Origin of the sequence: Mesorhizobium sp. M00.F.Ca.ET.216.01.1.1 (assembly GCF_004010325.2) — a bacterium.
Classification (GTDB): Bacteria; Pseudomonadota; Alphaproteobacteria; order Rhizobiales; family Rhizobiaceae; genus Mesorhizobium.
Window position 1 is genome coordinate 57,209 of record NZ_SADR02000006.1, and the last position, 114,822, is coordinate 172,030.

A 114,822-nucleotide genomic window follows, 5' to 3' on the forward strand; every position below is an offset into this window, starting at 1 on the left:
AGGCGTCGAGCCAGAGATCACCGGAGCCCGGACCCCAAAGGCCGAAACTGCCGGCCGAGGCCTGGTAGCTCAGCACCTTGTAGACGGCGTCCTGGATCCGGCCATGCAGGTCGGGGTCGCTGGCCATGCCGATGCCCGATGCCATCTCGTTGACGTAGAGAAGCGGCATGGCGCGGCTGGTGGTCTGCTCGGCGCAGCCATAGGGGTAACGGTCGAGCGTCATCAAGAGCGACGGCACGTCGAAGGCGGCGGCCTGCGAAACGCCTACGCTAACCGACGCGCCTTCGAGCAGGCTTGCCGCCAGAAGTTCCTTGTCGACGCGCAGCGAACCGCCATTTTCCTTAAGCTCGACAACCATGCGGGTGGTGACCGGCAGTTGCGCCGGGCGCACCGGCACATACAGCGTCTGCTCGACCGCGGTGCCGTCGGCATGGGCCAGCTTGACGGTGATTGAAGCGTTGCCCGGGGTCTGCGCGATCAGCGGCACAGTCAGCGTCTGCCGCTTGCCCTTGGCCAGCGTCAGCTTCTCGGGCAGGGCGGCATTGCCGGTCGAAAGATCGCCGGTCGTGTCGATGGTCAGCTGGTAGTCGCCGGCCGGACCGTCGGTGTCGGCGACGTCGAGCCGCATGACGGCGGAATCGCCGGGCGCCAGGAAGCGCGGCAGGCCGGCAGTTATTACCACCGGATCGCGCACGATCACGTCGGACTGGGCGTGGCCGACCGCTTCCCTGGTCCAGGCAACGGCCATGACGCGCACGGTGCCGTTGAACTGCGGAATGTCGAAGTCGATCCGCGCCTTGCCGTCGGCGTCGAGCTGGACCGGGCCGGAGAAGAAGGCGACCAGCTTTTCGGTCGGCGGACTGCCTTGCGACTGCATGTTGGCGCCGTCGCCGCCGGTACGCAGCTTGCCGGTGGTGCCCAGCGAGCCGTCGATCAGGCGGCCGTAGAGGTCGCGAACCTCCAGTCCCAGCATGCGCTGGCCGAAGAACCAGTTCTCCGGATCCGGCGCCTTGTAGTTGGTAAGGTTCAATATGCCGACATCGACGGCCGCGACCATGACATAGGCGTTGCTGCCCGGCTGCGCGCCGGCCACGGAAACCGGGATCGATAGCTGCCTGCGCGGCATGGTCTGGTCCGGCGGCGTCAAGGTGACAGCAAGCTTCTTCGGGCCTGGATCAACCTTCAGCCATTTCACGCCGATGGCGCGTGCCGGCATGCGCGTTTCCTGCGCATCGCCCGGCCTGAACAGCGTTGCCGTGACATAGGCGCCGGCGCCCCAGTCGTCGCCGACAGAGATGTCGACGGTGCTGCCGCCGGCCGGAACCGTCGCGGTGACGGTCTTCAACAGCTTGTCGGCGCCGATGGTCACGAGCAATTCACCGGCAAAGTGCGGCGAGATTTTTAGCTTGGCCACATCGCCCGCTGCATAGGTGTCCTTGTCGAGGGCGATCTCGAGGCCATCAGGCGTTTCGGTGGTGGTGGAGGAGACATACCAGCCGGCATCGAACTCATAGCTGGTCGCCGGGCCTTCCGGATCTGATGTCTCGATCTCGAGCCGGTACTGGCCCCAGTCGACCGGCAACGAGACGGTGGCCTCGGTATCGGCGGTCAGGTCGACCTGGCCGTTGGCCACCGACTTGGTGAAGGTGACGGGCTCATAGTTCCAGGAATTGTTGGAGCGGTACCACTGGTAATTGCGTTCGACCTTGACCAGCGACCACTGCGCACCCTTCAGCGCCTCGCGATTGCCGGCGGGATCGACGGCGATCAGGCCGAACTTCGCGGTGCCGCCTTGCGGCACCTCACGGCCGTCGAAATCCGGGCGGATGCCGATCATGTGACCTTGCGGCCGGATGCCGATGTCGAGCGAGCGCTCGACGGCGCGGCCGCCGGATTCGCGCATCCTGACCGTGACCTTGGCGCCGACCAGCTTGGTGGTCGAGGGCAACTGGTCGACCGAAACCGGGAAGGTCGCCTTGCCGTCGTCACCGACCACCGGCAGGCCGGTGAACGGCGTCACAGCCGGTTCCGCCGACTGCTCGTCGGCAAGACCGAAGGAATAGCCCTTGAAGCGGTCCCAGTCGCGCTTGGTCGACAGCGTAAGCTCGCCTTCGAGCGCGAGGCCGGCGGCCGGCGCGCCGTAGAGGAAGCGGCCGTCGACGGTTATGTTGGCGGTTTCGCCCCGTTCGATCTCCTGCTTGTCGGAAGACAGGTCGAACTCGATGCGATCCGGCACGAAATCCTCGACCAGGAACATCTGGCTGGCGACCGCCGCCTGCTTGGGATCGGTGTAGATCGACACCGTCCAGGTGCCGCGCATGGCGTTGGGTTCGAGCGGAAGGTCGACGGCATGGCCACCGGCGGGTGCGCCGTCGCTGACGATACGGCGGTTCTCGAGCCCGTCGGGGCGCGTGAAGATGAAGGTCAGCGGCAGGTTCTCGACCGCGTTGGCGGCGCCGTCGCGGGCAAGGGCTGCGACATGCACATCCTCGCCGGCACGGTAGATGCCGCGCTCGGTCCAGGCATAGACGTCGAGCGCGCCCGGCGCCGGGCGCCCGGCGACGCCGCGGTCGGACAGGTCGAAGCCGGCCCGGCCCATGTCGAGGAACACGAAGTCGTTGTCACCCTGCTTGGCCATCAGCACCGCCGGCACCATGCCGCCTTCGCCACGGGTCAGGCCGGGGTTGAAGACAGCGCGACCTTCGGCGTCGGTGGTCGCTGTACCGAGGATCTCGTTGTTGCGGGCAAGCAGCGTCAGCCCGGCGCCGGCGATCGGCTTGGCAGTTCCCAGCGAACGGGTAAAGACATTCAGCCCGTCCTGTCCGGTATAGGTCGACAGGCCGATGTCGGAGACGACGAACCACTGCGTGGCAAGCGAATTATAGTCGTCGCCATGGTCATCGACCGGCTGCGCAGTCAGCACATAGACGCCGGGCTTGCGCTGCGGCAGTGCTTCGTCGACTGGGAAAGAGGTGGTGACCTCCTTGTTGAGATCGTTAGCGATGTCGAGCTTACCCTGCCAGACCGGTTCGCCCATCTGATCGGAGATGTTGGAGATATCGTAGCTGTCAAGCTGGTGCAGGAACTGGTAGCCGGACAGGAGCTGGGCCAGCGAACGGTCGCCGATGCGGTAGAGCTTCATTTCAGCGGTGTTCATGTTGACGGTGACGACCGGTATGCCGCGGCGCGCGCCGGCAGGCAGCACGAAGCTGTCGCCTGTGAAGCGGGCCGAAGGCGCACGGTCCTGCACGTAGATCGACAGCACTACCGGTGCGGTGATCACTTCGCCGATGGCGGCGGGCAGGCCGGCGCGGAAGGTTACGTCGTAGTGCTGGCCATGCTCGAGCCCTTCGACGCAGATCTGCTTGTCCTTGGCTTCGACACCCTTGGGAGCCGCGTTGTCGACGGTGACGAACTGCGAATAGTCGACGCCGGTCTTGACCAGCTCCTCGGAAAACTGGGCGCAGATGCGCGGCGCGCTGGTGTCGGCGTCGACAGTGTGATCGATGACGCGGAAGCCCTTGCGAGCCTTGAGGTCCTGATAGGCGGCCCTGACTCCCGGCGAATTGACCAGCGCGAGGCTCGCTTCGTAGGCCTGCAGGGCCGGCCGGTAGAGGTCGCGGCGATCGAGCCCGTCACCGAGCAGCGCCAGCGCATCGGCGCGCGTTCGGGTGGTACGCAGGAGCTTGTAGGCGTTGAAGGCGGCGGAGGTGGCGTTTGCCGGCAAGGTCGACGGCTCGGAGGTGCTGGCAATCGGCGATACGGCGAGCGTTTCGCGTGCCAGGCCGAGCCAGAGCTGGCCGTCATCAGGCAATACCGAAACCGCCGCCTCGTATTTCTGCATGGCGGAGCGATGGTCGCCGGTCAGCGCCGCCTGCTCGGCAGCTGCCCTCAACGCCGTTAGCCCTTCGGTCGGCTTGGTGTAGGCAGGGTCGGTGAGCTTGTTGCGGTATTGCTGGGCCTGGTCGGCCATCCAGTTCGGGAAGAAGGCAAGTTCCGGCGGCGCGCCGATATCGGGATCGCCATCGACGTTGACGACCTTGCCAGCAACGGCGCCGTCGAACGTTTTCAGCGAATTAAAGTCGGATTTGAGGAAGCACCATTTGGCCTTGGTGTTGTAGGTGAACGCGCGGCAGGCGGGGTCGCCGAGGCACGTCGTCTTGCACTGGTCGAGGCTGACGTTCTGGTCGGACCGCAGATCGAAGCCGAAATAGTCGGAATTGTCCGATGTCACGACCCGCCGTGCTTCGGCCGCTTGCGCGACACTGACCCAGGCGAAGAAGAGCAGGATAAGGATCGACAGACCACGGGCCGCGCGCATTGCCATTACACCCTCCAGACACTGCTTACGTCCAGGCATGTTCAAGCTTCAGTCAGGCTTGTCAACACGAGGACGCGGCAGGTTCCGCCTGCCAACGGTTTCATTTCCGGCCGATGGCCGTTATGCGGACAGTACCTCCATAGGACAGGGATCACGCTTTCTTGCAGCGACGCAGAAGGTGTGAATTCCAAGCCCTGTCCATTTCAGACAATTGGATTGTGGCCCCTTTACGAGCAATTCAGAACTTCATTCCAATTTTAGCTTTGGGAGCTAGGGTGGAGCTATAATGTCGGCGCATGAAAGGCAGATGTCGGGAGGATCCGCGCTACGGCGGGTGCTTTCGCGCGCCCTGCTTTTCGCCCTGACATGCTCAATTGCACTGACAGCCGAAAGCAGAAATGCTGTCGCTTTCGAGATTTTCGGCATCAAGCTGTGGGGATCGTCGGAGGAGGAAGACGCCGATATCGTCGACCCGCTGCGCTATGCCGTGACCATCGAGGCACCAAATCTCGACAAGAATGGCGCCGAAAAGGGCCTGGTTAAGAAACTCGAGAACGCCTCGACGCTGAAGGCCGACGAGGAGCACCCAGTTTCCGGTTCGCTCGGTCTGTTGGCGAAGGCGCGCAGCGACCGCGAGCAGCTGGTCGCTGCGCTCTATGCGGATGCCCGCTACGAAGGTGTCGTCACCATCACCATTCAGGGCAAGCCGCTCGACGAATTGCCGCCCGACGCCGAATTCTCGGGCCCGCAGCCAATTCCCGTGGCCATCAACGTTACTGCCGGGCCGAAATTCACGCTTGGCAACATCAAGCTGGAAGGCGATGCGGCTGGGCTGGCGAGCGCCGACTTCGGCCTGATCGCCGGCGGCGATGCCGGCTCCGGCGCGGTGCTCAAGGCCGAGGCATTGATCGTGCGGGCGCTGCAGCAGGAGGGCAGGCCGCTGGCCAAGATAACGGGCAGCGAGATCGTCGCCGACCACGCCACCTCGACTCTCGACGTGACGCTCACCGTGGCGGCCGGGCCGGTCGCCGGCTATGGCAACACAACCGTCGAAGGTACCGAGAAGGTCGACCGCGATTTCACCGAATACATGACCGGCCTGAAGCGCGGGCGCCAATATTCGCCGGATGAGATCGAGGATGCGCGCGACCGGCTACTCGGGCTGGAAGTGTTCAATAGCGTGACGCTGAAGGAGGCCGATAGCCTCGATGCCGAAGGCAACATCCCGATCGGCGTCCAGGTCAGCGAACGCAAGCCGCGCTATTTCGGTCTTGGCGGCTCCTTCTCCAATACCGAGGGGCTGGGTATCGAGGGTTATTGGGGCCACCGCAACCTGTTCGGCCGTGCCGAAAAGCTGCGCATCGACGGCGCGATCAGCGGCATCGGCAGCAACGACCTGACCGAGCTCAACTACAATGCCGGCATCATGTTCGAAAAACCGGGCGTAGTCGGGCCGGCGTCGAAATTCTTCGCTGGGGTCAAGACCGTGCTCGAGCATCCCGACGCCTATGACCATTTCTCGGTCAAGGGCAATACCGGCCTCTCCTACGAACTCGACAAGAGGCAGACAGTGTCGGCAGAGGTGGCGCTCGACTACTCGAGGATCCGCGATTCTTTCGGTAAGCACAGATATCTGATCGCCAGCATTCCGCTGCAATATGTCTTTGACAATCGCGACGACCGGCTCAATCCGACGAAAGGCTTCAGGGCGCTGGCCTATGCCGAGCCGAGCTACGACATCTTGAGCGGTGCTGCCTTCGTCAAGCTGAAGGGCGAAGGATCGACCTACCAGTCGCTCGACAGCGGTGGAAGATTTGTCTTGGCCGAACGCGCCGCCATCGGCTCGATCATCGGCACCAGTCTTCAGAACGTTCCGGCCGACCGGCGCTTCTACTCCGGCGGCGGCGGCTCGGTGCGTGGGTATGCCTATCAGGGCATCGGCCCTAAGGACATCGACGGACAGCCGATCGGCGGGCTTTCGTTCTTCGAGACGTCGGTCGAAATGCGCGTTGCCGTCACCGACACGATCGGCATCGTGCCGTTCGTCGATGCCGGCACCGTCTCGACCAAACAATTTCCGGACTTTTCCGACATGAAGGTCGGCGCCGGCGTCGGCGTGCGTTATTTAACCCCATTCGGGCCACTGCGCGTCGATGCCGCCGTGCCGCTCAACCGCGACCCCGGTGATCCGCATTTCGGCATCTATGCCGGTATCGGCCAGGCGTTCTGACGATGAAGATGTTGAAGCGCATCCTTCGCATTGTCCTTTACACGCTGCTGATAGTGATGGCGGCGACGGCCGGTGCGCTTGTCGTGCTGACCAAGACCGAACGTGGCCGCGACAATCTCGCCGGAATCGTCTCGACCATGGCCTCGACGCCTGACCGCAAGGTCACGGTCAGCGGCATAGACGGTATCTGGTCCGGTGCGCTGAGGCTCGACCAGGTCGTGCTGGAGGATCGCGAGGGCGCCTGGCTGGTGGCCCGTAATGTGGCGGTCGATTGGTCGCCGCTGGCGCTCCTGTGGAAAAGTTTCAGCGCCGACCGCATCGCCACCGATCGCATCGAACTGGCGCGATTGCCGGTGGCCCGCACGCAGCCGAGCCAAGGCGGTACGACGACGCTGCCGGTTTCGATCGACATCAAGCAGATTGACCTTTCCGAAATCGCGCTCGGGCCGGATCTGGCCGGTAGCGGCGTCGCCGAACTGACTGCCAAAGGCGCACTCAGTGCCAGCGCGTCGCCGCTGGCGGTCGAGACGAACCTCAACATCGCCCGGCGCGACGGCAAGCAAGGCACGGTTGATGCCAAGGTTCATTTCGCACCCGCCAACAACAAGCTCGACCTCGATCTGAAGGCATCCGAGCCGGCGGGCGGCATCATCGCCAATCTGCTCAATTTGCCAGATGCGCCTCCGGTCGACATCGTCGTCTCCGGCACGGGCCCGGTCGCCAACTGGAGCGGCATCGGTACCTTCGTCGTCGACGGCCGGATCGTCACCCAGCTCACCGGCCGCCACCAACTCACCGACAGGGGCAACCATGTCGAAGCCAAGGGCGACGGCGACTTCGCGCGCTTCCTGCCGGAAAAGCTGAGACCGCTGTTTGCCGGCAGGACCAGCTTCGACCTTGCCGGGACTGCGATCGTGGCGGGCGGTATCGATGTCGAGCGCGCCAGCATCGACAGCGATGCCGTGCATGGCACCGCCGCCGGCATTGTCGACCCCAATGGTGCCAGCGACCTTTCGGTGGAACTCACCGCCAAGGGCCCGCCCATCGTGCTCAGCGTCGGCAGCGCGGCGCAGCCGGTGACCGTCGCCATCAAGGGCGCCACGGCCCGAGCGTTCGGTGGCGGCAAGACGCCGATAGTCGACATCGGCGCATCGCTGGTTTCGGTGGTGGCGGGCGGCACGAGGCTCGACGATCTGGCCGCCGCGATCCATTCCGACGGCTTCGACATCCAGAACCGTAGCGGCCCGGTCACCATCAAGCTTGTGGCCAGCGGCCTGAACACCGATGTCGCGACGCTGGCGCCACTGGTGACGGGCCAGGTCGCGGCCGATCTCGCCGGTTCGATCAGCAAGGACGAAGTCGTCGTCGATCGAGGCACGCTGAGCAGCGACGCGCTCAACGCCTCGCTGACGGCCAAGGTTACGTTGGCCGACCTGTCGATGCAGCTCAAGATGAACGCCGATGCGGTCTCGACGGCATTGCCGCCGCAGATCAGCGCGGTTCTCGGCGCGCGGGTGAAATTCTCGGCGACCGCGACCCGCGATCCGCAAGGCTCGTTTGCGGCCAATTCGCTGGAACTCTCTTCCGGCTCGCTCAGCGCCAGCGGCACCGCCAGCGCGCAAGGCACCGACATCCAGGCCGACATCAAGGGCACGCTCGGCGATGTTTCGGTTCTGTCGCCCATGGTTGGCGTGCCGGTAGCAGGCGGCATCGATTTCGCGCTGACGGCAAGCGGCGCCCGCAGTGCGCCGGATTTCTCGGTCTCGGCCAACAGCGACAGCCTGACGGCGTCCAACCGCACGGTGAAGACCATCAAATTGAGTGCGACCGGCAAGGCGGACATCACCAATCCCGCGGCCGATGTCTCGCTGACCGGCTCCGTCGACGACCAGCCGCTCGATCTCAAGGCATCACTGGTCACCAGTGACGGCAAGCGGTCCGTCAACGGGCTCAGCCTGTCGCTTGGCGACAACAAGGTTTCGGGCGACCTCGCGCTCGATGACAGCTTGCTGCCGCTCGGTACGCTGACGCTCTATGCGCCCGACATTGGTCCGCTGGCGTCGCTTGCCGGGCAGACGGCGGCAGGCGATGTGCAGGGCACAATCCGCTTCTCGAACGATGGCGCGCCGACGGTCGCCATAGATGCAACGAGCACCTCCATTTCGCGCGGCGACCTGGCGGCGAAAACCATCGCCGTCAACGCACTGGTCGCCAACTACCTTAAGGACCTAGCGATCTCCGGCACGATCAAGGCCGATACGGTCACGTCGGGAACCACGGTCATCAACGGCATCGGCGTCGACCTGAAGCGCGACGGCGAGTGGACCGGATTTGCCGGTGGCGCCACCATCGCCGGTATTCCGGCCACCGCGGCCGGCCGGGTCAAGATCGCCAACGGCACCACTAGCATCGAGATTGCTTCGGGCGAGGCCACCGTCCACGGCATCAAGGCGATCGCCGAACCATCGGGCCTCACGATTGCCAATGGCATGACCAACATCGAAAGGCTGGTGCTCGATCTCGGCGGTGGCTCGGTGACCGTATCAGGCACCGCCGGCCAGACGCTCGATCTGGCAGCCACCTTCTCCGCCTTGCCGGCCGCCCTTGCCAATGATTTCTCGACCGGTCTCGACGCTGCAGGCACGCTCGACGGCACAGCGCAAGTGTCGGGATCGCCAGCGAGCCCAGACATTCGCTTCAATGCAAGGTTGGCTGGCGCGGAGACCAGCCAGACCCGCCAGGCCGGGCTTGGGCCGCTCAGCCTCAATGCCGCTGGCCGCTTCACGACCGCCGGAGGCATCGCCATCGATCAGGCGACGCTTGCCGGTGAAAAAATTTCCGGCAAGGCGGCCGGCATCATCAATCCGAACGGCGCCAGCGATTTCTCGCTCGACCTCACCTCAACCGGCCCCAGCCTGCCGCTGGCGCTCGGCAGCACGGAAAGCCCGATCAATCTCGAGTTGCAGGCGCTGTCGTTGAAGGTCACGGGGCAGGGCATGCAATCGAGGCTGAATATGTCAGCGACACTGCCGTCGGTCGCCACCAACCTGGCCAAGGCCGAAGGCATCGCGCTTGCGCTGCATTCCGACGCCTTCGATCTGAAAGGCCGTACGGGGCCGATCTCCGGCACGGTCTCAGCGGACAAGATCAGCTCGGACAATCCGACCATCGCGCCGCTGCTCGCCGGAAAGATCACTGCCAAGGTCGCCGGCGATCTCGCTACCGACACCATCGTCATCGACAGTGGCTCGGTGACAAGCGAGGCACTGGACAGCGGCTTTAACGGCCTAATATCGCTGGCCGGCGGCGCCATCGATCTCAACCTCAAGGCCGATGCCGCGTCGGCAGCACTGCCGGAGGCAGTGCGCGGCGTGCTCGCCGAGCGGACGCAGCTCAGCGCGGCACTGAAGCGCGACGCCAACGGCAATATCACCGCCAATGCGGTCAGGCTGGTATCCGGCGCCCTCAGCGCCGATGGGCAGGCCAGTCTCGCCGACAACAAGCTAAACGCCGACGTCAAGGGCGCGCTGACCGATATCTCGCTTCTGTCGAAGGATGCCAAGGGCGCCTTTGCCTTCGCCCTGAATGCGCAGGGCGCCAGCACAGCGCCGGACCTGTCGCTGACGGTCAACAGCGACAGGCTTTCGGTGGCGGCGCGAGAAATCACCGGGCTGAAGCTCACCGCCACCGGCAAGGCCGACATCGCCAGCCCCGCCGCTGAAGTGTCGCTCACCGGGTCCGTCAACGACGAGCCACTCGATTTCAAGGCGTCGCTGGTAACGCGCCAGGGAAAGCGGTCCATAAACGGACTTAGCCTGTCGCTGGGCGACAACAAGGTTTCGGGCGACCTTGCTCTCGACGATAGATTCTTGCCGCTCGGCACGGTGGCGCTGGACCTGCCCGATATCAGTCCGCTCGCAGCCCTAGCGCTGGAAAACGCAAAGGGCGATGTGCGTGGCACGATAGCCTTTTCGCAGACCGACAACGGCCCGAACGTCGCCGTCAAGGCGACAACGGATTCAATTTCGCGCGGCGACATTTCCGCAGAAAAGATCACCATTGACGCGCTGATCGCCAATTACCTGGCCGCACCGGTGATCTCCGGAAAAATCCGCGCCGACAGCGTCACCTCCGGCGGCACAGTCATCCGCGGCATCGATGTCGATCTCAGCCGCGACGGCGACTGGACCAGGTTTTCCGGCGGCGCCACCGTCGAGGACATTCCGGCCACCGCCGCCGGCCGGGTGAAGATCGCGGACGGTACGACTGCTATCGTACTCGCTTCGGGTGAGGCGACCGTTCGCGGCATCAAGGCAGTGATCGCGCAACCGTCGATGCTGACCGTCGCCAACGGCGTAACCAGCATCGAGAAGCTGACGCTCGATGTCGGCGGTGGCTCGGTGTCGGTGTCAGGCACCGCCGACCAGACGCTTGACCTTGCAGCCACCTTCTCCGCGCTGCCTGCTGCCCTCGTCAATGATTTCTCGCCTGGCCTCGACGCCGCGGGTACGCTCGGCGGAACGGCGCAAGTAACGGGCTCTGCTTCGGCGCCCGACATCCGGTTCAACGCGCAACTGGCAGGCGCCGAGACCAACCAGACGCGCCAGGCGGGGCTCGGGCCGCTCGCTGTCGACGCGGCAGGCAGGGTTTCGACAGCCGGCGGCATCGTCATCGACCACGCCACGCTCTCGGGCGAAAAGATTTCCGGCAAGGCAGCGGGCACAGTCAATCCGAACGGCGCCAGCGATTTCTCTCTCGACCTAGCCTCGACCGGCCCTAGCCTGCCGCTGGCGCTCGGCAGCACGGAAAGCCCGATCAATCTCGAGCTGCAAGCGATGTCGGTGAAGGTCGCGGGGCAGGGCATGCAATCGAGACTGAATATCTCCGCCGTGCTGCCTTCGGTCGCGACGAATTTTGCCAAGGTCGAGAGCATCAGGCTTGCGCTGCACTCCGATGCCTTCGACGTGAAGGGTCGCACGGGGCCAATCTCCGGCACGGTGACGGTGGACAAGATCGGCCTCGACAATCCGACCATCACGCCGCTGCTCGCCGGACAAATCACGGCCAAGGTTGCCGGCAGCCTCGCCACAGATGTCATCGTCATCGACAGCGGCTCGGTGCAGGGCGAGGCACTGGACAGCGGCTTTAACGGCCGGGTCTCGCTGACTGGCGGCGCCATTGACCTCAACCTGAAGGCCGATGCCGCGTCCGCAGCACTGCCGGCGGCCGTGCGCGGGGTGCTCGCCGAGCGGACGCAACTCAGCGCGGCACTGAAGCGCGATGCCAACGGCAATGTCAGCGCCAGTGCGGTCAGGCTGGTATCCGGCGCCCTCAGCGCCGACGGGCAGGCCAGTCTCGCCGACAACAAGGTCAACGCCGACGTCAAGGGCGCGCTGACCGATATCTCGCTTCTGTCGAAGGACGCCCAAGGCGCCATCGCTTTTACCCTGAACGCGCAAGGTGCGAGCACTGCGCCGGACCTGTCGCTGACGGTCAACAGCGACAGGCTTTCGGTGGCGGCGCGAGAAATCACCGGGCTGAAGCTGACCGCCACTGGCAAGGCCGACGCCGCCAATCCGGCAGCGAATGTGCAGCTGACCGGCAATGTCGCGGGCCAGGCTTTGCAAGGCAGTGCTGTGCTGGCGACCTCCGATGGCAAGCGCGCCATCAACGGCCTGTTGCTGTCGCTGGGCAAGAACAGGATTTCCGGCAACCTCGCGCTCGACGACGCCTTCGTGCCGGCCGGCACGGTGGCGCTCGACGTGCCCGATATTGGGCCGCTCGCTGCCCTGGCATTGGAAAAGGCCGAAGGCGACGTGCGCGGCACGATTGCCTTCTCAAAGACAGGCAACGGCCCGAACGTCGCCGTCAAGGCAACCACCGCTTCGATCTCGCGCGGCGATATTTCCGCAAAGAAAGTCGCTATCGATGCGCTGATCGCCAACTATCTCGCAGCACCGGTGATTTCCGGCAAGGTCCGGGCCGACAGCGTTACTTCGGGCGACACCGTGATCCGCGGTATCGATGTCGACCTCAAGCGCGACGGCGACTGGACCGGCTTCTCCGGCGGCGCCACTGTCAAGGACATTCCGGCGAAGGCCGCTGGCCGGGTGAAGGTGGCTAACGGCACGACGACGGTCGAGCTTGCCTCCGGCCAGGCGACGATGCGCGGCGTCAAGGCGGCGATCGCCCAGACCTCGACCATCACCATAGCCAACGGCTCGACGAGCCTGGACCGGCTTGTGCTCAACCTCGGCGGCGGCACGGCGACGGTGACCGGCAAAGCTGGACAAGCGCTCGATCTCAACGCAGCGCTGGCGCGGGTGCCGATCTCGCTCGCCAACAGTTTCTCGCCTGGCCTCGATGCCGCTGGCTCGATCTCGGGTACGGTGAAGGTGACTGGCGCGCCGCTCAATCCTGCCGTTGCCTTCAACATCGATGCCGCCGGCGTGCAGACGTCGCAGACCCGCGGCGCCGGCTTCGGCGGCATGAGCGTGTCGTCTTCCGGCACCTTCGCCAGCAACAAACTGGCCTTCCAGGCCAATATCGGCGACGGATCGGGCCTCGGCCTGAAGGGCGGCGGCACGGTGACGACCGCCGGCACGCCCACGCTTGCGCTCGACTTCTCCGGCAAGGTGCCGTTCGCCTTCCTGACCCAGAAGCTTGCCGCGCAAGGCCTGTCGCTGAGCGGCACGGCCGATGTGAACATACAAGTGCGCGGGCCGGCAACGGCGCCGGTAATCAGCGGCACGGTCCGCACGGCCGGCTCTCGCCTGCTCGATGCGCGCTCCGGCCTTGCCGTCAACGACATCGCCGCCGACGTTTTGATCGGCGGCGGCGTTGCCAGGATCAACCGCCTGACCGGCACGCTGTCGACCCGCGGCAGCCTTTCGGCCAGCGGCACGGTTGGCATCAACCCGGCGCAAGGTTTCCCAGCCGACCTGTCGGTCAGGCTTGTCGATGGCCGCTACACGGACGGCAAGGTGGTCACCGCCAATCTCAGCGGCGACCTGACCATCAAGGGGCCGCTCGCCTCGGCGCCGGTGATTTCCGGCACCATCAACCTGGCCAAGACCGTCATTACCGTTCCCAACAAACTGCCGGGGTCGCTGGAGGCGCTCGACGTCAAGCACAAGAACGCACCGAGCGCCGTGCGCGCGCAGGACAGGGCGCTGCGCCCGGCGACCGCCAGCAACAGCGGTGGCGGCAGCGGCCTCACGCTGGATGTCACGGTCAATGCGCCGAACCAGATCTTCATTCAGGGCAGGGGTGTCGATGCCGAGCTTGGCGGCTCGCTGAAGCTGACCGGTCCGGCGTCTGCACCGCAGGCAGTCGGCAACTTCACATTGCAGCGCGGGCGGCTGACGATCCTCGCTAAGCGGCTGACCTTCACCGAAGGTACGGTCGGCTTTTCGGGTTCGCTGGTGCCTTACCTCAACCTGACGGCGACATCGACCACCAGCAGCGCCACGGTCACCATCGTGGTGTCGGGCGAGGCGACAAATCCGAAATTCAACTTCTCGTCCGTGCCTGCACTGCCGGAGGACGAGGTGCTGGCGCAGTTGATCTTCGGCCGCTCGATGTCGAACCTGTCGCCGCTGCAGATCGCGCAGCTTGCCGAAGCTGCCGGGCAACTGGCCGGGATCGGCGGCTCAACCTCGCTGCTGGAAAACCTGCGCGGCGCAATCGGTGTCGACGATCTCGACGTGATCACCGACGAACAGGGTGGCACCGCGGTCTCGGCAGGCAAGTATCTCAACGACCGCACCTATGTGACAATCCAGAAGGGCGACAAACCGGGGTCTGGCAAGGCGGCGATCGATTTCAATGTCGGGCGCGGCGTTAAACTGCGCGGCGAGGCCACCGACGCCGGCGAGGCCAAGGGCGGCGTCTTCTACGAACGCGAGTATTGACCAGCCGACGGCTGCGCTGAGCTTCGGTTTGGGAGGGATCACGCGCGAAATCAAAGCCCCACAGCGTCCTTTGCGTGTCCAAGAGGACGCGCGGCGCCGTAGTGAATGTCTCAGTTTAATCGACCGCGGAAATTCGGACGAAATCTGCGGCGCAGTAGCAATTTTGCGTCAAGACTGTCGTTATCACGCGAACTGCCTTGCTTCCAAAGTTGCACATTCCTTGGCATGTTCCCTTCCGCGCCTTCTTTGACATCACGGCCCGGATGCGGAATGTTAAAAGGCAGAAAGCCAACAATGGGAGTTAGTCATGACAATTTACAAGAGTAATGGTGATCGCGTTCCCGATCACATCCTGGCGATGGCTGAAGAAGCCAAGGCAGGCAAGATGGACCGCCGCGAATTCCTCGCCCTGGCCAGTGTCTTCGGCGCTTCGACGGCGATGGCCTACGGGTTGCTCGGCCTCGCCGATCCGACGCCGGCCAAGGCGGAAGAAGTACAGGGCAAGAAAGGCGGCACGCTGAAGGTCGCGCAGTGGGTCAAGGATCCCAAGGATCCGCGAAAGTCAGACTGGTCGGAAATCGCCAATGCCGAGCGCCAGGCGCTCGAGCCGCTGGTCAAGTACACAACCGAATATACGTTCCGCCCCTATCTTCTGGAATCCTGGGATGTGAATGACGATGCCACCGAATACACGCTGCATGTGCGCAAGGGCGTGACCTGGTCTAACGGTGATGCATTTACTGCCGATGACGTGATCTTCAACCTCAAGCGCTGGGCTGACAAGAAAGCCGAAGGCAATTCCATGCCCGGCCGCCTTGGCTCTCTGGTCAAGGACGACAAGCTGGACGAAAGTGCCGTGACCAAGGTCGACGATCACACGATCAAGCTGACGCTCGGCAAGCCTGACATCGCCCTCATCCCGAACATGTGCGACTACCCCGGCCTCATAGTCCATAAGACCTTCGACGAGAAGGGCGGCGATTTCAAAGCCTGCCCGATCGGCACCGGCCCGTTCGAACTGGTTTCCTACGATGTCGGCCAGAAGGTGGTCTACAAGCGCCGCGAGGACAACAAGTGGTGGGACGGCGAGGTCTTCCTCGACGGCATCGAGTTCATCGACTACGGCACCGATCCGGCAGCCATGGTCAGCGCCTTCGAGGCCGGTGAGGTCCACACCAATTTCGAGACATCGGCCGACTATGTGTCGATCCTCGACGGCATGGACCTGGTGAAGTCGGAGATCGTTACCGCCTCGACGATCGTCTGCCGTACCAACGTCAACAACAAGCCTTATGGCGACCAGAAGGTTCGCAACGCGCTGCAGCTCGCGGTCGACAACAATGTCGTCCTCCAGCTCGGTTACGGCAATGCCGGCACCGTTGCCGAAAACCACCATGTCTGCCAGATCCATCCGGAATATTACGAGCTGGCGAAGGTTGCACGCGATCCGGCCAAGGCTAAGGCGCTGATGGCGGAAGCCGGCCAAGCCGACTTCGAGCACGAGCTGATCACGGTCGACGAGGACTGGCACAAGAACACCGGCGACGCGATCGCCGCGCAGATGCGTGACGCTGGCATCAAGGTGAAGCGCACGGTGCTGCCGGGCTCGACGTTCTGGAACGACTGGACCAAGTATCCGCTGTCGATGACCAACTGGAACATGCGGCCGCTTGGCGTCCAGGTTCTTGCGATCGGCTACCGCACTGGCGAAGCGTGGAACGAGACAGCCTGGTCGAACCCCGACTGGGATGCCAAGCTCAATGCCGCGCTTGCTGTCGCCGACGCAGCAAAGCGCAAGGAAATGATGAAGGACATCGAGCAGATCCTGCAGGATTCCGGCATCATCATCCAACCCTACTGGCGCAAGCTCTACAGCCATTCGGTCAAGGCGGTGCAGAACTACAAGATGCACCCGACCTTCGAACGCGACTATGGCAAGGTCTGGCTCGACCAGGCGTGATCGGTCCGATCAGGGAAGGGGCGCTTCGCTCCTTCCCCTCACTCCTCGCACGAATCAATAACCGGAAGTCGGCGCAGCAAAAAGTTGCGGACTCTTCGGAGAAGGTCGTGCAATAACAGGGTTGATCGCATCCGAGGGCCCGTTTGACGGCCAGCTTTGCCGGCAGCGGCCGAGGTGGTTTTCCAAACCGGCTCCAACCCCAACCAGACCGGCAGGGGGGCCGCCATGCTTTCTTTTGTTCTCAGGCGTCTCGGCACCATGGCATTGACGATGCTGTGCCTGACGATGATCGTCTTCTTCCTGATCAATCTCGAACCTAATTTGAAGAAGCTGGCGATCAGCCAGACAGAAATGCATACCTCGGCCGAGCAGCTGGAGGCCTGGCTGGTCAATCATGGCTATCGGCAGAACTTCTTCGTCCGTTATGGCCAATGGCTGGGGCTGATGCCGAAGCAGCCGGTGACCGACCCCGCGACCGGCAAGCCTACGCGGCGTTTTTCCTTCTGCAACGATCCGGTCGTGCCGACATTCTCCGGTGTGCTGCAGGGCGATTTCGGCTGCTCGACCAAGTTCAAGACCACCGTGGCGTCAAAGCTGTTTCCGGCGCTCAGCGCCACCGGCATCCTGATGTTGTGCGTGCTCGCGGTGATGGTGCCGATCTCGCTTTTGATCGGCATTCTTGCCGGCATGCGCGAGGGCACGCGGACGGATAGAACGCTGTCGGTCGCCTCGATCGCGTCGACGGCGACGCCTGAATATGTGTCGGGCGTCATCTTCACCGTCATCTTCGCCTCGTGGCTAGGCTTGCTGAATGGCTCGGCGGCCTCGGCCAGCCAGGGTATCACCTTCTACAATTTCACCTTGCCGGTGATGACGCTGGCGATCTACGGCATCGGTTATATCGCCCGCATGACCCGCGCCTCGATGGTCGAGGTGATGACGCAGCAATATATCCGCACCGCACGGCTGAAGGGTCTCTCGTTCAGCAGCGTCGTGATCAAGCATGCGCTGCGCAACGCGCTGATCGCGCCCTTCACCGTTATCATGCTGCAGTTTCCCTGGCTGCTTACCGGCGTTGTCATCGTCGAGGTGATGTTTCGTTACCAGGGTTTTGGGTACACGCTGGTCGAGGCGGCCGGCAACAACGACATCGACCTTTTGCTCGGCTGTTCGCTGGTTTCAGTGTTCATCGTCTTGATCACCCAGCTCATTTCTGATGTCGGCTACGCGTTTCTCAATCCGCGTATCAGAGTCCAGTAGGAGATCGGGCGGATGCAGGTCGAATATCTCAGCGCCTTCAATGTCGTGCTCGGCGTGCTCGCGCGTTTCTGGCCGGTTTGGATCGCTATCATCCTGGTGATGGGAGCGAGCTTCGTCTACAAGAAGAAGCTCGCCCTCTACGGCCAGCTCTTCGACAGCGGCGTCGGCATCGTTGGCGTCGGCATCTGTTTGTTCTGGCTGTTCACGGCGATCTTTGCGTCGACCATTTCGCCCTTCGATCCGCTTGCCCAGGTTCCGCTCATGAAGAATGCGTTGCCCGGCGCGATGGAATCGCAATCGGGCCTCGTCTATCTCTTCGGCGGCGACAAGCTTGCTCGTGACGTGTTCAGCCGCATGGTCTATGGCAGCCAGATCGTGCTGGTCATCGCGCCGGCGGCGACGGGCTTTGCGCTGATGGTCGGCATCACGCTCGGCCTGCCGGCCGGCTATTACGGCGGCAAGATCGACACGGTGCTCTCCTTCCTGGCCAACCTGGTGCTGGCCTTCCCAGTGATCCTTCTGTTCTACCTGCTGGTGACGCCGGGCATCATGGACACGCCGATCCCCTACGGCATGGCCGGGCTGTTCTTCCTGTTTCCGATCATCTTCTTCAGCGTGCTGTTCTGGACGCGCTACAAGAAACGCCCCGACCGCCTCTACATCCTTTTGGGGCTGACGCTGATCATCGGCGGCTGGGTCTATGCCGGCCTCGTCTTCGACGCCGATCCGTTCAAGATCATCCATATCGATCCCAATCAGCTCAATATCTTCGTGGCGGTGGTGTTCGCCTCCAGCCCCGGCGTGTTCCGTATCGTGCGCGGGCTCACCATGGACATAAAGACGCGCGATTATGTGGCGGCGGCGCAGACGCGCGGGGAGTCGCCCTGGTACATTATGCTGTGGGAAATCCTGCCCAATGCGCGTGGACCGCTGATCGTCGATGCCTGTCTGCGCATCGGCTACACCACGATCCTGCTCGGCACGCTCGGTTATTTCGGGTTGGGGCTGGCGCCGGAAAGTCCGGACTGGGGCACCGCGATCAAGGATGCCAGCCGGCTGCTGCGCTCGTTCATCCACCCGGCGCTGCCGCCGACGATCGCGCTGATGTCGTTCGTGCTCGGGCTCAACCTCTTGGCCGACTCGCTGCGCGAACAGTCGATGAAAGATTGATTGATGGTCGGGGTCTCGACCCGATATGCTAAAAAGAACAAGGATTGGAGCGACCCATGAATGAGGCAGTTCGAAATCCCGTCGAGCCGATCATCGAGATCGAGAACCTGTCGATCTCCTTCTTCACCCGCAAGGGCGAGATCCCGGCCGTCATGGACTTTTCCTGCACGGTCATGCCCGGCGAGGCGATGGGCATCGTCGGCGAATCCGGCTGCGGCAAGTCGACCGTGTCGCTCGGCATCATGCGCGACCTCTCCAACATCGGGAAGATCGTCGGCGGCAAGATCAAGTTCCAGGGCAAGGACATGGGCGACCTGTCCGAGGAGGAACTGCGCTCCATCCGCGGCAACAAGATCGCGATGATCTATCAGGAGCCGATGGCGAGCCTGAACCCGGCGATGAAGGTCGGCCAACAATTGATGGAAGTGCCGCTGATCCACGACAAGGTGTCGAAGGGCGAAGCTTACAAACGCGCGCTGGAAATGGTGCGCGCGGTGAGGCTGCCCGATCCCGAGCGTATGATGCGCTCCTATCCGCACCAGCTCTCCGGCGGGCAGCAGCAGCGCATCGTCATTGCCATGGCGCTGCTGTCGAAGCCGGCGCTGCTTCTGCTCGACGAGCCGACGACGGCGCTCGACGTGACGGTGGAGGCCGGCATCGTCGACCTGGTCAAGGGGCTCGGCGAGAAGTTCGGCACCTCGATGATCTTCGTGTCGCACAATCTCGGCCTGATCCTCGAGACCTGCGACCGCATCACGGTGATGTATTCCGGCGAGGCGGTGGAGACCGGCAAGATCAAGGACGTCTTTGACCGGATGCGCCATCCCTATACGCAAGGCTTGTTCCGCTCGATCCCGCTGCCCGGCGCCGACAAGAATTCACGGCCGCTGATCTCCATTCCAGGGCAATTGCCGCTGCCGCACGAGCGGCCGAAGGGCTGCAATTTCGGTCCGCGCTGCCACCATTTCGTCGAGGGCGTCTGCAACGCCGCAGAAATTCCGATGATCCCGGTCGAAGGCCATGAAGGTCATTTTTCACGCTGCGTGCGTTTCAACGAGATCGACTGGGAAGCGCTGCCGCCCGGCGCCACGAAGGTCAATGAGCGCGTCGTGCCCGGCGCGCCGGTGCTCAAGATCGAGGACCTCAGGAAATACTACAAGGTCGGCGGCAGCGAGGTGTTCGGTTCGAGCGAGAGCCGCGTCGTCAAGGCCAACGAGACGATTTCCTTCATGGCACGCGAATCCGAGACCGTTGCCATCGTCGGCGAATCGGGTTGCGGAAAGTCGACGCTGGCCAAGGTGTTGCTCGGGCTGGAGACGGCAAGCTCCGGCAGCGTGACGCTCGGCAATAAGGAGATCCAGTCGACGGGCATCGAAAAGCGTAGTGTCGAGACCGTTTCGTCGATCCAGATGGTGTTTCAGAACCCGTTCGACACGCTCAACCCCAGTCACTCGGTTGGCTCGCAGATCATCCGCACGCTGGAAAAATTCAATGTCGGCAACACAGTGGCCGACCGCCGCAAGCGGATGCTGGAGCTTCTCGACCTGGTGAAGCTGCCGAGGGCGTTCGAGAGCCGCAAGCCGCGCCAGCTCTCAGGCGGCCAGAAACAGCGCATCGGCGTGGCGCGGGCCTTTGCCGGCGATGCCAAGGTGGTGGTGGCCGACGAGCCGGTCTCGGCACTCGACGTGTCGGTGCAGGCGGCAGTCACTGAGCTACTGATGGACATCCAGCGCAAGAACAAGACGACGATGCTGTTCATCAGCCACGACCTGTCTGTAGTGCGCTATATCGCCGATCGCGTCGTTGTCATGTATCTCGGCTATATCGTCGAGCAGGGCACGACCGACCAGATCTTTTCGCCGCCCTATCATCCCTATACTGAGGCGCTGCTCTCGGCGATCCCGATTGCCGACACCAGCGTGATCAAGAAGCACGTCGTGCTAGAGGGCGACATTCCGTCGGCGATGAATCCGCCGACCGGCTGTCCGTTCCAGACGCGCTGCGGCTACAAGAAACTGGTGCCGGACAATCTCTGCGAGACGAAAGTGCCGCCGGTTAAAAATCTCGGCGACGGGCATATGAGCCTGTGTTGGCTTGCCGACGACGTGCTGGCGAAAATGGAGCCGGTGATCAAGTTCGACGAGGAGCATGCCGCGCATGAGGGTGTGCCTGAAGACGCGCCGCCCGCCACCGCTGCAGGCTCGACAGGTGCTGCAGCCAAGCGCCCGAGCCGCAAGAAGCCACGCTGACGGGCGGCAGGATCTCGTTCTAAATCCGCGGCGTGTTCAATTGGCGCATTGGCGTAGCTGCGCGGCGTAGTCCTGCGCCATCTGTTCGGTGGCCCGCGCGTAGCGCTGGACGTCGGCATCGCCCCGCTCGCCACGCTTGTAGGCGGTCCAACCGAGGTAATAGGCCAGGTAGAGATTGTAGGTATCGTTGCGGGCGACGCCGAACGTGTCGGCGGTCTTGGAATGATACCAGCCGACGAAATCGACCGCATCGGCAAAGCGAGTGCGTCGTGCCGCCCAACTGCCGGTCTCGCCCTGATATTGCGCCCATGTGCCGTCAAGCGCCTGCGAGAAGCCGGTGGCGCTGGAGACATGCGTCCACGGAATGAAGCCCAGCAGCTTGGTGCGCGGCGGCCTGGCGTTGCTCTTGAAGCCGGATTCCTTGCGGACCGTCGCCATTAGCACGGGAACCGGGACGCCGTATTTCTGCCCAGCACGCTCGGCCGCCGCCTGCCAGTTGTCGAACCAGCCGTCATTCTGGTCGAAGACGGCACAGACATCATTGATATGGTTGGGCGGCGTCGCGCAGGCGGACAGCGCCAGCAACACGGCAATTGCTGCAATTTTACTAAAATTCGAACTACACATTCGGCAAGCATTAGGCCGAAAATATAAAGGGATTCTTGCAGCGTCTCTTAACGGCTCGCCGGGCGCTCCAGCCGCAGCAGGCGAATATCAATATTTCGACCTTGTCCGTCGCTTTCACCAGAATGATATTCCAGGTATGCCGCCTTGGCTAAAATCGCGCCCGCAGGTGACGGATTTCTGACAGCCGGGTTATTGCACCAGGGCTTTGATGCGGCATGACCGAACCAAGACGCAAACGCGGCGCAGAGCGAACCAGCAACAGGGGACCGACCGCCATTCCGCAACTGCCGCCCAGGCAGGTGACAAATCCCTATCCGCCGATGGCCATGCTCTCGGCCGACCAGATCGAGGCGATCCACGAAGCCTCGATGCATATCTTGGAGAATTTCGGCATCGAGGTGATGAGCCCGCGCGCGCTTTCGCTGTTCGAGAAGGCCGGGGCCAAGGTCGACCATGCGGCGATGAACGTCCGCGTCGACCGCGGCATGGTCGATGAGGCGCTAAAGACGACGCGCTCCAACTATGCGTTGACGCCGCGCAACCCGGCCCATGCCGTCCATCTCGGCGGCAACACGATCAATTTCACGCTCGTCGCCGGACCGCCCAATGTGCACGACATGGAACGCGGCCGCCGCGCCGGCAATCTGCGCGACTATCGCGACCTCACGCGGCTGGCGCAGCATTTCAACTGCATCCACATGCTCGGCAACCAGGTCTGCGCGCCGGTCGAACTGCCGGCCAATTCGCGCCATCTCGACACCTACTTCACCAATCTGACGCTGACCGACAAAAGCTTCCATGTCTCGGCGATCGGCCGGGGCAGAGCGCTGGACGGCATCGAGATGATGGCGATTTCGCGGGGCCTGAGCCTCGAGCAGATGCGCGACGATCCCGGCATCACCACCATCATCTCGGTCAACTCGCCGCGTCGTTTCGACGAGATGATGGCCGAGGGGCTGATGACGATGGCCGAATTCGGCCAGTCGGTCGCGGTGACGCCGTTCACACTGATGGGGGCGATGAGCCCGGTGACGCTTGCCGGCGCGCTTGCCCAGCAGAACGCTGAGGCGCTGTTCGGCGTGGTGCTGACGCAGCTTGTGCGCCCCGGCGCGCCGGTGATGTATGGCGCCTTCACTTCCAATGTCGACATGAAGTCGGGCGCGCCGGCGTTCGGCACGCCGGAGAACACCAAGGCCAACATCGCCTCGGGGCAGTTGGCGCGGCGCTACAGGCTGCCCTACCGGACGACGCCGGGCTCGGCCTCCAACGCCGCCGATGCGCAAGGCGCCTATGAGACGTTGATGGCGCTGTGGGGCGCGGTGCTCGGCCACGGCAATCTCGTCTACCATGCCGCCGGCTGGCAGGAAGGCGGGCTGACCGCATCGTTCGAAAAGTTCATCATCGACGTCGAGATGATCCAGCACATGATGGAGTTCTTGCGCCCGATCGAGGTCAACGAGGCCGAGCTTGCCGTCGAGGCGCTGGGCGCGGTGCCGACCGGCGGCCATTTCTTCGGCGAGCCGCATACGCTGGAGCGTTACGCCACCGCCTTCTACCAGCCGATGTTGTCCAACTGGCAGAACTACGAGGCGTGGCAGGAGGCCGGCGGGCTCGACGCCACGGCGCGCGCCACCCGGCTGTGGAAGAAGGCGCTGGAAGACTATGTCGAGCCGGTGATGGATGGCTGCGTGCGCGAAGCGCTGGAGGCGTATGTGGCAAAGCGCAAGGAAGCGATCGGGCAGGGCGAGCCGTGACGCCAATCTTACCATCTCGATTCAACTTCCTCCCATCTTGAATCCCTTAACCCATCCAACTCACTGAAATAACGAGAAAACCCATGAAATCGCATGCAAAGGTCGTGGTCATCGGCGGTGGTGTGGTCGGATGCTCCGTGCTGTTCCATTTGGTCCGCCACGGCTGGACCGACGTCGTGCTTCTGGAGCGCGACGAGCTGACTTCAGGTTCAACATGGCACGCGGCCGGCGGTATGCACACGATCAATGGCGATCCCAACGTCGCCAAGCTGCAGAAATACACGATCTCGCTGTACAAGGAGATCGAGGAACTGTCCGGCCAGGCGACCGGCGTGCACCTGACCGGCGGCGTGCTTCTGGCGGCAACCGACGCGCGGCTCGACTGGCTGCGCGGCGTCGTCGCCAAGGGCCGCTATCTCGGCATCGACCTGGAAGAGATCTCGCCGAACGAGGCAGCAGAGTTGATGCCGCTGCTCGATCCCAAGCAGTTCGTCGGCGCCGTCCGCAACAAGGAAGACGGCCATCTCGATCCGTCCGGCGTCACCCATGCCTATGCCAAGGCCGCGCGGAAACTGGGTGCCGAGGTCGAGCGCTTCACCAAGGTCGAGGACATCGTGCGGCGCGCCGACGGGCTGTGGCGCGTCATCACCAACAAGGGCGAGGTGGTGGCCGAACATGTCGTCAATGCCGGCGGCCTTTGGGCGCGCGAGGTCGGCCGCATGGTTGGCCTCGAACTGCCGGTGCTGGCCATGGAGCACATGTATCTGATCACCGAGGACATGCCGGAGGTCGCCGCCTGGAACCAGAAGACTGGCACGGAAATCATCCATGCGGTCGATTTCGACGGCGAGCTCTATCTGCGCCAGGAGCGCGGTGGCATGCTGATGGGCACCTATGAGAAGGCCAACAAGCCATGGTCCGAATTCCAGACGCCTTGGAATTTCGGCCACGAACTGCTGGAGCCCGACATTGACCGCATCGCGCCATCGCTGGAGGTCGGCTTCCGGCATTTCCCAGCCTTCCAGAACACCGGCATCAAGCAGATCATCAATGGCCCCTTCACCTTCGCGCCGGACGGCAACCCGCTGGCCGGCCCGGTGCGCGGCCTGCCAGGTTTCTGGGTCGCTTGCGGCGTCATGGCGGGCTTCTCCCAGGGCGGCGGCGTCGGCCTCGCTCTGTCGAACTGGATGATCGAGGGCGATCCCGGCGCCGACATCTGGGCAATGGACGTTTCGCGTTATGGCGACTGGGCGACGATGGCCTACACCAATGCCAAGGTGCGCGAGAATTATTCGCGGCGATTTTCGATCCGCTTTCCGAACGAGGAATTGCCAGCCGGGCGGCCGCTCAAGACCACGCCGGTATACGATCTCCTGTCTGCGAAGGGCGCGCAATGGGGCGTGGCCTATGGGCTGGAAGTGCCGCTGTGGTACGCGCCGGAAGGCGTCAGAGACGAGTTCTCGTGGCGGCGCTCGAGCGACTTCGAGCATGTCGCAAATGAGGTCAAGACGGTTCGCGAAGGCGTTGGCCTGTCGGAGATTTCGAGCTTTGCCAAATATAGAGTAACGGGCGAGGGCGCGGCGGCGTGGCTCGATCGCCTGCTCGCTTGCAAGCTGCCCAAGCCCGGCCGCATGACGCTGGCGCCGATGCTGAAGGGAGACGGCAGGTTGATCGGTGATTTCTCGCTGGCCAACCTAGACAATGAAGGCTGGTTCCTCGCCGGCTCTGGCATTGCCGAGCAATACCACATGCGCTGGTTCGAGGCGCATCTGCCGCAGGACGGTTCGGTCCGCATCGAGGCGCTGGCAGCAAAACTCACGGGCCTGTCGATCGCCGGACCGCAGGCGCGGGACGTGTTGGCAAAGGTTACGCGGTCGGATGTATCGAATGCGGCATTTCCGTTCATGGCCATCGGCAAGATGGATATCGGCATGGCGCCGTGCCTGGTCGGCCGCGTCAGCTACACCGGTGACCTCGGCTACGAGATCTGGGTAGCTCCGGAATGTCAGCGCGCCGCATTCCAGGCCCTGATCGCAGCCGGTGAAGAATTCAGCATCGGCCTGTTCGGCTCGCGCGCGCTCAATGCGCTTCGGCTGGAGAAGAATTACGGCTCATGGGCGCGCGAATACCGGCCGATCTATGGGCCGCTGGAAGCCGGGCTCGACCGCTTCGTCGCCTATGGCAAGGAGGCCGACTTCATCGGCAAAGAGGCAGCGCTTGCCGAGCGCAAGCAGGGCGGCAAACTGCGCCTGCGCGCCTTCGTCGTCGATGCCACTGACGCCGATGTCATTGGTGACGAGCCGATCTGGTACGATGGTGCCGTGCGCGGCTGGGTTACCTCAGGCGGCTATGCGCATCATTCGAAAAAATCCGTCGCCATGGGCTATGTGCCGAAGGAGATCGCCGACGAAGCCGACGGTTTCCAGATCGAACTGCTGGGCAAACGCCATGCCGCGCGCATCCAGCCGACGCCGTTGTTCGACGCGAATCTCGAGCGGATGCGTGGGTAAGGTTCAGGCGCGGCCTCTAGGCGTCAGGCGCTGCGGCGATTGTCCAGCGCCAGGGCGCCGGCGCCAGCAAACATCAGATAGAGGAAGATGAAGCAGAAGGAGATCGCCGAATCGCCGCCGTTGTTGACCGGGAAAAAGTCCTGCGGCATGTGCGCCATAAAATAGGCGACGGCCATCTCGCCGCAGAGCAGGAACGCGACCGGCCTGGTGAAGAGCCCTAGTGCCAGGAGAATGCCGCCGGCAAATTCGAGGATTCCAGCGGTGAGCGAGAGCTCGGTGAGGGCGCCGGCACGATCGCCGGCGGGAAAATTGAACAGTTTCTGGGTGCCGTGTTCGGTGAATTGCAGTGCCGTCATGATGCGCAAGGCGGTGAGGGCGAAAGACTGATATCTGGCGAGACCTTCGAAAAGCTTCATTCAAAACTCCATTTTTCAAACCTCCCGGTTCGGCCATAGATCATCGTCAAATGGAGGGCCATTCACATCGCCCGGCCTGCCATCAATTGTCGGTGAAGCCGGCTGTTTAGGCTTGGAGATCGCCCAGAATGCGCAGGGGCAGCGCCTCCTCTGCCCTGCCGGATAGAGGAGGCGCGAAGGAACGCCAGCTGCGACAAACGTGAGCCGCGCGCGACGCCTGCCTTCTTATCGTCCCGGCGCGATAAGCGCGAAATGGGCGCCTTGCGGGTCCGTGCACTGCACGATCCATTGGCCGCCGGGCACCTCTTGCGGGCCCATCAGGATCTGGCCGCCATTGTCGGTGACGCGTTTGGCCGCCGCGTCGATGCCGGGCACATTGAAGTAGAACTGCCAGACCGGCACTGGGACCTGCTCGGGCTTGTTCATCATGCCGCCAATGGGCTCGCCGCCGGCGGCGAAAACCTGATAGACGCCCATTTCGCCCATGTCGAAGTCACCGGCCTTGGTCCAGCCGAACTGATCGGAATAGAAATCGAACGCGGCGCGCCAGTCGGTCGTATAGAGCTCATGCCAGCCAATATTGCCGGGCGTCGCCGACGGCATCGGCGGCTGGTCGGGGCCATCCGGCTGCAGGAAGTTGAAGGTCGCGCCTTGCGGATCGGCGACGACGGCAAAGCGGCCGACGCCCGGAATGTCGTCGGGTTCGCGGTGAACCGTACCGCCGGCCGCCTTCAACGATTTTGTCGAGGCATCGACGTCCCTGGTGTGGATGTAGCCGAGCCAGGCCGGCGGCATGCCCATCTTGCGTACTTCCTCCGGCTGCGCCATCAGTCCGCCGACGCCGCGCTCGCCGACATTCATGACGATATAGCGCGGCATGCCCGGCGCGCCGTCGAAGGCCTGCGCCTTCCAGCCGACAACGGCTGTGTAGAACGCCTCGGCGGCGTCGAGATCGGTGGTCATGAGTTCGTACCAGAAGAAGGGCATCGGGGATTTTGGCATTTTTCGTGCTCCTTGCGGTTTCCAGTCATTGATCATGCGTGATCTATTCTAGGACGATCTTCGCGACGAAATTCCGACAGCCGAGCCAAAAAAGACGGCGCAAACGCCGAATAAACATGAGTATATTTATCATGTTTTATTGAAGCTTTTCATTGGTTTGCACTGAAAATTGACCAATTGATAAAAAAATAAAACGTGCTAGCCTTCCCCAAAATGAAAAAACATGGGGAACTGACGATGCCAGAAGGCCAGTTCAAGGAAGGTATTGCCGGCGGTCGGCTTTCGCCCCAGCAATACGCGGACAATTTTTCCGACCTGCATCCGCCGCTCGACCATCACGAGGCGTTGGTCGAGTCCGACCGCTGCTATTTCTGTTACGATGCGCCGTGCATGAATGCATGCCCGACTTCGATCGACATCCCGCTGTTCATCCGCCAGATCTCGACCGGCAATCCGTTCGGCTCTGCCAAGACGATCTTCGACCAGAACATCCTCGGCGGCATGTGCGCCCGCGTCTGTCCGACCGAGACGCTGTGCGAGGAGGTCTGCGTGCGCGAAGTGGCCGAAGGCAAGCCGGTGCAGATCGGCCGGCTTCAGCGCTACGCCACCGATGTCGCCATGGCCGAGAACAAGCAGTTCTATGCGCGCGCCGCTCCCACCGGCAAGACGGTCGCCGTGGTCGGGGCCGGGCCGGCGGGGCTTGCCGCGGCGCATCGGCTGGCCCGCTACGGTCACGACGTGACCATACTGGAAGCCCGCCCGAAGGCCGGCGGTCTGAATGAATACGGCATCGCCGCCTACAAGAGCATCGACAATTTCGCCCAGGCCGAGGTCGACTACGTGACCTCGATCGGCGGCATCGACATCCAGAACGGCAAGGCGCTCGGCCGCGACTACCAGCTGTCGGACCTGACCAGGAACTACGATGCGGTGTTTCTCGGCATGGGGCTTGGCGGCGTCAATGCGCTGCGCGCCGATGGCGAGGAGACGCAAGGGGTCGCCAATGCCGTGGAGTTCATTGCGGAGCTTCGCCAGGCCATCGATCTTGCCAGCCTGCCGGTCGGCCGGCGCGTCGTCGTCATCGGCGGCGGCATGACGGCGATCGATGCCGCGGTGCAGTCAAAGCTGCTCGGCGCCGAAGAGGTGACGATCTGCTACCGGCGCGGCCAGGAGCACATGAATGCCTCCGAGTTCGAGCAGGATCTGGCCGCCGCCAATGGCGTCACCATTCGTCACTGGCTGCAGCCGAAGCGGGTTGTCGCCGAGGGCGGCAAGGTCAGCGCCATCGAACTCGAATATACGGCGATGAAGGGCGAGAAACTCGTCGGCACCGGCGAGACGCTGACGCTCGCCGCCGACCAGGTGTTCAAGGCGATCGGCCAGAGCTTTGTTCCGGCTGCGCTGAACGGCAGTGGCGCCTCGATCACGCTGGAAGCCGGTCGCATCAAGGTCGACGCCGAAGGCCGCACCTTGCTGCAGAACGTCTGGGCCGGCGGCGACTGCATTTTCGGCGGCGACGACCTCACCGTCTCCGCCGTTGCGCAAGGCCGCGACGCGGCCGAATCAATCCATCGGGCACTGACCTCGAACGGGAGGGCATGAGCATGGCAGACATCCGCAACAATTTCATCGGCATTAAATCGCCGAACCCGTTCTGGCTGGCTTCGGCGCCGCCGACCGACAAGGCCTACAACGTCATCCGCGCCTTCAGGGCGGGCTGGGGTGGCGTGGTGTGGAAGACGCTCGGCGAGGAGGGACCGCCGGTGGTCAACGTCAACGGCCCGCGCTACGGCGCGATCTGGGGCGCCGATCGCCGCCTGCTCGGTTTGAACAACATCGAGCTGATCACCGACCGCGACCTGCAGACCAATCTGCGTGAGATCAAACAGGTCAAGAAGGACTGGCCGGACCGCGCCATCGTCGTCTCGCTGATGGTGCCGTGCGTGGAGGAAAGCTGGAAGGCGATCCTGCCGGTGGTCGAGGAGACGGAGGCCGACGGCATCGAGCTCAATTTCGGCTGCCCGCATGGCATGTCGGAACGCGGCATGGGTGCGGCCGTTGGCCAGGTGCCGGAATACATCGAAATGGTGGTGCGCTGGTGCAAGGCCAACACCCGCATGCCCGTCATCACCAAGCTGACGCCCAACATCACCGACATACGCAAGCCGGCGCGGGCAGCATTTGCCGGCGGCACCGACGCGGTGTCGCTGATCAACACCATCAATTCGATCACCGGCGTCAACCTCGACAATTTCGCACCGGAACCGACCATTGACGGCAAGGGCTCGCATGGCGGCTATTGCGGCCCGGCAGTGAAGCCGATCGCAATGAACATGGTGGCCGAGATCGCACGCGACCAGGAAACGCGCGGCCTGCCGATCTCCGGCATCGGCGGCATCACCACCTGGCGTGATGCGGCCGAGTTCATGGCGCTCGGCGCCGGCAATGTGCAGGTCTGCACGGCGGCAATGACCTACGGCTTCAAGATCGTGCAGGAGATGATCGCCGGCCTGGAAAACTGGATGGACGAGAAGGGCCATGCCTCGCTCGACGACATCATCGGCCGCGCCGCGCCCAACGTCACCGATTGGCAGTATCTCAACCTCAACTATGTCGCCAAGGCGCATATCGACCAGGACGCCTGCATCAAATGCGGCCGCTGCCATATCGCCTGCGAGGACACCTCGCACCAGGCGATCACCAGCATGGTCGACGGCGTCAGGCATTTCGAGGTGATCGAGGCCGAATGCGTCGGCTGCAATCTCTGCGTCAACGTCTGCCCGGTGGAGAACTGCATTACCATGGAGCCGCTGGCCGCAGGAGTGGTCGACCAGCGCACCGGCAAGCCGGTGTCGCCGATCTATGCCAACTGGACGACGCATCCGAACAACCCGATGGCCAAGGTGGCCGCCGAATAAGGGTACAACCCGTTGCGAAAAAGCGGCGCTTCCCGGCGCCGTTTTTTCACATAGCCTATTGCAGATAATCTATATCCAGGATATAAAATATCCATGAATATGAGATCAGTGCGATGAAGCTGAGTGAGGGCGTTGAAGCGGCCATCCACTGCGCCGCCATGCTGGCCGGCGTGGAAGGCCAAGGCACCTTGCCGGGCGCCGCCATGGCAGAAGCCTTCGGCCTGTCGCCGAGCTATCTACTGAAGCATCTCAACGCACTGACGGCAGCAGGCATCCTGGAATCGGTGCCGGGGCCGGCGGGAGGCTACCGGCTGGCGCGCGCGACCGAACGCATAACGCTGCTAGATATCGTGCTGGCCATCGAAGGGCGCGACCCGGCTTTCCGCTGCGGCGAGATCCGCCAGTGCGGCCCGGCCAGGCTCGATGCTTCGGCCTATGCAAAACCGTGCGGCATCAATGTCGCGATGCAGAAGGCCGAGCGCGCCTATCGCGCCGCTCTCGCCGAGGCCCGACTGTCCGATATCGTGGCGAAACATATGAGGGATGCCGACCCCCGCTCGGTTGCAGCGAACCGCGCTTTCGTCGAGCGCCATCAGCGGCCACAGAAATCCACCAAGCAAACTGAAAGGTAAGACGATGAAACAGAGGCTTCAATTCTTCGCCAAGGCGCCAGAAATCATGAAGGCGGTGTCGGCGCTCAACAAGGCGGTGGAGGAGTGCGGGCTGGAGGCAAGCCTGTTGCATCTGATCAAGTTGCGTGCCTCGCAGATCAACGGCTGTTCGTATTGCGTCGAGATGCATAGCCGCGAGGCGCGCCACGACGGCGAGACCGAACAGCGGCTCTATCTGGTTTCGGCGTGGAAGGAATCGCCGCTGTATTCCGAGCGTGAGCGTGCCGCGTTCGCCTGGACCGAGGCGGTGACCATGATCGCCGACGGGGGTGTTTCGGATGCGCTCTACGCAGAAACGCTCGAGCATTTCTCGGAAGAGGAACTGGTCAAGCTGACGGTGGCGATGGGCATGATCAATGCCTGGAACAGGTTGTGCGTCTCCTTCCATGCGATGCATCCGGTATCGGCGGCGATCGCCGCTTGAGCAGGCACGAACCGGGCGCGGCCTAGCGCTGCGCGCCCGGTTTTTTGCGCATGTCGTTACGCCAAAACGCTGCGCAGTTTTGGGAGGCAAGCCCTGTTTTTCTTGAGCATGATCTTTTCCAAAAACCGGTTTCCACTTTTTGCTGCGCTGACTTTCGGTTCGGGATCATACTCTATGCGGCAAATCGCAGGCCGCCGTCGCAGGTCAGCACCTGGCCGGTGACGAAGCTGCCGGCGATGAGGAACGCGATGGCGTCGGCGACGTCTTCGGCGCGGCCGATGCGGCCGACCGGCGTCTTGCCGGCATAGTCGGCAAACATCGCCTGGCGTTGCTCGGTTGGCAGGAAATCCCACCACGGCGTGTCGATGACGCCGGGCGCCACGGCGTTGACGCGCAATGGCTTCAACTCCACCGCCAGGATTGGCACGACGGTCAGCAGCATGCCGTTGATGGCGGCAATGCCGGCGACACCAGGTGTGGTCATTTGCGCCGAGACGGCCGAGACGAAGGTAACCGATCCGCCCTTGTTCAAGGTGGGCAAGGCCGCCTGCAGGCAGGATAGCTGAGGGCGCACTTTCTCGTCGATACCGCTGCTGAGTTCGGCAAGGTTTAACGTTTCGAACGGGCCAAGGCCCTTGCCGCCGCTCGCCGCCAGCACCAGGTGGTCGAATGCGCCAAGCGTCTCGAAGGAGGCGCGAACCTCGTCGGGCTTCGTTGCATCGAAGGCAGCCGTCTCGACAGCTCCGCCAAGGCTATGCCATGCGCCTTTAAGCTTTTCCTGGTTGCGGCCAGTGATGGTCACCTTCATGCCCGGGCCAAGTAGCTTCCGCGCCGTGGCGAGGCCGATGCCGGAGGAGCCGCCGACGATCACGGCATGTTCTGTCTTCTCGTTCATGAATGCTGTTCCTGCGCTGTGTGGGAGGCCGATGGAACCCCGACAAGGTTCTGGCTCAATTCCCGCAATTGCTGTCTTGCCTTGGCGTCGTAGGCCTGGTCATCGGCACGGGATTCCCGCAACCCGTCGAAATAGAGGCCGCTGCGTCCTTCGAGCGCCGGTGACGTGGCGAGATTGATGATGGCTTCGGCGCCGGTTTCGACCGAACTCCACGGCGTGATACCAGCCTGCCGGACCATGGTCGTGTTCATGTAGCTTGCCGGATGCAGGCTGTTGACGGTGACGCCGGTGCCGTTCAGCTGCTGCGCCAGATCGATAGTGAACATGATTTGCGCCAGCTTGCTCTGGCAATAGGCGCGGCCGCCGTTGTAACCATGGGTCAGCATGACGTCGCCGAAATCGATCGCCTGCCGGCCGGCCGATGCGACATTGACGATGCGTGCCGGGGCGCTGGCCTCGAGCAGCGGCAGAAGCTCGGTGGTGAGCAAGAAGCCAGCGAGATAGTTGACGGCAAAGCGCAGTTCGTAGCCGTCGGCGCCGACCTGCCGCTTCGCACCGTGGGTGCCGATACCGGCATTGTTGATGAGAATGTCGAGCCGGCTGGTTTTTGCACGCACGACTTCAGCGAGGCGGCGGACCTCGGCCAGCGATGAGAGATCGGCGGCCAGAAACTCGGCCTTGCCGCCGGCGGCTTCGATCTCGGCGACGGTCGCTTTGCCCCGCGTTGTATCGCGGCCATGCACCAGGACGCGGGCGCCACCGGCGCCGAGCCTCTGCGCGACCATGCGGCCGACACCGGCGGTGGATCCGGTGATGAGAACGGTCTTGTCTTTCAGTTCCATGTTTTAGAGCCTCCATATCATTGCTCTGAACGCAAGATGGGGCACTCGGCGCTTGCCAAACAGTTCAAACTTTATCCTGGTATCGATACTGCTATAGTGAAACCGATGACTTCCCCGACGCACTCACCAGAAGACAGCCGCCGGCGTGAACTTGGCGCCTTCCTGCGCTCGCGCCGCGAAAGGCTTTCGCCCCAGGCCGCGGGCATAGCGGCCGGTGCGCGGCGGCGCACGCCCGGCCTGCGACGCGAGGAGGTGGCGATGATCGCCGGCGTCGGCACGACCTGGTACACCTGGCTGGAGCAGGGCCGTGACGTGCGGCCCTCGGTGGAGGTGCTGACGGCGCTCTGCGAGGCACTGCGGCTTGATGCCGCCGAGAAGCGGCACCTTTTCATCCTCGCCGGACGCCAGCAGCCGGAGCGTCGTGCGGCGACGCCGGAAAAGGTCGACGGCCCGCTGTTGCACATGCTGCAAAGCCTTGTGATGCAGCCGGCCTATGTCGTTGGCCGGCGCTGGGATGTGCTGGCCTGGAATCCCGCTGCGGCGGCCGTGTTCGGCGATTATGGCCTGCTGGAGGGCGATGCCCGCAATATCGTCCATATGGTGTTCACCAATCCGCATCATCGCCGCCTGCTCGTCGACTGGGAGGGACTGGCGCGGGCCGTCATTGCTTCGTTCCGGGCGGAAAGCGCGAAATATGTCGGTGATCCGGATTTCGAGCGGCTGATCGCGCTTATGACGCGCTCTAGCCCGGAATTCCGCGCCTGGTGGCCGCGGCGCGACGTGGTGCGCAATCTCTCGGGGGTGAAGCACATCCGGCACCCGAGCGCCGGCTCCATGTCATTCGAGCATATGAGCTTTTCGATCGATGACGGCTCCGACATGAGGCTGATCGTCTACACGCCGCTTGCCGAGCAGAACTCCATTGCCAAGCTCGAAAAGCTGCTGGAAACGCTTCCGGCCGAGCGGCGCACTGCCTGATCATTTGCGGCGATGGAGCGGCGGATTAGCCCTTCGGCTTCAGCCCTTCGATGAACAACTGCTCCAGGAACCTAGCAGCATCCTCGAAGCGGCCGTCGCCGCCGCGGTCGGGGCCGAGCACGGCGCGGACCTGGACATCGAAATCGGCATAATGCTGCGTCGTTGCCCAGATCGAGAAGATCAGATGCCAGGGATCGGTCTTGGCGATCTTGCCGGCACGCATCCAGCCCTTGATGACGGTAGCCTTCTCGTCGACCAGCGTCTTCAACTCGCCTTCCAGCAGCGGCATGATGCGCGGGGCGCCCTGCAGGATCTCGTTGGCGAACAGCCGGCTTTCGCGCGGGAAATCGCGCGCCATCTCAAGCTTGCGCCTGATGTAGCTACGCAATTCGGTCAGCGGATCGCCGATGTCATCGAGTTCACGCAGCGGCGCCAGCCAGGTGTCTAGAAGCCGCTGCATCAGCGTCTCGTGGATGTCTTCCTTGCGACGGAAATAGTAGAGAAGGTTCGGCTTCGACATGCCGGCGGCTTCGGCGATCTGGTCGATGGTCGAGCCGCGAAAACCGTTGGTGGAGAAGACTTCGAGCGCCGCCTCCAGGATAAGCTCGCGCTTTTCCTGCTGGATGCGGGTGCGGCGAGGGGCGGGGCTCTCCATGCTGATCGTCACCTTTGCCAGCCGCTGCCGAAAGGACCGTCTGGACCAATTGTCTGGACCAGTTTTTCCTCGGCCTGTGGAGCGCGCTTCAGATGCCGCATTTCCGCTAGTAATCCCTTGACCGCCGACACGGCGGTGCTAACGTTTGTCCAATCGGTCAAAAATTTGCGTAGCACGAAAACGTCGCGAAGACCAAGTGTTGGGAAGACCAAGCGTTAGCCGCACCGAAACAGGTTACAAGGGGAAGTCTTGGTCATGTCCAACCGGCTGAAAGTCACGCCGAACGATCTCAGCGCATTCTGGATGCCGTTCACGGCAAACCGGCAGTTCAAACAAGCACCACGCATGATGGTGTCCGCCAAGGACATGCATTACACGACGAGCGACGGGCGCAAGGTTCTCGACGGCACCGCCGGTCTGTGGTGCGTCAACGCCGGCCACTGCCGGCCGAAGATCACCGAGGCGATCCAGCAGCAGGCAGCCGAGCTCGACTACGCACCGGCCTTCCAGATGGGCCATCCGATCGTGTTCGAACTGGCGAACCGGCTGGTCGACATCGCGCCGAAGGGCATGGACCATGTGTTCTTCACCAATTCCGGCTCGGAATCGGTCGAGACCGCCCTGAAGATGGCGATCGCTTACCATCGCGCCAGGGGCGAAGGCTCGCGCACCCGTCTGATCGGCCGCGAGCGCGGCTATCACGGCGTTAATTTCGGCGGCATCTCGGTCGGCGGCATCGTCACCAACCGCAAGATGTTCGGCACGCTGCTCGGCGGCGTCGACCACATGCCGCACACGCACCTGCCGGAAAAGAACTCGTTCACCAAGGGCGTGCCCGAACACGGCGCGGAACTGGCCAACGAGCTGGAGCGCATCGTCGCCCTGCATGACGCCTCGACCATCGCGGCCGTCATCGTCGAGCCGGTTGCCGGTTCCACCGGAGTGATCCTGCCGCCGAAAGGTTATTTGCAGAAGCTGCGCGAGATCTGCACAAAGCACGGCATCCTGCTGATCTTCGACGAGGTCATCACCGGCTTCGGCCGCCTCGGCGCGCCGTTTGCGGCCGACTATTTCGGCGTCACGCCTGACATCATGACCACCGCCAAGGGCGTCTCCAACGGCGTCATCCCGATGGGCGCGGTGTTCGTGAAGAAGGAAATCCACGACGCCTTCATGACCGGCCCCGAGCACATGATCGAGTTCTTTCACGGCTACACCTATTCGGGCAATCCGATCGCTTGTGCGGCGGCGCTCGGCACGCTCGACACCTACAAGGAAGAGGGGCTGCTGACCCGCGGCGAGGAACTGTCGCCATACTGGGAGGACGCGCTGCATTCGCTGAAGGGCGAGCCGAACGTCATCGACATCCGCAACATCGGTCTGATCGGCGCGATCGAGCTGGCACCTATCGCCGGGCAGCCGACGAAACGCGCCTTCTCGGCCTTCGTCAAGGCATTCGAGCGCGGCGCGCTGATCCGCACCACCGGCGACATCATCGCGCTGTCGCCGCCGCTGATCATCACCAAGGGGCAGATCAACGAATTGATCGACCATGTGCGTGAAGTATTGAGGGCGGTAGATTGAGGGACGTGCCGCAGCTGTCCCTCCCCCTCGATGGCAGGGTGGCCGCGAAGCGGTCGGGTGGGGTCGGTGCGGCAGCGCGCCGACCTGATCTTCTGTTGCGAGGTGCCTTCTGATGGCCCGTACCCGCGTGAGCTTCGAAATGCGCCAAAAGGCGCGCGCACTTCGAGTTCATGCGACCAAGGGCGAGTCCCTGTTTTGGTATGAGCTGCGTGAGCTGAAGTCCGCCGGCATCAAGTTCCGCCGTCAGTGCCCGATCGGCCCCCATATCGTCGACTTTGCCTGCCTCGCCGTGAAGCTGATCGTCGAAGTCGATGGGGATTTGCACGAACAGGAGAGGGGCAAACGGCACGATGCAGTCCGCGATGCCTATCTGCGATCACTCGGGTTGGATGTCTTCCGCGTTGACGAGCCAAATGTCATAAATAGCGCTTGGCATGTCGCGCAGGGGGTCAAGGAAAAGGTCGCGCGTATGTCAGCCGACCCCACCCGGCCGCTTCGCGGCCACCCTCCCCACGAGGGCCTCGAGGGGGGACGCTGGTGCTTTGCCGCAATCAAATGAGGTACTAGAAATGGCCGCGCCCGGCGAGAATCTGCGAATCAATTCAGACCGTTTGTGGGATTCGATAATGGAGATGGCGAAGATCGGCCCCGGTATTGCCGGCGGCAACAATCGCCAGACCGTGACCGACGAGGACGGCCACGGGCGGCATCTGTTCAAGCGTTGGTGCGAAGACGCGGGGCTCGAAATGGGTCTCGACGAGATGGGCACGATGTTTGCTCGACGCGAAGGCACCGACCCCGATCTGCCGCCGGTCTATGTCGGCAGCCATCTCGACACCCAGCCGACCGGCGGCAAGTATGACGGCGTGCTCGGTGTGCTCGGCGGCCTGGAGATCGTGCGCTCGCTCAACGATCTCGGCATCAAGACGAAGCATCCGATCGTCGTCATCAACTGGACGAACGAGGAGGGCGCGCGCTTTGCGCCGGCGATGATGGCGTCGGGCGTTTTCGCGGGCGTCCTCGACCAGGCCGATGTTTATTCGCATGTCGACAAGGACGGCAAGAAGTTCGGAGAGGAACTCGAACGCATCGGCTGGAAGGGCGCCGAGAGGGTCGGCGACCGCAAGATCCATGCCTTCTTCGAGCTGCATATCGAGCAAGGGCCGATCCTCGAGGACGAAGGTATCGACATCGGCGTCGTCACCCACGGCCAGGGGCTGAAATGGCTGCAGGTGACGCTGACCGGCAAGGAAGCGCATACCGGTTCGACGCCGATGCCGAAGCGCCGCAATGCCGGGCTCGGCATGGCGCGGGTGACTGAGTTGGTGCACGAGATCGCCATGGACTACCAGCCGGACGCTGTCGGCGCGATCGGCCATATGGAGGTCTATCCGAACTCGCGCAACATCATCGCCGGGCGCACGGTCTTCACCATCGACATCCGCTCGCCGGGAAAGGAAGTGCTGGATGCCATGGACGGCCGCATCCGCGAAGGCATCGACACGATCTGCGAGGCGCTCGACATCAAATATGCGATCGAGCAGGTCGGCCATTTCGATCCTGTCACCTTCGACCCCGGCTGCGTCAAGGCGATCCGCGATGCCGCCGAACGGCTCGGCTACTCGCATCGCAACATCGTCTCCGGCGCCGGCCACGACGCCTGCTGGATCAACCGCGTCGCGCCGACTGCAATGGTGATGTGCCCTTGCGTCGACGGGCTCAGCCACAACGAGGCCGAGGAAATCACCAAGGAATGGGCGGCGGCGGGCGCCGACGTGCTGTTCCATGCGGTGGTCGATACGGCAGTGATTGTCGAATGATACGATAGACTGCCGCCTCGTAACGCCGCTCGCCAGAAGCGCGACAAGAACAGGGGAACAAGAAAATGTCCAAAGTCATAAAGAACGGCACCATTGTCACCGCCGACCGCACCTGGAAGGCCGACGTGCTGGTCAAGCACGGCAAGATCATCGCCATCGGTCCGGACCTGCATGGCGACCACGAGTACGACGCTACCGGCTGCTATGTGATGCCGGGCGGCATCGATCCGCACACGCATCTCGAAATGCCTTTCATGGGCACCTATTCGGCCGACGATTTCGAATCCGGCACGCGTGCCGCACTTGCCGGCGGCACAACCATGGTCGTCGATTTCTGTCTGCCTTCGCCGCAGCAGTCGCTGCTCGAAGCCTTGCAGATGTGGGACAACAAGACCTCGAAAGCGTCCTGCGACTATTCCTTCCATATGGCGATCACCTGGTGGGGCAAGCAGGTGTTCGATGAGATGGCGACCGTCGTCGACAAGGGCATCACCTCATTCAAGCACTTCATGGCCTACAAGGGCGCGCTGATGGTCGACGACGACGAGATGTATGCGTCGTTCCAGCGCTGCGCCGATCTCGGCGCGCTGCCGCTGGTGCATGCCGAGAACGGCGACGTGGTTGCCGGATTGTCGCAGAAGCTGCTGGCCGCCGGCAACAATGGCCCGGAGGGACACGCCTATTCGCGCCCGCCGGAAGTCGAAGGCGAGGCGACCAACCGCGCCATCATGATCGCCGATATGGCCGGCGTGCCGCTCTATGTCGTGCATGTCTCCTGCGAGCAGGCCCACGAAGCCATCCGCCGGGCGCGGCAAAAAGGCATGCGCGTCTTCGGCGAGCCGCTGATCCAGCATCTGACGCTCGATGAGAGCGAATATTTCAACAAGGACTGGGACCATGCGGCTCGGCGGGTGATGAGCCCGCCGTTCCGCAACAAGTTACACCAGGATTCGCTGTGGGCCGGCCTGCAGGCCGGATCGTTGCAAGTGGTGGCGACCGACCATTGCGCCTTCACCACCAAGCAGAAGCGTAACGGCGTTGGCGATTTCACCAAGATTCCGAACGGCACCGGCGGGCTCGAGGATCGCTTGCCCGTTCTGTGGACCACAGGCGTCAACACAGGCCGGCTGACGATGAACGAGTTCGTCGCGGTGACCTCGACCAACATTGCCAAGATACTCAACATGTACCCGAAGAAGGGCGCCATCGTCGAAGGTGCGGACGCCGACATCCTCGTCTGGGACCCGAAGCGGAAAAAGAAGATCTCGGCCAAGAAGCAGCAGTCGGTGATCGACTACAACGTCTTCGAAGGTTTCGAAGTGACTGGCCTGCCGCGCTTCGTCTTCTCGCGGGGCGAATTGTCGATCGAGGAGGCCGAGGTCAAGGCCAAGCCGGGCCATGGCGAATTCGTCGGCCGCGAGCCGAATGCGGCGGTCAACCGGGCGCTGTCGACCTGGAAGGAAATTTCGGCGCCGCGCAAGGTTGAGCGCACCGGCATCCCCGCGACCGGGGTGTGAGCATGCGCGGATTTCATCTCATTGTTGCCGCGGCTGTCGCGTCGGTGGCCGGCCAGGCTTCGGCGGCGGCGATCGACCTCTCCAAGCCCTATGGCAACAAGTCCGGCTGCATCAACAAGAACGGTCAGCAAGTCTATGCCGAGGACATGCTGCTATTGACCGGAACTGAATTCATCACGGTGGCGAGCGCGTGCACCTTCACCGAAAAGCAGGTCCAGGCCGACGGCTCGCTGGTGGTGAAGGCGCAATGCCAGGCGGAAGGCGAGGAGGGTGAGTCGCCCGCACAATTCACCATCAAGCGCAGCGCCAAGAACGCCAGGAGGTTGGTGATCGCCGACGAGGACGGCACCGTCTACGGGGAAGTCTCAGGGTGCCGATGACTGCAAGAACCCTTTCATCGGTATCAGGCGACCAGCGCATCCAGTTCCGGCAACAGGACGACGCTTTCCTGTTCGTTGGGGTCGGTGCGGGCAATGACCGCGGAGGCGGGGCTGCCGCTCAGATTGGCCGGCAGATGCGGCACGCCGGCCGGGATATAGAAAAGGTCGCCGGCTTTGACGACGATGTGCTGCTCAAGTCGGTCGCCATACCAGGTGTGAACTTCGCCGGAGAGTACGAAGATCGCCGTTTCATGGCTTTCATGCATGTGCGCCTTGGCGCGAGCGCCGGGCGGCATGGTGAGCAAGTGCATGCAGATGCCGGTAGAGCCGACCGTTTCGGCGGCGATGCCGGCGAAATAGCTCAGTCCCTGCTTGCCTTCATAAGAGCTTGCGGGGCGGATAAGATGACAAGTGGGTTTGGGCGACATCGGGCGAACTCCGGGCGTCGATCGAGTGGGACATAAGCGAGTAGGACTGGGCGAGTGGAAAGCAGCATTGTGGCAAAAGCAACCGGATTCTGGCCGGCGCGGCAGCGGCGCGAAAAGGCAGGCCGCGGCCTATGACAGGACAGTCGCCAGCCGTCGTTTCGGCAAGCAAGCTCGGCCTGACCTTCCAGACCAGTGACGGTCCGGTGCAGGCGCTGTCCGATGTCGACCTGACCATCGGCAAGGGCGAATTCGTGTCCTTCATCGGGCCATCTGGTTGCGGCAAGACGACCTTGCTGCGCGTCATTGCCGATCTGGAGAAGCCGACATCGGGGACCATCTCGGTCAACGGGATGACGCCTGAGAAGGCGCGTGAAAACCGTGCCTATGGCTATGTCTTCCAGGCGGCTGCCCTGTTCCCGTGGCGCACGATCGAACGCAATGTGGCGCTGCCACTGGAGGTCATCGGCCTGTCCAGGGCGGAACAGACGGCGCGCATCAAGCGCACGCTCGACCTCGTCAACCTGTCGGGCTTCGAAAAGAAATATCCCTGGCAGCTTTCCGGCGGCATGCAGCAGCGTGCCTCGATCGCACGCGCGCTGGCCTTCGATGCCGACCTGCTGCTGATGGACGAGCCGTTCGGCGCGCTCGACGAGATCGTCCGCGACCATCTCAACGAACAGCTTCTGGAACTGTGGGAGCGGACCAACAAGACCATCTGCTTCGTCACCCATTCGATTCCCGAGGCGGTCTATCTGTCGACGCGCATCGTCGTCATGTCGCCGCGTCCGGGCCGCGTCAGCGACGTCATCTCCTCGACGCTGCCGAAGAAGCGGCCGCTCGATATCCGCGAGACGCCGGAGTTCCTGGCAATCGCGGCGCGCGTGCGCGACGGTTTGCGCGCCGGCCATTCCTACGAGGATTGAGGCGTGGACTCCTTTCGCGACAAGATCGTTCCGGTGACCTCGATCCTCGCAGGCGTGGTGGTCGTCTGGTATCTCTTCGCCGTCATCCTCAACACACCGTTCCAGCGCGATCTCGACCGCCGCGCCAACGCGACGCCCAGCGTCGTCGAATTCATCGGAAAGACGCTGGCGCAGCCGAAGCCGACGCTGCCGGCGCCGCATCAGGTGGCGGTGAATTTCTTCGAGAACACCTTCCTGCGCAGCGTCACCAGCAGCCGCAGCCTGGTCTACAACGCCTGGGTGACGCTGTCCTCGACGCTGCTCGGCTTCGCTTTCGGCACCGCGCTCGGCATCGTCATTGCCATCGGCATCGTGCATGTGGCGACGCTCGACCGCAGCCTGATGCCGTGGATCATCGCCTCGCAGACCATTCCGATCCTGGCGGTGGCGCCGATGATCATCGTCGTGCTGGCAGCGATCGGCGTCACCGGGCTGATCCCGAAAGCGCTGATCTCGACCTATCTATCGTTCTTCCCGGTGGCCGTCGGCATGGTCAAGGGGCTGCGCTCGCCGGAGCTCACTCATCTCGACCTGATGCACACCTACAATGCCAGCGGCTCGCAGACCTTCTGGAAATTGCGGGTACCGGCTTCAGTGCCGTTCCTGTTCACGTCGATGAAGGTGGCGGTGGCCGCCAGCCTGGTTGGCGCCATTGTCGGCGAGCTGCCGACCGGTGCGGTTGCCGGCATCGGCGCCAAGCTGCTCGCCGGCGCCTATTACAGCCAGACCATCGACATCTGGTCGGCGCTGATTGCCGGCTCGGTGGTGGCGGCACTGCTGGTGATGGTGGTCGGCATTGCCGGGCGCATCGTCGACCGCGCCATGGGCGGGAGGCCGGCATGAGCTGGCTAAGGCCGTTCTGGCAAGGAGTGCTCGCCATCGCGCTTTGTTCGCTCGCCGGTGTGCTCGGCGCCATGTCGGCGCCGGAAGCAGCGGCGCTGGCGCAACCGACAGCGAGTTTCAACTATCCCTTTCTCGCGACGAAGGACCTGATTTTCGGACTGTTGCTGCTGGCAGCGCTTGTCTCGATGACCAAAGTGGCGCCTATCGTCGAAGCCCTGGTGCTGTTCGTCGGCGCGCACTGGGTGGCGTGGCTGTTGATTTCAGGCATAAACGGCTTCGAAGGCACCGCGCTTGCGCCGTTCTTTCTGCTGCTCGCTGCCGCGTGGCTGCTGGGATGGCGCTGCGTGGCGGTGCTGTCGACACTGCGTCCCGCCGCGAACTGGGCGAGCGCTGCGTTGCGGCTGGTCATTCCGGCGATCTTCGGCGCCTGGATCCTGATCATCTGGGAAGCGGCGACGCGCGGTGCCGGCATCCCTTTCATCCTGTTGCCGCCGCCGAGTGCGATCGGCGCCCGCATCGCCAATTCGCTGCCGGTACTGGCCGCCGACGTGCGGCAGACCATCTTCAAGGCGGTGATCTTCGGCTATGTGGTGGGAAGCGGCGCCGGCTTCATCGCCGCTATCATGGCCGACCGCGTGCCGTTCCTGCGGCGCGGCCTGCTGCCAATCGGCAATATGGTCTCGGCGTTGCCGATCATCGGCGTGGCACCGATCATGGTCATGTGGTTCGGTTTCGACTGGCAGTCCAAGGCGGCGGTGGTCATCATCATGACCTTCTTCCCGATGCTGGTGAACACGGTCGCCGGCCTTGCCGCCTCCGGCCATATGGAGCGCGACCTGATGCGTACCTATGCGTCGGGCTACTGGCAGTTGCTAGTCAAGCTGCGGCTGCCGGCAGCGGCGCCTTTCATCTTCAATGCGCTGAAGATCAATTCGACGCTGGCGCTGATCGGCGCCATCGTTGCGGAGTTCTTCGGCACGCCGGTGGTCGGCATGGGATTCCGCATTTCGACGGAAGTAGGGCGGATGAACATCGACATGGTCTGGGCCGAAATCGCAGTTGCAGCACTTGCGGGTTCGGTCTTTTATGGCGTCGTCGCTCTTTTCGAGAGAGCCGTCACGTTTTGGCATCCCTCTGTCCGTGGTGGATAGGGGCGGTGGGTTTAAGGGTGCTAACTTCAGAGGGTAAAAACATGAAAAGACTTGCAATTCCTGTTCTGGCCGGCGCGATGTCGCTTGCCGCGTTTCAGGCGATGGCCGCGGACAAGGTGACGCTCCAGCTGAAATGGGTCACGCAGTCCCAGTTTGCCGGCTACTATGTCGCCAAGGCCAAGGGGTTCTATGACGCCGAGGGTCTCGACGTCGACATCAAGCCCGGCGGTCCCGATATCGCGCCGGAGCAGGTGATCGCCGGCGGCGGCGCAGACGTCATCGTCGACTGGATGGGCGGCGCGCTGGCTGCGCGCGAGAAGGGCGTGCCGCTGGTCAACATCGCCCAGCCGTTCAAGAAGGCCGGCATGGAGCTGGTTTGTCCGAAGGACGGCCCTATCAAGACCGAAGCCGACTTCAAGGGCCATACGCTCGGTGTCTGGTTCTTCGGCAACGAATATCCGTTCTACGCCTGGATGAACAAGCTCGGCCTGAAGACCGATGGCGGCCCGGATGGCGTGACCGTGCTGAAGCAGAGCTTCGACGTGCAGCCGCTGATCCAGAAACAGGCGGATTGCATCTCGGTGATGACCTACAACGAGTATTGGCAGCTCATCGATGCCGGTTATAAGCCGGAACAGCTGACCGTGTTCAACTACTCGGCCATGGGCAACGACCTGCTCGAAGACGGGCTCTATGCGCTCGAGGACAAGCTCAAGGACCCGGCCTTCGAGGACAAGATGGTGCGTTTTGTGCGCGCCTCGATGAAGGGCTGGAAATACGCCGTCGACAATTCCGACGAGGCAGCCGGCATCGTCATGGACAATGGCGGCCAGGACGAGAACCACCAGAAGCGCATGATGGGCGAAGTCGCCAAGCTGATCGACAATGCCGACGGCAAGCTCGATCCGGCGACCTACGAGCGCACCGCCAAGGCGCTGCTCGACCAGAAGATCATCGCCAAGGAGCCGACCGGCGCCTACACAACCGCCATTACCGACAAGGCGATCAAATAGGGGCGATCAAACAGGCCTGTTTGGCTGCAATTGGAAAGGGGGCGGGCGACCGCCCCTTTTTTGCTAGGACGTAAAATAGGCGTTACCGGTGGAAACATCCGCTTGCACAACCGTTATGCCGGGGCATCCAACTTCAGCGGATGCCGCCCACCACAACGGAGGTTTCCATGCGCATCCAGTCCCTCACGCCGATGCTTTCGGCACTGGCCATTTCTGCAGCCATGCTCTTTGCTTCACCGGCCTTGGCCGACACCGTGAAGATGACCGCTACGCTCGACGGTGCCCAGCAGAGCCCGCCCGTCACCACGAAGGGCAAGGGCACTGCCACTTTGCGTTTCAACACCGCCACCAAGAAGCTCCGCTGGACGGTGAGGTATTCCGGTCTCAGCGGGCCGGCGACAGCCGCACACATTCACGGCCCGGCAGCAAAGGGTCAAAGCGCCGACCCTGTGGTGCCGTTCGAAGGCAAGCTGAAGAGCCCGATCAAGGGTTCGGCGACATTGACCGATGCCCAGGCCACCGACCTGGAGGCCGGCAAATACTATGTCAACATCCACACTGCGGCCCACGCGGACGGCGAGATCCGCGGCCAGATCGAGAAGGCGCCGGCGACGATGTAGCGCCGGTCATTCCGCCGATAGAGGGGGCGGGCGACCGCCCCTTCTATCGGATCATGACTTTTCTCGTATCTGGGTCATGGTCCGGGTCGGCGTGATGGCCTCGGGGTCGAGCCTGATCTCGACGATCGACGGTTTGCCGCTGGCGCGGGCGCGCTCGAAGGCGGGCGCGAAGTCGGCTGTCTTCTCCACCGTTTCGCCATGGCCACCATAGGCACGGGCGAGCGCCGCGAAGTCGGGATTGTGCAAATCCGTGGCGACGACACGGCCCGGATATTCGCGCTCCTGGTGCATGCGGATGGTGCCGTAGATGCCGTTGTTGACGACGATGACGATGATCGGCAGCCCATACTGCACGGCGGTGGCGAATTCCTGCCCGTTCATCAGGAAGCAGCCGTCGCCGGCAAAGGCGATGACATCGCGGTCAGGGAAAAGCTCCTTGGCGGCAATCGCCGCCGGCGTGCCGTAGCCCATCGAACCTGAGGTCGGCGCGCCTTGCGTGGCAAAGCGGCGGAAGCGATGGAAGCGATGCACCCAAGTGGCGTAGTTGCCGGCGCCATTCGTGAGGATAGCATCGTCCGGCAGCATCTTTTCGAGGTAGTTCATGATCGGCCCCATCTGGACGGAACCTGGACCGGCTTCCGGTGGCGTCGACCAGTCGAGATAGGCGGCATGCAGCTTCGGTGTCTCGGCCGCCCATGCCGGCGTGCCGGGCGGCTTGCGCCTGGCGAAGGCTTCGACAAAGGCGGAAGGCGAGGCGTTGATCGCCAGTGTCGGCCGGTAGACGCGGCCGAGCTCGCCGGCGTCGGCATGGACGTGGACCAGCGCCTGGTCGGGGTAGGGGCTCTTCAGCAGCGTATAGTCGGACGAAGGCATTTCGCCCATGCGACCGCCAACGAGCAGCACAAGGTCGGCCTGTTTGATCGCCGTCGCCAACTTGGGGTTGATGCCGATGCCGACATCGCCGGCATAATTCGGATGGAGATGATCGAACAGCATCTGGCGACGGAAGGAACAGCCGACCGGCAGCGACCACGCCTCGGCGATGGTTCGCATCCGCGCCACGGCGTCGGCATCCCAGCGCGTGCCGCCGAGGATGACGAAGGGCCGTTTTGCCTCGCCGAGCAGCTTTTCCAGCGCGTCGAGCTCGGTCTCGCCTGGCCGCGTTTCGACCGGCGTGTGAGGTAGGGCTGCAGGCGCCTCGACAAGACTTGTCAGCATGTCTTCCGGCAGCGAGATGACGACCGGACCGGGGCGGCCGGACGTCGCCACAGCGAAGGCGCGCGTGACGAACTCCGGGATACGCGAGGCGTCGTCGATCTCGACCACCCATTTGGCGATATCGCCAAAGAACCTGATGTAGTCGACCTCCTGGAAGGCCTCGCGTTCCTTGGCGTGGCTGGCGACCTGGCCGATGAACAGGATCACCGGAACCGAATCCTGCATGGCGATGTGGATGCCTGCCGAGGCGTTGGTGGCGCCGGGGCCGCGGGTGACGAAGCAGATGCCGGGCTTGCCGGTCAGCCGGCCATGGCAATCGGCCATCATCGCGGCACCGCCTTCCTGGCGGCAGACGATGGTGCGGATCGGCGAATCGTGCAGCGCGTCGAGCACCGCGAGATAGGATTCCCCCGGCACGCAGTAGATGCGGTCGGTGCCGTTCGCTTCGAGCGCATCTACGATCAGTTGTCCGCCGGTCTTCATTTTCCGGACCTCTCCAGTTCGGCAAGGATTTCTTCGGTGTGTTCGCCAAGGCGTGGCGAAGGCCGCTCATAGACGAGCGGCGTGCCCGACATCACCATCGGCGCCCGCACCGAGGGCAAAAGATTGCCATGGCCATCGTCGAGGTCGAGCCGCATGCCACGCGCGATGGTCTGCGGATCAGCGAACATCTGGCCGATGGTGTTGATCGGGCTGGCCGGCACGCCCGCGGCTTCCAGCTTCGCCAGAAGCGGATCGCGATCCAAAGTCTTGAGCGCGTCGATGATGTGCTCGCGCAACTTCGCCCGGTTGGCGACGCGGGCCGGATTGGTGGCGAAATCGGGGTTCGACGATAAGTCGCCCAGACCGACGGCGGCGCAGAATTTGACGAACTGGCTGTCATTGCCGACCGCCAGAATGATGTGGCCATCCTTGACCGGCACCACCTCGTAAGGCGCGATGTTCATGTGCGCATTGCCCATCTGCACTGGCGATTTGCCGGAAACCAGATAGTTGAGGTTCTGGTTGCCGAGCGCCGAGATCTGGGTGTCGTAGAGCGCCATGTCGATATGCTGGCCCTCTCCGGTCTCCTCGGCATGGCGAAGCGCTGCCTGGATGGCGATGACCGAATAGAGGCCGGTGAAGACGTCGGAGATGGCGACGCCGGCCTTTTGCGGCTCGCGGCCGGCCTCGCCCGTGATCGACATCATGCCGGCCATGCCCTGGATGATAAAGTCGTAGCCGGCACGGCTTGCATAAGGTCCATCCTGGCCGAAGCCGGTGATCGAGCAGTAGACAAGGCGGGGATTGGCCTTGCGCAGGCTGTCGTAATCGAGACCGTATTTCTTCAGGCCGCCGAGCTTGAAGTTCTCGATCAGCACATCTGATGTCGCGACCAGCTTGCGCACCGTCTCGGCACCCTCGGGCGTCGAGAAGTCGATAGCGATGGAGCGCTTGCCGCGATTGCAGGAATGATAATAGGCGGCCGACAGGTTTTCGCCGTCATGGCTGATGACGAAGGGCGGACCCCATTTGCGGGTGTCGTCGCCGCCATTCGGGCTCTCGACCTTGATGACGTCGGCGCCGAGATCGGCAAGCAGCTGCCCGGCCCATGGCCCGGCAAGGATGCGGGCGAGTTCAATTACGCGGACGCCTTTCAGCGGAGGTTCGGCCATGGATCACCGTGATTGGTCGAAAGCGCAGCCTCTATCAATCCCGCATGCTGCTGTCACGGCCCTTGCAATGGGCCAACCGCTGTGACGACTTCAGCACGCCATCAGCCCAGGACGCGAAATCGTCCATGATGATGTTTCGATTCACCTCGTTCAGGCTTTCGTGGCGGGTCTCGGCGTAAACTTTTGAAACGAGATTCGAAAAGCCCATCATGTGCATGCGGCCGGCGAGATGGCTGACAGCCTTGCCGCCGTCGGACGCCGGATCCTTCTCGCCGCCAACCAGGTTGACGAACAAGTCGCGCCGCACGCCGGAAAAATTGCGGTTGCTGCCAGCATGAAGAGCCATGCTGACGACGTCCCGCCACATCGACACCGATGCATCCCAGCCGCAAAGCGGATCGGCGACATATTTGTCGACCTCGGCCTCGTCGCGCGACAGCCAGTCGAACAACGTGCGGTGATTGGGCACGGCCTTACCCCAAGCCTGGAAGGTCAGCCTGGGCAGCACGCGCGACGGCACGTCTGAGCCAAGCCTCAATCTTTCCCAGGCGAGGATGCCCAGTGCCACCCGGCCGAGCAGGCCGGCCGAGAAATTGCCGTTCCAGATCGCGGCGGCATGGACGCGCGCGGAGTGGCGCAGGACAAAATTCAACGCAACCGACGCGCCCAGCGAATGGCCGAATACAATGACCGGCAAGCCCGGCTGCTCCCTGGCGATGAGGTCGTGGATGGCGCCGACGTCGGCGATGACCTTGGCGCTACCATCCACGTTGGCGAATTTGCCAAGCGGGGCGTCGGGCGCCCTGGTTGCGCCGTGGCCGCGATGATCGTGGGCGTAGACATGACAGCCACGCTCGGCAAGGAAATCGGCGAAGGCGGCATAGCGCGCGGCGTGTTCGGCCAGCCCGTGATTGATCTGGACGACGGCGCGCGGGCGGCCGCCGGCATGTCTGACGTAAAGGTTGAGTTCGGCGCCGGTCGACGATTTGACCACGCGCTGTTGGCTGAATGACATTGTCGCTTCGTCTCCAACGCGCTTCTGCGCGTCCGCAGGCGTTGTTTGCGCCGGCGCCGGTTTTGCGTCAATCCGGCACGGACGATTTTGCGCGGGTGATGTTTTCTTGTCTTTACGGCGCGCGCTATCGCAATTCTGACACGGAGACGACGGCAGTCTCTGCCGCATTTCCAACCGAGGTATTTGCATGCGGACATGTGTTGTTTTTGGATTGGTGCTTGCTGCCATGTTGCTGCCCGGCGCGGCGCAAGCCGACGTTAGGATGACCGGCTCCTTCGTGGCCGACGCTGCCTGTCCGGCGACGCAGGCGATCAAGAGCGGGAAGAATCCCGGCGATGCTTCAACAGCGGCAGGGCAAAGCTACGAGCTCCTGGCTGGCAACAAGGACGCACCGACGCACTATCTCATTCGCGTACCGGGCGCCGATCCGGAGCGTCGTTGGGTGAAGATCAGTTGTGGCCATGTTGCCGGCGGCAGCGCGGCGACGGCTCCGGTCGCGCCGGCCGATCAGAACAAGCCATCGGCGCCAGCCTCGGGAAAACCCGAATATGTCTTCGCGCTGAGCTGGCAGCCCGCCTTTTGCGAAACCAAGTCCAGCAAGACCGAATGCCAGGCGCAGACCGCGGCCGGTTTCGACGCAACGCATTTCACCTTGCATGGGCTATGGCCGCAGCCGAACGGGAATTTCTATTGCCAGGTGGCAGCCAGCGACAAGGCCAATGACAATCCGACCCATTGGCGGGAGCTGCCGCCGGTCAACCTCGATCAGGACACACGATCAGAGCTAGATCAGGTGATGCCCGGTACCGCTTCCGATCTCGAACGGCATGAATGGATCAAGCACGGCACCTGCTACGGCAAGAGCCAGCAGGAGTATTTCTCCGACGCGTTGAACCTGATGCGCGCGGTGAATTCTTCGCCGGTGCGAGACCTCTTCACGAAGAACATCGGCAAGCAGCTGACATCGGACCAGATCCGCAGCGCCTTCGACAGCGCCTTCGGTGCAGGCGCAGGCGAGCGTGTCCGCGTGTCCTGCCTGGTCGATCCTTCGAGCGGCAGACGGCTGATTGGCGAGCTGACGCTCGGCCTGACCGGTTCGATCCACCCGAACAGTGCACTGGGCGACCTGCTGCTAGCCTCGGTACCAACAACCAAGGCCGGCTGTCCGAAAGGCACCGTCGATGCAATCGGCTTCCAGTAGGACACTGGGCGTAGCTTCGCCTTAAGGCATCAAAACAGTTTGCCGTTCGGCGCGGCATCGCCTACATAGCGCGCAACTCCATTCAATTTGACAGGGAAGCGCGCGTGGCACGCCAGTTCATCTATCACATGGCCGGCCTCAACAAGGCCTACGGCACCAAGAAGGTGCTCGAGAACATCCATCTCTCCTTCTATCCTGACGCCAAGATCGGCATTCTCGGTCCCAACGGCGCCGGCAAGTCGACGATCCTCAAGATCATGGCGGGTATCGACAAGGAGTGGAGCGGCGAGGCGTGGCTGGCCGAAGGCGCGACCGTCGGTTACCTGGCGCAGGAGCCGGCGCTCGATCCGAGCAAGACCGTGTTCGAAAACGTCATGGAAGGCGTCGCCGCCAAGACCGCCATCATCGAGCGCTACAACGAATTGATGATGAACTATTCCGACGAGACGGCAGACGAGTCGGCCAAGCTCCAGGACGAGATGGACCGGCTGAACCTGTGGGACCTCGAACAGCAGGTCGAGATGGCTATGGAAGCGCTGGGCTGCCCGCCCAAGGATGCCGACGTCACCAAGCTGTCGGGCGGCGAGCGCCGCCGCGTCGCGCTCTGCCAGCTCTTGCTGCGCCAGCCGGACCTGTTGCTGCTCGATGAACCGACCAACCACCTCGACGCCGAAACCACGGCATGGCTGGAAAAGCATCTGCGCGCCTATCCGGGCGCGGTGATGATCATCACCCACGACCGCTACTTCCTCGACAATGTCACCGGCTGGATCCTCGAGCTCGATCGCGGCCGCGGCATTCCCTATGAGGGCAATTACACCAAGTACCTCGAAGCCAAGGCCAAGCGGCTCAAGCAGGAGGGCCGCGAGGACGATGCCCGCCAGCGGGCGATCGGCCGCGAGCGCGAGTGGATCCAGTCCAGCCCGAAGGCACGGCAAACCAAATCCAAGGCCCGTATCCAGGCGTTCCAGGATCTGCTGGACGCGGCCGACAGCCGCCGCCCGAGCGACACGCAGATCGTCATTCCGCATGGCGAGCGGCTCGGCAATGTGGTGATCGAGGTCGACGGCCTGTCGAAGGGCTTTGGCGACACGCTGCTGATCGACAATCTGGAATTCAAGCTGCCGCCCGGCGGCATCGTCGGCGTCATCGGCCCGAACGGCGCCGGCAAGACGACGCTGTTCCGCATGATCACCGGCCAGGAAAAGCCGGACGCCGGCACGGTCCGCGTCGGCGAGACAGTCAAACTCGGCTATGTCGACCAGAGCCGTGACACGCTCGATCCGGCCAAGACCGTGTGGGAAGAGATTTCAGGCGGTGCCGAAGTGGTCAAGCTCGGCAAATTCGAAGCCAACACCCGCGCCTATTGCGCGTCATTCAATTTTCGCGGCCAGGACCAGCAGCAGAAGGTCGGCAACCTTTCCGGCGGCCAGCGCAACCGCGTGCATCTGGCCAAGATGCTGAAGACCGGCGGCAACGTGCTGCTGCTCGACGAACCGACCAACGATCTCGACACCGAAACGCTGGCCGCACTCGAAGACGCGCTGGAAAGCTTCGCCGGCTGCGCGGTCATCATCTCCCACGATCGTATGTTCCTCGACCGCCTGGCGACACACATCCTCGCCTTCGAGGGCGACAGCCATGTCGAATGGTTCGAGGGCAATTTCGAGGATTACGAGCAGGACAAGATCCGCCGGCTCGGGCCGGAAGCTGTCAATCCGCACCGCATGACGTATAAGCGGCTGACAAGATAGGTGAGGCTGTTGCGGCTGATAGTGGTTTGGCCTAAATTTATGGATGGAGCTTTCCATGATCACAGTCAAACTGCCGCAAAAAGCCGAGAAGCTGCTGGCCGACATGGCCAAGGCCAGTGGCCGCACGATCGATCAGGTCGCAGTTGAGGCCATCCTTGAGGCTATTGAGGATTGGCAGGACGCCAGGATTGCGGAGGAACGCCTGAGGGATGACGATGGCGTGCGTATTCCGCTGGAAGAGGTGATCCGGAAGCTTGAACTTCGTGAGGCCGAGGAGCGCAGAAACCTGCCGCTGAATGAATTGGCGTGTCGAGTTCACGCAGCGAGCCGACAAGGATATCGAGCGGCTCTCAATGAAAGACCAGCGGCGTATTCTCGAGTTCCTGCACGATAGAGTGTCGGCACACCCCAATCCAAAAGCTCTTGCCAAACGCCTGACTGCGACGAAGCAAGAAGCTTGGCGTTTTCGCGTCGGCGAATACAGAATTATCGTCCAATTTCAGGATAGCCGACTTGTCGTTCTGGTCGTGGAAGTCGGCAATCGTCGCGAGGTCTATCGGTGAACAACATCACGGCGGCAAAGGCAAAACCCGACTGGTCCGCCGCCCTCTATCTCAAATTCGAGGATGAGCGAACGCGGCCGGCGCGCGACCTCGTTGCGCAGGTGCCGGTGGCGGCGCCACGCAGGGTGGTCGACATCGGCTGCGGGCCTGGCAATTCGACCGAGCTTCTGGTCGAGCGCTGGCCTGAAGCTGAGGTCAGTGGCTTCGACAGTTCGCCCGACATGATCGAGAAGGCAAGGGCACGCCAGCCTGATGTCAGCTTCGAGCTGGCGGACACGGCGGCCTGGCAGCCGGCGGAGCCTGTCGATGTGATCTTCGCCAATGCAGTGTTCCAGTGGCTGCCGGAGCATCCGGCGATCTTCCAGCGGCTGATGGGATTTTTGGCACCCGGCGGCGCGCTCGCCATACAGATGCCGGACAATCTCGGCGAGCCATCGCATCAACAGATGCGGGAGACTGCGGCCGAAATGCCGTTCGCCGAAAAGCTGAAAGGTGCGGCCCGCGCGCCGCTGCCGGCGGTGTCGTTCTATTACGACCTCTTGTCACCGTTCTCCGACCGGCTCGATATCTGGCATACTGTCTACAACCACCCGCTGGCCGATGCCGAAGCGATCGTCGAGTGGGTGAAGTCGACGGGGCTGAGGCCATTTCTCGATCCGCTTGATGCACAGCAACGAAAACTGTTCATCGACCACTACACGGCGCGGATCGCGAAAGCCTATCCAAAGACGGCGAACGGCAAGGTGCTGCTGCGCTTTCCCCGACTTTTCATCGTGGCCAAGCGGGCCGCTTAATGTGTGTCACGCGCCGACACGCACCAAGGTCTTGGTTCATGCATTTCGTTATCCCAAACCTCTGCGCACTTTTGCGCGACGTGCACTAACCCCTTCGCTTTAAGCTGGCATAAACCCGCCAAATGCGACAAGTGTTGCGCCGGGCGTCCCCGGCGCCCACATGAGGCCGCAGCGCCTGCCCTTGGGACGGATTGGAAATGCATCGCGTCATCATCAGCGGCATCGGCGTCGAAATCCCCGAACCTTCGATCACCAATGAAGAACTCGTCGCCAGCTTCAATGCCTGGGTCGAGATGGAGAACGTGCGCCGTTTGGCCTCGGGCGAGACGCTGCTGCAGAAGTCGGACAGCGCCTTCATCGTTCACGCCTCGGGCGTCCGGACCCGCCATGTGATCGAGCGGGAAGGCATTCTCGACCCGACCCGCATGGCGCCGCGCATACCGGCGCGGCCCGACGATGCGCTGTCGCTGGAGGCCGAGTTCGGCATCGCGTCGGCTAGCAAAGCGCTCGACCATGCCGGGCTGAAGCCGTCTGACATCGACCTGGTGATCTGCTCGGCCTCACACCATCAGCGGCCGTATCCGGCGATCGCCATCGAAATGCAGCAGGCGTTGGGCACGAAGGGTGCCGGCTTCGACATGGGGCTCGGCTGCTCGTCTGCGGCGGCTGCATTGCACATCGCGGTCAACCTGGTGCGGGCGGGCGCGCACAAGCGGGTGTTGGTGTCGACGCCGGAGATCATCACCGGCCACCTCAATTTCCGCGACCGGCAGACGCATTTCATCTTCGGCGACGCTTCTGCCTCGATGGTCGTCGAAGGGCTCGCCCAGGGCGAGAAGCGGCCGGGCCGCTTCGAGGTGCTCGACACGCGCACCTGGACGCAGATGTCCAACAACATCCGCACCAATCTCGGCTACCACACCCGCACCGCCCAGGACGATCCCTACATGATCAATCTTGAAGGCAATCTGATCAAGCAGGTCGGCAACAAGGTGTTCAAGGAAGTCACCGTCGCTGGGCACAAATTCATCGTCGAATTCCTGGCCGAGCACGGTCTGACGCCGCAGGCCATACGGCGCTTCTGGCTGCATCAAGCCAATGCCCGCATGAACGCCATGATCCTGAAGCTTGCCTTCGGTCACGACGTCGACCATGACCGCGCACCCATGGTGCTCGAGCGGCTCGGCAACACCGCCGGCGCCGGCGCGATCGTTGCCTTGTCGGAGAACCACGCCGACATGAAGGCCGGCGACCACGGCCTGCTCTGCGCCTTCGGCGCCGGCTATTCGATCGGCGGCGCGTTGCTGAGAATGCTTTGACCTACTTTGGTGCGAACGGCACCAGCATCGGCACACGCCTGATATAGTCGTCATAGGCGGCACCTAGCTGCGTGCGCAGAAAACGCTCCTCCAGCCTTGCCTTCATGACGATACCGACGGTGAGAAGAGCGGCGCCGGCGATGCCCCAGACCGTGCCTTTCGCTGCCATGGTGGCCAGGATCGCCAGCAGCAGCCCGGTATAGATCGGGTGCCGCACCAGCGCATAGGGACCGGTATCGACGACACGGTGCGCGGCCTTGGCTGTCACCGTGCCCGACCACAGCCGGCCGAGATGCAGCCGCGCCCACCAGGTGAATGCCAGACCGGCGGCGATCAGCGCGGCACAGATCCAAGCCTCGGCAAGGTTTGGAATCCAAAGCCTCAGCCGGCCGACATAGCCATGCGCCGGAATGACGAAAAGAATGGTGCCGAGGACCAGTACGGCGCGGTAGCTTAGTTCCGCTTGAAAGCCGGCGCGTTTCTCGGCTCGGTCGGCCCAGAAGGCAGCGGCAGCCCAGGATACGATCCAGATCAGCCAAAGCGTCGCGATTGCCGTTGCGGGATGCATGATGAACCCCTTGCCTAGGCGCGAGTATCAAATCGGTGCAGCGCGGCGGCAATACGGCACAATACGGAAAATTTCAGGCAGGAAGGTCGCGATCGGCAAGGGTGCGTATCAGCCCGCTTGATCAGACCATCAGCGCTTTCGACTGGACGCTTTGAATCGACTCCGGCTAATTGCGCCGCATCACTCAAGGAATGAAAGCCATGGCGGATCTCTTCCCCGAAGCCGAGAACCCGGTCGAAATCGTCCCGGCGCGGAAGCTCGCCGCGAAAGTGCCGGCGCTTTTCGTGGCGCCATCAGATCACTTCGAGACGCGACCGGTGGAGGAATTGCGGCTTGGCTTCGACGGCATCGACGGCGACTTCCATGCCGGCGCCACCCGGCGCTCCGGTGGGCGCGAACCCTGGTATCCACGCGGCACCGAGATGCGCAACGAGCGACAACTGACGATCGTGGCATCGGATGAACTGGCTGTTATCGCCGAACGGATGGGCATAGCCGAGGTCAGGCCAGAGTGGATCGGCGCCAATCTCATGGTCGAGGGCGTGCCGCACCTCTCCATGCTGCCGTCCGGCACGCTGCTATTCTTCAAAGGTGGCGTGACCATCAAGGTCGATGCGCAGAACGGACCTTGCCGCATCGCTGGGCGCTCGGTCGCCGAAAATGCCGGAATGGCCGACCATGAGGCCGGGGCGTTGCTGTTCCCCAAGGCAGCGAAGCGGTTGCGTGGCCTTGTCGCCTGGGTCGAAAAGCCCGGCACGATCATGGCCGGCGAGGAGATGTCGGTGCGCGTGCCCGAACAGTGGATCTACCGGGCTTAGGGTACGTTGGAGCAGGGGCTGCACCGCCATGGCGGTGCAGCGAGATTTCGGATCGGCCTCAGGCGGCCTTGCGGTTCTTGTTCGCACCTTGCGCCAGGACCGAGACGTGATCCCACTTTTCCCATAGCGCGATGCGATTGGCGTATTCCTGCTTGATCATCGGCAGGCCGCCATCGCCGAAAAACACCCTGAGCGGCGGTTCGGCCGCGTCGACGATTTCAAGCATTGCCGGTCCGGTGGCGGCGGGGTCACCCGCCACCAAACGCTTGCGGCGCTCCGTCATCGCGGCGCGGGCCGGCTCATAGGCAGCGATCGGCTTCGAAACCTTGGCGGACGGTCCGGCCCAGTCGGTGGAGAAACCGCCCGGCTCGACAAGCGTGACATGGATGCCGAACTCCGCGACCTCCAGGCTGAGCGACTGGCTGAAGGCCTCCAGCGCCCATTTCGAGGCGTGGTAGAGGCCGACCATGGCGAAGGCGTTGACGCCGCCGATCGACGAGATCTGGATGATGTGGCCCGAACGCTGCGCCCGCATAATCGGCAAAGCGGCCTGGGTCACCCAAAGCGCGCCGAATACATTGGTTTCGATCTGGTTGCGAGCCTCCTTTTCGCTGACCTCTTCGATGGCGCCGAAATGGCCATAGCCGGCATTGTTGATGACGACGTCGAGCCGGCCGAAACGCTTATGTGCTTCGGCAATCGCGGCATCGACGGCCGCCTTGTCGGTGACGTCGAGCTTTATCGCGGCAATATGGTCGCCATATTTTTCGACGAGATCGGAAAGCGTGCCGGCATCGCGGGCAGTCGCCGCAACGCGGTCACCGCGGGCGAGCGCCGCCTCTGCCCAGACGCGGCCGAAGCCCTTCGACGATCCGGTGATAAACCAAACCTTATCTGTCATGATCCTTGGTCCTTGCCCCTGCGGTGTTGGTTGTCAGCTAAACGGAGGCTTCTCCGCTTCGAGCATATAGAAGTGCCCTCCGCTTATCCAAGGCCGAGACACATTTTGTTGATGCGAGCCGACGTCAGAGGCCATCGGCAGTAATAGCAGTCAAGGGTAGTGTACCGGGCTCGACCAGGCCGGATCGTCATGCTTCTGCCAGTAGAGCGCCATGAGCTGCCGGGTGACCGGACCGATCTTGCCGTCGGCCACTGCTGCGCCGTCGATCATCGTCACCGGCATGACGCCGCCGGCAGTCGAGGTGATGAAGACCTCGTCGGCTGCTTGGAGAGCAGCAACGCCGACATCGGCCGCCGTGGCGGCAAGTCCTGCCTGGGCACAGAGATCAAAGACAGTGCGCCGGGTGATGCCGGGCAGGACGCCGGTAGCCGGCGTCGACAGTTTTCCGTCCTTCACGCAAAAGACGTTGAAGCCCGGCCCTTCGGCGACATTGCCATTGAAATCGAGGATCAGCGCGGTTTCGGCGCCGCGGTCATAAGCGTCGTAGAGGCCTCGCACCAGGTCGAGCCAGTGATAGTTCTTGATCGCCGGGTCGATTGAGGCCGGCGGGATGCGTACCTTGTCGCTGATCGCCACATGCAGGCCGCGTTGCAACTGCTCGGCATTGGCCACCGAGCCGAAGGGAACGGCGAAAGCCATGAAGCGGTTGACCGCCTGGCGCGGGTCGCGGCTGAAGGTCGGCGAGGCGCCGCGCGTGCACAGCATCTCGACATAGGCCGAGCGATGGCCGGACAGCGCCACGCAATTGTGGAGGATCTCGGCGACGCCTTGGCGGTCGAACGGGATCGTCATGCGCAGCTTTTCCAGCCCGCCGAAGAAGCGGTCGAGATGCAGGTCGAGACGAAAGAAGCTGCCATTCCAGACATGCACGGTGTCGTAGGTAGCGTCGGAATGCAGGAAGCCCCAATCCAGAACCGAGATCCTGGCTGGCAACATCAGCAGATATTGGCCGTCCAAGAAGGCAACGCCGTCCGGATAGGAATGCGGGTCGATGTGGCTTTCGGAAAGAGGCGGTAGCGGCTGTGTGCCGCGCGCTGCAACGTTTCGGCTCATCGCTATCCTCACTTGCCATCGCCCAATGTGCTTTTGGTCAGGCTAGCGGCCTTCGGCAGGCGACATAGAGCCAGCGGCGCTGCGCTATTTATCCTAGGGCGTGTATTTAGATTTATCTTATAGTGCTTGGGAAAGGTGCCTAACCGGGGAGAGGGGACATGGGCAGGCCAACGGGACTTGGGGCCATCATCTTTGCAATATCCATTTTCGGCGCCACTGGCGAAGCCTTCTCCCAGTGCGTGCGAGAAGGCGAGGAGTTGTGTCAGGGTGGTCAGACATACCGGTGCGAGAAGACCGGCAGCGAACTGACCCCGATCTTCCAGAACGCCCCCTGTGTGGTGAATGTGCCGTCCCTGGCTGGCACCTGGGTCGGCAACGGTCATCAAAGCCCGGCCGGAGCTTCTGGCGCCGACTGGTCGATCGCCATGACGATCAACGAGGGTGGGGCGTCGATCGACTATCCATCGCTCGGCTGCGGAGGATCGCTGAGCGAGATTTCCAGGGACGACACCTCGGCGGAATACCGGGAGAGCATCACCTACGGTCAAGATATCTGCATCGATGGCGGCACGATTACAGTCAGGTCTTTCAAGGGAAATCTGTCCTGGGTCTGGGTTGGCCAGGCGGCCGGCCAACCATACAACGCGGTCGCCGTTCTGACGCGCCCGTAGTTTGCATTATTCGCTCTCGTCGTCGGCGTCGAGAAAACGCGTGGCGCGCCAGCGGGTCAGCACGATGTTGGTCTGTTCGATGACGAAAAAACGCGCCGAGTCGCGATCATAGCCGTCGGCCAGCAGTTTCTCGTAATCGGTGTGTGCATGACGGATGTGGGCGATGATCGCCAGCCACACGGCAATCGTCGGCGGCAAGTTGTGCAGATGCGCCCGACCGGCTTCGGCACGGATCTTTTCCATGTCGGCAAAGGGCGCCAGCGGCAAAAGCGCAGTCAGCGCCTTGGCGATGGCGCGGCGGCGGTTGGTCGGTGCCTTCATCGTTCGTCGCGTCCGGCAATACTCGCATCGGCAAAGGCGTCGGTCGAAGCGAAATAGGGCTTGATGTCGATCACCGGCGTGCCGTCGAGCGCATCGATGGCGTCGAGGTCGATGCGGCCGGTGCCGATGTCGAGGGCGACGAGCCTGGCGACATGCAGCCCGACTGGGTTCGGCCGGGCAGGGGAGCGCAGCGAAAAAACGCCTTTCGGTTCAGCCGCATGGCGGGGTTTCTGGACAATCAGTCGCCGCGGCGCGTGTTGCAGCCAGGACAGGATGATGACGTGGCTAGCGCGCTCCAGGCCGAGCAGCCCGTCACGATAAAGCGGGTCGACCGTGAGCGTCGCCGCCTGTCCCGTTTCTCGTGCGGCCTTCATGTTTTTGGGACAGGTCTCCCGCGTCGTCCACGGCGACGTGATGCGGCCGATGAAGACGACATGACCGTCCGGCAGCATCGTTGCCGGATCGGTTTCCAGGAGCTTTTCACCGTTGCGCGTCTCGAACATGGTTTTCGCCTCGTTCATCCGAAAACCGACTTCCGCCTGTGGATCATGCATGCGTCATTTTCTTGTCTGCAAGCGACATAGGGCTTGCGCCGTCGCAAAAATCGACATAAACATATGTTTATATCTTTTTCAAAGAGAATACACGCATGCATGTCGCGCTCGATACCATGGTAGACACGTTGAAGGCAGCGGCCGAATCCAGCCGGCTGCGCATATTGGCACTGCTGTCGCGCGGCGACCTTACCGTTTCCGATCTCACCGAGATACTCGGCCAGTCGCAGCCGCGCGTATCGCGGCACCTGAAGCTGCTGCTTGAGGCCGGGCTGATCGGCCGCTACCAGGAAGGATCATGGGCCTTCTTCCGGCTTTCGGATTCCGATGCGTCGCGCGATTTCGTGCTCGGGCTGGTTTCCAGCATCCGTGGCGCAGACCCGCAGGTCGAGCGCGATCTTGAGCGGCTGGCCGCGGTCAAGCGCAAGCGGCAGGAACGCGCTGCCGAATACTTCTCCGTGAACGCTGCGAGTTGGGATCATATCCGCTCGCTGCACGTGCCGGACCGCGCCGTTGAGGCGGCCCTGTTGAAGCTCGTCGGCAAGCGACCGTTCCAGTCGATGCTCGACCTCGGCACCGGCACTGGGCGGCTGCTCGAAATCTTTTCGCCGCTCTATCGGCGCGGCGTTGGCATCGACATGTCGCGCGAGATGCTGACGGTCGCCCGCGCCAATCTGGACAAGGCCGGTGTCTCGAATGCGCAGGTGCGGCAGGGCGATATTTTCGCGCCGCCGGTGGAGCGCGATGCCTTCGATCTCGTTACCATCCACCAGGTGCTGCATTATCTCGACGATCCTGCCCGCGCCATCCGCGAGGCGGCAAGGCTGCTGCGTCCCGCCGGCCGGCTGGTGATCGTCGATTTCGCGCCGCATACGCTGGAATTCCTGCGCGAGGAGCACGCGCATGTCAGGCTCGGTTTTTCCGACCGGCAGATCACCGACTGGTTTTCGGAGGCCGGGCTCGAGCTCGAGGACAGCCAGGAATTCGAGCCGCGCAGCGGCAACGAGGCCAAGCTCACTGTCAAGCTATGGCTCGGCCGCGATCGCCGCATGCTGATCACCGATCCTGCGCGCAACGCGCAGGCGGCCAATGCCCAATCGATGGGGGAAGTCGCCTGATGAACCAGTTTCGCTTTTCCCGCCGCCCCGACATTGGCGACAAGGTCAGGGTTTCGTTCGAGTTCTTCCCGCCGAAGTCCGACGAGATGGAGGCAAGGCTGTGGGACACCGTCACCCGGCTTGAGCCGCTCAAGCCGAAATTCGTCTCGGTGACCTACGGCGCCGGCGGCTCGACGCGCGAGCGCACCGCCCGCACGGTCAAGCGCATCCTCAACGAGACGACGCTGACACCTGCGGCGCACATGACCTGCGTCGACGCGGCGCGCCATGAGGTCGATGCCGTCATTCAGGAATTCGCTGGCATGGGCGTTACCCGTTTCGTCGCCTTGCGCGGCGACCCGGCCGAGGGCGTCGGCGCTTCCTACCGGCCGCATCCGGATGGTTATGCCAATGGCGCCGAGCTGGTGGGAGCGATGAAGGGCGCCGGCGATTTCGACATTTCAGTCTCTGCCTATCCGGAAAAGCATCCGGAAAGCCCTGATTTCGCCACCGACTTCGACATGCTGAAGCGCAAGGCAGACAATGGCGCGACCAGGGCGATAACCCAGTTCTTCTTCGACAATGACCTCTACGAGCGTTATGTCGAGCGGGCGCGGCGGGCAGGCATCTACATACCGATCGTGCCGGGCATATTGCCAGTGCACAACTTCACCCAGGTCGCCAATTTCTCGGCGCGCTGCGGCGCGCTAGTGCCGGCATGGCTGGCTGAGCGTTTCGAAGGGCTGCAGAACGACCCCCAGACGCATGCGCTGGTGGCGTCCGCGGTGGCGGCCGAGCAGGTGCTGGACCTGGTCGAACGCGGCGTCGGCGATTTCCATTTCTATACGATGAACCGGGCCGATCTGGTCTTTGCCGTTTGTCACATGATCGGCATCCGCTCGCATGAGGCTGAGGCAGCAGGATCTGCTGCTGCGTAAGCTCCGCTAAACTCTCTGAGGATGCAAAAAGGTTAGGAGGATGCAAAAAGGCCGGGCAAAAAACCCGGCCTTTTCAATGGATTGGACTATTCGGTGCTGGTCTTCCCCCGCTTCAGCGGTCTTATGGAAGTACGCCCATAATGAGGGCGCCGATGAATGCGAACGCAGCACAAATCATCAATGCGTTGATCGGCCTTGTCAGTCCCATGCCATAGCCTCCTCTTAAGAGCTATCGCAAGAGTCTAGGGTCATTTATGCCACAGGCAAGTGGAAAATGTGCTGCAATGCGACAGGATTGTGGAATTCGCGACCTGCTGCTCGCCGTTAAGCATTGAAACTCTTCGGCAAAAGCCGGCTTCGGACCTGTGAATAAATTGTGACGACGCCATGGCATGGCAGCGCTACCGCATCGGCCGAAAGTCGAATTCGACTTTTGCTGCGCTGACCTTCGGTTCGGAAAGCACGATGCGGGATTCGTTTAAAGTGTTAGAGCGTCCTTTTGCGCATCCAATTGGACGCGCGGCGCTCTAACGTCGGCCGAACATGCGTCCGTCGATGGTGACGAGACCGAGTGCGATCAGCACCATGCCGCCCATTTCGAACAATTGGAGTCGCTCGCCAAGGAACAGGAATCCGAGAAGGATGGCGCTGGCTGGCACGATCAGCGTGACCAGCGAAGCGTTGGTGGCGCCAGCGGAAGCGACAAGGTTGAAATAGAGGATGTAGGCGAAGGCAGTGGACAGCAGCGCCAGCGCCAGCACCGCCGCCCACACCGGCGGCGAGGCCGCGAGCAGGCCGGCCGGACCGTAGGCGATGAGCACGACCGGGATCATGATGATGGTCGAGGCGGTCAATTGCCCGGTGGCGATTACGGGCGACGGCACGCCCCTGAAGCGTCGGGCGATCATCAGGGCGACCGCGTAAGACAGCGAGGCGCCGATCAGCGCGAATTTTGCCCAGACGGGGCCGCCGAGCCCGGCGAGCAGGCCAGGGCCGATCATCACCGCCGTGCCGGCGATGCCGAGCACGATGCCGGCAAGCTTGTTCCATGACAGCTTTTCGTCGCTGGTCAGCGCGTTGGCCAGGATCAGCGTCCAGAACGGCGTCGTTGCGTTGAGCACCGAGGCGACGCCGGCGCCAAGCTCAGTCTGGCCGGCGAAGATCAGCGAGAACGGAATGACGTTGTTGGCAAGCGCCAGCAGGAGGAACAGGCCGGCATGCGGGAAGGCGAGACGGAAGGACGGGCCGCGCAGGCCGAGATAAAGCTGAAGAGCCGACGCGGCGATGGCGACACGAAACAGCACCAGCACCAGCGGGTGAAGCTCGGCAACGGCAATGCGGGCAAAGAAGAACGAGCCGCCCCAGATCGCGCCGAGCAGCAGGAGCTGTGCCCAGTCCTTGAGCGCCATTGGGCCGCGTGCCGTAGCAGCGGCGGCTGTGATCGCCATGTGATCCTCCTCCTGGACAGGGCGGGAATGCCTAACCTGTCGAGCCTCTGTTCAAGCCATAACGTGTCCGGCGACAAGGGCCACCCGAAACTTGATCGATGGCCAAGCGCAACTGGCGTAGCGTCGCCGCGTCAGAGGCGCGAGACATAGAATTGTTTTCATTAGCAGCTAGCTTGGATTAATTGTGCGCAGCCTAGACCGAGGGGATTCGTCCATGCAGCGATTCGAAAATGCCCGCGAGGCGGCGCTGGCGCTTCGTCCGGACGATCCGGTCTATTGCTTCCGCCCGCAAGTGCTGAAAGCGGATGCCAAACAGTTCATGGGCATGTTTCCCGGCAAGACTGCCTATGCGGTGAAGACCAATGGCGAGCAGATCGTGCTGAAGGCGCTGGTCGAGGCCGGCGTCAATGCCTTCGATGTCGCCTCGCCCGGCGAGTTTGCGGCCGTGCGAGCGGTCTCGCCAGACGCCGAGATGCTCTACATGCATCCGGTCAAGGCGCAGTCGGACATCAAGCTGGCGCTGGAGAAATACGGCATCCGCGTCATCTCGCTCGACCACGACGACGAGATCACCAAGCTGACACGGGTGGTACGGGCGCTCGATATCGATCCGGGCGCAATCAGCGTATTCGTGCGCATCCAGACGAAGGGGTCGGCCGCTTACGAATTGTCGAAGAAGTTCGGCGCCGGGCCGGCCTATGCGGTGGAACTGGCCGAGCGGCTGAATCGCACCGGCTACAAGGTCGGCCTCTGCTTCCATGTCGGCAGCCAGATCGAGGATCCCGATACCTACGAGCGGGCGCTGGCCTCGGCCGACTGGGTGCGCAACCGGCTGACCTTCGACGTGGCCGGCCTCGATGTCGGCGGCGGCTTTCCGGCCGAGTACGGCCATGATCCCAACCGCAAGCAGATCGAGATGCCGTCGCTCGGCCAGATCATGTCGCGGCTGTCGGGCGACATGAAGGAATACCAGTTCGACCAGACGCCGCTGGTGGCGGAACCGGGCCGGGTGATCGTGGCGCGCTGCCTGTCGCTGATCGTGCGCGTGCTGCTGCGCAAGGGCAAACGGCTCTACATCAATGACGGCATCTGGGCGTCGCTGTCGGATTCATGGACCGGCAAGATCACGCTGCCGGCGCGCTTCATTCCCGATCCGGCGATCCGCTCGCGCAACGGCGAGGAGAAGAACATCGTGCCGTTCAAGGTGTGCGGCGCGACCTGCGATTCCGTCGACATCCTGTCGCGGCCGTTCTGGTTGCCGGAGACAGTCGATACCGGCGACTGGATCGAAATCGGCCATATCGGCGCCTATTCGCTGTCGCTCAGGACCCGCTTCAACGGCTTTTATCCCGATACGTTCATCGAGGTGGCGACGCCATTCGATGAAGGCGACGCACCGGAAGGGTTTGCCAGTCTGGAGACGATGGCAGATTAGCCAGCGCAGGTCAGGCCACGCCGCCGCCGGCCTGGATGTTCTCGCCGGTCAGCCAACGGGCTTCGTCTGAGGCGAGGAAGACTGCGACATCGGCGACGTCGCGTGGCGCTCCAATCCTGCCGAACGGCGACATGCCGGCGGCGACGGCGCGGTCCCGCTCGGGAAGCAGGTCGGTGTCGGTAAAGCCTGGCGAAAGTGCATTCACCGTAATGGAGCGAGATCCGAGTTCGCGCGAGAGGACGCGAATGAACTGCTCGACGGCTCCTTTGCTGCCGAGATAGAGCGCTGTCTGTGTGAAAAACATCTTGGTTCCACCCGTCGAGACAGCGATGATGCGGCCGCCGTCACGAACCCGGCGAGCTGCCTCCTGAAGCGTGAAGAAGGTACCTTTGGCATTGGCGCCGAAGACATGATCGAAGTCCGCCTCGGTGGCCTCGGCGAGCGGCTTTATGACGGCGACGCCGACATTGGCGACGACGATGTCGATCGGCCCCAGCTGCTTTTCGGCCTCATCGAACAGCCGGCGAATGTCGGAAATGCTGGATATATCGGCCTGCATGGCGACGGCTTTTCCGCCATTCTTCTCAATGGCAGCGACGGTCTCCCGGGCGGCTTGCTCGTTGCTGGTGTAGTTGACGACGACGGCCGCGCCGTTTGCCGCGAGCCCCTCCGCGATGGCGCGGCCGATGCCGCGTGAACTGCCGGTCACCAGCGCGGTTTTGCCTTGAAGCGAATGAGACATGATGTGTTCCTTTCGTCAGGGTTACGGCCGCTTCAATCGAGCGGCGGTTCCATATGCCGAAAGCTAAGGTTATGCCATTGATCAGAGAATAGTCTATTATTAAAGTATCTTGTTAAGCTTGAGGTACATAATGCGTGGAACCGAGTTTTCCGAACTCAAGGCGTTTGCAGCGATCGTCGAGGAGGGCAGCTTTATCCGCGCCGCGGCCAGGCTCAGGATTTCACCCCCCGCGCTCAGCCAGACAATACGCGGGCTGGAAGAACGTGTCGGTGTCCGGCTGCTCAACCGCACCACCCGCAGCGTGTCGCCGACCGCTGCCGGCGAAACGCTATTCGCTCGCCTTGCGCCGGCCTTCAGCGAATTGGAAGATGCTGTCGCGGACGTGTATGCATCACGCGATCGACCGGTGGGCTCGCTGCGCATCAACGTTCCGCGGGTAGCCGCCATGCGGTTCATCGCTCCGATCCTCGGCGATTTCCGCCGCGCCTATCCCGATGTCGCCCTCACCATAATCGTCGACGATATGCTGACCGATATTGTCGAGGGACGCTTCGATGCCGGGATCAGGCTTGGCGAGCGGCTGCAAAAGGACATGGTGGCGGTGAAGCTCAGCGACGAGTTGGAGATGGCAGCGGTGGCGGCGCCCAGCTATCTCCAACATCGCCCGATACCTCGGCATCCCGCAGATTTGCATCGTCACCAGTGCATCAACTTCCAGTGGCCCAGCGGCGGCAATATCTATCGATGGGAGTTCGCGCGAGGCCAGCGCGCTTTGGAAATAGCCGTGGACGGCGGCCTTACCGTCAATGACACGGAACTGATGATCCGAGCGGCTCTCGATGGGATCGGTATCGCCTACATGCTCGAATACCAGGTCCGGCCATGGATCGAAGCGGGGCAGCTGATCCGGTTCCTCGAAGCATGGTCGCCCAGATTTCCGGGCTTTTATCTATATCATCCGAGTTCGCGCCACGTTCCACCAGCCTTGCGGGTTTTTATCGACTTCCTGCTTGCCAGGCGATGACGCGCTTTACAGCTTCGCCAGAAGCTCCGGCGTTGGCCAGCCGTCGACCGGCAAGGCAAGACGCATCTGTTCCTTGCGGATCGCTTCCCGGGTGTTCGTGCCCAGGATGCCGTCGACCGTGCCCACGTCGTAGCCTTTGGCCTCGAGCTTTGTCTGCAGCACCCTCATCTGATCGCCGTTGAGGCCGGGTTCGGGATTGCGCGGGTCGAATTGCGGGGCGCCAGCCAGCCGCGCAGCAAGGTTTGCCGCGGTCAGCGCATAGGTGAAGGACTGGTTCCACTCCAGATAGACGTCGAAATTGTCGTAGGTAAGGAAGGCCGGGCCCTTGTGCCCCATGGGCAGCGCCAGACCGGCCTTCAGGCCGTTGTCGACGAGCGGCGTGCCGTCGGGATTGGTGACGCCCCACTGAGCCCATTGTGCTGGCGGCAGCTTGTTGGTGCGGCCGGTTTGGTCCCACGGCATGTCGTCGGGCAAACGCACTTCCGCGATCCAGGGCTGGTCGCGCTTCCAGCCGCGCGACAGGATCTTGTTGGCCGTGGTCATGATCACGTCGGGCGCGCTGTTGCGCAGGTCGACCAGCCCGTCGCCGTCGCCGTCGACGCCGCGGGCGAGATAGTCGGAAGGCAGGATCTGCGTCTGGCCGATCTCGCCGGCCCAGGCGCCCTTGACGTCGGCCGGCACGACACCGCGGTCGATCAGCGTCAGCAGCGGCACGATCTGCGGCCGGAAGAGCTGCGGCCGGCGGCAGTCATGCGAGAGGGTGACCAGTGCATTCAACGTATGGAAGTCGCCCTGCACGGCGCCGAAATCTGTCTCCAGCGCCCAGAAGGCAGCGATGACAGCCGGTTGGACGCCGAATTCCCGTTCGGCGTTGGCAAAGACGTCGGCGTATTTGTTCAGATTGGCCGCACCCTGCTTCAGACGGTAGGCCGAGATCATGCGGTTCGAGAATTGGATGAAGGTCTGGGAAAAGACACTTTGGGCGCGGTCGCGCGCGAGGACCTTGTCGTCGATGCCGGAGGCCGAGAGCGCCTCGTGGCCGACAGCGCCGACACCGGCGGCGGTTGCCTCCGCGGAGACGCCCTGCTTCCACGCGTTGAAATCGCCGCCGCATTGCTGCGCCGCCGCCGGTAGGGCGGTGGTGATCAAGCACAGCGCCGGGAGGATTTTGCAACACAGCCGCCCGATCGGCTGTTTCCGGCTCGGGTATTCCAGTGGTTGCAAATGCGTGCCCATGGCATGTCGAAAAGCAGGCGGCAGGCCTGGTGTCAACGGGTGTTCTGCCGCAGCCACTTGTTCCAGGCAGCTTCCGTGCCGTTGAAGACGTTGATATCGCTTTTGCCTGTCATGCCAGGCACAATGCCGGTTCCGGTGTACTGCCAGAAGACGAAGGGGTGGCTGCCGTATTTCTGACGCGGATGGCCGGCGACGGAGCGCAGCCAGTAAGAGTAACCGCGGAAGGTCGACAGATTGTTGTCGTCGAAGAAGTCGAGCGAGGTGTAGATGATCGGCTTCTTGCCGTAGTGCTTCTCGACCATCTCGAGGAAAATGCTCATCTCGCTACGCACCGTCGCGGGGTCCGGGCGCAGCCTGCAGGTCGGCGAGTTCGGGTTCCATTCCATGTCGAGGATCGGCGGCATCGCCGCACGGTCTTTAGGCACATTTTGAATGAACCAGCGCGCCTGCGTGGCGGCAGGGGTGCAAAAATAATAGAAGTGATAGGCGGCGCGCGGAAGCCCGACGGCTTTGGTGCGGCTCCAGTGCTCGTTGAAATAGTCGTCGAAACGGTCACCGCCTTCAGTTGCCTTGATGAAGGCGAAGGAAATGCCGCTCGCCTTGGCCGCCGGCCAATCGACCGACGTCTGGTATTTGGAGACGTCGGTGCCGTGAATGGCATAGCTCCACGGCGCGCCGCTGTCCCACTCATGCGGCTTGGAGTCGTCGAAACGGGGTGCGCGCAGCGCAACCGTCGGACTGCTGGATAACGGCAGCACCGGTGCAAGATCCTCGACGGTCGAGCACGCACCCAGCAGCGTCAGCGTGATGAGGGCCGCGAAACGGCGCATCGCTACTCCTGAACCGGTTTCAGCCGGCCGCTGATGGGTCGTTTCTGCAGGTGCCCCTCGACCAAGCGCGTCGCATTTGCGACCCGCTCGGATCTTTGTTTTGTGCATGTCGTCGTTCCAAAACCGCTGTGCATTTTGGGCGACATGCATCAGGCCCCGCCGGACGCTCACCCCATAGGATCGCCCGGCCTCTCCAGTGATCGCCGATCATGGTTGATATTCGGTTGACGGCGCTCGACAAGAGCCGAGATTTTGCCGAAGCAATGACGGCAAATCGATGGCATAAATCGGGCGCGAACCTTAGGGGGGCGGGAAAATGCGGATCATTCTGAGGAGCGTCAAATGGCTGCTGGGGCTGGTCGTGTTGGCTGTTGCCGCGCTCGCCGCCTGGCTCTATGTCGCGCCGCCGGAACTGATCCGCGTCGGCTCCGGCTATTCGGCCAAGATTATCTGCTCGAACGTCTTCCTTGCCGGACGGGATGCCAATGAGGTGTTAGCCGTCGATGTGCAGGCGCCGGGCCATCCGTTGCTGAGGCTGATGAAGGTATCGGTCGACAAGGAGAAGGGGACGGTTTCGGCCGGTCTGTTCGGGGTGCTCGGCAAAAGCGTCGCGGTTGTTCGCGACGGGCTTGGCTGTACGTCGGTTCCGGACGGCAATACCGTCGCCGCCAAAGCACTCGTGGCAGCGGCACTGCCCCCGGCTCCACCGCTCGACGCGCTCTGGCCGGAGGGCGACAAGGTCGATGCCTCGCAGAATCCCGAGATCGCGAAAGTCCTCGATGATCCGGCGTGGACCGGCACAGGCATGCGGGCCGTTGTGGTGGTCAAGAACGGCCGTATCGTCGCCGAGCGCTATAGCGACGGCTTTTCCGAAATGACGCCGTTGCTCGGCTGGTCGATGACCAAGACGGTGAACGCCGCGATCATCGGCACGCTGGTGAAGGACGGCAAGATGGCGATGACGAACCAGGGCTTGTTCGGCCCGTGGAAAGCGGACGGCCGGGCGGCGATCAGCCTTGCCGACATGATGGCGATGTCGAGCGGGCTGGAGTTCAACGAGGACTATGGCGATGTCGCCGATGTGACACGGATGCTCTACCTCGAACCCGATATGGCAGGCTTTGCCGAATCGAAGCCGCTGACCGGGGACGTTGGCAAGGTGTTTTCCTATTCGAGCGGCACGGCGGTGATGCTGTCGCGTCTCTGGCAGGACGCGATCGGCGACAAGGACAAGGCGCTGGCGTGGCCGAGGACAGCGCTGTTCGACCCGCTCGGCATGCAGAGCGCCGTGCTCGAAACCGACGAGCAGGGCACCTATGTCGGCTCGTCCTATCTCTATGCCACGGCGCGCGACTGGGCCCGCTTCGGCCAGTTCCTGCTGCAGGGCGGTGTCTGGAACGGCAAGGAGATCCTGCCGGCCGGCTTCGTCGACTGGATGCGGAGCCAAGCGCCGGCGTCGAAGGTCTACGGCAAGGGCCAGTTGTGGATCGAGGGACCTGGCGACGAGGAGAGCCCTGGCGCCGGCGTCGCAGCCGGCCTGCCCAAGGACATCTACTGGATGGAGGGGCATGACGGGCAGACGGTCGCCATCGTTCCCTCGGAGCAGTTGGTGGTGGTGCGCCTGGGGCTGACACCGGCCAAGCTCGGCTATCGGCCGCAGACGATGGTGGCGGCGTTGGTGAAGGCGCTGCACTAGGACTATCTGCGGCGCTCTGCGATAGCGAGCCACGCATAGCCGCGATAAAGCGTTTGGAAACGGAGACTTGCGCCGGTTCTTGCAGATTCCGATTCCAGGACCGCGCGCAGGGTTTCACGTGGTTCGACATGGAATTTTCTCAGCCAGCCGCGCAGCAATGCCCTGAACCAGCGCGGCAGGCCTTGCTGCTGGCCGAAATCGACGATATGCAGCGAGCCGTCCGGCGAAAGGGCGGCGAGTGCCGCGGACACCGTCTTCTCCCAGCCGGGGATCATCGACAGCGAATACGACACGAATATGTGGTCGAAACTCCCGACAGCGAACAGTGCCTTCGGATCGAAATCGGTAGCGTCACCACGCGCCAGCATGACGCGGTTGGACAGGCCTTCGCGGGCGATGGCAGCAGTGGCCGTGTCCAGCATCTCGGCCGAAATATCGAGGCCGAAGAAGCGCGCGTCGCGGTAGCGGCGGGCAGCGAGGATGATGTTGCGGCCAGTGCCGCAGCCGAGTTCGAGCACCGTGCCGCCGGCCGGCACATCCAGCCCGGCTATCAGCCGGTCGCGGCCGAGCAAGTAGTATTTGCGGGTCAGGTCGTAGATATGGCGCTGCCAGCGGTAAACGCCATCCATCAGCTCGGCATGGCTGGCCGGCAGCTCGGTCGCGCTCATGCGCTGTGCTTCACATAGAGGTGGAAGCCGCCATAGATGGCCGAGCGGTCGCGGGCCGAGAATTCGCGCGAGGCCACGTCCTGATAGCTCCACTGATCGAGCAGCGAATTCGAGACCCGGCCGGGCAACAGGCTGGGTTCGGCAGCGGTGCGGAAGATGACACGGGCGCCGGCGGCCGCGGTGCGGGTGATCTCGGCCCACAGCGCATTGAGCTGGTCATCGGTCATCCAGTCCTGTGCGTCGAGCAGGACGAAACGGTCGACCGAGCCGGCGTCCTTGCCGGCAAGGAACTCGATCAGATTAGCGTGGTGGATGGCAACGCGATCGATATTGTTGCGGATCGCCTTGTAGTTGCGCTTTTCGAGGTAGGCGGGAAGGGCGGCTTCGCCGGGATTGGGATAGCGGCGGGCGAAGGCCTGCCAGGCGAAATAGTTGGTCTTCAGCGGAAAATCGCAGGCGAGCTTTTCCAGCCGGGCTTTCAGCACGCTGGCCATGCTACCGTCACCTGACGTGATCAGCGAATCGTACTGGGCCGGCGGGATACCGAGGCCGAACAGCGAGGCCTTTCGCGACGTCGCCCATTTCAGCAGCGGTTTTTCGAACACCGGCGCCAGTTCCTCGTCGAAGAAGCGGCGCTGGTCGGCGATGCTTTTGGCTTTCATGATGCCGGCCGGATCGACGCCGAAGAATTTGGCGGTGCGGTGGCCCATGGCGATGAACAGGCCGAGCAGGCCGGTCTGGTAGAAATTGCGGTCAAAGACGGCAATGCGGCGGCGGCCGCGCCAGTTGCGCCTCTCCCAGTAGTGACGGCTGACCGGATCGAGATGCGGCGCGATGAAGCGGTCGTAGGCTTGCGAATTGTGCTGGGTCTCGGTCGCGCCGAAGAAGCGGAACAGGTCGCCCTGCGACGGCAGGTGGCGCACCGCTTCGAGCTTCATGCGGTTCAATGCGATGTGGGCGGCGTTGAGATCGACGGCGTCGATTCGTTCCGGCGAGCGGGTGAGATAGGCGAGGATGTTGCAGCCGCCGGAGGCGATGGTGACGACGCGGTGGCCCTGGCCAAGCTGCATCGCCTCCATGTCGATATCGGGATCCTCCCAGATCTGCGGATAGACGAGGCCGGAAAACAGGAAGGCGAAGAGCCGCTCGGAGAGGCCGGCCTTCGACAGCGGGCGGTTCTGGTAGACGGCTTTTCCAACTTCCTTGCCGCGACGAAAGACCAGTTCTCCGGAAACGTCCGTCATGGCAAGGTGATTCCCCGTTTGCTTTGGCGCAAGCGGGTAGCGCAGGGTCATGACAGGCGGGTGACAGCCTGTTGATGCCAGCTTATGGCCGCCCAAATCCACCCGGCGTCGGCGTGGTCACGATGACAGCCTCGCCGGCTTCGAGCACGGTCTGGTCACAGGCCTTCAGCACCTCGATGGTACGGTTGTTGCGGCGGACCTTGGTCGAGCCGGCCTCGCCATCACCGCCGCCGTCCAGGCCTTGCGGTGGGCGGTTGCGATGCGAGGACAGGATGGCGCATTCCATCCTTTCGAGGAAGCGGATGGTGCGCTTGGTGCCGTCACCGGCACTCCATTTGCCCTTGCCGCCGGAGCCGTCGCGGATATGGAAATCCTCAAGCAAAACGGGGAAACGCAATTCCAGCACTTCCGGGTCGGTAAGGCGTGAATTGGTCATGTGGGTGTGGACACCCGAAGTGCCGGCAAAGCCGCGGCCCGAGTTCATCCGTCCGGCCGGCGAGCCGGAGCAGATCGTCTCGTAATACTGGTACTGCTTGTTGCCGAAGGTGAGGTTGTTCATGGTGCCTTGCGCATTGGCCATCGCGCCCATCGCGCCGAACAGCGCGTTGGTCACGTGCTGCGAGGTCTCGACATTGCCTGCAACGACGGCTGCAGGATAGGCGGGCTTTAGCATACAGCCGTTGGGGATGACGATGTTGATCGGGCGCAAGCAGCCGGCATTCATCGGGATATTGTCCTCGACCATGACTCGAAACACATAGAGCACGGCGGCGCGAGCGACCGGTTCGGGCGCATTGAAATTGTTCTTCATGACCGGCGATGTGCCGGTGAAGTCGACGGTCGCCTCGCGCTTTTGCCGATCGACTGATATCTTCACCTTGATCACCTGGCCGGTGTCGGTCGGATACTCGTATTCGGAGCTGTCGGGCAAGCGTTCGAGGACACAGCGCACGCTTTCGGCGGCATTGTCCTGGACGTGGCCCATATAGGCTTCGACGACATCCAGGCCGAAATGCGCGACCATCTTGCGCAGTTCGGCGACGCCCTTCTCGTTGGCGGCAATCTGCGCCTTGAGGTCGGCGATGTTCTGGTGCGGATTGCGGGCGGGGTACGGATGGTCGGTGAGCAGTGTTTCCAGCTCCTTCTCGCGGAATCGGCCGCGATCGACGATGCGGAAATTGTCGAACAGCACGCCTTCCTCATCTACCGTGGTGGCGAGCGGCGTCATCGAGCCGGGCGCGGTGCCGCCGATGTCGGCATGGTGGCCGCGCGAGGCGACATAGAAGAGGATTCTTGGCGATTGGCCGATCTCCCCCTCTAGGGAGGAGATCGGGCGCTCCTCCTCAAACACCGGCGTCACCACCGTGATATCGGGCAAATGCGTGCCGCCATTGTAGGGCGCGTTGAGTGCAAAGACGTCGCCGGCGTGGATGTCGCCCGAGTTCAGCCGGATGATGGTTTCCACCGAGCGGTCCATGGAACCGAGATGCACCGGCATGTGCGGCGCGTTGGCAACCAGCGCACCGTGGTGATCGAAGACGGCGCAGGAGAAATCCAACCGTTCCTTGATGTTGACCGAATACGCGGTGTTCTGCAGCGTCACCCCCATCTGCTCGGCGATGGACATGAACAGGTTGTTGAACACCTCCAGCATGACCGGATCGGCCTCGGTACCGAGCGCTGCCTGCCGGCGCTTCTTCTCGATGCGGCGCAACAGCACATGGTTCTTGGCGGTAACCTCGGCCTGCCAGCCCGGCTCGACGACAATGGTCTGGTTCGGCTCGATGATCAAAGCAGGGCCGGCGATCTTGTTACCCGGCTTCAGCGTGTCGCGGCGGAAGATGCCAGCATCGCACCAGATACCGTCGGCAAAGATTTTCCGGCTCTCCGAAGGACTTGCAGCCATGTCTTCAAGAACTGAATTGCTTTCGTCGCGGCCGGTACCGCCGGTATCGATGCCTTCGACGCCGACTGTTTCCACGATCGTCGGCTTGTCGTCGTAGACGAAGCCAAACTGCGCCTTGTGGGCTGTTTCGAAATCGCGCTTTGCCTGTGAAATCGAGCCATGCTCGAAACTTACCGGCAGCGCGGTGTCGGTGCCGTCATAGCGGATCTGCAGCACCGGTTTCGAGGCGACGGCGTCCTTGGCAATACCTTGCGCGGCGAGTTCGTCGATGACCGCATTTCGCAGCATCTCGATTAGCCCCTCGATCTCCAGCCTCGACTCCTCCACCAGCGGCTTCAGCAGCGCCTTCTGGCGCGAGGCAAAAACCGACGAAAGCCCGATGCCATAGGCCGAGAGCAGGCCCGAGAAGGGATGGATCAGCACAGCTTCCATGCCCAGTGCATCGGCGACGAGGCAAGCGTGCTGGCCGCCGGCGCCACCGAAACAGTTCAGGAGATATTCGGTGACGTCGTAGCCGCGCTGCACGGAAATCTTCTTGATGGCGTTGGCCATGTTTTCCACGGCAATGGTGATAAACCCTTCGGCGACGGCCTCCGGCGAGCGGCCATCGCCGATTTCAGCGGCCAGCGCTGTGAATTTTTCGCGCACCGTTTCCACGTCGAGCGGCTCGTTCTGGCCTGGTCCAAAGATCGCCGGGAAGAAGTCGGGCTGCAGCTTGCCCAGCATGACGTTGGCATCGGTGACCGCCAGCGGGCCGCCGCGCCGGTAGGCGGCAGGGCCGGGATTGGCGCCTGCCGAGTCAGGGCCGGCGCGGAAGCGGCCGGCTTCGTAGTGCAGGATCGAGCCGCCGCCGGCGGCGACGGTGTGGATGCGCATCATTGGCGCACGGATGCGCACGCCGGCAACCTCGGTGTCGAAGGCGCGTTCGTAGTCGCCGTCATAGTGGGCGACATCGGTGGAGGTGCCGCCCATGTCGAAGCCGATGACCTTGTCGAAACCGGCGAGCTTCGCCGTCTCGACCATGCCGACGACGCCGCCGGCTGGGCCGGACAGCAGTGCGTCCTTGCCCTGGAACATGTCGGCGGCAGTGAGGCCGCCCGACGACATCATGAACATGAGATGGGGGGATTGGCCGATCTCCCCCCTTGTGGGGGAGATGCCCGGCAGGGCAGAGGGGGGCAACGTAGGGCGCCCTCCGTCCTGATTAGCGCCGTTGGAATGCTGAGATGTCGGCGGGACAGCGCCCCCCTCTGTCGGCTTTGCCGACATCTCCCCCACAACGTGGGAGATTGGCGTCACGCCCAATTCTCCCGCCACCCTTTGGACATAGCGCGACAGGATCGGCGACAGGTAGGCATCGACCACGGTGGTGTCGCCGCGGCCGACCAGCTTGATCAGCGGCGAGACTTCGTGGCTGACCGAGACCTGACCGAAACCGAGCTTTCGGCAGACTTTCGCGACCGCCTTCTCGTGGTCGGGATATTTCCACGCATGCATGAAGACGATGGCCACGGCATCGATGCCAGCGGCCTTGGCCTGCTCGATGGCCGGCCGCACAGCGGCGATGTCGAGCAGCCGTTCGACGCAACCGTCGGCACACACGCGTTCGTCGACCTCAATCACGCGCTCGTAGAGCTGCTCGGGAAGGATGATCTCCTTGGCAAAGATGTCGGGCCGCGCCTGATAGGCGATCTTCAGCGCATCGCGGAACCCCTTGGTGATGAGCAGCAGCACACGATCCCCCTTGCGTTCGAGAAGCGCATTGGTGGCAACCGTGGTGCCCATCTTGATGTCGTCGATCAGGCCGGGCGGAATGGCAGCGCCGGATTTCAGTCCGAGCAGGTCGCGAATGCCCTGGATGGCAGCGTCGGCATAGGCCTCGGGATTCTCCGACAGGAGTTTCCTTGGATGCAGCCCACCTTTCGGGTCACGGCCGATGATATCGGTGAAGGTGCCGCCGCGGTCGATCCAGAAATCCCATTTTTCAGTCATGGCAGCATGTTTCCCGGCATTGTCACTGGTTTGACCTGTTAGTTTGCCGTGGCTTGGTGGGCAACGGCTAAGCGGATGATGTTACACGCGGAAATGCAACGTTACGAAACTCATAACCACGTGATGCATTTTCTGTTCAACCGCCCGCCGGCAACGAGGGCGTTATTAGAGGAGAGATGCCATGAAGAAACTCATTCTTGCGTCAGTTTCGGCGCTTGCCCTGCTCGGCGTAGCGGCTTGCAGCGAGAGCGGAACCGACAATACCACCACGCAGAGCACCAATCCGCCTCCGGCCGAACAGCCGATGCAGCCGGCTCCTGATGCCTCGAAACCTGCCGAGCCGGCAAAGCCTGCGCCTACTGCTCCCGCGCAGTAGTTGATGTGAAGAGTCAAGAAGGCCGGCCTCGTGCCGGCCTTTTTTGTATCATAATACCCATGACTTGCGGCCGGCTGCGACGTCGGTTGCCGTCTGCGGTCTCCTAGCCGAGGGTTGGCGGCGGCATCGAGCGTCGTGGCAAATCGGTTGGACCCAGGCCCTGCGGCATTGTCTTCGCTTGATAGCGGTGGCCGGTTCGCACTAAGAAGCGAGCCATGTCGATTTGGGACAGCCTCGGCGACTTCATCGCGCGTGTTTCGTCTTCAGCGTCGTCGGGCGTCTCCGATGTCGTCGAAGCCGTGCGGACCGTTTTCTCCGGCGACGCCGATTTGCGTCGTCGTGTCGCCTTCTCGGTGGCGATGATCGCGCTGTCGGCCAAGATGGCCAAGGCCGACGGCATCGTCACGCAGGATGAGGTGCGCGCCTTCCAGGAAATATTCGAGGTGCCCAGGGAGCAGACACGCAATGTCGCGCGGCTCTACGACCTGGCCAAACGCGACATTGCCGGGTTCGAGACCTATGCCGAGCGCATGGCGCAGCTGTGCGGCTCGGGGCATTCGAACTGTGCGATGCTTGAAGACATACTCGACGGCCTGTTCCACATCGCTAAGGCTGACGGGCTGATCCATGAGCGCGAGGGCCACTTCCTGCATCGCATCGCCGAGATCTTCCGGATCGAGGAGACGCACTACCAGAGCATACTGGCGCGGCACGTCAATCTCGGCGCAGCCGATCCCTATGTCGTGCTCGGCATCGAGCGAGGAAAGCCGTTCGAGGAGGTCAGGAAACGTTATCGCAAGCTGGTGTCCGACAATCATCCGGATCGGCTGATCGCACGCGGCGTGCCGCAGGAATTCATCAAGATCGCGACGACCAGGCTCGCGGCGATCAACGCGGCCTATGCGATGATCGAGCGAGGCCTGCGGCACGCATGAGCGGCTTTCTGCCCGACGAGCCGAACGCCGAGGTAAGGGTATCGCCGAATTTCAGCCCGCGGCGCGGGACGCTCAGGCCGGACATGATCGTGCTGCATTATACCGGGATGGCGACAGGCGCCGGCGCCGAAGCGTGGCTGTGCGACCCGGCGAGTGAGGTCTCGTCGCATTACTGCGTCCACGAGGATGGCCGCATCGTCCAGATGGTGCGCGAAAGCGACCGTGCCTGGCATGCGGGCCAGAGCTCGTGGTTCGGGCGCACCGATATCAACTCCTGTTCAGTCGGCATCGAGATCGTCAATCCCGGGCATTCGCTGGGCTACAGAAACTTTCCGATACAGCAAATCGGTGCTGTGGCCGGCCTGTGCGCGGGAATAATCGCGCGCCATTCCATTCCGGCCCAGCGGGTGCTTGCCCATTCCGACGTGGCTCCCGGACGCAAGATCGATCCGGGCGAGAAATTTCCCTGGAAAGCCCTGTTCGCGGTCGGTGTCGGCCATCTCGTCCCGGCGGCGCCGGTCAGGCGCGGAGCGGTGCTGAAGGCCGGCGATACAGGGGCCGAGGTCGAGGCGCTGCAGTCGATGCTGGCGCTCTACGGCTACGGCGTGGAGATAACTGGTATTTACGACCGGCAGACCGAAATCGTGGTCGAAGCGTTCCAGCGGCATTTCCGGCAAAGCCTCGTCGATGGCGTGGCCGACGGCTCGACAGTCCGTACCCTGCAAAGGCTGCTCGCTTCCGCCAGGGCAGTTTTTCCCAAATAGTCTTTTCCCAGCCGTTAAATTACAATCTGTCACTCAAAGTGACTTGCCTCGCCTTCTTTGACGCTAAATCGACCGTCAAAGGCGATCCGTGCAAGTTGTCGGGCCTCTAGTCCAAGATGTTCCGACGTTGATTGAGCGTAGCTGCGTGAAGTTCTTCGCGCGGTTCAGACAGAACAGGATCACATGCAGAAATTGACCATTGTAACGGCAGCTATTGCTGCCGGCGTAATGACTTTTGCCATCGGCGCGGCGAATGGCGCGCCCCTGAGCCAGAGAGCAGACCAAGGATGTATGACGCCATCCGTTAAAACCGCTACGCCGAAAGCGAGCCTCAATTCAAAAGCCAAAGGGGCCGTCACCGCGAAAGTGGAAAAAGCCGCTGTGGTGAAAGCGAGAAAGTCAACGGTCAAACGGCCCACGAAGCGCAACAGGAAGACCGTCGACCCGACGACAACGGCGTCGGTCGGCGCGAGGAACGCAGCGGCGTCGACGTCAGCTGCGGCCGGCGGCGGTGAGTATTCGGCGATCATCGCGCGTTATGCCGCCAGCTACGGCGTGCCGGTGTCGCTTGCCAACGCCGTCATCAGGATCGAAAGCAACTACCGGCCGAACCTGGTCGGCGGCGCCGGCGAGATCGGCCTGATGCAGATCAAGCCGGCGACAGCGCGGATGATGGGCTATAGCGGCTCGGTCGAGGGGTTGTTCAATCCCGACACCAACATCAAATATGGCATGAAATACCTCGCCATGGCGCAAGGTCTCGGTGGTGGCACGACCTGTGGCACGATCCTGAAATACAATGCCGGCCATGCCGCCACACGGATGAACCCGATATCCGCGGCTTACTGCAGCAAGGTCAAGGTACAGATGGCTGCCCTTGGCACATCGACGTAACAAGCGGGTCATAACCAGCTTTTTCGTTTGCGTTTTCGAGCGTGAACCCCTTTATACGCCTTGCCAGCTGGCCGGGCGGCCGCACCCGCGAAGCCGAAAGGCTGCGGGTGAGGAAAGTCCGGGCTCCATGGAGACACGGTGCCGGTTAATGGCCGGCGGGGGCGACCCCAGGGAAAGTGCCACAGAAAGCAAACCGCCATGGTCTACCGTGGCAAGGGTGAAAGGGTGGGGTAAGAGCCCACCGCGCGACTGGCAACAGGAGCGGCACGGTAAACCCCACCGGGAGCAAGACCGAATAGGGACGGTGCGAGGGGAAACCCTCGGGGGCTGTTTCCGGCCCACCGTCCGGGTAGGTTGCGTGAGGCGCATGGCGACATGCGCCCAAGATGAATGGCCGCCACGTTCTCGCTCCGCAAGGAGCGAGGGCCATACAGAACCCGGCTTACAGGCCAGCTGGCAATTTCTCCACGATCCCGTGACGAATTCCTTTGATATCAGCAGGTTGCGTCTTCAGGCGCACCTGCTGTTTCAGGTGCGCCGCGCGAAGACATAGCGCCCGGCATTCGTCACCTGATCGTCGGCGAATATTCAGCCTCTATCGTGTTAGCGAAGATTCGATCGAAATCATCCGCGTGCTGCATGGCCGGCGCAAGATCGAAGCTGACGATCTCAAGTCATGATCGGTCCATTCAGGCGCTGATATTGTCGAGCGATGCCTCGATCGCCCTCCACAGCTCTTCCACCGGCTCGCAGCCGACCGACAGGCGAACGAAGCCGGGCAGAACCGCGTCTCCTCTTTTGGCGCGCCGTTCGGCTGAGGTGTGGACGCCGCCGAAGGATGTCGCCGCCTGCATCAGCGCACAGTTGTTGATGAAATCCTCGGCCTTGTCCTCCGAGGCGAGCACGAAGGAGATGAGAAAGCCGAAGCGCTCCATCTGGGCGCGGGCGAGATTGTGCGACGGGTCGCTTTCCAGCCCGGGGAAGCGGAGGCTGCTGATCGCGCGATGGGCCTTCAGGCGCCGCGCTATCACTTCCGCGGAGGAGCACATGCGGTCGAAACGCACGTCCAGCGTTTCGAGGCCGCGATGCACCAGCCATGCTTCGAACGGCCCGGGAATGCCGCCCGAGGTCTCGCGCCAGCCGGACACGGCGGTGATGATCTCCGCATCGCGGCTCGCGACATGGCCGAACAGTACATCTGAATGGCCGTTGGCCGCCTTGGTGTCGGCGGCAACGACGATATCGGCGCCGAGATCGAGCGGGCGCTGGCCGAACGGTGTCATCGTCGTGTTGTCGACCACAAGGACCGCGCCCTCCTTGTGAGCAGCTTCGGCGGCGGCCGCTATGTCGCAGATGTCCAGGCCGGGATTGGCGGGGCTTTCGACGAAGGCAAGGCGATAACCCTCGAAGCCACCGTCGAGGAAGGTCGATGTCGGGCGGACATCACAGGTGACGCCGAAAGGCTTGAGGAAGCGTTCTGCCAGTGCCCGCGTGGTGTGGTAACCGTCCGAAGGCAACAGGATACGGTCGCCGGATTTGAGCAGCGCGAAAAACACCGCCGAGATCGCAGCCATTCCGGATGGGAAGGCGATGCACGGCGCGTCTTCCAGATGCGCCAGCATGTGCTCGACCGCGTCCCAGGTAGGATTGCTGAAGCGGCCGTATTGATTGAAGCCGGTGGCATCGCCAGGCGCGTGAAAAATGGCGGCCATCGTTAGGGGCAGCGGGATTGGGTCGCCCTTGGCAAGCCTGCTGCGACGCAAATGGGGAAGCGCCGCAGCGCGTGATCTGGCTGTTTCTGACATCGATTTCGAACCTTGTTTCTCACCCGAAAATGAGGCCGACGCTAAGCCTGGCAACGACATGCAGCAAGCAGCGTCCGGTTGGGCCACGCGGCTCTAAACGCTTCGTTAGGCTTAATGGAGGATAAACACGGGAGTGCCGTCAAAGTCGCTCTCATCGGTTGTGGCGTGCGCGTTTGTGAAGCCTGTTCCCGTTGACGCCCATAGTGCCCCATGATATCCCATCTCGATATTCAAGCCTTCGTTCCGCGTCAGGGTGAAGCGTACGCCAATCGGGCAGCCGCGGCGGCTGCGCGCGTGCGGTTTTTTGCCTTTGCGAACGAAGCGAATTTTCGGAAGGGACCGCGCTGCGGCGGCGCGGGCGAAAAGATGGAAAGGGGTGCGGCGGCGGAAGCGGCTGTAACGCGTAATGGACCGGTTTCTGTCAAACGCAGTGAACAGGATCGATGCCAAGGGGCGGGTCTCCGTTCCGGCGCATTTCCGTGCTGTTGTGCAAAAGCGCGGCTATTCGGAACTCTATGCGCTGCGCTGCCTGGATCTTCCGGCGATGGATGTCGGCGGTCTCGACCTGCTCGACCGCTACGAGCAACGCATCGCGCTGGAAGACCCCTTCCTGCGGACGGCGGACGACATGTCGTTCTTCTGCCATGGCGACGGAACATTCCTGAAACTCGATCAGGACGGCCGCATTACGATGACCGATTTCATCCGCGAGCATACCGGCATTTCGGCGGAAGCGGCCTTTGTCGGGCGCGGCAACTTCTTTCAGATCTGGGAGCCGGGACGGCTTGCCGCCTACGGGGCGCAGGCACGCGCCAGGCTTTTGCAGCTTCGGCAGGGGACGAAGCCCGGGGAGCGACCAGAATGACGGCGGGCCACGGCGATGACTTTCACGCCGTTGGCGGACCGGCCCGCCACATTCCGGTCCTCCTTGCCGAAGTGCTGGAGGCGCTATCGCCTGAAGCCGGCGACATGATCATCGACGGCACGTTCGGGGCCGGCGGTTACACGAAAGCCATCCTGGCGACCGGCGCCTCGGTCGTGGCCATCGATCGCGATCCGGATGCCGTCGCGGCAGGGCGGCCTCTCGAACAGCAGTCGGGCGGCAGGCTCAGGCTCGTCCATGCGCCGTTCTCGACGCTGGACGAGTATGTCGAAAGTGCCGACGGCGTGGTGCTCGACATCGGCGTCTCTTCCATGCAACTCGACCAGGCGGAGCGCGGCTTTTCGTTCCGCGCCGATGGGCCGCTGGACATGCGCATGGCGCAGGCTGGCATGAGTGCCGCCGATGTCGTCAACACCTTCAAGGTCGGCGACCTTGCCCGCATCTTCGGGTTCCTCGGCGAGGAGCGTCACGCCGGCCGCATCGCCCGCATGATAGAGAGCCGCCGCGAAAAACATCCGTTCGAGCGCACGCTCGATCTCGCCGATGCCATCGAGACGCATATCGGTCGTGCGCCGAAGGACAAGATCCATCCCGCGACCCGCGTCTTCCAGGCACTGCGCATCTTCGTCAACGATGAACTGGGCGAACTTGCAAGGGCATTGTTCGCGGCAGAACGCGTGCTGAAGCCGGGTGGGCGGCTAGCCGTGGTGACGTTTCATTCGCTGGAGGACCGCATCGTCAAGCGGTTCATTGCCGACCGCGCCGATGCGGCGAGCGGCTCGCGGCACATGCCGGAGGCGCAGGCACGCATGGCGACCTTCAGCAAGGCGGGCGGCGGGGTGACACCTGGCGATGCCGAAATCGCCGCCAACCCGCGCGCACGCTCTGCAAGGCTGCGCGCCGCAATTCGCACCGAGGCGCCGGCGCGCGCCGGCGATTTTTCGATCTTCGGGCTGCCCAAACTTCCTGGCCCAAAACTTCCCGGTATCGACCGGCCGGGAGAGAGGTGAACACGTGTTTCGTACCAGCGACATAGTCCTTATCGCCGTCATGGTTTCGGCGGCGGCCCTGACCTACAAGACCAAGCGCGAGGCCGAGGAACAATTGGCGGCGGTGCAGAAGATCCAGGCGCAGATCCGCTACGAGGAGGATACGATCGACCTTTTGAAGGCAGACTGGAGCCTGCTCACCCAGCCATCACGCCTGCAAAAGCTCGCCGAAATCTATAAATCGCAGCTCGAACTGGAACCGGTCAACGCGCGCCAGATCGGCGGGCTCGACGACCTGCCGGCAAAACCGGTCAACATCCAGGATCTTTCGTCGCAGCGGCTGGGCGGCATGGCCGACAACGGCGGCAAGGATCCGGTGGTGACCGGAGGCATCGTCCAATGATCGCCAGACTTCCAGTGATTGGCAGACTTCCGACGATCGGCAGACTGCTGAAGCGACGCACCAAGCCAAGCGAAGGCGGATCGATCGTCGTCGATGGCGCCCGCAAGGCGACCGGGGGCAAGGCCAGGACCCGCATCGTGATGACGATGGCGGTGTTCTTCGGCATCTATTCGAGCATTGCCGGGCGGCTGGTCTATCTCGGCTTCCAGAATCCCGACATGTCGGGGGTTCCGCAGAACCGGGTGACGGCGTCGCGGCCCGACATCGTCGACCGCAACGGCGAAGTGCTGGCGACGGACATCAAGACGGCGTCGCTGTTTGCCGAACCGCGCCGCATCGTCGACGCCGACGAGGCGATCGAAAAGCTGTCGACGGTGCTTCCCGAAATCGACTACGAGCAAACCTATCGCAAGCTGAAGAGCGGCGCCGGCTTCGTCTGGCTGCAGCGCCAGCTGACGCCCAAGCAGCAGGCAGACATCATGCAACTCGGCATACCCGGCTTCGGCTTCCGCACCGAGAAGCGCCGCTTCTATCCGGCTGGCGAAACCTCGTCCTACATCGTCGGCCTCACCAACATCGACAATCAAGGCATCTCCGGCATGGAGAGGTACATCGACGACCAGGGACTGACCGACCTTCAGGCATCGGGCCTGGCGGTGGCCAAGGACCTCAAGCCGGTGCAGCTTTCGATCGACCTGCGCGTCCAGCATATCGTGCGCGACGAGATCGCCACCGGCATGGACAAATATCACGCTATCGCGGCCGGCGCCGTGGTGCTCAACGTCAAGACCGGCGAAGTGGTGGCGATGGCGTCAGTACCGGACTTCGATCCCAACAATCCTTACAATGCCCAGGACAAGGACCGGCTGAACCGTATGTCGGCCGGCCTCTACGAGATGGGCTCGACCTTCAAGACCTTCACCACCGCCATGGCGCTCGATTCCGGCAAGGTGACGATGGAAAGCCGCTTCGATGCGTCGCATCCGATCCAGATCGGCCATCAGACCATCCATGACTTCCACGGCAAGAACCGGGTGCTGAGCGTGCCGGAGGTATTCATCTATTCCTCCAATATCGGCTCGGCCAGAGAAGCGGATGTGGTGGGCATCGACGGCCATCGCGAATTCCTGCATCGCGTCGGTATTCTGGAGAAGATGCAGACGGAACTGCCGGAAGTCGCGCGTCCGACCGAACCCAAGGTGTGGAAGAAGGTCAATTCGATCACCATCGCCTTCGGTCACGGCGTGTCGACGACGCCGCTGCAAACCGCAGTCGGCTGCGCGGCACTGATGAACGGCGGCTATTTGATCCAGCCGACATTCCTGCCGCGCACGCAAGAGCAGGCGATGGCGGTGGCAAAGAGGGTGGTCAGTGAAAAGACCGTCGAAGGCATGCGCTATCTCTACCAGCTCAACGCCGAGAAAGGATCAGGCAAGAACGCCAGGGTTCCGGGTTATCGCGTCGGCGGCAAGACTGGAACGGCGGAGAAGGTCATCAACGGCCGCTATTCGTCGACGGTGCGTTTCAACGCCTTCGTCGCCGCCTTCCCGATGGACGATCCGCAATACATCGTTCTGTCGATCATAGACGAGCCGAAGCCGGAAAAACCCGGCATGGGCGCCACCGCCGGCTCGAATGCGGCGCCAATCGTTGCCAACATTATCCGTCGCTCGGCTTCGATGCTTGGCGTGAAGCCAGATTTCAGCCATGAAAATGGTGCAACGCTGGTTTCCTATCAGTGATTCTTGGGGCGCGCCGGCAACTGCGCGCTATTTTGTTGCGATGAACGGAACTCGATGCAGCTGAAAGATCTAGCCGGTATCCTGCCTGTCGAGGGAACAGCTTCCCCCGACCTGGAGGTCACCGGGATTTCGTCGGATTCACGCCAGGTAGGACCGGGCGTCGTCTTTTTCGCGTTCGCCGGGACCAAGGCGGATGGCGCGGCATATGCCGCCGATGCCGCCAGCCGCGGCGCGGCAGCGATCGTGGCTGGCAAGGGCAGCGCTGTCGCCGGGCTCTCGGTCCCGGTTATAGCCGTCGATGATCCGCGCCTTGCATTGGCGCTGAGTGCCGCCCGCTTCTTCGGCAGGCAGCCGCGGACCATGGTCGCGGTGACCGGCACCAGCGGCAAGACGTCGGTCGCCGCCTTCACAAGGCAGATCTGGGAGCAAGCCGGCTTTGCCGCCGCTTCGATCGGCACGACCGGCGTGGTGGCACCTGGCCGCAACGAATATGGCTCGCTGACCACTCCCGATCCGGTGGCATTGCACAGGCTGCTCAAGGAATTGGCGGATGCAGGGGTCAGCCACGCTTCAATGGAAGCCTCCAGCCACGGTCTCGACCAGCGTCGGCTCGACGGCGTGAAGCTGGCCGCCGGCGGCTTCACCAATCTTGGCCGCGACCACATGGATTATCATCCGACGGTCGAGGATTATCTTGGCGCCAAATTGCGCCTGTTCGATACGCTGTTGCCGAAGGGCGCGCCGGCCGTCATATTCGCCGACGATCCATGGTCGGAGCCGACGATCAAGGCGGCGCGGGCAGCGGGGCTCACCGTGCTGACGGTCGGTCGCCATGGCGATTTCCTGCGGCTGAAGCGGGTCGAGCACGAGCGGCACCGCCAGCGTGCCGAGGTCGAAGCCGACGGCGTTCTGCACGAGGTCGACCTGCCGCTGGCCGGCGATTTCCAGATAGCCAACGCGCTGGTTTCGGCGGGTCTGGCCATTTCAACTGGAACACCTGCGGCCAGGGCTTTGACGGCGTTGGAAAAACTTAAAGGTGCGCCGGGGCGTCTCGACCTGGTTGGCACGACCACCAATGGCGCGCCGGTCTATGTCGACTACGCCCACAAGCCCGACGCGCTGGAGAACGTGTTGGCCTCGGTGCGCCCGTTCACCACCGGCCGCGTCATCGTCGTCTTCGGCTGCGGTGGCGATCGCGACCGGGGCAAGCGGCCGATCATGGGCGAGATCGCAACCCGGCTTGCCGATGTCGTCATCGTCACCGACGACAATCCGCGCTCGGAAGTGCCGGAAACGATCCGCGCCGCGATCCTCGCCGCCGCACCGGGCGCCATCGAGATCGGCGACCGGCGCAAGGCGATCCACGAAGCGGTGGCGATGCTTCATGCTGGTGATACGCTGATCGTGGCCGGCAAGGGCCATGAGGAAGGCCAAACCATCGGTACCGAGACGCTTCATTTCTCCGACCATGAGGAAGTCCGCTCGGCGCTGCGGGAGCGCGCTTCATGAGTTTCCTGTGGACCTCCGAGGCGCTGGTCGCCGCCATGGACGGACGGCCGCTCGGCGCGATGCCGGAGGGCATTACCGGCATCTCGATCGATAGCCGCAGCCTTGAGCCGGGGGACGCCTTCTTCGCCATCAAGGGCGAGACGATGGACGGCCATGACTTCGCGACCGCCGCCATCAAGGCCGGCGCCGGCGTGCTGGTCGTCGCCGAGGGCAAGCTGCCGTCGCTGGGTCGGCTGACGGCGCCGATGATTGTCGTGCAAGATGTGCTTGCCGCTCTGGAAAAGCTCGGCGTCGCGGCGCGTGCGCGCTCGAACGCCAAAATCATCGCGGTGACCGGCTCGGCGGGCAAGACCACCACCAAGGAAGCGTTGCGCCAGGGGTTGTCAGCGGTCGGCAAGGTGCATGCATCGGCTCAATCCTTCAACAACCACTGGGGCGTGCCGCTGACACTGGCGCGGATGCCGGACGATTGCGACTACGCCGTGTTCGAGATCGGCATGAACCATCCGGGCGAAATCCGGCCGCTGGTCAAGATGGTCCGGCCGCACGTCGCGATCGTCACGCTGATAGCCGCTGCCCATCTCGGCTTCTTCCGCAATCTCGACGAGATCGCCAAGGCCAAGGCCGAGATTTTCGAAGGGCTCGAGCCCGATGGTGCGGTGCTCCTCAACCGCGACGATTCGCGCTGGAAGCTCTTGGACAAGATGGCGCACGCTGCCGGCGTCGACCACGTGTTCAGCTTTGGCGAAAATGCCCGCTCGACCTTCAAGCTGGTCAAATGTGTGCTGCATGCCGATCATTCTGTCATCACCGCCAGGATTGGCGGACAGGAGATCGCCGCCCGCGTTGGTGCGCCCGGCCGCCACATGGTGCAGAACGTGCTGGCGGTGCTGGGTGCGGCGCATCTGGTTGGCGCCGATGTTGCCAAGGTGGCTTTGGCGCTGGCCGGTCTTTCGGCTGAACGCGGCCGCGGCAAGCGTCATGTGCTGCGCCATCCGATGGGTTCGATCACGCTGATCGACGAGAGCTATAACGCCAATCCGGCGTCGATGAGCGCTGCGATGGCGCTGCTCAATGCGACGCCGGTGTCGGGCGAGGGCCGGCGTATCGCCGTGCTCGGCGACATGCTCGAGCTCGGCGACCACTCGGCGAAGCTGCATGCGGCGCTCGCCGACTTGATCGTCGGCACCGAGACGCGCACGGTCTTTCTCGGCGGCCCGGAAATGCGGGCGTTGGCCGAGGTCCTGCCTGACGAGATCGCGACAGAATATCGCGCCGGCGTCGAGGATCTGAAGCCGGTGCTGCTGTCGGCATTGAAGCCTGGCGATGTGGTGATGATCAAATCGTCGAAAGGCATCGGTTTTTCAAAGCTGGTCGAGGCTTTGCTCGGCAAATTTCCGGCGGAAGCCACAACCAGCAAGCAGACCTAGGGTCGGCCCGGGGGACGGAAGCGCATGTTCACATTTCTCGTCGATTTTGCGGACAAGATCTCGGTCTTCAACGTCTTCCGCTACATAACCTTCCGCACCGGCGGGGCGCTGATCACCTCGGCGCTGATCGTCTTCATCTTCGGGCCGACCATCATCAATTCGCTGAGGTTGCGGCAGGGCAAGGGCCAGCCGATCCGTGCCGACGGGCCGCAGACGCATTTCAAGAAGGCCGGAACGCCGACCATGGGCGGGCTGATGATCCTGTGCGGCATCGTCGGCTCGTCGTTCCTGTGGGCGAACCTGTCCAGCATCTATGTCTGGGTGGTGATGCTGGTGACGCTGGGCTTCGGCCTGATCGGCTTCTACGACGACTACCTCAAGGTGACGAAGCAATCGCATCTCGGCTTTTCCGGCAAGGCGCGGCTGGCGCTCGAATTCGTCATCGCCGGCATTGCCGCCTGGGTGATCATGCGTAACGGGCAGGCGCCGTTCTCGTCGTCGCTGACGTTTCCCTTCGCCAAGGAGTTCCTTATCAATCTCGGCTGGTTCTTCGTTCCGTTCTCCTGCTTCGTCATCGTCGGCGCCGGCAATGCTGTGAACCTGACCGACGGCCTCGACGGGCTGGCGATCGTGCCCATCATGATCGCGGCGGCATCCTTCGGCGTCATCGCCTACCTTTCCGGCAACGCGGTGTTTGCCGAATATCTGCAGATTCATTTCGTGCCAGGCACCGGCGAATTGGCGGTGGTCCTCGGCGCGGTGATCGGTGCCGGCCTCGGCTTCCTGTGGTTCAACGCACCGCCGGCGGCGATCTTCATGGGCGACACCGGCTCGCTGGCGATGGGCGGCCTGATCGGCACGGTCGCGGTCGCGACCAAGCACGAAATCGTCCTGGTCATCGTCGGCGGCCTGTTCGTGGTTGAGATCCTGTCGGTCATCATCCAGGTCGGCTACTTCAAGATGACCGGCAAGCGCGTTTTCCTGATGGCGCCGATCCACCATCATTTCGAAAAGCTCGGCTGGACCGAAAGCCAGGTTGTGATCCGTTTCTGGATCATCGCCGTGATCCTGGCGCTGGTCGGCCTCTCGACCCTCAAGCTCAGATAGGACGCCGTTTGATCCCCACAGCATCGTTCGCAGGCAAGCGTGTTTCGCTCTTCGGGCTCGGCGGCTCGGGGATTGCCACCGCGCAAGCGCTGATTGAGGGTGGTGCCAACATTCTTGCCTGGGACGACAATCCTGACAGCGTTGCCAAAGCCGCGGCCCAGGGCATTTCCACCGGCGATCTGCGCGGCGCCGACTGGGCAGGGTTTTCGGCCTTCGTGCTGTCGCCCGGCGTGCCGCTGACGCACCCGAAACCACACTGGGCGGTGGAGCTTGCGCGTGGCTCAGGCGTTGAGATCATAGGCGATGTCGAGCTTTTTTGCCGCGAGCGGACCCGGCGCGCGCCGGCGGCACCCTTCATCGCCATCACCGGCACCAACGGCAAATCGACGACGACGGCGCTGACGGCGCATATCCTGAAGTCGGCCGGGCGCGATACGCAGATGGGCGGCAATATCGGCCGCGCCGTCATGACGCTCGATCCGCCGGGGCCCGGGCGGCATTATGTCGTCGAATGCTCCTCATACCAGATCGACCTCGCACCCTCGATCAATCCGACGGCTGGCATCCTGCTCAATCTGACGCCGGACCATCTCGACCGTCACGGCACCATGCAGCACTACGCCTCGATCAAGGAGCGGCTGGTCGCCGGCAGCGAGACGGCCATCGTCGGCGTCGACGATTCCTGGTGTGTCCAGATCGCCGACCGGCTGGAGCGGGCGGGCAGACATGTGATCCGCATTTCCAAGCGCCTGCCGCTGACCGACGGCTATTTCGCCGACGGCAGCATTCTGATGGAGGCGGTGCATGGCCGCTACAGCCGCATTGCCTTTCTCGAGGGCATCGGCTCGCTGCGTGGCCAGCACAATGCGCAGAACGCGCTGGCCGCTGTCGCCGCCTGCCTCAAGGTCGGATTGGAACTGGGCGAGATCCAAGCGGGACTGGAGAGCTTTCCTGGACTGGCGCACCGCATGGAGCAGGTCGGCCGCAAGGACCATGTGCTGTTCGTTAATGATTCCAAGGCGACCAATGCCGATGCGGCAGCGCCCGCGCTGGCGAGCTTCCCGCGCATCTACTGGATCGCCGGCGGCCTGCCCAAGGAAGGCGGCATCGAACCGCTGCGCGGCTTCTTCCCGCGCATCGCCAAGGCGTATCTGATCGGTGAAGCCGCGCCTGCCTTCTCGGCGACGCTGGGCGAGGCGGTGCCCTACGAGATCTCAGGCTCGCTGGCCGCCGCGGTCGAGCACGCCGCCCGTGACGCTGCAAAGGATGATAGCGGCGAGGCGGTGGTGCTGCTTTCGCCCGCTTGCGCCAGCTTCGACCAGTTCAAGAATTTCGAAGTGCGCGGCGAAGCCTTCAGGCAAGCTGCGAATGCTATCGAGGGCGTGAAACCCATCGGAGGGCCACGATAATGCAAAGCCGTCTCGACAAAAGTCCGGTTGCGACCTGGTGGTGGACGATCGATCGCTGGTTCCTGGCGGCATTCCTGTCGCTGATGGGGCTCGGCATCGTGCTGTCGTTCGCGGCAAGCCCCGCGGTGGCCGAGCGTATCGGCCTCGACAGCTTCCATTTCGCCACCAGGCAGATCATCTTCACCATCCCGGCACTCGGCGTGATGCTGGCTGTGTCTTTCCTCGAGTCGCGACAGATCAGGCGCATGGCGCTGGTCATGCTGGGCATCATGCTCGTCCTGATGGTGGCGGTGCTCTATATCGGCGTCGAGGTGAAGGGCGCGCGGCGCTGGGTATCGCTTGCCGGCCTCTCGATCCAGCCGTCCGAATTCCTCAAGCCGGCTTTCGTCATCGTCTGCGCCTGGCTGTTCGCCGAGCACAAGCGCCAGCCCGACATCCCGGGCAATTTGTTCGCCATGCTTTTGCTTGCGCTCGTCATCTCGCTGCTGGTGGCTCAGCCCGATCTCGGCCAGACCATGCTGGTACTCGGCACCTGGGGCGTGATGTTCTTCATGGCCGGATTGCCGTGGATGTGGATCATCGCGCTGGGGGCTGCCGGCATCGGCGGCGTGTTTGCCGCCTACACCGTGTTCCCGCACGTCGCCGGCCGTATCGACCGTTTCATGACCGGCGAGGGCGATACGTTCCAGGTCGACATGGGCCGTGAGGCGCTGATCAACGGCGGCTGGTTCGGTGTCGGGCCGGGTGAGGGCACCGTCAAGCGGGTGATCCCCGACAGCCATGCCGACTTCGTCTTCTCGGTCGCCGGCGAGGAATTCGGGCTGATCATGTGCTTCTTCATCATGTCGATCTTCGCCTTCATCGTGCTGCGCGGCCTCAACACCGCGCTGAAGGAGCAGGACGATTTCACGCGCTATGCAGTTGGCGGCCTCGTCACGGTCTTCGGCCTGCAGTCGGTCATCAACATGGCCGTGAACCTGCAGCTGATGCCGGCCAAGGGCATGACGCTGCCTTTCATCTCCTATGGCGGCTCTTCGCAGATCGCCATCGCCATCTCCATGGGCATGGTGCTGGCGCTGACGCGCAGGCGGCCGGAAAAGCGCAAGCAGATTGGCTTTGCCATGTCGCAACGAGCCATGCCGGCGGAGTGAGATGTCGAAGGGTGTGATCCTTCTTGCGGCTGGCGGAACGGGTGGGCATCTCTTCCCGGCCGAGGCACTGGCGCACGAGCTGAACGGGCGCGGCTGGAAGGTGCATCTGGCGACCGATGACCGAGCCGAGCGTTTTGCCGGTCATTTCCCGGCTGCCGCCGTCCACCCAGTCCAGTCAGCGACCATGGGCTCGAAGAATCCCATGGCGGTGATCGCCGCCTTCTGGAAGATCTGGCGCGGGGTCCGCAAGTCCTCAGGTATCATTGCCAGGATCAAGCCTGACGCTGTCGTTGGTTTTGGCGGCTATCCGACGCTGCCGCCGCTCTATGCGGCGACCCGACGCAAGGTGCCGACGCTGATCCACGAACAGAATGCGGTGATGGGCCGCGCCAACAGGGCGCTGGCCGGCCGCGTCGATGCGATCGCCGGCGGCTTCCTGCCCGAGGATGCAAGTGCTGTAGGCGCCAAGACGGTGATCACCGGCAATCCGGTTCGGCCACAGGTCATGGAGGCAGCAAAGACGCCTTATGCGGCGTCGGCCGGGGACCAGCCGTTCCGGCTTCTGGTGTTCGGCGGCAGTCAGGGTGCCCAGTTCTTCTCCGACGCGGTGCCGGCGGCCATCGGGCTTCTGCCGGAGACGCAGCGCAGCCGCCTTCGTGTGACACAACAAGCCCGCGCGGATGACGTGGCGCGGGTGAAGGCGGCCTATGCAGCGCTTGGCGTCGATGCGCAGGTGTCGCCCTTCTTCACCGACATGGCAGCGCGGATGGCGGCGGCGCATCTGGTGATGTCGCGGTCCGGCGCCTCCACCGTGTCGGAAATTGCCGTGATCGGCCGGCCGGCGTTGCTGGTACCCTATCCGCATGCGCTCGACCATGACCAGGCAGCCAATGCCGCAGCGCTTGCCGCGGCAGGCGGGGCCGAGGTGCATCCGCAGTCCTCGCTTTCGCCCGAGCGTATCACCACATTGATCGGTGGGGTGATGAATGATCCGGACCGGCTGACGGCCATGGCTGCGGCCGCCAAATCGGCCGGAAAACCGGACGCGGCGCGGTTGCTCGCCGATCTGACAGAGGCTATTGCGTCGAAGAAACCCGTTTCGGAATTCAGGAAGGAGACGCACGCATGAAGATGCCGCAGACGATCGGCCTTGTCCATTTCATCGGCATTGGCGGCATCGGCATGAGCGGCATAGCCGAGGTGCTGCACAATCTCGGCTACAAGGTACAAGGGTCCGACCAGGCCGACAGTGCCAATGTGCAACGGTTGCGCGACAAGGGCATCGAATGCTTTGTCGGCCATCGGGCTGACAATCTCGGTGATGCCGAGGTCGTGGTCGTGTCGACCGCGATCAAGAAATCCAATCCCGAACTGAAGGCGGCGCGGGAAAAACTGCTTCCGATCGTCCGTCGCGCCGAAATGCTGGCCGAACTGATGCGCTTTCGCCAGGCAGTGGCGATCGGCGGAACGCATGGCAAGACGACGACGACGTCGATGGTGGCGACGCTGCTCGAAGCCGGCGGGCTCGACCCGACCGTGATCAATGGCGGCATCATCAATGCCTATGGCACCAACGCCCGCATGGGCGACGGCGAATGGATGGTGGTCGAGGCCGACGAGAGCGACGGCACCTTCCTGAAGCTGCCGGCCGATATTGCCGTCGTCACCAATATCGATCCCGAGCACCTCGACCACTATGGCAGTTTCGACAAGGTGCGCGAGGCCTTTCGCCAGTTCGTCGAGAACGTGCCGTTTTACGGCTTCGGCGTGATGTGCACAGACCACCCGGAGGTGCAGGCACTGGTCGGCCGCATCGAGGACCGGCGCGTCATCACCTATGGCGAGAACGCCCAGGCGGACGTGCGCTTCACCAATCACCGCATGGCGGGTGCTACCTCGGAATTCGACGTTGTGATCCGCGACCGCAAGGGCGGCGGCCAGGCGACGATCGCCGGCCTGCGCCTGCCGATGCCGGGCCGCCACAACGTCGCCAATGCGACGGCAGCGATCGCGGTGGCGCATGAGCTCGGCCTTTCGGCCGAAGCGATCCGGAAGGGGCTATCGTCCTTTGCCGGCGTCAAGCGGCGCTTCACCCATACCGGCTCGTGGAATGGCGTCGATGTGTTCGACGACTACGGTCATCATCCGGTCGAGATCACGGCGGTGCTGAAGGCGGCGCGCGATGCTACCAAGGGCCGTGTCATCGCCGTTGCCCAGCCGCATCGCTTCACCCGGCTGCATGACCTGTTCGATGAGTTTTCCGTCTGCTTCAACGATGCCGACACGGTGATGGTGGCGCCGGTCTATGCGGCAGGCGAAGAGCCGATCGACGGGGTGACGTCCGAGGCGCTGGTGTCGCGCATCCGTGGCGGCGGCCATCGCGACGCGCGCTATATCGAAGGCCCCGCAGCAATCGCGCCGATCATACGCGATCTGGCGAAGCCCGGCGATTTCGTCGTCTTTCTCGGCGCCGGTAACATCAGCCAATGGGCCTACGCGCTGCCCAAGGATCTTGGCGGGGCCGTCTCATGATGCGCGGCCAGGCATTGATCGAGAAGCTCGGCGACCGGCTTGCCGGCCTGCGCGGACGCATCACGCCCAATGCCGAGATGGACAAGATCACCTGGTTCCGTGCCGGCGGGCTTGCAGACGCGTTGTTCCAGCCGGCGGACGAGAAAGATCTGGCTGCGTTCCTGAGGGCTGTGCCCGAAGAAGTACCGCTGACCGTCGTCGGCGTCGGCTCGAACCTTCTGGTGCGCGACGGAGGCATTCCAGGCTTTGTCATCCGGCTTTCGGCCAAGGGCTTTGGCGAGGCCGAAGTCATTGCGCCGACCACGATCAGAGCAGGCGCTGCCACGCCCGACAAGCGCGTCGCGGCGGTTGCTTATGAGGCGGGCATCGGTGGCTTTCATTTCTACCATGGCATTCCAGGCGCCGTCGGCGGTGCGCTCAGGATGAATGCCGGCGCCAACGGCGTCGAGACGCGCGATCGGGTCGTCGAAGTGCGGGCGCTTGACCGCAAGGGCCACGTCCATACGCTGAGCAACGCCGAGATGAGCTATGCCTACCGCCACTCGGCCGCGCCGTCAGCGCTGATCTTCACGTCGGCCGTGTTCGAGGGAACTTTGGAAGACAAGGCGACGATCAAGGCAGCAATGGATGCGGTCCAGAACCACCGCGAAACCGTGCAGCCGATCCGCGAGAAGACCGGCGGCTCGACCTTCAAGAATCCCGAAGGCACATCCGCCTGGAAGGAGATCGACAAGGCTGGCTGCCGCGGGCTGATGATCGGCGGCGCGCAGATGTCACCGATGCATTGCAACTTCATGATCAACACCGGAACCGCGACCGGCTACGATCTCGAATATCTCGGCGAAACGGTGCGCGCGCGTGTGCTCGAGGGATCGGGCATCCGGCTGCAGTGGGAGATCAAGCGCATCGGCGATTTCCGGCCGGGACACGCCGTCCAGGAGTTCCTCGGACAGTTGCTCTAAAGACTCACAACACGCTTTTCGCCGTCGTTTTCGCGGAAAGTGAATCTCTCGGAATCGTAAGCACTTGCCAGCGAATCAACTCTCTGATTCTCTGCCCTGAAGCGTTTCCTGATTTGAGTCGTTTCGACGCGTCGCCCGCGTTTTCCGTCTGGGGGGCAACCTGCCGGGAGACTCGGACTCAATGTTGCGGAAATTTTGGTTGCGGGCCCGCCGTGAGAGGTATGACGGGAAATGAAAAGTAAGCATGTGGCCGTCCTCTTGGGTGGATTCTCGTCCGAGCGGCCCGTGTCTTTGTCCTCGGGGAAGGCCTGTGCCGATGAGCTCGAGAACGAAGGCTATCAGGTCACTCGCGTCGATGTTTCGCGTGATGTCGGCTCCGTGCTTGCCGAACTCAGGCCCGACGTCGCCTTCAACGCGTTGCACGGCCCTTTCGGCGAGGATGGCACCATTCAGGGCATCCTCGAATATCTTGCCATTCCCTACACCCATTCAGGCGTGCTGGCCTCGGCGCTTGCCATGAACAAGGAGCAAGCCAAGAAGATCGCCAAGGCTGTCGGCATCCCCGTTGCCGAATCGAAGGTGACCAACCGCTTCGCCATCAAGAGCAAGCATCCGATGAAGCCGCCTTATGTGGTTAAGCCGGTCAACGAAGGTTCGAGCTTCGGCGTCGTCATTGTCCACGAAGGTCAGTCGCATCCGCCGCAGGTTATCGGCTCGTCCGAATGGAAATACGGCGATACTGTGATGGTGGAGCGCTACATCCACGGGCGGGAATTGACCTGTGCGGTGATGGGCGATGTGGCGCTCGGTGTCTGTGAGATCATCCCGACCGGGCACTCCTTCTACGACTACGATTCAAAATACGTCGCGGGCGGATCAAAACACGAATGCCCCGCAAAAATTTCACCGAATATTTACCAAAAAATACAGACACTGGCACTCAAGGCTCACCAAGCTATCGGTTGCCGGGGCGTCTCCCGGTCGGACTTCCGTTATGACGACCGTCACTCCGAGAACGGCGAGGTTGTCTGGCTCGAGGTCAATACCCAGCCGGGCATGACGCCGACGTCTCTAGTGCCCGAAATCGCCGCGCAAGCGGGGCATTCGTTCGGCGATTTGTTGAGTTGGATGGTGGAGGACGCTTCGTGTCTGCGTTGAAGTGGGGACAGGGGAAGGGGAGGAGCGCGGCCGGTTCGACGCTGTTCGGCATGCCGCTGTCTTTCGACCATTTCGTGCTGCCGCGCCTGCTTCGCCGCCCAGTGCGCGTGCTGGCGCGCCTTAGCGACGGTGAATTCACCGCGCCGCCTTTCTCTGCGGCAATCCTTTCTGCCGTACTCATCGCGTCAGGCAGCGTCTACGGTGCCTACCTTGGTGGGCATGTCGACAGCATCGTTCAGAGCATCACCGCCCGTACCGGTTTCGCAGTCGATCAGATCAAGGTCGTCGGTAATCGTGAGACATCCGAGATCGACATCCTGGACAGGTTGGAACTCGACGGCTGGACGTCGCTGATCGGCTTCGATGCCGAAGCGGCGCGCGAGCGGATCACGACGCTGCCCTGGGTTGAGGCGGCGGCGGTGCGCAAGGTCTATCCGCATACGCTCGAGGTGCGCATCGAGGAACGCGAACCATTCGCGCTCTGGCAGCAGGGCAATACGCTTTCCGTCATCGAGCGGTCCGGCGCCGTGATCGCGCCGTTCTCCGGCGGCAAACAGGCGTTGCTGCCGCTGATCATCGGCACCGGCGCGCCGGCAAAAGCGCCGGAGTTCCTGGCCAAGATCAAGAACTATCCCGAGCTTGCCGCGCGCACCAAAGGTTACATCCGCGTCGGCGAGCGGCGTTGGGACCTGAAGCTTGAAAACGGCATAACGGTCAAGTTTCCCGAGGATGGCGAGGATCAGGCGATCGCCGATCTCGCCAGGATGGACCGCGACAACGGGCTTTTGACGCGCGACATCGCAGCCGTCGACATGCGCCTGTCGGACCGGTTGGTCGTCCAACTGACGCCGGAAGCAGCGACGCAGCGCGAAGCCGCGCTCAATGAAAAGCCAAAGAGCCTCAAGCGCAAGCCGGAGACCAAGATATGAGCTGGCTCGGCGGTAACAGCGATGCCTCTTCGCGCCGGTCCGGCACCCTGACGGTGCTGGACGTCGGTTCCAGCAAGGTCTGCTGCGTGGTGGCGAAGCTGAAGCCGCGCGATGACGGCAAGCTGCTGCGCGGGCGTTCGCATCGTATCCAGGTGATCGGCATCGGTCATCAGAAATCACAAGGCGTGAAGTCGGGCGTCGTCATCGACCTCGACCGGGCCGAGCACGCCATCCGCCTTGCCGTCGACGCCGCGGAGCGCATGGCGGGGCTGACCGTCGATTCTCTCATCGTCAACATGACGGCCGGCCGGCTGAAGAGCGAAAGCTTTTCGGCCACCATCAACCTCGGCGGCCATGAAGCCGATGAAGCCGACGTCAAGCGCGTGCTTGCCGCTGGCGCCAAGCAGGCGCTCAAGGCAGAGCGCGACGTGATCCACTCGCTGCCTGTCGGCTTTTCGCTGGATGCCGAGCGCGGCGTGCGCGATCCGCGCGGCATGGTCGGCGACACGCTCGGCGTCGACATGCATGTGCTGACCGGTGATGCAGCACCCCTGCGCAACCTGGAGCTCTGCATCAACCGCTCGCATCTGTCGGTCGAGCGCATGGTGGCGACGCCCTATGCCAGCGGGCTTGCCGCACTAGTCGACGACGAGCTCGAAATGGGTGCGGCCTGTATCGACATGGGCGGCGGCACCACGACGATCTCGGTGTTTTCGGAAGGCAAATTCGTCCATGCCGACGCCATCGCCATCGGCGGCAATCATGTCACGATGGACATGGCCAAGGGCCTGTCGACCTCGCTCGATGCTGCAGAAAGGCTGAAGGTGATGCATGGTTCGGCGCTGCCCGGCAGTGCCGACGACCGCGATCTGGTTTCGATCCAGCCGATCGGCGAGGATGGCGATGTGCCGCTGCAGATACCGCGCTCGGTGATGACGCGCATCATCCGCGCCCGTATCGACGAAACGCTGGAACTGTTGCGCGACCGGCTGAACAAGTCCGGTTACGGCAATGCCGTCGGCAAACGCGTCGTGCTCACCGGTGGCGCCAGCCAGCTTTCTGGCCTACCGGAGGCGGCCCGCCGCATTCTAGGACGCAACGTGCGCATCGGCCGCCCGCTCGGCGTGGCGGGCCTGCCCGAAGCGGCCAAGGGACCGGCTTTCTCGACGTCGGTCGGACTTCTGATCTATCCGCAGATGGCGAGCTTCGAGAGCCATCCGGCGAAGGGAATTTCCGGTCTCAGGATGACCGGGACCGGCGGGAAACTGCATCGAATGAGTCAGTGGTTGAGAGACAGTTTTTAAATTGACGGGGACAGCCCCATAGGCGGCCGCGGCGGCGAAGCGGCGGGAAAGGCAAAGGACGGAGACAATGACCATCAATCTGCAAAAGCCGGACATCACCGAGCTCAAGCCACGCATCACCGTGTTCGGTGTCGGCGGCGGCGGCGGCAATGCCGTCAACAACATGATCACCGCCGGTTTGCGCGGCGTCGAGTTTGTGGTGGCCAACACCGACGCGCAGGCGCTGACGATGTCGAAGGCCGAGCGGCTGATCCAGCTTGGCGCGCATGTCACCGAGGGCCTGGGTGCGGGATCGCAGCCGGAAGTCGGGCGCGCGGCGGCGGAAGAATGCATCGATGAAATCATCGATCATCTCTCCAACACCCACATGTGTTTTGTCACCGCCGGCATGGGCGGCGGCACCGGCACGGGTGCCGCTCCGGTTGTCGCACGTGCTGCCCGCGAAAAGGGCATCCTCACTGTCGGTGTCGTCACCAAGCCGTTCCATTTCGAAGGGCAGCGCCGCATGAAGACGGCCGACATGGGCATCGAGGAACTGCAGAAGTGCGTCGATACCCTCATCGTCATCCCCAACCAGAACCTGTTCCGGCTGGCGAATGACAAGACCACCTTCGCCGACGCCTTCGCCATGGCCGACCAGGTGCTCTACTCAGGCGTCGCCTGCATTACCGACCTGATGGTCAAGGAAGGCCTGATCAACCTCGACTTCGCCGATGTCCGCTCGGTCATGCGTGAAATGGGCAAGGCGATGATGGGCACAGGCGAGGCATCCGGGGAGGGCCGTGCCATGGCCGCCGCCGAGGCCGCGATCGCCAACCCGCTGCTCGACGAGACCTCGATGAAGGGCGCCAAGGGCCTGCTGATCTCGATCACCGGTGGCCGCGACCTGACCCTGTTCGAGGTCGACGAGGCTGCGACCCGCATTCGCGAAGAGGTCGATCAGGATGCCAATATCATTCTCGGCGCCACGTTCGATGAAGAACTGGAAGGCGTGATCCGCGTCTCGGTGGTCGCCACCGGCATCGACAAGTCGGCGGCCGAAATCGCCGCTGCGCCGATCGCCATTCGCGCCGCGCCGCAAAAGCCGGTCAGCCGCCCGGCCGCTCCCGTCACGGAAAGCCGTCCGGCGCCTGTCCAGCAGCCGGCTTACGAGCCGCGCGCCGCCGACCCCGTCGCCGAGGCCATCCAGCTTGCCGAGGCGAATGCGGCGGCGATGGCGCAAGCCCGCCCGGCCCCGGCTGCCCACGCAGAAGAGTTTCGTCCGCAAAGCAAGATCTTCCAGGCACCGCCGGCACAGCCGCAGCCGATGGTGCAGCAGGCGACGCAGCCCGCTCCGCAACGTGAAATGCCGGCTGCCGCAGCACCCCAGCGCATGCCGCGCGTTGAGGATTTTCCGCCGGTGGTCAAAGCCGAGGTGGAAGCCAAGAGCCGCCCGGCCGATCATGAGAACAGCGGACCGATGGGCCTGATCAAGCGCCTGACGAGCGGGCTGACCCGCCGCGAAGAGGAGCCTGCCCGACTGCAGCCGGCACAGCCGCGCGAGCCGAAACTGCGCCAGGCGGCTCCGGAAGTGCGCCGCCTCGCCAGCCAGGATCCGCAGCTTTACGCGCCGCGTCGCGGCCAGTTGGACGACCAGGGCCGCCTGACGCCGCAGAGCCGTGCGATTCAAGAAGACGATCAGCTGGAGATTCCGGCGTTCCTGCGCCGCCAGGCCAATTGACTTGTTAACGGTTCGTAACAGTTGTTAACAGGCAGACGAGAGATCGTCTGCTTGTTAACGCTGAAAGTCATTTTAAAACAAAGCCCTATCAAGCCTTATCCATCCCGGTCGCGGTTACAGGAAGTAAGAAACCGTGATTTGGAGTCTCCCTGCCGGACCACTATCTTCGCCCGAGCAATTTCGGTTTGCTGGGATTCGGGGAGTAGCCCTGCCTGCCGATAAATCAAGAGCCGCGCCCTTTGGGGTTGATGAAGCGGACGCTGGCGGTATGGGCTTATGGGGTTTTTTTTGCACGACTATCAGACGACACTTAAATCGCGTGCGACGCTGACCGGTACCGGCGTTCACAGCGGCAAGCCCGTTACAGTTCATTTCCTGCCTGCTGACGCGGATACGGGCGTCGTCTTTCAGCTTTCGAATGGAACCGAGAGCCGCGAATTCCGCGCACTCGTTTCGGAAGTCGGCGCTACAGATCTCTGCACCATGCTCGGCGATCCGGCAGGCGGACATATCGCCACCGTCGAACATCTGATGGCGACGCTTTTCGGGCTTGGCATCGACAACATCGTCATCGAGATCGATGGCCATGAGGTTCCGATCCTTGACGGCAGCGCCGTGCCGTTTGTTGAGGCGATCGACCAGGCGGGCATCGATACATTGCCGGTCAAGCGCCGCTATATCCGCATAGTCAAGCCGGTCCGTATTGAGAGCGGCGCCTCCTGGGCTGAATTCAGGCCCTATGGCGGCACGCGCTTTGAGGTCGAGATCGATTTCGAAAGCCCCGCGATCGGCCGTCAGCTCTTTGCGTCCGACATCAATGCCGACATTTTCCGCCGCGATATCGCGCGGGCCCGCACCTTCGGTTTCATGAAGGACGTCGAGCGGTTGTGGGCAGCCGGCTATGCGCTCGGCTCGTCGCTGGAAAACTCCCTGGTGATCGGCGACGACAACCGCGTGATCAACATGGGCGGCCTGCGCTATCCCAATGAATTCGCCCGCCACAAGACGATGGATGCCATGGGCGACCTGGCGCTGGCCGGTGCAAGGTTCATCGGCTGCTTCCGTTCCTATCGTGGTGGCCACAGGCTGAACGCAGCAGCGTTGCGCCGTCTTTTGTCGGACCGTTCGGCGTTCGAAATCGTCGAGACGACACGCCGCGAGCGCGGCCGGACCGCCGAGATGAGCGCCGTAAACGCGCCCCTCTACGCACCCTGGATGGTTTGATTCTTAACCATTTTCTGCCTTTTGTAGTGGCTGACCGGTGTTGCATGAATGCATCACCAGCAGGTGAAATCGCACATGCGTCGACGCCGCGCCAAACCGCCACAAAAATGTGCGATTGGCCGGAGATAGCGTTGCCGGGCAAGGCGGTTATGGTTTATGGCTGCTGCCCACGACTGAAATGACGCCGAAAGGGCGGAATCCAATCATGTTCTTCAAGCGAGTTGGTCAATCGAAAGCGCCGCAAATGGCTGTTTTCCTGGCGCTTTCAGTGATTGTTCCATCGCTATTCCTGTCGGCCTGCATGTCGTCCGAGAAAGATGTCGATCTGTCGACCTATGTCGACCAGACCGAACCAGCCGACGTTCTATACAACCAGGGCCTAGCCAATCTGAACGCCGGACGCCTGCAAGAGGCGAGCCGCAAGTTCGACGCCGTCGATCGCCAGCACCCCTATTCGGAATTCGCCCGCAAATCGATGGTGATGGGCGCCTTTGCCGACTACCGCCAGGGCAGCTATGAGGAGGCGATCAGTTCGGCCAAGCGCTATCTCACGCTCTATCCGTCGACGGACGACGCAGCCTATGCCCAATACATCATCGGGCTGAGCTACTACCGGCAGATCAAGGACGTCACCCAGGACCAGAAGGAGGCGCGTCTCACCGTGCAGACGATGCAGGATCTGGTGACGCGCTGGCCTACGTCCGAATATGTCGACGACGCCAAGGAAAAGATACGCTTCGCCAACGACCAGTTGGCCGGCAAAGAGATGCAGATCGGCCGCTACTATCTCGAGCGCCGCGAATACATCGCCGCCGTCAAACGGTTCCGCAATGTGGTGGAAAACTATTCCAATACACGCCATGTCGAGGAGGCGCTGGCGCGTCTCACCGAAAGCTACTATGCGATGGGGCTGACCTCGGAAGCGCAAACCGCGGCGGCCGTGCTCGGCACCAACTATCCAGACAGCCAGTGGTACAAGGATTCCTACAAGCTCCTGCAGAGTGGTGGGCTCGAGCCGCGCGAGAATGCCGGGTCGTGGATCTCCAAGGCCGGGAAGCTGATCACCGGCGCCTGAAGCCCTCATGCTCTCCAGACTGTCGATCCGCGATATCGTCCTGATCGAAAAGCTGGATATCGACTTCCTGCCGGGCCTTTCGGTGCTGACCGGTGAGACCGGTGCCGGAAAATCCATCCTGCTCGACGCGCTGTCGCTGGCGCTTGGCGCCCGCGGCGACGCTTCGCTGGTGCGGCACGGCGCGGCACTGGGCCAGGTCATCGCCGTGTTCGATGTGCCGCGCAATCACCCGGCCCGCGCGCTGCTCGCCGAAAACGCCATCGAGGACGACGGCGACATTATCCTGCGCCGCCTGCAGACGGCGGATGGCCGCACCCGCGTCTTCGTCAACGACCAACCCTCCAGCGTGACGCTGATGCGCGACGTCGGCCGCGCACTGGTCGAGATCCACGGCCAGCACGACGAGCGCGCCCTGGTCGACCCGGGCGCGCATCGCGAACTGCTTGACAGCTTCGGCGGTCATCTCGGCGCCGTCCGTGCCACCGGCGAGGCATGGCGCTACTGGCGCAACTGCGAGCAGGAATTGGCGCGGCACCGCGCCAAGGTGGAGGCGGCTGCGCGCGAGGCCGATTATCTGCGTGCCTCGGTCGCGGAACTGGCGAAGCTCGATCCCCAGCCCGGCGAGGAGACCGACCTTGCCGAATTGCGCGCCTCGATGATGCGAGCGGAAAAGATCGCGTCGGAAATCCATGATGCGCAGGATGTGCTTTCGGGCCCATCCTCGCCATTGCCGCAACTGGCCAGCTTGTTGCGGCGGCTGCAGCGCAAGGTGACGGAAGCGCCGGGCCTGCTCGACGAGGTGGTCAAATCGCTCGATGAAGCGATGCTGTCGCTCGACGCGGCGCAGTCGGGTGTCGAAGCCGCACTTCGCGCCACCGAATATGACCCGCAACGGCTGGAGAAGGCGGAGGAGCGACTGTTTTCGTTGCGTGCCGCCTCACGCAAGCACGGCGTGGCGGTCGACGATCTGGCGCAGTTGCGCGACACCATGGCCGCCGACCTCGCCGATCTCGATGCCGGCGAGGAGCGCCTGCACGGGCTGGAGAAGCAGGCCGCTGCCGCGCGCGAAGCCTACGATATTTCCGCGGCGCAGCTGTCGTCGCTTCGCCATGCGGCAGCGGCCGGATTGACCAAGGCGGTGATGGCCGAACTGCCGGCACTGAAGCTCGAGCGGGCCGAGTTCATCGTCGAGATGACGAGCGACAGCGACAGCCGCATGGAAGAGGGCATCGACCAGGTCGAATTCTGGGTGCGCACCAACCCCGGCACAAGACAGGGACCGATGATGAAGGTTGCCTCCGGCGGCGAGCTTTCGCGGTTCCTGCTGGCACTGAAGGTGGCGCTCGCCGACCGCGGCTCGGCGCCGACTTTGGTCTTCGACGAAATTGACACCGGGGTCGGCGGCGCCGTAGCCGACGCCATCGGCCAGCGGCTGGCGCGGCTGTCGAAGCGCGTGCAAGTGCTTTCGGTCACCCATGCGCCACAGGTGGCGGCGCGCGCGGCAACGCATTTTTTGATCTCCAAATCCGGCGGCGCCGACCGGGTCGCCACCGGCATCGCCGAGATGGACCGCGCGGCGCGCCAGGAAGAGATCGCGCGCATGCTGGCCGGCGCCACCATCACCGACGAGGCGCGCGCGGCGGCCGAGCGGTTGCTTCGAGAAAACACCGCGGCGGCTTAAAAAGAGTCCCTTTCCGGGACTCGGAAGGCGAGTCAGGATATGGCTGCATCCCGCTGTTCAGGAATGATTTTTTCGCAAACCGGCTCCCCCTTGCCAAATCCTGATCTATAGTGGCGCGCCACTGTTAGGGAAGCCATTCCATGTCGGACAAACCAGTCGATTCGCTCAACGAGAGCGAAGCCGCAAGCGAGCTGAAGCGGCTGGCGCAGGAGATCGCCGAGCACGACCGGCGCTACCATGCCGAGGATGCGCCGACGATCACGGACGCGGAATATGATGCGCTGACGCGGCGCAACCTTGCCATCGAACAGCGCTTTCCCGCCCTGGTGCGCGATGATTCACCGTCGCGCCGGGTTGGCGCGCCGCCGGCGGAAGGCTTTGCCAAGGTGCGTCACGCGGTGCCGATGCTCAGCCTCGCCAAGGCCTATACCGACCAGGATGTCGCTGATTTCATCGAACGTGGCCGGCGATTCTTCGACCGCGACAAGGATCTGGACATCGCCTTCATGGCTGAGCCGAAGATCGATGGCCTGTCGGCTTCGCTGCGTTATGAAGACGGTGTATTCGTGCAGGGAGCAACGCGCGGCGACGGCGCCGTTGGCGAGGACATCACCGCCAATCTCAGGACGATCGCCGACATCCCCAAGACCCTGAAGGGCTCAGGCTGGCCCAAGGTCATCGAGATACGCGGCGAGGTCTACATGACCTATGCAGAGTTCGAGGCGCTGAAGGAACGCTCGGCGGCAGTTGGCGGCCAGGACTACGTCAATCCGCGCAATACGGCGGCCGGGTCGCTGCGCCAGAAGGACCCATCGGTTACCGCCAGCCGAAACCTCAAATTCTTTGCCTACGCGTGGGGTTACACGACTGAGGATCCTGCTCCGACCCAATACGATTCGGTGCAAAAGTTCGCCGAGTGGGGGTTCAAGATCAGTCCGCTGATGGTGCGGGCGAAATCGGTCAGGGAGTTAGTCGAGCATTATCATCGGATCGAAGAGCAGCGCTCATCGCTCGGCTATGATATCGACGGCGTCGTCTACAAGGTCGACCAGCTGGAACTGCAGCGCAGATGGGGCTTCGTCACCGGCGAACCACGCTGGGCCATCGCTCACAAATTTCCGGCCGAACAGGCGATGACGACCGTGCTCAGGATCGACATTCAGGTCGGCCGTACCGGCACGCTGGCGCCCGTCGCACGGCTTGCGCCCGTCACGGTTGGCGGCGTGGTGGTCGAGAATGTCACGCTTCACAACGAAGACTACATCAAGGCCCTGGACAGCAACGGCCAGCCGATCCGCGACGGCATCGACATCCGCATCGGCGACACGGTTGTCATCCAGCGAGCGGGGGACGTCATTCCGCAGATCGTCAGCGTCGTGATCGACAAGCGTCGGCCCGATGCCGTGCCCTATGATTTTCCGCACAAATGCCCGATCTGTGGCTCGCCCGCGACACGAGAGGTCAATGAGAAGACTGGCAAGGAAGATTCCCGGCGGCGCTGCACCGGCGAGTTGATCTGCCCCGCGCAGGCCGTGGAAGGATTGCGCCACTTCGTGTCACGCGGCGCTCTGGACATCGAGGGCCTCGGCGCCGAAAACATCGACCTGTTCTTCAGTACGGGATTGATCAAGACAGCGGCCGACATCTTCACGCTCAGGGATCGCCGTCCCGCCGTGACGCGGGCGCTGGCCGAGCGGCGTGAGGAGCAGGCCAGGCAGCGCGAAGCCGTGTCGGGCAAGACGCGCAAGAATGTGCGCAGTGTGGAGGAGCGCAACTACGAAGGCCTCGACAAGCTCTTCGCTGCCATCGATGCCCGCCGCGAACCGGAACTCGATCGCTTCATCTTTGCGCTGGGCATCCGCCATATCGGCGAAACGACGGCAGCCGTGCTTGCCCGGACCTTCATGACCATCGAGGAGTTGATCCGCGTCGGCAAGGAGACGGCAAAGGCTGCCGATCCGCATACCGTTTTCCCGTCGATCAACGGCATCGGCGACACGGTGATAGGCGCGCTCCGCGATTTCTTCGGCAATGAACGCAACGACGACGTGCTAGACGCGCTGCTCGCTCAGGTCCATCCGAAACCGTATATTGTCGACGTCTCGGCCGGCAGCGAAGTTTCCGGCAAGACGGTCGTTTTCACAGGCACGCTGGAGAAGATGACACGCTCCGAGGCCAAGGCGATGGCGGAACGTCTGGGTGCGAAGGTTGCGGGCTCGGTTTCCGCGAAGACCGATCTGGTGGTAGCGGGTCCTGGCGCCGGTTCCAAGCTCAAGGTCGCCACCGATCTCGGCATCGAGGTGATCGATGAGGATGCCTGGTTGGAGCGGATCGGCAAGGCATGATGGCCGGTGAATTCAACGGTTTCGGCGAAAAGGCCATTCCTTTCCTGAAGGCGCTCGATTTTCATCAGAGCCGGGAGTGGTTTCAGGAAAACCGCGACCTCTACGAACGGGAGCTTTACCAGCCATTCGGCGATCTGGTCGAGACGCTCACCAAACGCTTCGCGACAGCTAGACTCGGTTTGCGCGGCGATCGCAAGAAGTCGCTATTCCGGATCAATCGCGACGTCCGCTTTTCTAAGGACAAGCGGCCTTACAACCGGCATCTGTCGGCAATCCTGTCGCCTGACGGCACCAAGATGGAGCAGGGCGTGTTCTACGTCCACATCGGGCTCGAGCGCTGCTTCGCGGATATTGCCTGGTGGCAGCCCGGTCCGGAGCTTCTGCTCGCCATGCGCAATGCCATCGCGACACGGCCAGACAAGTTTCGCGCCCTGGTGGCGGCCTTGAAAAAGAACCGTCTTGAGCTTGAGACGGAAGGCCGCATGAAGCGTACGCCACGCGGCTTCGAGCATGTCAGCGATTCCGATCTGGCGAAGGTCATCCGCAACCGGCATTTTTACGTCCAGCATGTTGTCGATCCGGCGGGAATCCATACGGCGGCGCTGGTCGACGAACTTGTCGACTTCACCTTGCGCGCCAGGCCGTTGCTCGACTGGGGCAGGGGCATCGAAGGCAGGGCCGGGTAGATCGCCGAAACGCCTGGTCTGCCTGGTGATCATTTCCGCTGAACGTTGGCTCAAGCGAATTGGTGTGACAAGGTAGGTGGCGCTCCCTACATACGGCCATCCGGGAAGGAGGAGGTGGTCGATGTCGGCGGAAGCAATCTCCGAAAGGCGCGCAAAGAGTGATTTCTGGGACGGTGTGCGGCTCAGCATGCCCGTCGTGTTGGCGTCGGCGCCGTTTGCGCTGCTGTTCGGCGCCATCGCAGTCGACAACGGATTTTCCGTGCTCGAGGCCTTCCTGATGAGCGCCATGGTGTTCGGCGGCGCCAGCCAGATGGTCGGCATCGAATTGTTCGGGCAGCATGTCGCGCCGTGGCTGATCGTGCTGTCGATCTTTGCCGTGAACTTCCGCCATGTGCTCTATTCCGCGGGCATCGGCCGGCGCATTGCGCACTGGCCTGTGGTGCAGCAGGCTATTGGCTATTTCGTGCTCACCGATCCGCAGTTCGCAGTGGCCGAGCGTAGGGCGGAGGCAGGCGAGACGGTTGGCTTCGCCTGGTATATGGGGCTCGGCTTGCCGGTCTATGTGTTCTGGGTGACCGAAAGCGCGCTCGGCGCGGTGTTCGGCAAGCTTATTCCCGATACCCACGCGCTCGGCATCGATTTCCTGCTGCCGATTTATTTTCTCGGCTTGGTCATGAGCTTTCGCAAGCGGCCGCTGTGGCTGCCGGTGATCATCGCCAGCGCGGCTGCGTCGATCATAGCCTACAAGACGGTGGGGTCGCCCTGGCATGTCTCCATCGGCGCGATAGCCGGCGTGTTGCTCGCCGTCATCCTGCCGCCGCACCACAGCGGCGTGGAGACGCGACCATGAGCTCAACCTTCTGGATTATCGTCGCTGGTGCGATCGCGACCTATCTGACCCGCGTCGGCGGCCATCTGGTCATCTCACGCTTCGAAAACATCCATCCGCGCGTCGAGGCCGGCCTGAACGCCGTGCCGGCGGCGGTGCTGACGACGCTGGTGGCGCCGGCGGCACTTGGCGCCGGGCCGGCGGAATGGGCGGCCTTGATCGTCGCCGGACTTGTGTCGCTGCGTGGCGGGCTGATGGCGATGTTCCTGGCCGGTGCTGCGGCGCTGATCCTTGCCAGGCAGTTCGTCGGCTGATCGACTTTGCCCTGGTTGAGTCCGTGCATGCGCTTGTCGCAGCGCCGACGAGCGCTGCGACCGACGTAATAGCTCCTGTCAGCCGCGCTTCTTGAATATCGAAGCGATCCGCATCACGCTCAGCCAAAGCGCCTCCGATCTCTCTTGATGGGCGCGACGCACCGCGCCGGCGTAAAGGGCCTCACGCTGCTTAGGCGTCAATGCGCCAAGATCGATTGGCCAGCCGCCGAAGGGTTCAGGTGACATTTCCATCTCCTGTGGTTGACCGCCCAGATCGGCGCCAACAACAGGCGATTTACGCGATGCGTATCATCAGATAAAATGAATAATTAAGATCGTTTTATTCTCTGGGAGAGATGTATGGATTTGGCCGATCTGCGCATCTTCCGCATGGTGGTGCGCGAGGGCGGTATCACCAGGGCGGCGGAAAAGCTGTTTCGCGTGCAGTCAAACGTGACCACCCGCATCCGGCAGCTCGAAGAGGACCTGGGCGTGCGGCTGTTTATCCGCGAAGGCAAGCGGCTGCAGCTGTCGCCAGCCGGCCAAAGGTTGATTGATTATGCGGACCGGTTGCTGGCGCTTGCCGAGGAAGCGCGAACGGCAGTGCTCGATCCGCGCCCACGCGGCACGCTGCGCCTTGGCGCCATGGAGAGCACCGCCGCGACCCGGCTTCCTGGCCTGCTCGCCGAGTACCACGCACGCTATCCCGACGTAGAGATCCAACTGCGCACCGGCAACCCGCAGGTTCTCGCGACCGCCATGCTTGCCGGCGAACTCGACGCCGCGCTCGCAGCCGAACCGATCGCCGACGCTCCGTTCGAAAAGCAGGCTGCATTTCGCGAGGAGTTGGTCATTGTCTCGGCGGCATCGCGCAGTTCGGTCGAGGATCGCGGCGACATGCCCAAAACCATGATAGCCTTCGAGCATGGCTGCCCACATCGCAAGCGGCTGGAAGAATGGTATGCGCGCCGAGGGTTCATGGCCGAGCAAATCATCGAGCTCGGTTCATACCATGCCATGCTTGGTTGCGTGGCGGCTGGTATGGGCATAGCGCTGATGCCGAAAAGCGTGCTCGCGGGTTTCCCAGAGAGCGGCAGGCTGCAGGTGCATGAACTGCCCTCGGACGAAGACAGTGCTCTGACAGTATTGTTTTGGCGCAAGGGAGCCAGCTCTCCCAACGTCCAGGCTTTGCGGGAGCTGCTGGCGGAGCAAGGCTCCCCAAGCAAGGTTGCCGCCGCGGCTACTGCTTGAGGTCGTGCGGCAGCGGCGCGGTTGCTGCCTCCAGCCAGGCCAGCGTCTCGCCGTCGAGCATTGGGCCGATCTCGGCCAGCACGCGCGCGTGGTATTGGTCGAGCCAATGCAGCTCATCGCGCGTTAGCAGGTCTGACCGCACCAGCCTGACGTCGATGGGCGCCAGCGTCAAAGTCTCGAAGCCGTGCATGGCAATGTCGCCGCCCTCTATGGCCTCGGCCGGCGTCACCAGGACGAGGTTCTCGATGCGGATGCCGTACGAGCCTTCCTTGTAATAACCGGGCTCGTTGGAGAGGATCATGCCGGCGAGCAGCTTTTCGGTGCCGGTCCTGGCAATGCGTTGCGGACCTTCATGCACCGCCAAATAGGAGCCGACACCATGGCCTGTGCCGTGGGCGAAGTCGCAGCCATGCCCCCATAACGCCAGCCGGGCGACTGCATCGATTTCCGAACCACGCGTGCCTGGAGGAAAACGCAGCATGGAAATGCCGATCATGCCTTTCAGCACCAGCGTGAAGCGCTCGCGCATCTCCTCGGTCGGCTTGCCGATCGGCACGGTGCGGGTGATGTCGGTGGTGCCATCCTGATATTGTCCGCCGGAATCAAGCAGGAACAACTCGCCGTCCCCAAGCTTGCGACTGGTGGCACGGGACACGCGGTAGTGCATGATGGCGCCGTTCGGGCCGGCGCCCGAGATGGTGTCGAAGGACACGTCGCGCAACGGCATCTGCGTTTCCTCGCCGGTGGCACGGCGGCACTCCTCGAGCTTGGTGACGACCGCGATCTCGTCGAGCTTGCCGGGCTTTTGCCGGTCCAGCCAGTAAAGCAGCTTGGCAACTGCGGCGCCGTCGCGGCGATGCGCGGCGCGGGTGCCATTGATCTCGGCCTGGTTTTTCGTCGCGCGCGGAATTCGGGCGGGGTCGGCCGTGGCAACGACGGTGCCGCCATTGTCCTCGACAAGCATTTTCAGCTTTTCCGCAGCCAGCACCGGGTCGAGTGCGATCCTGGCGCCGCCCTTGGCAAGAGCTGTGATTGCCGCTTCGAATTCGCTGGGGGTATGCAGTTCGACCAGTTGCGTCAGATAGGCGGCGACCGTGCGCGAGAACTTGCGCCGGTCCATGAAAAGCTGGTGCACGCCATCGGCGGCGAGCACCGCAAAACCAAGCGCCAATGGCGTGTGCGGCACGTCGCCGCCACGGATGTTGAAGGCCCAGGCGATGGAGGAAGGGTCGGTCAGCACGGCGTGGGTGGCGCCGTCCTTGTCGATTGCCGCCGCCAGCCGCGCCAGCTTGTCCTTGGCCAGTTCACCGGCAAAGGCGATGGGATGAATCTCGACTGGCGCCAGCGGCGGCTCGGGCTGGTCCTGCCAGATAGCGTCGATGGGATTCTCTTCGAGCGGCACCAATTTCGCGCCGGACTTTTCGGCCGAGGCTTTCAGCGCCTTGACGTCACCGAGCGTATGCAGCCACGGATCGAAACCGAGCCGCGCGCCCTTGCCGAGATTGTCCTTGATCCAGGCGGCAGGCGGATTGTCGACGAGGCTCTCGATCGAAAAAATGTCGAGATCGACCTCCTGGCGCACCTGCAGCGTATAGCGCCCGTCGACGAACATGAATGCACGGTCGGCGAGCACGATGGCAACGCCGGCGGAGCCGCTGAAGCCGGTCAGCCATTTCAGCCGCGCCGAGCGATCGGCGACATATTCGCCTTGGTGCTCGTCGGCGCGGGGCACAATGAAACCGTCCAAGCCGTTCGCCGCCAGCCATTGGCGCAATAGCGCCACACGCGGTTTGCCGACGGCCGGATCACCGGCGGAATCAAAGGTCTGGAACATGGTGGCCTCTCCCTCGGATGCTCGCCGCGGACCGTAGCGCATGACCCCAAGAATCGGAATCGATTTTCGGAAGGAATCATCCGCAAATCCAAATGCTGCAGCGTCCTTCGCGCATAGATGCCATGCAGAATCGGCGATTTCCAAAAAGGTCAGCAGACCTTACCTTTCCTGTGTGGAGGAACGAGTCTTATTGCCCTGCAAAGGAGACCATCATGTCCACGATTTCAGCCAGACGCGGATTTTTCAGAAGCGCCATGAATGCCCTCATCGAAGCTCGCCAGCGCGAAGCGAGCCGATATGTGAACGGCATGCTGCTTGGCCTTGATGACGAGACACTGAAAGCTCACGGCTACGATCGCGAAGAACTGAAGAAGGCGGCAAACTCGCTCTACGTCTGAGCGAATTACAGCGCCTCACCGCTTGAGATGGATCGTCACCCAGCCCTCGCGATGCAAGGTCCTGACGTGGCGGAATTGCTGGCCGACATAGGCCGAGACTACCGCATCGCGCTGCCGGTCGAGAATGCCCGACAGGACGATCGAGCCGCCTAGGGCGGTGTGTTTTGCCATCTGCGGTGCCAGCCGCATCAGCGGCCGCGCCAGTATGTTGGCGACGATGAGGTCGAAAGGCGCGCGCGCCGAAAAGATCGGATGGTGAAAGCCCGGCGCTGTCACCGTTTCGACGAGCGCCTTGACGTGGTTGAGGCGGGCATTGGCCGCCGCGACCTTGACGGCGACCGGATCGATGTCGGTCGCCAGCACCGGGATATGCGCGAGCTTGGCCAGAGCGATGGCCAGCACCGCGCTGCCGGTGCCGAGGTCGAGCGCGTTGCGCGGGTGCTCGCGCTGCACGACCTGCTCCAGCATTTCGAGGCAGCCGGCGGTGGTGCCGTGATGGCCGGTGCCGAAGGCGAGACCGGCCTCGATCTCAATGGCGAGTTCGCCGCTGTGACGCTTCCTGCGGTCATGCGCGCCATGAACGAAGAAGCGGCCGGCACGCACCGGCTTCAGCCCTTCAAGCGAGCGCGCCACCCAGTCAATGTCGGGCAGGGATTCGCGCTGGATCTGCTTCGATACGGCAAGACCGGCAAGGATGTCCTTCACCCGTGCCTCGACCGCATCGATGTCGCCATTGGCGTATAGCGACACTTCGTGGATGTCGCGATCCTCGTCGACCTCGAGGACGGCAAGAGGCAGGCCCTCGTCTTCGAAGGCCGTGTCAAGCGCCGCGAAAATACGGTCGGCTTCGAGCCTTCCGGCGATGAAATAGAGCCGCGTCTGGGTCATGAATGATGGCGGTCCCGTCAGCCCGCCGCCAGCCGCTTGAGCTTGGCGATGGCGGTGTCCGGGCTTTCGCCATAGGCGATGGTGCCGGCGAAATCACCCTTGGCGTCGAGCAGCAATACCGAGGCCGTATGGTCCATCGTGTAATCGCCGCCGCCCGTATCGACCTTCTTCCAGTAGATGCCGAAGGCCTTGGCCATGGCATGGACCTTGTCCGGATCGCCTGTGATGCCGACGATGCGGTCGGAAAAATTACTGACATAGGCATTGATGACTTCGGGCGTGTCGCGTTCCGGGTCGACCGAGACGAAATAGGCACGCAGGTTCTTGCCGTCATCGCCCATCGTCTTCAACCAGCCCGCCAGTTCGAAGAGCGTGGTGGGACAGACTTCCGGGCAATGGGTGAAGCCAAAGAAGACGGCGCTCGGATGGCCGCGAAAGGCGGCTTCGGTGATCGGCGCGCCCTTCTGGTCGACCAGCGTGAAGGGCGCCCCGAACGGTTCGCCGCCATAATGGCCGCGATACCAGTCGAAGGTCAGCCAGCCGATGCCAGCCGCCATCAGGACGAGAATGCCGACCAGAATTGAACGCATCATCAATGGGTGTCCGTCATCATTTCATCGGGCGCCGGATCAGCGCCGTCCAAGCTCCGCTCGGCGAACACTCTTAACGGTTCGACGCCGCGCACGCAAAGATGTCGCGTTGCCGCAACCGGCATTACTGTCAGAAGGCGATCTGCTTGCAAAGTGCTGCTACTCGCCCCACCTGAGGTCGGCAAAACTCGAATGCAGGAGGCTCCCTTTGCGAAAACTGCTCGGCGGCGCGTTGGCCGCATGCCTTGTCGTCGGCGCTGGTGCCGCTGTTGCACAGGAGGTAGGCAAGGTCGGCGTCGACTGGCTCGGCAACGACATCATCGTCGAGGCGATCAAGGATCCGAAGGTGGAAGGCGTCACCTGCCACGTTTCCTATTTCGACCGCGGCGTTATCGATCGCCTGCAGAAGGGCAACTGGTTCGAAGATCCCTCCGATTCCTCGATCTCCTGCCGCCAGACCGGCCCGATCACCATCGGCGATATCGACACCAGCGAGGCCGGCGAGGAGGTGTTCAAGCAAGGCATCAGCCTGATCTGGAAGAAGCAGGTGGTGAACCGCATCTACGACCAGGCCAACGAGACGCTGATCTACCTGTCGCATTCGCGCCAGGTTCAGGACGGTTCGGCGAAGATGTCGGTCACCACCGTGCCGCTCTATGGCCAGAACGTAGTGTGGAGCAACGGCAAGCCGAAATAGACCTGGACGATTCATCGATTGGTCCGGCTTGCGGGACTATTCGCGCGGGCGTAAAGCCGCCGACATGGACCGTCCTGAAAATCTTGGCCTGAAGGATCCCGAACCGCGTATCCATCCGACCGCGGAATTGAAGGCGTGCAAGCTCGGGCGCTATGCTGCGATCGGCGAGCGGGTCATCCTGCGCGAGGTGACGGTCGGCGACTTCTCCTATTTCGAGCGCCATGCCGAGGCGATCTACACGACGATCGGAAAGTTCTGTTCGATCGCCGCCAACAGCCGCATCAATGCGCTGGAGCACCCGGTCGAGCGGGTGACCCAGCACAAGATTAGCTACCGGCCGAACGAATATTTTCGCTGGCTGGGCGTCGATGCGGCGTTCCGTGAGCGGCGGCAGGCAAAGTCGGTCATCATCGGCCACGATGTCTGGATCGGCCATGGCGCGGTGATCATGCCGGGGCTGACCATCGGCAATGGCGCGATTATCGGCGCCAATGCGGTGGTGACGCGCAACGTCCCGGCCTATGCGATTGTTGCCGGCGTGCCCGCCAGGCAATTGCGCCGGCGCTTCGCCGCAGACATTGCCGCGCGGATAGAGCGTCTTGCCTGGTGGGACTGGCCGCCTGAAAGACTGGCCAAGGCAATCCCTGACATGCAGGCCTTGCCGATAGAAGCCTTCCTCGACCGCTGGGAAAACGAAGTCCTCTGATCCGATACGGGCGTACATGCCGCCAAGTGGCCGGGTGACCGTCAGCCTATCGAAACGACCGTGCTCCGCGCTCTCCGGGAAGAAACCCCCTTCCGCCATGCGGGGGTGGCGCAGCGGAAGGGGCTGGAGGTAAACCGCCGTGAAGCGGAAGGAACAGGCGTTCCTTGCCTGCACGGGAACTATGGCAACAAACTTATAAGGTGTTTTCCCTACGCTTACCCTTTTCGCGTGTATCCAATTGTATCCGGGAAATACCCGTCGACAGGGAACCGGGAGCGGCCGCCGGCTGTTTCTTCTAACGCAACGAGTTCAGCTGTGGCCGCCGGGTTTTTTCGATGATCGAGAAGCTCTTCACCAGGATAGCCAACACGGTGGCTCACTATGCCGGTTTGTCGCCGACATTTGCTGTCTGCTGCCTGATTGTCCTAGGCTGGGCGGCAACCGGGCCATTCTTCGGCTTTTCGGACA

Annotated in this window: 96 protein-coding genes and 1 other RNA gene (2 of these 97 only partly in view); 68 read left to right on the plus strand and 29 right to left on the minus strand. The window is 63.0% G+C overall.

The annotated features are described in order from the left end of the window. On the minus strand, nt 1-4,327 hold the 5' portion of the coding sequence (locus EN859_RS10170; protein WP_127853226.1) for an alpha-2-macroglobulin family protein. Its footprint begins 1,154 nt before the window's first position; only the first 4,327 of its 5,481 coding nucleotides appear in the window; its start codon is at nt 4,325-4,327; the stop codon falls past the left edge of the window. Nucleotides 4,328-4,607: 280 nt separating this feature from the next. Between EN859_RS10170 and EN859_RS10175 the strand changes: the two genes are divergently transcribed. The 6 genes from EN859_RS10175 (at nt 4,608) to EN859_RS10200 (ending at nt 21,103) form a co-directional block, all read left to right on the plus strand. Then, the gene (locus tag EN859_RS10175; protein ID WP_127853227.1) at nt 4,608-6,551 is read left to right on the plus strand and encodes an autotransporter assembly complex family protein; all 1,944 of its coding nucleotides are present in this window, start codon (nt 4,608-4,610) and stop codon (nt 6,549-6,551) included. Between the two features lie 2 nt (nt 6,552-6,553). Then, nucleotides 6,554-14,464, plus strand: a complete 7,911-nt coding sequence (locus tag EN859_RS10180; RefSeq protein WP_245525519.1) for a translocation/assembly module TamB domain-containing protein — start codon at nt 6,554-6,556, stop codon at nt 14,462-14,464. Nucleotides 14,465-14,771: 307 nt separating this feature from the next. Beyond that, complete coding sequence (locus tag EN859_RS10185; RefSeq protein ID WP_127853228.1) at nt 14,772-16,424, plus strand: ABC transporter substrate-binding protein; 1,653 nt, start codon at nt 14,772-14,774, stop codon at nt 16,422-16,424. 225 nt (nt 16,425-16,649) lie between these two features. Next, nucleotides 16,650-17,684 carry an ABC transporter permease gene (locus EN859_RS10190; RefSeq protein ID WP_127853229.1) on the plus strand — a complete coding sequence of 345 codons (1,035 nt, stop codon included), beginning with the start codon at nt 16,650-16,652 and terminating at the stop codon, nt 17,682-17,684. Nucleotides 17,685-17,696: 12 nt separating this feature from the next. Then, nucleotides 17,697-18,854: an ABC transporter permease gene (locus EN859_RS10195; RefSeq protein ID WP_127853230.1), complete on the plus strand. Its 1,158-nt coding sequence runs from the start codon at nt 17,697-17,699 to the stop codon at nt 18,852-18,854. Between the two features lie 56 nt (nt 18,855-18,910). Beyond that, nucleotides 18,911-21,103, plus strand: coding sequence for an ABC transporter ATP-binding protein (locus tag EN859_RS10200; RefSeq protein ID WP_127853231.1), 2,193 nt, complete (start codon nt 18,911-18,913; stop codon nt 21,101-21,103). 36 nt (nt 21,104-21,139) lie between these two features. Here EN859_RS10200 and EN859_RS10205 read toward each other — a convergent pair whose 3' ends face one another. Beyond that, complete coding sequence (locus EN859_RS10205) at nt 21,140-21,730, minus strand: transglycosylase SLT domain-containing protein (protein ID WP_127853232.1); 591 nt, start codon at nt 21,728-21,730, stop codon at nt 21,140-21,142. A gap of 215 nt (nt 21,731-21,945) precedes the next feature. On the opposite strand from EN859_RS10205, the gene EN859_RS10210 reads away from it, so the two are divergent. Next, nucleotides 21,946-23,484: a trimethylamine methyltransferase family protein gene (locus EN859_RS10210; RefSeq protein WP_127853233.1), complete on the plus strand. Its 1,539-nt coding sequence runs from the start codon at nt 21,946-21,948 to the stop codon at nt 23,482-23,484. Between the two features lie 83 nt (nt 23,485-23,567). Next, nucleotides 23,568-25,994: an FAD-dependent oxidoreductase gene (locus EN859_RS10215; RefSeq protein ID WP_127853234.1), complete on the plus strand. Its 2,427-nt coding sequence runs from the start codon at nt 23,568-23,570 to the stop codon at nt 25,992-25,994. Between the two features lie 23 nt (nt 25,995-26,017). Here EN859_RS10215 and EN859_RS10220 read toward each other — a convergent pair whose 3' ends face one another. Together EN859_RS10220 and EN859_RS10225 are read right to left on the minus strand one after the other, a co-directional pair. After that, a complete protein-coding gene (locus EN859_RS10220) occupies nt 26,018-26,410 on the minus strand; it encodes a DoxX family protein (RefSeq protein ID WP_127853235.1) in 393 nt (130 codons plus the stop codon). Nucleotides 26,411-26,635: 225 nt separating this feature from the next. Next, entirely contained in the window at nt 26,636-27,412 is a 777-nt protein-coding gene (locus EN859_RS10225; RefSeq protein ID WP_127853236.1) for a VOC family protein, read from the minus strand. Between the two features lie 237 nt (nt 27,413-27,649). Between EN859_RS10225 and EN859_RS10230 the strand changes: the two genes are divergently transcribed. From EN859_RS10230 to EN859_RS10245, 4 genes are all read left to right on the plus strand, one after another. Next, nucleotides 27,650-29,014: an NAD(P)-dependent oxidoreductase gene (locus tag EN859_RS10230; RefSeq protein ID WP_127853237.1), complete on the plus strand. Its 1,365-nt coding sequence runs from the start codon at nt 27,650-27,652 to the stop codon at nt 29,012-29,014. 2 nt (nt 29,015-29,016) lie between these two features. Next, on the plus strand, nt 29,017-30,330 hold the full coding sequence (gene preA, locus EN859_RS10235; protein ID WP_127853238.1) for an NAD-dependent dihydropyrimidine dehydrogenase subunit PreA: 1,314 nt from the start codon (nt 29,017-29,019) through the stop codon (nt 30,328-30,330). Between the two features lie 113 nt (nt 30,331-30,443). Beyond that, on the plus strand, nt 30,444-30,962 hold the full coding sequence (locus tag EN859_RS10240) for an Rrf2 family transcriptional regulator (protein WP_127853239.1): 519 nt from the start codon (nt 30,444-30,446) through the stop codon (nt 30,960-30,962). Nucleotides 30,963-30,966: 4 nt separating this feature from the next. Then, nucleotides 30,967-31,425 (plus strand): carboxymuconolactone decarboxylase family protein, encoded by a 459-nt coding sequence (locus tag EN859_RS10245; RefSeq protein WP_127853240.1) that lies wholly within the window; start codon nt 30,967-30,969, stop codon nt 31,423-31,425. Nucleotides 31,426-31,597: 172 nt separating this feature from the next. On the opposite strand, the gene EN859_RS10250 is transcribed toward EN859_RS10245, so the two are convergent. Together EN859_RS10250 and EN859_RS10255 are read right to left on the minus strand one after the other, a co-directional pair. After that, nucleotides 31,598-32,320 (minus strand): SDR family oxidoreductase, encoded by a 723-nt coding sequence (locus tag EN859_RS10250; RefSeq protein WP_127853241.1) that lies wholly within the window; start codon nt 32,318-32,320, stop codon nt 31,598-31,600. Further along, nucleotides 32,317-33,162 carry an SDR family NAD(P)-dependent oxidoreductase gene (locus EN859_RS10255; RefSeq protein WP_127853242.1) on the minus strand — a complete coding sequence of 282 codons (846 nt, stop codon included), beginning with the start codon at nt 33,160-33,162 and terminating at the stop codon, nt 32,317-32,319. Before EN859_RS10255 ends, EN859_RS10250 begins: the two co-directional genes overlap by 4 nt. 105 nt (nt 33,163-33,267) lie before the next feature. Between EN859_RS10255 and EN859_RS10260 the strand changes: the two genes are divergently transcribed. Then, the gene (locus EN859_RS10260; protein ID WP_127853243.1) at nt 33,268-34,140 is read left to right on the plus strand and encodes a helix-turn-helix transcriptional regulator; all 873 of its coding nucleotides are present in this window, start codon (nt 33,268-33,270) and stop codon (nt 34,138-34,140) included. A 25-nt stretch (nt 34,141-34,165) separates the two neighbouring features. On the opposite strand, the gene EN859_RS10265 is transcribed toward EN859_RS10260, so the two are convergent. Beyond that, nucleotides 34,166-34,795, minus strand: a complete 630-nt coding sequence (locus EN859_RS10265; RefSeq protein ID WP_189501812.1) for a TetR family transcriptional regulator C-terminal domain-containing protein — start codon at nt 34,793-34,795, stop codon at nt 34,166-34,168. Between the two features lie 255 nt (nt 34,796-35,050). Between EN859_RS10265 and EN859_RS10270 the strand changes: the two genes are divergently transcribed. The 5 genes from EN859_RS10270 (at nt 35,051) to EN859_RS10290 (ending at nt 40,096) form a co-directional block, all read left to right on the plus strand. Beyond that, complete coding sequence (locus EN859_RS10270) at nt 35,051-36,379, plus strand: aspartate aminotransferase family protein (RefSeq protein WP_127853244.1); 1,329 nt, start codon at nt 35,051-35,053, stop codon at nt 36,377-36,379. A 112-nt stretch (nt 36,380-36,491) separates the two neighbouring features. Continuing rightward, nucleotides 36,492-36,938, plus strand: coding sequence for an endonuclease domain-containing protein (locus tag EN859_RS10275; RefSeq protein ID WP_127853245.1), 447 nt, complete (start codon nt 36,492-36,494; stop codon nt 36,936-36,938). A gap of 10 nt (nt 36,939-36,948) precedes the next feature. Next, the gene (locus tag EN859_RS10280; RefSeq protein WP_127853246.1) at nt 36,949-38,199 is read left to right on the plus strand and encodes a Zn-dependent hydrolase; all 1,251 of its coding nucleotides are present in this window, start codon (nt 36,949-36,951) and stop codon (nt 38,197-38,199) included. Nucleotides 38,200-38,264: 65 nt separating this feature from the next. After that, entirely contained in the window at nt 38,265-39,716 is a 1,452-nt protein-coding gene (hydA, locus tag EN859_RS10285; RefSeq protein ID WP_127853247.1) for a dihydropyrimidinase, read from the plus strand. Nucleotides 39,717-39,718: 2 nt separating this feature from the next. Continuing rightward, nucleotides 39,719-40,096 (plus strand): hypothetical protein, encoded by a 378-nt coding sequence (locus EN859_RS10290; RefSeq protein ID WP_127853248.1) that lies wholly within the window; start codon nt 39,719-39,721, stop codon nt 40,094-40,096. A 23-nt stretch (nt 40,097-40,119) separates the two neighbouring features. Here the strand turns inward: EN859_RS10290 and EN859_RS10295 are convergent, their stop codons facing one another. Further along, nucleotides 40,120-40,524 carry a cupin domain-containing protein gene (locus EN859_RS10295; protein WP_127853249.1) on the minus strand — a complete coding sequence of 135 codons (405 nt, stop codon included), beginning with the start codon at nt 40,522-40,524 and terminating at the stop codon, nt 40,120-40,122. A 131-nt stretch (nt 40,525-40,655) separates the two neighbouring features. On the opposite strand from EN859_RS10295, the gene EN859_RS10300 reads away from it, so the two are divergent. The 5 genes from EN859_RS10300 to EN859_RS10320 all read left to right on the plus strand — a co-directional run bounded on the left by EN859_RS10300 (nt 40,656) and on the right by EN859_RS10320 (nt 45,113). Next, entirely contained in the window at nt 40,656-41,447 is a 792-nt protein-coding gene (locus EN859_RS10300) for an ABC transporter ATP-binding protein (protein ID WP_127853250.1), read from the plus strand. 3 nt (nt 41,448-41,450) lie between these two features. After that, a complete protein-coding gene (locus EN859_RS10305; protein WP_127853251.1) occupies nt 41,451-42,329 on the plus strand; it encodes an ABC transporter permease in 879 nt (292 codons plus the stop codon). Beyond that, a complete protein-coding gene (locus EN859_RS10310) occupies nt 42,326-43,480 on the plus strand; it encodes an ABC transporter permease (protein WP_127853252.1) in 1,155 nt (384 codons plus the stop codon). Before EN859_RS10305 ends, EN859_RS10310 begins: the two co-directional genes overlap by 4 nt. A 41-nt stretch (nt 43,481-43,521) precedes the next feature. Beyond that, nucleotides 43,522-44,493 (plus strand): ABC transporter substrate-binding protein, encoded by a 972-nt coding sequence (locus tag EN859_RS10315; RefSeq protein WP_127853253.1) that lies wholly within the window; start codon nt 43,522-43,524, stop codon nt 44,491-44,493. A 167-nt stretch (nt 44,494-44,660) separates the two neighbouring features. After that, nucleotides 44,661-45,113: a CHRD domain-containing protein gene (locus tag EN859_RS10320; protein WP_127853254.1), complete on the plus strand. Its 453-nt coding sequence runs from the start codon at nt 44,661-44,663 to the stop codon at nt 45,111-45,113. 51 nt (nt 45,114-45,164) lie between these two features. Here the strand turns inward: EN859_RS10320 and EN859_RS10325 are convergent, their stop codons facing one another. Genes EN859_RS10325 through EN859_RS10335 form a run of 3 tightly spaced genes read right to left on the minus strand, consistent with a single transcriptional unit; the run spans nt 45,165 to nt 49,001 of the window. Then, entirely contained in the window at nt 45,165-46,814 is a 1,650-nt protein-coding gene (locus EN859_RS10325) for a thiamine pyrophosphate-binding protein (protein WP_127853255.1), read from the minus strand. Then, the gene (locus EN859_RS10330) at nt 46,811-47,986 is read right to left on the minus strand and encodes a CaiB/BaiF CoA-transferase family protein (protein WP_127853256.1); all 1,176 of its coding nucleotides are present in this window, start codon (nt 47,984-47,986) and stop codon (nt 46,811-46,813) included. Before EN859_RS10330 ends, EN859_RS10325 begins: the two co-directional genes overlap by 4 nt. A gap of 34 nt (nt 47,987-48,020) precedes the next feature. After that, a complete protein-coding gene (locus tag EN859_RS10335) occupies nt 48,021-49,001 on the minus strand; it encodes an alpha/beta hydrolase (RefSeq protein WP_127853257.1) in 981 nt (326 codons plus the stop codon). Between the two features lie 187 nt (nt 49,002-49,188). On the opposite strand from EN859_RS10335, the gene EN859_RS10340 reads away from it, so the two are divergent. The 5 genes from EN859_RS10340 (at nt 49,189) to EN859_RS10365 (ending at nt 54,632) form a co-directional block, all read left to right on the plus strand. Next, the gene (locus EN859_RS10340) at nt 49,189-50,202 is read left to right on the plus strand and encodes a ribonuclease (protein ID WP_127853258.1); all 1,014 of its coding nucleotides are present in this window, start codon (nt 49,189-49,191) and stop codon (nt 50,200-50,202) included. Nucleotides 50,203-50,306: 104 nt separating this feature from the next. Continuing rightward, nucleotides 50,307-51,956: an energy-dependent translational throttle protein EttA gene (gene ettA, locus EN859_RS10345; protein ID WP_127853259.1), complete on the plus strand. Its 1,650-nt coding sequence runs from the start codon at nt 50,307-50,309 to the stop codon at nt 51,954-51,956. Between the two features lie 55 nt (nt 51,957-52,011). Next, nucleotides 52,012-52,350: a DUF6290 family protein gene (locus tag EN859_RS38055; RefSeq protein ID WP_189501849.1), complete on the plus strand. Its 339-nt coding sequence runs from the start codon at nt 52,012-52,014 to the stop codon at nt 52,348-52,350. A 174-nt stretch (nt 52,351-52,524) separates the two neighbouring features. Further along, complete coding sequence (gene tam, locus EN859_RS10360; protein WP_127853394.1) at nt 52,525-53,313, plus strand: trans-aconitate 2-methyltransferase; 789 nt, start codon at nt 52,525-52,527, stop codon at nt 53,311-53,313. Nucleotides 53,314-53,510: 197 nt separating this feature from the next. Then, nucleotides 53,511-54,632 carry a beta-ketoacyl-ACP synthase III gene (locus EN859_RS10365; RefSeq protein WP_127853262.1) on the plus strand — a complete coding sequence of 374 codons (1,122 nt, stop codon included), beginning with the start codon at nt 53,511-53,513 and terminating at the stop codon, nt 54,630-54,632. Nucleotide 54,633: 1 nt separating this feature from the next. On the opposite strand, the gene EN859_RS10370 is transcribed toward EN859_RS10365, so the two are convergent. Beyond that, nucleotides 54,634-55,200 (minus strand): isoprenylcysteine carboxylmethyltransferase family protein, encoded by a 567-nt coding sequence (locus tag EN859_RS10370; RefSeq protein ID WP_127853263.1) that lies wholly within the window; start codon nt 55,198-55,200, stop codon nt 54,634-54,636. A gap of 200 nt (nt 55,201-55,400) precedes the next feature. On the opposite strand from EN859_RS10370, the gene EN859_RS10375 reads away from it, so the two are divergent. Continuing rightward, nucleotides 55,401-56,018 (plus strand): MOSC domain-containing protein, encoded by a 618-nt coding sequence (locus EN859_RS10375; RefSeq protein ID WP_127853264.1) that lies wholly within the window; start codon nt 55,401-55,403, stop codon nt 56,016-56,018. 58 nt (nt 56,019-56,076) lie between these two features. Here the strand turns inward: EN859_RS10375 and EN859_RS10380 are convergent, their stop codons facing one another. Both EN859_RS10380 and EN859_RS10385 read right to left on the minus strand, forming a co-directional pair. Continuing rightward, a complete protein-coding gene (locus tag EN859_RS10380) occupies nt 56,077-56,919 on the minus strand; it encodes an SDR family oxidoreductase (RefSeq protein WP_127853265.1) in 843 nt (280 codons plus the stop codon). Nucleotides 56,920-57,069: 150 nt separating this feature from the next. Next, on the minus strand, nt 57,070-58,032 hold the full coding sequence (locus tag EN859_RS10385) for an aminotransferase class IV (protein ID WP_127853266.1): 963 nt from the start codon (nt 58,030-58,032) through the stop codon (nt 57,070-57,072). A gap of 158 nt (nt 58,033-58,190) precedes the next feature. Between EN859_RS10385 and EN859_RS10390 the strand changes: the two genes are divergently transcribed. Next, nucleotides 58,191-58,703, plus strand: coding sequence for a hypothetical protein (locus EN859_RS10390; protein WP_127853267.1), 513 nt, complete (start codon nt 58,191-58,193; stop codon nt 58,701-58,703). Nucleotides 58,704-58,709: 6 nt separating this feature from the next. Here the strand turns inward: EN859_RS10390 and EN859_RS10395 are convergent, their stop codons facing one another. Both EN859_RS10395 and tsaA read right to left on the minus strand, forming a co-directional pair. Continuing rightward, entirely contained in the window at nt 58,710-59,024 is a 315-nt protein-coding gene (locus EN859_RS10395) for a DUF2293 domain-containing protein (protein WP_127853268.1), read from the minus strand. Next, nucleotides 59,021-59,578 (minus strand): tRNA (N6-threonylcarbamoyladenosine(37)-N6)-methyltransferase TrmO, encoded by a 558-nt coding sequence (gene tsaA / locus EN859_RS10400; RefSeq protein WP_245525520.1) that lies wholly within the window; start codon nt 59,576-59,578, stop codon nt 59,021-59,023. Before tsaA ends, EN859_RS10395 begins: the two co-directional genes overlap by 4 nt. A gap of 95 nt (nt 59,579-59,673) precedes the next feature. Between tsaA and EN859_RS10405 the strand changes: the two genes are divergently transcribed. Next, nucleotides 59,674-60,696, plus strand: a complete 1,023-nt coding sequence (locus tag EN859_RS10405; RefSeq protein WP_127853270.1) for a metalloregulator ArsR/SmtB family transcription factor — start codon at nt 59,674-59,676, stop codon at nt 60,694-60,696. After that, complete coding sequence (gene metF / locus EN859_RS10410) at nt 60,696-61,613, plus strand: methylenetetrahydrofolate reductase [NAD(P)H] (protein WP_127853271.1); 918 nt, start codon at nt 60,696-60,698, stop codon at nt 61,611-61,613. Before EN859_RS10405 ends, metF begins: the two co-directional genes overlap by 1 nt. 527 nt (nt 61,614-62,140) lie before the next feature. On the opposite strand, the gene EN859_RS10415 is transcribed toward metF, so the two are convergent. Continuing rightward, on the minus strand, nt 62,141-63,061 hold the full coding sequence (locus EN859_RS10415) for a DMT family transporter (RefSeq protein WP_189501814.1): 921 nt from the start codon (nt 63,059-63,061) through the stop codon (nt 62,141-62,143). Between the two features lie 214 nt (nt 63,062-63,275). On the opposite strand from EN859_RS10415, the gene EN859_RS10420 reads away from it, so the two are divergent. Then, nucleotides 63,276-64,496, plus strand: a complete 1,221-nt coding sequence (locus EN859_RS10420) for an alanine racemase (RefSeq protein WP_127853272.1) — start codon at nt 63,276-63,278, stop codon at nt 64,494-64,496. 10 nt (nt 64,497-64,506) lie between these two features. On the opposite strand, the gene EN859_RS10425 is transcribed toward EN859_RS10420, so the two are convergent. Then, nucleotides 64,507-65,238 carry an SDR family oxidoreductase gene (locus EN859_RS10425; RefSeq protein ID WP_127853273.1) on the minus strand — a complete coding sequence of 244 codons (732 nt, stop codon included), beginning with the start codon at nt 65,236-65,238 and terminating at the stop codon, nt 64,507-64,509. A gap of 130 nt (nt 65,239-65,368) precedes the next feature. Between EN859_RS10425 and EN859_RS10430 the strand changes: the two genes are divergently transcribed. Beyond that, nucleotides 65,369-66,262: a LysR family transcriptional regulator gene (locus EN859_RS10430; RefSeq protein WP_127853274.1), complete on the plus strand. Its 894-nt coding sequence runs from the start codon at nt 65,369-65,371 to the stop codon at nt 66,260-66,262. A gap of 6 nt (nt 66,263-66,268) precedes the next feature. Here EN859_RS10430 and EN859_RS10435 read toward each other — a convergent pair whose 3' ends face one another. Further along, nucleotides 66,269-67,498, minus strand: a complete 1,230-nt coding sequence (locus EN859_RS10435) for a lytic murein transglycosylase (protein ID WP_127853275.1) — start codon at nt 67,496-67,498, stop codon at nt 66,269-66,271. Between the two features lie 32 nt (nt 67,499-67,530). After that, a complete protein-coding gene (locus EN859_RS10440; RefSeq protein WP_127853276.1) occupies nt 67,531-68,328 on the minus strand; it encodes a GH25 family lysozyme in 798 nt (265 codons plus the stop codon). 316 nt (nt 68,329-68,644) lie between these two features. Between EN859_RS10440 and EN859_RS10445 the strand changes: the two genes are divergently transcribed. After that, complete coding sequence (locus EN859_RS10445; protein WP_127853277.1) at nt 68,645-70,024, plus strand: serine hydrolase; 1,380 nt, start codon at nt 68,645-68,647, stop codon at nt 70,022-70,024. A 2-nt stretch (nt 70,025-70,026) separates the two neighbouring features. On the opposite strand, the gene EN859_RS10450 is transcribed toward EN859_RS10445, so the two are convergent. The 3 genes from EN859_RS10450 to EN859_RS10460 are packed head-to-tail and all read right to left on the minus strand — an operon-like array spanning nt 70,027 to nt 75,834. After that, nucleotides 70,027-70,692: a class I SAM-dependent methyltransferase gene (locus EN859_RS10450; RefSeq protein ID WP_127853278.1), complete on the minus strand. Its 666-nt coding sequence runs from the start codon at nt 70,690-70,692 to the stop codon at nt 70,027-70,029. Next, on the minus strand, nt 70,689-71,987 hold the full coding sequence (locus tag EN859_RS10455; protein ID WP_127853279.1) for a DUF3419 family protein: 1,299 nt from the start codon (nt 71,985-71,987) through the stop codon (nt 70,689-70,691). The genes EN859_RS10450 and EN859_RS10455 overlap by 4 nt, the downstream gene beginning before the upstream one ends. Nucleotides 71,988-72,018: 31 nt before the next feature. Continuing rightward, complete coding sequence (locus EN859_RS10460; protein ID WP_127853280.1) at nt 72,019-75,834, minus strand: hydantoinase B/oxoprolinase family protein; 3,816 nt, start codon at nt 75,832-75,834, stop codon at nt 72,019-72,021. A 181-nt stretch (nt 75,835-76,015) separates the two neighbouring features. On the opposite strand from EN859_RS10460, the gene EN859_RS10465 reads away from it, so the two are divergent. The 5 genes from EN859_RS10465 to rnpB all read left to right on the plus strand — a co-directional run bounded on the left by EN859_RS10465 (nt 76,016) and on the right by rnpB (nt 79,264). Then, complete coding sequence (locus EN859_RS10465) at nt 76,016-76,210, plus strand: hypothetical protein (RefSeq protein WP_127853281.1); 195 nt, start codon at nt 76,016-76,018, stop codon at nt 76,208-76,210. A 215-nt stretch (nt 76,211-76,425) separates the two neighbouring features. Then, nucleotides 76,426-77,145, plus strand: coding sequence for a DnaJ family molecular chaperone (locus EN859_RS10470; protein WP_127853282.1), 720 nt, complete (start codon nt 76,426-76,428; stop codon nt 77,143-77,145). Further along, nucleotides 77,142-77,909, plus strand: coding sequence for an N-acetylmuramoyl-L-alanine amidase (locus tag EN859_RS10475; RefSeq protein WP_127853283.1), 768 nt, complete (start codon nt 77,142-77,144; stop codon nt 77,907-77,909). Before EN859_RS10470 ends, EN859_RS10475 begins: the two co-directional genes overlap by 4 nt. A 183-nt stretch (nt 77,910-78,092) precedes the next feature. Next, nucleotides 78,093-78,803, plus strand: coding sequence for a transglycosylase SLT domain-containing protein (locus tag EN859_RS10480; protein ID WP_127853284.1), 711 nt, complete (start codon nt 78,093-78,095; stop codon nt 78,801-78,803). Nucleotides 78,804-78,866: 63 nt separating this feature from the next. Next, an RNA gene (gene rnpB / locus EN859_RS10485) (RNase P RNA component class A) lies at nt 78,867-79,264 on the plus strand. A 228-nt stretch (nt 79,265-79,492) separates the two neighbouring features. Here the strand turns inward: rnpB and EN859_RS10495 are convergent. After that, the gene (locus EN859_RS10495; protein WP_127853285.1) at nt 79,493-80,608 is read right to left on the minus strand and encodes a cystathionine gamma-lyase; all 1,116 of its coding nucleotides are present in this window, start codon (nt 80,606-80,608) and stop codon (nt 79,493-79,495) included. Between the two features lie 111 nt (nt 80,609-80,719). Next, entirely contained in the window at nt 80,720-81,058 is a 339-nt protein-coding gene (locus tag EN859_RS38060; protein ID WP_189501851.1) for a hypothetical protein, read from the minus strand. Here EN859_RS38060 and mraZ point away from each other — a divergent pair. From mraZ to EN859_RS10610, 23 genes are all read left to right on the plus strand, one after another. Continuing rightward, nucleotides 81,015-81,473, plus strand: coding sequence for a division/cell wall cluster transcriptional repressor MraZ (gene mraZ, locus EN859_RS10500; RefSeq protein ID WP_127853286.1), 459 nt, complete (start codon nt 81,015-81,017; stop codon nt 81,471-81,473). The two genes, EN859_RS38060 and mraZ, sit on opposite strands and share 44 nt — an antisense overlap. Then, nucleotides 81,470-82,501 (plus strand): 16S rRNA (cytosine(1402)-N(4))-methyltransferase RsmH, encoded by a 1,032-nt coding sequence (rsmH, locus tag EN859_RS10505; protein ID WP_127853287.1) that lies wholly within the window; start codon nt 81,470-81,472, stop codon nt 82,499-82,501. The genes mraZ and rsmH overlap by 4 nt, the downstream gene beginning before the upstream one ends. 4 nt (nt 82,502-82,505) lie before the next feature. After that, a complete protein-coding gene (locus EN859_RS10510) occupies nt 82,506-82,883 on the plus strand; it encodes a hypothetical protein (protein WP_127853288.1) in 378 nt (125 codons plus the stop codon). After that, nucleotides 82,880-84,625: a penicillin-binding protein 2 gene (locus tag EN859_RS10515; protein WP_127853289.1), complete on the plus strand. Its 1,746-nt coding sequence runs from the start codon at nt 82,880-82,882 to the stop codon at nt 84,623-84,625. The genes EN859_RS10510 and EN859_RS10515 overlap by 4 nt, the downstream gene beginning before the upstream one ends. A gap of 54 nt (nt 84,626-84,679) precedes the next feature. After that, nucleotides 84,680-86,134: a UDP-N-acetylmuramoyl-L-alanyl-D-glutamate--2,6-diaminopimelate ligase gene (locus EN859_RS10520; RefSeq protein WP_127853290.1), complete on the plus strand. Its 1,455-nt coding sequence runs from the start codon at nt 84,680-84,682 to the stop codon at nt 86,132-86,134. Further along, on the plus strand, nt 86,131-87,564 hold the full coding sequence (locus EN859_RS10525) for a UDP-N-acetylmuramoylalanyl-D-glutamyl-2,6-diaminopimelate--D-alanyl-D-alanine ligase (protein WP_127853291.1): 1,434 nt from the start codon (nt 86,131-86,133) through the stop codon (nt 87,562-87,564). Before EN859_RS10520 ends, EN859_RS10525 begins: the two co-directional genes overlap by 4 nt. Before the next feature lie 24 nt (nt 87,565-87,588). Beyond that, the gene (gene mraY / locus EN859_RS10530) at nt 87,589-88,671 is read left to right on the plus strand and encodes a phospho-N-acetylmuramoyl-pentapeptide-transferase (RefSeq protein ID WP_127853292.1); all 1,083 of its coding nucleotides are present in this window, start codon (nt 87,589-87,591) and stop codon (nt 88,669-88,671) included. Nucleotides 88,672-88,679: 8 nt separating this feature from the next. Then, nucleotides 88,680-90,080, plus strand: a complete 1,401-nt coding sequence (murD, locus tag EN859_RS10535; protein ID WP_127853293.1) for a UDP-N-acetylmuramoyl-L-alanine--D-glutamate ligase — start codon at nt 88,680-88,682, stop codon at nt 90,078-90,080. Further along, nucleotides 90,080-91,231 carry a putative lipid II flippase FtsW gene (gene ftsW / locus EN859_RS10540; RefSeq protein WP_127853294.1) on the plus strand — a complete coding sequence of 384 codons (1,152 nt, stop codon included), beginning with the start codon at nt 90,080-90,082 and terminating at the stop codon, nt 91,229-91,231. The genes murD and ftsW overlap by 1 nt, the downstream gene beginning before the upstream one ends. Before the next feature lies 1 nt (nt 91,232). Beyond that, nucleotides 91,233-92,360 (plus strand): undecaprenyldiphospho-muramoylpentapeptide beta-N-acetylglucosaminyltransferase, encoded by a 1,128-nt coding sequence (gene murG, locus EN859_RS10545; protein WP_127853295.1) that lies wholly within the window; start codon nt 91,233-91,235, stop codon nt 92,358-92,360. After that, on the plus strand, nt 92,357-93,763 hold the full coding sequence (gene murC / locus EN859_RS10550; RefSeq protein ID WP_127853296.1) for a UDP-N-acetylmuramate--L-alanine ligase: 1,407 nt from the start codon (nt 92,357-92,359) through the stop codon (nt 93,761-93,763). The genes murG and murC overlap by 4 nt, the downstream gene beginning before the upstream one ends. Beyond that, nucleotides 93,760-94,725 carry a UDP-N-acetylmuramate dehydrogenase gene (gene murB / locus EN859_RS10555; RefSeq protein WP_127853297.1) on the plus strand — a complete coding sequence of 322 codons (966 nt, stop codon included), beginning with the start codon at nt 93,760-93,762 and terminating at the stop codon, nt 94,723-94,725. The genes murC and murB overlap by 4 nt, the downstream gene beginning before the upstream one ends. A 231-nt stretch (nt 94,726-94,956) precedes the next feature. Next, on the plus strand, nt 94,957-95,883 hold the full coding sequence (locus EN859_RS10560; RefSeq protein WP_127853298.1) for a D-alanine--D-alanine ligase: 927 nt from the start codon (nt 94,957-94,959) through the stop codon (nt 95,881-95,883). Beyond that, nucleotides 95,871-96,812, plus strand: a complete 942-nt coding sequence (locus EN859_RS10565) for a cell division protein FtsQ/DivIB (protein ID WP_127853299.1) — start codon at nt 95,871-95,873, stop codon at nt 96,810-96,812. Before EN859_RS10560 ends, EN859_RS10565 begins: the two co-directional genes overlap by 13 nt. After that, nucleotides 96,809-98,116 (plus strand): cell division protein FtsA, encoded by a 1,308-nt coding sequence (ftsA, locus tag EN859_RS10570; protein WP_127853300.1) that lies wholly within the window; start codon nt 96,809-96,811, stop codon nt 98,114-98,116. Before EN859_RS10565 ends, ftsA begins: the two co-directional genes overlap by 4 nt. Nucleotides 98,117-98,183: 67 nt before the next feature. Next, on the plus strand, nt 98,184-99,836 hold the full coding sequence (gene ftsZ / locus EN859_RS10575; RefSeq protein ID WP_127853301.1) for a cell division protein FtsZ: 1,653 nt from the start codon (nt 98,184-98,186) through the stop codon (nt 99,834-99,836). Nucleotides 99,837-100,112: 276 nt separating this feature from the next. Then, nucleotides 100,113-101,060, plus strand: a complete 948-nt coding sequence (gene lpxC / locus EN859_RS10580; RefSeq protein WP_127853302.1) for a UDP-3-O-acyl-N-acetylglucosamine deacetylase — start codon at nt 100,113-100,115, stop codon at nt 101,058-101,060. Between the two features lie 205 nt (nt 101,061-101,265). Then, entirely contained in the window at nt 101,266-102,135 is an 870-nt protein-coding gene (locus tag EN859_RS10585) for an outer membrane protein assembly factor BamD (RefSeq protein ID WP_127853303.1), read from the plus strand. 7 nt (nt 102,136-102,142) lie between these two features. Continuing rightward, nucleotides 102,143-103,816 (plus strand): DNA repair protein RecN, encoded by a 1,674-nt coding sequence (recN, locus tag EN859_RS10590; RefSeq protein ID WP_127853304.1) that lies wholly within the window; start codon nt 102,143-102,145, stop codon nt 103,814-103,816. A gap of 140 nt (nt 103,817-103,956) precedes the next feature. Next, a complete protein-coding gene (ligA, locus tag EN859_RS10595; protein WP_127853305.1) occupies nt 103,957-106,161 on the plus strand; it encodes an NAD-dependent DNA ligase LigA in 2,205 nt (734 codons plus the stop codon). Next, entirely contained in the window at nt 106,161-106,847 is a 687-nt protein-coding gene (locus EN859_RS10600; protein ID WP_127853396.1) for a TIGR02453 family protein, read from the plus strand. The genes ligA and EN859_RS10600 overlap by 1 nt, the downstream gene beginning before the upstream one ends. Before the next feature lie 121 nt (nt 106,848-106,968). Further along, nucleotides 106,969-107,697 carry an AzlC family ABC transporter permease gene (locus tag EN859_RS10605; protein ID WP_127853306.1) on the plus strand — a complete coding sequence of 243 codons (729 nt, stop codon included), beginning with the start codon at nt 106,969-106,971 and terminating at the stop codon, nt 107,695-107,697. After that, nucleotides 107,694-107,990, plus strand: coding sequence for an AzlD family protein (locus EN859_RS10610; protein WP_127853307.1), 297 nt, complete (start codon nt 107,694-107,696; stop codon nt 107,988-107,990). Before EN859_RS10605 ends, EN859_RS10610 begins: the two co-directional genes overlap by 4 nt. A gap of 78 nt (nt 107,991-108,068) precedes the next feature. On the opposite strand, the gene EN859_RS38065 is transcribed toward EN859_RS10610, so the two are convergent. Continuing rightward, nucleotides 108,069-108,236, minus strand: coding sequence for a hypothetical protein (locus EN859_RS38065; protein WP_189501816.1), 168 nt, complete (start codon nt 108,234-108,236; stop codon nt 108,069-108,071). A gap of 114 nt (nt 108,237-108,350) precedes the next feature. On the opposite strand from EN859_RS38065, the gene EN859_RS10615 reads away from it, so the two are divergent. Further along, the gene (locus EN859_RS10615; RefSeq protein ID WP_127853308.1) at nt 108,351-109,241 is read left to right on the plus strand and encodes a LysR family transcriptional regulator; all 891 of its coding nucleotides are present in this window, start codon (nt 108,351-108,353) and stop codon (nt 109,239-109,241) included. On the opposite strand, the gene EN859_RS10620 is transcribed toward EN859_RS10615, so the two are convergent. Continuing rightward, nucleotides 109,231-111,075, minus strand: coding sequence for an aminopeptidase P family protein (locus tag EN859_RS10620; protein WP_127853309.1), 1,845 nt, complete (start codon nt 111,073-111,075; stop codon nt 109,231-109,233). The two genes, EN859_RS10615 and EN859_RS10620, sit on opposite strands and share 11 nt — an antisense overlap. Before the next feature lie 212 nt (nt 111,076-111,287). Between EN859_RS10620 and EN859_RS10625 the strand changes: the two genes are divergently transcribed. Further along, complete coding sequence (locus EN859_RS10625; protein WP_127853310.1) at nt 111,288-111,473, plus strand: hypothetical protein; 186 nt, start codon at nt 111,288-111,290, stop codon at nt 111,471-111,473. A 15-nt stretch (nt 111,474-111,488) separates the two neighbouring features. Here EN859_RS10625 and EN859_RS10630 read toward each other — a convergent pair whose 3' ends face one another. After that, nucleotides 111,489-112,361, minus strand: coding sequence for a 50S ribosomal protein L11 methyltransferase (locus EN859_RS10630; protein WP_127853311.1), 873 nt, complete (start codon nt 112,359-112,361; stop codon nt 111,489-111,491). Between the two features lie 17 nt (nt 112,362-112,378). Further along, nucleotides 112,379-112,954 carry an SCO family protein gene (locus EN859_RS10635; RefSeq protein ID WP_127853312.1) on the minus strand — a complete coding sequence of 192 codons (576 nt, stop codon included), beginning with the start codon at nt 112,952-112,954 and terminating at the stop codon, nt 112,379-112,381. Between the two features lie 205 nt (nt 112,955-113,159). On the opposite strand from EN859_RS10635, the gene EN859_RS10640 reads away from it, so the two are divergent. The 3 genes from EN859_RS10640 to EN859_RS10650 all read left to right on the plus strand — a co-directional run. After that, nucleotides 113,160-113,648, plus strand: a complete 489-nt coding sequence (locus EN859_RS10640; RefSeq protein WP_127853313.1) for a CreA family protein — start codon at nt 113,160-113,162, stop codon at nt 113,646-113,648. Nucleotides 113,649-113,712: 64 nt separating this feature from the next. Then, nucleotides 113,713-114,354, plus strand: coding sequence for a DapH/DapD/GlmU-related protein (locus EN859_RS10645; protein WP_127853314.1), 642 nt, complete (start codon nt 113,713-113,715; stop codon nt 114,352-114,354). Between the two features lie 335 nt (nt 114,355-114,689). Continuing rightward, nucleotides 114,690-114,822, plus strand: the 5' portion of a protein-coding gene (locus tag EN859_RS10650) for a low affinity iron permease family protein (protein ID WP_189501817.1). 296 nt of this gene lie beyond the right edge of the window; the window shows 133 of its 429 coding nt (coding positions 1-133); it begins with the start codon at nt 114,690-114,692; the stop codon falls past the right edge of the window.

What these genes read in the sequence shown, in the direction of transcription:
- EN859_RS10175 (WP_127853227.1), top strand. Translation starts at nt 4,608, where the DNA reads ATGTCGGCGCATGAAAGGCAGATGTCGGGAGGATCCGCGCTACGGCGG.
- EN859_RS10180 (WP_245525519.1), top strand. Translation starts at nt 6,554, where the DNA reads ATGAAGATGTTGAAGCGCATCCTTCGCATTGTCCTTTACACGCTGCTG.
- EN859_RS10185 (WP_127853228.1), top strand. Translation starts at nt 14,772, where the DNA reads ATGACAATTTACAAGAGTAATGGTGATCGCGTTCCCGATCACATCCTG.
- EN859_RS10190 (WP_127853229.1), top strand. Translation starts at nt 16,650, where the DNA reads ATGCTTTCTTTTGTTCTCAGGCGTCTCGGCACCATGGCATTGACGATG.
- EN859_RS10195 (WP_127853230.1), top strand. Translation starts at nt 17,697, where the DNA reads ATGCAGGTCGAATATCTCAGCGCCTTCAATGTCGTGCTCGGCGTGCTC.
- EN859_RS10200 (WP_127853231.1), top strand. Translation starts at nt 18,911, where the DNA reads ATGAATGAGGCAGTTCGAAATCCCGTCGAGCCGATCATCGAGATCGAG.
- EN859_RS10205 (WP_127853232.1), bottom strand. Translation starts at nt 21,730, where the DNA reads ATGTGTAGTTCGAATTTTAGTAAAATTGCAGCAATTGCCGTGTTGCTG.
- EN859_RS10210 (WP_127853233.1), top strand. Translation starts at nt 21,946, where the DNA reads ATGACCGAACCAAGACGCAAACGCGGCGCAGAGCGAACCAGCAACAGG.
- EN859_RS10215 (WP_127853234.1), top strand. Translation starts at nt 23,568, where the DNA reads ATGAAATCGCATGCAAAGGTCGTGGTCATCGGCGGTGGTGTGGTCGGA.
- EN859_RS10220 (WP_127853235.1), bottom strand. Translation starts at nt 26,410, where the DNA reads ATGAAGCTTTTCGAAGGTCTCGCCAGATATCAGTCTTTCGCCCTCACC.
- EN859_RS10225 (WP_127853236.1), bottom strand. Translation starts at nt 27,412, where the DNA reads ATGCCAAAATCCCCGATGCCCTTCTTCTGGTACGAACTCATGACCACC.
- EN859_RS10230 (WP_127853237.1), top strand. Translation starts at nt 27,650, where the DNA reads ATGCCAGAAGGCCAGTTCAAGGAAGGTATTGCCGGCGGTCGGCTTTCG.
- preA (WP_127853238.1), top strand. Translation starts at nt 29,017, where the DNA reads ATGGCAGACATCCGCAACAATTTCATCGGCATTAAATCGCCGAACCCG.
- EN859_RS10240 (WP_127853239.1), top strand. Translation starts at nt 30,444, where the DNA reads ATGAAGCTGAGTGAGGGCGTTGAAGCGGCCATCCACTGCGCCGCCATG.
- EN859_RS10245 (WP_127853240.1), top strand. Translation starts at nt 30,967, where the DNA reads ATGAAACAGAGGCTTCAATTCTTCGCCAAGGCGCCAGAAATCATGAAG.
- EN859_RS10250 (WP_127853241.1), bottom strand. Translation starts at nt 32,320, where the DNA reads ATGAACGAGAAGACAGAACATGCCGTGATCGTCGGCGGCTCCTCCGGC.
- EN859_RS10255 (WP_127853242.1), bottom strand. Translation starts at nt 33,162, where the DNA reads ATGGAACTGAAAGACAAGACCGTTCTCATCACCGGATCCACCGCCGGT.
- EN859_RS10260 (WP_127853243.1), top strand. Translation starts at nt 33,268, where the DNA reads ATGACTTCCCCGACGCACTCACCAGAAGACAGCCGCCGGCGTGAACTT.
- EN859_RS10265 (WP_189501812.1), bottom strand. Translation starts at nt 34,795, where the DNA reads ATGGAGAGCCCCGCCCCTCGCCGCACCCGCATCCAGCAGGAAAAGCGC.
- EN859_RS10270 (WP_127853244.1), top strand. Translation starts at nt 35,051, where the DNA reads ATGTCCAACCGGCTGAAAGTCACGCCGAACGATCTCAGCGCATTCTGG.
- EN859_RS10275 (WP_127853245.1), top strand. Translation starts at nt 36,492, where the DNA reads ATGGCCCGTACCCGCGTGAGCTTCGAAATGCGCCAAAAGGCGCGCGCA.
- EN859_RS10280 (WP_127853246.1), top strand. Translation starts at nt 36,949, where the DNA reads ATGGCCGCGCCCGGCGAGAATCTGCGAATCAATTCAGACCGTTTGTGG.
- hydA (WP_127853247.1), top strand. Translation starts at nt 38,265, where the DNA reads ATGTCCAAAGTCATAAAGAACGGCACCATTGTCACCGCCGACCGCACC.
- EN859_RS10290 (WP_127853248.1), top strand. Translation starts at nt 39,719, where the DNA reads ATGCGCGGATTTCATCTCATTGTTGCCGCGGCTGTCGCGTCGGTGGCC.
- EN859_RS10295 (WP_127853249.1), bottom strand. Translation starts at nt 40,524, where the DNA reads ATGTCGCCCAAACCCACTTGTCATCTTATCCGCCCCGCAAGCTCTTAT.
- EN859_RS10300 (WP_127853250.1), top strand. Translation starts at nt 40,656, where the DNA reads ATGACAGGACAGTCGCCAGCCGTCGTTTCGGCAAGCAAGCTCGGCCTG.
- EN859_RS10310 (WP_127853252.1), top strand. Translation starts at nt 42,326, where the DNA reads ATGAGCTGGCTAAGGCCGTTCTGGCAAGGAGTGCTCGCCATCGCGCTT.
- EN859_RS10315 (WP_127853253.1), top strand. Translation starts at nt 43,522, where the DNA reads ATGAAAAGACTTGCAATTCCTGTTCTGGCCGGCGCGATGTCGCTTGCC.
- EN859_RS10320 (WP_127853254.1), top strand. Translation starts at nt 44,661, where the DNA reads ATGCGCATCCAGTCCCTCACGCCGATGCTTTCGGCACTGGCCATTTCT.
- EN859_RS10325 (WP_127853255.1), bottom strand. Translation starts at nt 46,814, where the DNA reads ATGAAGACCGGCGGACAACTGATCGTAGATGCGCTCGAAGCGAACGGC.
- EN859_RS10330 (WP_127853256.1), bottom strand. Translation starts at nt 47,986, where the DNA reads ATGGCCGAACCTCCGCTGAAAGGCGTCCGCGTAATTGAACTCGCCCGC.
- EN859_RS10335 (WP_127853257.1), bottom strand. Translation starts at nt 49,001, where the DNA reads ATGTCATTCAGCCAACAGCGCGTGGTCAAATCGTCGACCGGCGCCGAA.
- EN859_RS10340 (WP_127853258.1), top strand. Translation starts at nt 49,189, where the DNA reads ATGCGGACATGTGTTGTTTTTGGATTGGTGCTTGCTGCCATGTTGCTG.
- EN859_RS38055 (WP_189501849.1), top strand. Translation starts at nt 52,012, where the DNA reads ATGATCACAGTCAAACTGCCGCAAAAAGCCGAGAAGCTGCTGGCCGAC.
- EN859_RS10365 (WP_127853262.1), top strand. Translation starts at nt 53,511, where the DNA reads ATGCATCGCGTCATCATCAGCGGCATCGGCGTCGAAATCCCCGAACCT.
- EN859_RS10370 (WP_127853263.1), bottom strand. Translation starts at nt 55,200, where the DNA reads ATGCATCCCGCAACGGCAATCGCGACGCTTTGGCTGATCTGGATCGTA.
- EN859_RS10375 (WP_127853264.1), top strand. Translation starts at nt 55,401, where the DNA reads ATGGCGGATCTCTTCCCCGAAGCCGAGAACCCGGTCGAAATCGTCCCG.
- EN859_RS10380 (WP_127853265.1), bottom strand. Translation starts at nt 56,919, where the DNA reads ATGACAGATAAGGTTTGGTTTATCACCGGATCGTCGAAGGGCTTCGGC.
- EN859_RS10385 (WP_127853266.1), bottom strand. Translation starts at nt 58,032, where the DNA reads ATGAGCCGAAACGTTGCAGCGCGCGGCACACAGCCGCTACCGCCTCTT.
- EN859_RS10390 (WP_127853267.1), top strand. Translation starts at nt 58,191, where the DNA reads ATGGGCAGGCCAACGGGACTTGGGGCCATCATCTTTGCAATATCCATT.
- EN859_RS10395 (WP_127853268.1), bottom strand. Translation starts at nt 59,024, where the DNA reads ATGAAGGCACCGACCAACCGCCGCCGCGCCATCGCCAAGGCGCTGACT.
- tsaA (WP_245525520.1), bottom strand. Translation starts at nt 59,578, where the DNA reads ATGCATGATCCACAGGCGGAAGTCGGTTTTCGGATGAACGAGGCGAAA.
- EN859_RS10405 (WP_127853270.1), top strand. Translation starts at nt 59,674, where the DNA reads ATGCATGTCGCGCTCGATACCATGGTAGACACGTTGAAGGCAGCGGCC.
- metF (WP_127853271.1), top strand. Translation starts at nt 60,696, where the DNA reads ATGAACCAGTTTCGCTTTTCCCGCCGCCCCGACATTGGCGACAAGGTC.
- EN859_RS10415 (WP_189501814.1), bottom strand. Translation starts at nt 63,061, where the DNA reads ATGGCGATCACAGCCGCCGCTGCTACGGCACGCGGCCCAATGGCGCTC.
- EN859_RS10420 (WP_127853272.1), top strand. Translation starts at nt 63,276, where the DNA reads ATGCAGCGATTCGAAAATGCCCGCGAGGCGGCGCTGGCGCTTCGTCCG.
- EN859_RS10425 (WP_127853273.1), bottom strand. Translation starts at nt 65,238, where the DNA reads ATGTCTCATTCGCTTCAAGGCAAAACCGCGCTGGTGACCGGCAGTTCA.
- EN859_RS10430 (WP_127853274.1), top strand. Translation starts at nt 65,369, where the DNA reads ATGCGTGGAACCGAGTTTTCCGAACTCAAGGCGTTTGCAGCGATCGTC.
- EN859_RS10435 (WP_127853275.1), bottom strand. Translation starts at nt 67,498, where the DNA reads ATGGGCACGCATTTGCAACCACTGGAATACCCGAGCCGGAAACAGCCG.
- EN859_RS10440 (WP_127853276.1), bottom strand. Translation starts at nt 68,328, where the DNA reads ATGCGCCGTTTCGCGGCCCTCATCACGCTGACGCTGCTGGGTGCGTGC.
- EN859_RS10445 (WP_127853277.1), top strand. Translation starts at nt 68,645, where the DNA reads ATGCGGATCATTCTGAGGAGCGTCAAATGGCTGCTGGGGCTGGTCGTG.
- EN859_RS10450 (WP_127853278.1), bottom strand. Translation starts at nt 70,692, where the DNA reads ATGAGCGCGACCGAGCTGCCGGCCAGCCATGCCGAGCTGATGGATGGC.
- EN859_RS10455 (WP_127853279.1), bottom strand. Translation starts at nt 71,987, where the DNA reads ATGACCCTGCGCTACCCGCTTGCGCCAAAGCAAACGGGGAATCACCTT.
- EN859_RS10460 (WP_127853280.1), bottom strand. Translation starts at nt 75,834, where the DNA reads ATGACTGAAAAATGGGATTTCTGGATCGACCGCGGCGGCACCTTCACC.
- EN859_RS10465 (WP_127853281.1), top strand. Translation starts at nt 76,016, where the DNA reads ATGAAGAAACTCATTCTTGCGTCAGTTTCGGCGCTTGCCCTGCTCGGC.
- EN859_RS10470 (WP_127853282.1), top strand. Translation starts at nt 76,426, where the DNA reads ATGTCGATTTGGGACAGCCTCGGCGACTTCATCGCGCGTGTTTCGTCT.
- EN859_RS10475 (WP_127853283.1), top strand. Translation starts at nt 77,142, where the DNA reads ATGAGCGGCTTTCTGCCCGACGAGCCGAACGCCGAGGTAAGGGTATCG.
- EN859_RS10480 (WP_127853284.1), top strand. Translation starts at nt 78,093, where the DNA reads ATGCAGAAATTGACCATTGTAACGGCAGCTATTGCTGCCGGCGTAATG.
- EN859_RS10495 (WP_127853285.1), bottom strand. Translation starts at nt 80,608, where the DNA reads ATGTCAGAAACAGCCAGATCACGCGCTGCGGCGCTTCCCCATTTGCGT.
- mraZ (WP_127853286.1), top strand. Translation starts at nt 81,015, where the DNA reads ATGGACCGGTTTCTGTCAAACGCAGTGAACAGGATCGATGCCAAGGGG.
- rsmH (WP_127853287.1), top strand. Translation starts at nt 81,470, where the DNA reads ATGACGGCGGGCCACGGCGATGACTTTCACGCCGTTGGCGGACCGGCC.
- EN859_RS10515 (WP_127853289.1), top strand. Translation starts at nt 82,880, where the DNA reads ATGATCGCCAGACTTCCAGTGATTGGCAGACTTCCGACGATCGGCAGA.
- EN859_RS10520 (WP_127853290.1), top strand. Translation starts at nt 84,680, where the DNA reads ATGCAGCTGAAAGATCTAGCCGGTATCCTGCCTGTCGAGGGAACAGCT.
- EN859_RS10525 (WP_127853291.1), top strand. Translation starts at nt 86,131, where the DNA reads ATGAGTTTCCTGTGGACCTCCGAGGCGCTGGTCGCCGCCATGGACGGA.
- mraY (WP_127853292.1), top strand. Translation starts at nt 87,589, where the DNA reads ATGTTCACATTTCTCGTCGATTTTGCGGACAAGATCTCGGTCTTCAAC.
- ftsW (WP_127853294.1), top strand. Translation starts at nt 90,080, where the DNA reads ATGCAAAGCCGTCTCGACAAAAGTCCGGTTGCGACCTGGTGGTGGACG.
- murG (WP_127853295.1), top strand. Translation starts at nt 91,233, where the DNA reads ATGTCGAAGGGTGTGATCCTTCTTGCGGCTGGCGGAACGGGTGGGCAT.
- murC (WP_127853296.1), top strand. Translation starts at nt 92,357, where the DNA reads ATGAAGATGCCGCAGACGATCGGCCTTGTCCATTTCATCGGCATTGGC.
- murB (WP_127853297.1), top strand. Translation starts at nt 93,760, where the DNA reads ATGATGCGCGGCCAGGCATTGATCGAGAAGCTCGGCGACCGGCTTGCC.
- EN859_RS10560 (WP_127853298.1), top strand. Translation starts at nt 94,957, where the DNA reads ATGAAAAGTAAGCATGTGGCCGTCCTCTTGGGTGGATTCTCGTCCGAG.
- ftsA (WP_127853300.1), top strand. Translation starts at nt 96,809, where the DNA reads ATGAGCTGGCTCGGCGGTAACAGCGATGCCTCTTCGCGCCGGTCCGGC.
- ftsZ (WP_127853301.1), top strand. Translation starts at nt 98,184, where the DNA reads ATGACCATCAATCTGCAAAAGCCGGACATCACCGAGCTCAAGCCACGC.
- lpxC (WP_127853302.1), top strand. Translation starts at nt 100,113, where the DNA reads ATGGGGTTTTTTTTGCACGACTATCAGACGACACTTAAATCGCGTGCG.
- EN859_RS10585 (WP_127853303.1), top strand. Translation starts at nt 101,266, where the DNA reads ATGTTCTTCAAGCGAGTTGGTCAATCGAAAGCGCCGCAAATGGCTGTT.
- recN (WP_127853304.1), top strand. Translation starts at nt 102,143, where the DNA reads ATGCTCTCCAGACTGTCGATCCGCGATATCGTCCTGATCGAAAAGCTG.
- ligA (WP_127853305.1), top strand. Translation starts at nt 103,957, where the DNA reads ATGTCGGACAAACCAGTCGATTCGCTCAACGAGAGCGAAGCCGCAAGC.
- EN859_RS10600 (WP_127853396.1), top strand. Translation starts at nt 106,161, where the DNA reads ATGGCCGGTGAATTCAACGGTTTCGGCGAAAAGGCCATTCCTTTCCTG.
- EN859_RS10605 (WP_127853306.1), top strand. Translation starts at nt 106,969, where the DNA reads ATGTCGGCGGAAGCAATCTCCGAAAGGCGCGCAAAGAGTGATTTCTGG.
- EN859_RS10610 (WP_127853307.1), top strand. Translation starts at nt 107,694, where the DNA reads ATGAGCTCAACCTTCTGGATTATCGTCGCTGGTGCGATCGCGACCTAT.
- EN859_RS38065 (WP_189501816.1), bottom strand. Translation starts at nt 108,236, where the DNA reads ATGTCACCTGAACCCTTCGGCGGCTGGCCAATCGATCTTGGCGCATTG.
- EN859_RS10615 (WP_127853308.1), top strand. Translation starts at nt 108,351, where the DNA reads ATGGATTTGGCCGATCTGCGCATCTTCCGCATGGTGGTGCGCGAGGGC.
- EN859_RS10620 (WP_127853309.1), bottom strand. Translation starts at nt 111,075, where the DNA reads ATGTTCCAGACCTTTGATTCCGCCGGTGATCCGGCCGTCGGCAAACCG.
- EN859_RS10625 (WP_127853310.1), top strand. Translation starts at nt 111,288, where the DNA reads ATGTCCACGATTTCAGCCAGACGCGGATTTTTCAGAAGCGCCATGAAT.
- EN859_RS10630 (WP_127853311.1), bottom strand. Translation starts at nt 112,361, where the DNA reads ATGACCCAGACGCGGCTCTATTTCATCGCCGGAAGGCTCGAAGCCGAC.
- EN859_RS10635 (WP_127853312.1), bottom strand. Translation starts at nt 112,954, where the DNA reads ATGATGCGTTCAATTCTGGTCGGCATTCTCGTCCTGATGGCGGCTGGC.
- EN859_RS10645 (WP_127853314.1), top strand. Translation starts at nt 113,713, where the DNA reads ATGGACCGTCCTGAAAATCTTGGCCTGAAGGATCCCGAACCGCGTATC.